Annotated in this window: 83 protein-coding genes and 2 tRNA genes; 26 read left to right on the top strand and 59 right to left on the bottom strand. The window is 43.4% G+C overall.

All coding sequences use genetic code 11. The features are described from left to right. Positions 1-268: 268 nt before the first annotated feature. The 6 genes from MHO82_RS17395 to gmhB all read right to left on the bottom strand — a co-directional run bounded on the left by MHO82_RS17395 (position 269) and on the right by gmhB (position 7,040). Complete coding sequence (locus tag MHO82_RS17395; RefSeq protein ID WP_239185780.1) at positions 269-1,237, bottom strand: dipeptide ABC transporter ATP-binding protein; 969 nt, start codon at positions 1,235-1,237, stop codon at positions 269-271. Beyond that, positions 1,230-2,222: an ABC transporter ATP-binding protein gene (locus MHO82_RS17390; RefSeq protein WP_239185778.1), complete on the bottom strand. Its 993-nt coding sequence runs from the start codon at positions 2,220-2,222 to the stop codon at positions 1,230-1,232. The genes MHO82_RS17395 and MHO82_RS17390 overlap by 8 nt, the downstream gene beginning before the upstream one ends. Positions 2,223-2,242: 20 nt before the next feature. Continuing rightward, on the bottom strand, positions 2,243-4,084 hold the full coding sequence (locus tag MHO82_RS17385; protein WP_239185776.1) for an extracellular solute-binding protein: 1,842 nt from the start codon (positions 4,082-4,084) through the stop codon (positions 2,243-2,245). Between the two features lie 43 nt (positions 4,085-4,127). Next, positions 4,128-5,171, bottom strand: coding sequence for an ABC transporter permease subunit (locus tag MHO82_RS17380; RefSeq protein ID WP_239185774.1), 1,044 nt, complete (start codon positions 5,169-5,171; stop codon positions 4,128-4,130). A 2-nt stretch (positions 5,172-5,173) separates the two neighbouring features. Beyond that, positions 5,174-6,205 carry an ABC transporter permease subunit gene (locus tag MHO82_RS17375; protein ID WP_239185772.1) on the bottom strand — a complete coding sequence of 344 codons (1,032 nt, stop codon included), beginning with the start codon at positions 6,203-6,205 and terminating at the stop codon, positions 5,174-5,176. A gap of 283 nt (positions 6,206-6,488) precedes the next feature. After that, on the bottom strand, positions 6,489-7,040 hold the full coding sequence (gene gmhB / locus MHO82_RS17370; protein ID WP_239185770.1) for a D-glycero-beta-D-manno-heptose 1,7-bisphosphate 7-phosphatase: 552 nt from the start codon (positions 7,038-7,040) through the stop codon (positions 6,489-6,491). A 227-nt stretch (positions 7,041-7,267) separates the two neighbouring features. Here gmhB and metN point away from each other — a divergent pair, with 227 nt between their 5' ends. Genes metN through metQ form a run of 3 tightly spaced genes read left to right on the top strand, consistent with a single transcriptional unit; the run spans position 7,268 to position 9,839 of the window. After that, complete coding sequence (gene metN, locus MHO82_RS17365; protein WP_239185768.1) at positions 7,268-8,302, top strand: methionine ABC transporter ATP-binding protein MetN; 1,035 nt, start codon at positions 7,268-7,270, stop codon at positions 8,300-8,302. Continuing rightward, a complete protein-coding gene (locus MHO82_RS17360) occupies positions 8,292-8,969 on the top strand; it encodes a methionine ABC transporter permease (RefSeq protein WP_239185766.1) in 678 nt (225 codons plus the stop codon). The genes metN and MHO82_RS17360 overlap by 11 nt, the downstream gene beginning before the upstream one ends. A 60-nt stretch (positions 8,970-9,029) precedes the next feature. Further along, positions 9,030-9,839, top strand: coding sequence for a methionine ABC transporter substrate-binding lipoprotein MetQ (gene metQ, locus MHO82_RS17355; protein ID WP_239185764.1), 810 nt, complete (start codon positions 9,030-9,032; stop codon positions 9,837-9,839). Between the two features lie 85 nt (positions 9,840-9,924). On the opposite strand, the gene ykgO is transcribed toward metQ, so the two are convergent. Together ykgO and MHO82_RS17345 are read right to left on the bottom strand one after the other, a co-directional pair. Continuing rightward, positions 9,925-10,065: a type B 50S ribosomal protein L36 gene (ykgO, locus tag MHO82_RS17350; RefSeq protein ID WP_239185762.1), complete on the bottom strand. Its 141-nt coding sequence runs from the start codon at positions 10,063-10,065 to the stop codon at positions 9,925-9,927. Continuing rightward, positions 10,065-10,322: a type B 50S ribosomal protein L31 gene (locus tag MHO82_RS17345; protein WP_239185760.1), complete on the bottom strand. Its 258-nt coding sequence runs from the start codon at positions 10,320-10,322 to the stop codon at positions 10,065-10,067. Before MHO82_RS17345 ends, ykgO begins: the two co-directional genes overlap by 1 nt. A 155-nt stretch (positions 10,323-10,477) precedes the next feature. Between MHO82_RS17345 and tsaA the strand changes: the two genes are divergently transcribed. The 6 genes from tsaA to MHO82_RS17315 all read left to right on the top strand — a co-directional run bounded on the left by tsaA (position 10,478) and on the right by MHO82_RS17315 (position 15,793). Then, on the top strand, positions 10,478-11,182 hold the full coding sequence (gene tsaA / locus MHO82_RS17340) for a tRNA (N6-threonylcarbamoyladenosine(37)-N6)-methyltransferase TrmO (RefSeq protein WP_239185758.1): 705 nt from the start codon (positions 10,478-10,480) through the stop codon (positions 11,180-11,182). Positions 11,183-11,424: 242 nt separating this feature from the next. After that, complete coding sequence (locus MHO82_RS17335) at positions 11,425-13,140, top strand: proline--tRNA ligase (protein ID WP_239185757.1); 1,716 nt, start codon at positions 11,425-11,427, stop codon at positions 13,138-13,140. Positions 13,141-13,232: 92 nt separating this feature from the next. Then, the gene (locus tag MHO82_RS17330; protein ID WP_239185755.1) at positions 13,233-14,378 is read left to right on the top strand and encodes a patatin-like phospholipase family protein; all 1,146 of its coding nucleotides are present in this window, start codon (positions 13,233-13,235) and stop codon (positions 14,376-14,378) included. A gap of 77 nt (positions 14,379-14,455) precedes the next feature. Continuing rightward, positions 14,456-15,310, top strand: a complete 855-nt coding sequence (locus tag MHO82_RS17325; RefSeq protein ID WP_239185753.1) for a GGDEF domain-containing protein — start codon at positions 14,456-14,458, stop codon at positions 15,308-15,310. A gap of 85 nt (positions 15,311-15,395) precedes the next feature. Beyond that, positions 15,396-15,599 (top strand): YaeP family protein, encoded by a 204-nt coding sequence (locus MHO82_RS17320; RefSeq protein ID WP_239185751.1) that lies wholly within the window; start codon positions 15,396-15,398, stop codon positions 15,597-15,599. Between the two features lie 5 nt (positions 15,600-15,604). Next, complete coding sequence (locus tag MHO82_RS17315; RefSeq protein ID WP_239185749.1) at positions 15,605-15,793, top strand: DUF4250 domain-containing protein; 189 nt, start codon at positions 15,605-15,607, stop codon at positions 15,791-15,793. A 99-nt stretch (positions 15,794-15,892) separates the two neighbouring features. On the opposite strand, the gene MHO82_RS17310 is transcribed toward MHO82_RS17315, so the two are convergent. The 4 genes from MHO82_RS17310 to purL all read right to left on the bottom strand — a co-directional run bounded on the left by MHO82_RS17310 (position 15,893) and on the right by purL (position 22,607). After that, on the bottom strand, positions 15,893-17,242 hold the full coding sequence (locus tag MHO82_RS17310) for a sodium-dependent transporter (protein WP_239185747.1): 1,350 nt from the start codon (positions 17,240-17,242) through the stop codon (positions 15,893-15,895). 305 nt (positions 17,243-17,547) lie between these two features. After that, entirely contained in the window at positions 17,548-18,030 is a 483-nt protein-coding gene (locus tag MHO82_RS17305; RefSeq protein WP_239185745.1) for a GreA/GreB family elongation factor, read from the bottom strand. 98 nt (positions 18,031-18,128) lie between these two features. Further along, on the bottom strand, positions 18,129-18,440 hold the full coding sequence (locus MHO82_RS17300; protein WP_239185743.1) for a DUF3622 domain-containing protein: 312 nt from the start codon (positions 18,438-18,440) through the stop codon (positions 18,129-18,131). A gap of 225 nt (positions 18,441-18,665) precedes the next feature. Beyond that, the gene (gene purL / locus MHO82_RS17295; protein WP_239185741.1) at positions 18,666-22,607 is read right to left on the bottom strand and encodes a phosphoribosylformylglycinamidine synthase; all 3,942 of its coding nucleotides are present in this window, start codon (positions 22,605-22,607) and stop codon (positions 18,666-18,668) included. 315 nt (positions 22,608-22,922) lie between these two features. On the opposite strand from purL, the gene mltF reads away from it, so the two are divergent. Then, positions 22,923-24,425, top strand: coding sequence for a membrane-bound lytic murein transglycosylase MltF (gene mltF / locus MHO82_RS17290; protein ID WP_239185792.1), 1,503 nt, complete (start codon positions 22,923-22,925; stop codon positions 24,423-24,425). 285 nt (positions 24,426-24,710) lie between these two features. Continuing rightward, the gene (locus tag MHO82_RS17285) at positions 24,711-24,857 is read left to right on the top strand and encodes a hypothetical protein (RefSeq protein WP_239185794.1); all 147 of its coding nucleotides are present in this window, start codon (positions 24,711-24,713) and stop codon (positions 24,855-24,857) included. Between the two features lie 97 nt (positions 24,858-24,954). On the opposite strand, the gene tadA is transcribed toward MHO82_RS17285, so the two are convergent. Continuing rightward, positions 24,955-25,491 (bottom strand): tRNA adenosine(34) deaminase TadA, encoded by a 537-nt coding sequence (gene tadA, locus MHO82_RS17280; protein ID WP_343299974.1) that lies wholly within the window; start codon positions 25,489-25,491, stop codon positions 24,955-24,957. Positions 25,492-25,661: 170 nt separating this feature from the next. Next, positions 25,662-26,537, bottom strand: a complete 876-nt coding sequence (locus MHO82_RS17275; protein WP_239185739.1) for a LysR substrate-binding domain-containing protein — start codon at positions 26,535-26,537, stop codon at positions 25,662-25,664. A gap of 218 nt (positions 26,538-26,755) precedes the next feature. On the opposite strand from MHO82_RS17275, the gene MHO82_RS17270 reads away from it, so the two are divergent. Together MHO82_RS17270 and fghA are read left to right on the top strand one after the other, a co-directional pair. Further along, a complete protein-coding gene (locus MHO82_RS17270) occupies positions 26,756-27,886 on the top strand; it encodes an S-(hydroxymethyl)glutathione dehydrogenase/class III alcohol dehydrogenase (RefSeq protein WP_239185737.1) in 1,131 nt (376 codons plus the stop codon). A gap of 79 nt (positions 27,887-27,965) precedes the next feature. Continuing rightward, positions 27,966-28,817 carry an S-formylglutathione hydrolase gene (gene fghA, locus MHO82_RS17265; protein ID WP_239185735.1) on the top strand — a complete coding sequence of 284 codons (852 nt, stop codon included), beginning with the start codon at positions 27,966-27,968 and terminating at the stop codon, positions 28,815-28,817. A gap of 89 nt (positions 28,818-28,906) precedes the next feature. Here the strand turns inward: fghA and MHO82_RS17260 are convergent, their stop codons facing one another. The 4 genes from MHO82_RS17260 to guaB form a co-directional block, all read right to left on the bottom strand. After that, positions 28,907-30,463 carry an AbgT family transporter gene (locus MHO82_RS17260; protein WP_239185733.1) on the bottom strand — a complete coding sequence of 519 codons (1,557 nt, stop codon included), beginning with the start codon at positions 30,461-30,463 and terminating at the stop codon, positions 28,907-28,909. Between the two features lie 421 nt (positions 30,464-30,884). Next, complete coding sequence (locus MHO82_RS17255) at positions 30,885-32,444, bottom strand: AbgT family transporter (protein WP_239185731.1); 1,560 nt, start codon at positions 32,442-32,444, stop codon at positions 30,885-30,887. Positions 32,445-32,811: 367 nt separating this feature from the next. Continuing rightward, entirely contained in the window at positions 32,812-34,365 is a 1,554-nt protein-coding gene (gene guaA / locus MHO82_RS17250) for a glutamine-hydrolyzing GMP synthase (RefSeq protein ID WP_239185729.1), read from the bottom strand. A 94-nt stretch (positions 34,366-34,459) separates the two neighbouring features. Further along, on the bottom strand, positions 34,460-35,926 hold the full coding sequence (gene guaB, locus MHO82_RS17245; protein ID WP_239185727.1) for an IMP dehydrogenase: 1,467 nt from the start codon (positions 35,924-35,926) through the stop codon (positions 34,460-34,462). 208 nt (positions 35,927-36,134) lie between these two features. On the opposite strand from guaB, the gene xseA reads away from it, so the two are divergent. Continuing rightward, positions 36,135-37,466 carry an exodeoxyribonuclease VII large subunit gene (gene xseA / locus MHO82_RS17240; protein ID WP_239185724.1) on the top strand — a complete coding sequence of 444 codons (1,332 nt, stop codon included), beginning with the start codon at positions 36,135-36,137 and terminating at the stop codon, positions 37,464-37,466. Here xseA and MHO82_RS17235 read toward each other — a convergent pair. Beyond that, positions 37,463-37,690 (bottom strand): zinc ribbon domain-containing protein, encoded by a 228-nt coding sequence (locus MHO82_RS17235; RefSeq protein WP_239185722.1) that lies wholly within the window; start codon positions 37,688-37,690, stop codon positions 37,463-37,465. The genes xseA and MHO82_RS17235 overlap by 4 nt on opposite strands. A 330-nt stretch (positions 37,691-38,020) precedes the next feature. Here MHO82_RS17235 and MHO82_RS17230 point away from each other — a divergent pair, with 330 nt between their 5' ends. Then, positions 38,021-39,019, top strand: a complete 999-nt coding sequence (locus MHO82_RS17230) for a substrate-binding domain-containing protein (RefSeq protein ID WP_239185720.1) — start codon at positions 38,021-38,023, stop codon at positions 39,017-39,019. Between the two features lie 307 nt (positions 39,020-39,326). On the opposite strand, the gene MHO82_RS17225 is transcribed toward MHO82_RS17230, so the two are convergent. From MHO82_RS17225 to trmJ, 21 genes are all read right to left on the bottom strand, one after another. Further along, positions 39,327-40,205: an alanyl-tRNA editing protein gene (locus MHO82_RS17225; RefSeq protein WP_239185718.1), complete on the bottom strand. Its 879-nt coding sequence runs from the start codon at positions 40,203-40,205 to the stop codon at positions 39,327-39,329. 66 nt (positions 40,206-40,271) lie between these two features. Further along, on the bottom strand, positions 40,272-41,765 hold the full coding sequence (gene der, locus MHO82_RS17220) for a ribosome biogenesis GTPase Der (RefSeq protein ID WP_239185716.1): 1,494 nt from the start codon (positions 41,763-41,765) through the stop codon (positions 40,272-40,274). 160 nt (positions 41,766-41,925) lie between these two features. Next, entirely contained in the window at positions 41,926-43,083 is a 1,158-nt protein-coding gene (gene bamB, locus MHO82_RS17215) for an outer membrane protein assembly factor BamB (protein WP_239185714.1), read from the bottom strand. 12 nt (positions 43,084-43,095) lie between these two features. Further along, positions 43,096-43,707 carry a tetratricopeptide repeat protein gene (locus MHO82_RS17210; RefSeq protein ID WP_239185712.1) on the bottom strand — a complete coding sequence of 204 codons (612 nt, stop codon included), beginning with the start codon at positions 43,705-43,707 and terminating at the stop codon, positions 43,096-43,098. Between the two features lie 13 nt (positions 43,708-43,720). Further along, positions 43,721-44,989, bottom strand: a complete 1,269-nt coding sequence (gene hisS / locus MHO82_RS17205) for a histidine--tRNA ligase (RefSeq protein ID WP_239185710.1) — start codon at positions 44,987-44,989, stop codon at positions 43,721-43,723. Between the two features lie 62 nt (positions 44,990-45,051). Further along, on the bottom strand, positions 45,052-46,170 hold the full coding sequence (gene ispG, locus MHO82_RS17200; protein ID WP_239185708.1) for a flavodoxin-dependent (E)-4-hydroxy-3-methylbut-2-enyl-diphosphate synthase: 1,119 nt from the start codon (positions 46,168-46,170) through the stop codon (positions 45,052-45,054). A gap of 12 nt (positions 46,171-46,182) precedes the next feature. Next, positions 46,183-47,205, bottom strand: coding sequence for a cytoskeleton protein RodZ (gene rodZ / locus MHO82_RS17195; RefSeq protein WP_239185706.1), 1,023 nt, complete (start codon positions 47,203-47,205; stop codon positions 46,183-46,185). Further along, positions 47,135-47,890: a type IV pilus biogenesis/stability protein PilW gene (gene pilW, locus MHO82_RS17190; protein ID WP_239185704.1), complete on the bottom strand. Its 756-nt coding sequence runs from the start codon at positions 47,888-47,890 to the stop codon at positions 47,135-47,137. Before pilW ends, rodZ begins: the two co-directional genes overlap by 71 nt. A gap of 25 nt (positions 47,891-47,915) precedes the next feature. Beyond that, positions 47,916-49,034 carry a bifunctional tRNA (adenosine(37)-C2)-methyltransferase TrmG/ribosomal RNA large subunit methyltransferase RlmN gene (locus tag MHO82_RS17185; RefSeq protein ID WP_239185788.1) on the bottom strand — a complete coding sequence of 373 codons (1,119 nt, stop codon included), beginning with the start codon at positions 49,032-49,034 and terminating at the stop codon, positions 47,916-47,918. A 193-nt stretch (positions 49,035-49,227) separates the two neighbouring features. Then, positions 49,228-49,656, bottom strand: a complete 429-nt coding sequence (gene ndk, locus MHO82_RS17180) for a nucleoside-diphosphate kinase (RefSeq protein WP_239185702.1) — start codon at positions 49,654-49,656, stop codon at positions 49,228-49,230. Between the two features lie 81 nt (positions 49,657-49,737). Further along, positions 49,738-51,033, bottom strand: a complete 1,296-nt coding sequence (gene pepB, locus MHO82_RS17175; RefSeq protein ID WP_239185700.1) for an aminopeptidase PepB — start codon at positions 51,031-51,033, stop codon at positions 49,738-49,740. A gap of 3 nt (positions 51,034-51,036) precedes the next feature. Then, positions 51,037-52,329, bottom strand: a complete 1,293-nt coding sequence (pepB, locus tag MHO82_RS17170) for an aminopeptidase PepB (protein ID WP_239185698.1) — start codon at positions 52,327-52,329, stop codon at positions 51,037-51,039. Between the two features lie 222 nt (positions 52,330-52,551). Next, on the bottom strand, positions 52,552-52,752 hold the full coding sequence (iscX, locus tag MHO82_RS17165) for a Fe-S cluster assembly protein IscX (protein WP_239185696.1): 201 nt from the start codon (positions 52,750-52,752) through the stop codon (positions 52,552-52,554). A 15-nt stretch (positions 52,753-52,767) separates the two neighbouring features. Further along, positions 52,768-53,106, bottom strand: a complete 339-nt coding sequence (gene fdx / locus MHO82_RS17160) for an ISC system 2Fe-2S type ferredoxin (RefSeq protein WP_239185694.1) — start codon at positions 53,104-53,106, stop codon at positions 52,768-52,770. Positions 53,107-53,108: 2 nt separating this feature from the next. Beyond that, positions 53,109-54,962, bottom strand: coding sequence for a Fe-S protein assembly chaperone HscA (gene hscA, locus MHO82_RS17155; protein WP_239185692.1), 1,854 nt, complete (start codon positions 54,960-54,962; stop codon positions 53,109-53,111). 32 nt (positions 54,963-54,994) lie between these two features. Further along, a complete protein-coding gene (gene hscB / locus MHO82_RS17150) occupies positions 54,995-55,510 on the bottom strand; it encodes a co-chaperone HscB (RefSeq protein ID WP_239185690.1) in 516 nt (171 codons plus the stop codon). Positions 55,511-55,543: 33 nt separating this feature from the next. Continuing rightward, complete coding sequence (gene iscA / locus MHO82_RS17145) at positions 55,544-55,867, bottom strand: iron-sulfur cluster assembly protein IscA (protein ID WP_239185688.1); 324 nt, start codon at positions 55,865-55,867, stop codon at positions 55,544-55,546. A 24-nt stretch (positions 55,868-55,891) separates the two neighbouring features. Continuing rightward, a complete protein-coding gene (gene iscU, locus MHO82_RS17140) occupies positions 55,892-56,278 on the bottom strand; it encodes a Fe-S cluster assembly scaffold IscU (RefSeq protein WP_239185686.1) in 387 nt (128 codons plus the stop codon). Between the two features lie 33 nt (positions 56,279-56,311). Continuing rightward, entirely contained in the window at positions 56,312-57,526 is a 1,215-nt protein-coding gene (locus MHO82_RS17135) for an IscS subfamily cysteine desulfurase (RefSeq protein ID WP_239185684.1), read from the bottom strand. A gap of 31 nt (positions 57,527-57,557) precedes the next feature. Beyond that, a complete protein-coding gene (gene iscR, locus MHO82_RS17130) occupies positions 57,558-58,064 on the bottom strand; it encodes a Fe-S cluster assembly transcriptional regulator IscR (protein WP_239185682.1) in 507 nt (168 codons plus the stop codon). A gap of 113 nt (positions 58,065-58,177) precedes the next feature. Beyond that, positions 58,178-58,906: a tRNA (cytosine(32)/uridine(32)-2'-O)-methyltransferase TrmJ gene (gene trmJ, locus MHO82_RS17125; RefSeq protein ID WP_239185680.1), complete on the bottom strand. Its 729-nt coding sequence runs from the start codon at positions 58,904-58,906 to the stop codon at positions 58,178-58,180. A gap of 201 nt (positions 58,907-59,107) precedes the next feature. On the opposite strand from trmJ, the gene suhB reads away from it, so the two are divergent. Continuing rightward, positions 59,108-59,911, top strand: coding sequence for an inositol-1-monophosphatase (gene suhB, locus MHO82_RS17120; RefSeq protein WP_239185678.1), 804 nt, complete (start codon positions 59,108-59,110; stop codon positions 59,909-59,911). 141 nt (positions 59,912-60,052) lie between these two features. On the opposite strand, the gene secF is transcribed toward suhB, so the two are convergent. The 5 genes from secF to queA all read right to left on the bottom strand — a co-directional run bounded on the left by secF (position 60,053) and on the right by queA (position 65,561). Further along, positions 60,053-61,000: a protein translocase subunit SecF gene (gene secF / locus MHO82_RS17115; RefSeq protein ID WP_239185676.1), complete on the bottom strand. Its 948-nt coding sequence runs from the start codon at positions 60,998-61,000 to the stop codon at positions 60,053-60,055. An 11-nt stretch (positions 61,001-61,011) separates the two neighbouring features. Further along, positions 61,012-62,868 carry a protein translocase subunit SecD gene (gene secD / locus MHO82_RS17110; RefSeq protein ID WP_275440658.1) on the bottom strand — a complete coding sequence of 619 codons (1,857 nt, stop codon included), beginning with the start codon at positions 62,866-62,868 and terminating at the stop codon, positions 61,012-61,014. Between the two features lie 22 nt (positions 62,869-62,890). Then, positions 62,891-63,226 (bottom strand): preprotein translocase subunit YajC, encoded by a 336-nt coding sequence (yajC, locus tag MHO82_RS17105; protein WP_239185674.1) that lies wholly within the window; start codon positions 63,224-63,226, stop codon positions 62,891-62,893. A gap of 17 nt (positions 63,227-63,243) precedes the next feature. Then, the gene (gene tgt, locus MHO82_RS17100) at positions 63,244-64,374 is read right to left on the bottom strand and encodes a tRNA guanosine(34) transglycosylase Tgt (RefSeq protein ID WP_239185672.1); all 1,131 of its coding nucleotides are present in this window, start codon (positions 64,372-64,374) and stop codon (positions 63,244-63,246) included. 134 nt (positions 64,375-64,508) lie between these two features. Continuing rightward, positions 64,509-65,561, bottom strand: coding sequence for a tRNA preQ1(34) S-adenosylmethionine ribosyltransferase-isomerase QueA (gene queA, locus MHO82_RS17095; protein ID WP_239185670.1), 1,053 nt, complete (start codon positions 65,559-65,561; stop codon positions 64,509-64,511). Between the two features lie 282 nt (positions 65,562-65,843). Between queA and MHO82_RS17090 the strand changes: the two genes are divergently transcribed. After that, complete coding sequence (locus MHO82_RS17090) at positions 65,844-66,287, top strand: CBS domain-containing protein (RefSeq protein WP_239185668.1); 444 nt, start codon at positions 65,844-65,846, stop codon at positions 66,285-66,287. A 172-nt stretch (positions 66,288-66,459) separates the two neighbouring features. On the opposite strand, the gene aceA is transcribed toward MHO82_RS17090, so the two are convergent. From aceA to MHO82_RS17075, 3 genes are all read right to left on the bottom strand, one after another. Then, positions 66,460-67,764 carry an isocitrate lyase gene (gene aceA / locus MHO82_RS17085; RefSeq protein ID WP_239185666.1) on the bottom strand — a complete coding sequence of 435 codons (1,305 nt, stop codon included), beginning with the start codon at positions 67,762-67,764 and terminating at the stop codon, positions 66,460-66,462. Positions 67,765-67,876: 112 nt separating this feature from the next. Then, the gene (gene aceB, locus MHO82_RS17080; RefSeq protein WP_239185664.1) at positions 67,877-69,487 is read right to left on the bottom strand and encodes a malate synthase A; all 1,611 of its coding nucleotides are present in this window, start codon (positions 69,485-69,487) and stop codon (positions 67,877-67,879) included. A 619-nt stretch (positions 69,488-70,106) separates the two neighbouring features. Continuing rightward, positions 70,107-71,003: a hydrogen peroxide-inducible genes activator gene (locus MHO82_RS17075; protein WP_239185662.1), complete on the bottom strand. Its 897-nt coding sequence runs from the start codon at positions 71,001-71,003 to the stop codon at positions 70,107-70,109. 129 nt (positions 71,004-71,132) lie between these two features. On the opposite strand from MHO82_RS17075, the gene MHO82_RS17070 reads away from it, so the two are divergent. Further along, complete coding sequence (locus MHO82_RS17070) at positions 71,133-71,741, top strand: peroxiredoxin C (protein ID WP_239185660.1); 609 nt, start codon at positions 71,133-71,135, stop codon at positions 71,739-71,741. A gap of 244 nt (positions 71,742-71,985) precedes the next feature. Next, complete coding sequence (locus tag MHO82_RS17065) at positions 71,986-72,726, top strand: copper homeostasis protein CutC (protein WP_239185658.1); 741 nt, start codon at positions 71,986-71,988, stop codon at positions 72,724-72,726. A gap of 79 nt (positions 72,727-72,805) precedes the next feature. Here MHO82_RS17065 and MHO82_RS17060 read toward each other — a convergent pair whose 3' ends face one another. Beyond that, the gene (locus MHO82_RS17060) at positions 72,806-74,314 is read right to left on the bottom strand and encodes an alpha/beta fold hydrolase (RefSeq protein ID WP_239185656.1); all 1,509 of its coding nucleotides are present in this window, start codon (positions 74,312-74,314) and stop codon (positions 72,806-72,808) included. A gap of 155 nt (positions 74,315-74,469) precedes the next feature. On the opposite strand from MHO82_RS17060, the gene ppk2 reads away from it, so the two are divergent. After that, positions 74,470-75,264, top strand: coding sequence for a polyphosphate kinase 2 (gene ppk2, locus MHO82_RS17055; RefSeq protein WP_239185654.1), 795 nt, complete (start codon positions 74,470-74,472; stop codon positions 75,262-75,264). A 71-nt stretch (positions 75,265-75,335) separates the two neighbouring features. On the opposite strand, the gene phoU is transcribed toward ppk2, so the two are convergent. From phoU to MHO82_RS17035, 4 genes are read right to left on the bottom strand one after another with little or no spacing between them, the layout of a single operon-like run. Next, positions 75,336-76,034, bottom strand: coding sequence for a phosphate signaling complex protein PhoU (gene phoU / locus MHO82_RS17050; protein WP_239185652.1), 699 nt, complete (start codon positions 76,032-76,034; stop codon positions 75,336-75,338). A 26-nt stretch (positions 76,035-76,060) separates the two neighbouring features. Continuing rightward, on the bottom strand, positions 76,061-76,879 hold the full coding sequence (gene pstB, locus MHO82_RS17045) for a phosphate ABC transporter ATP-binding protein PstB (protein WP_239185650.1): 819 nt from the start codon (positions 76,877-76,879) through the stop codon (positions 76,061-76,063). Positions 76,880-76,894: 15 nt separating this feature from the next. After that, positions 76,895-78,550, bottom strand: a complete 1,656-nt coding sequence (pstA, locus tag MHO82_RS17040; RefSeq protein ID WP_239185648.1) for a phosphate ABC transporter permease PstA — start codon at positions 78,548-78,550, stop codon at positions 76,895-76,897. Positions 78,551-78,582: 32 nt separating this feature from the next. Then, complete coding sequence (locus tag MHO82_RS17035) at positions 78,583-80,808, bottom strand: ABC transporter permease subunit (RefSeq protein ID WP_239185646.1); 2,226 nt, start codon at positions 80,806-80,808, stop codon at positions 78,583-78,585. Positions 80,809-81,116: 308 nt separating this feature from the next. Here MHO82_RS17035 and MHO82_RS17030 point away from each other — a divergent pair, with 308 nt between their 5' ends. Genes MHO82_RS17030 through ppx form a run of 3 tightly spaced genes read left to right on the top strand, consistent with a single transcriptional unit; the run spans position 81,117 to position 85,257 of the window. Beyond that, positions 81,117-81,614 carry an ACT domain-containing protein gene (locus MHO82_RS17030; RefSeq protein WP_239185644.1) on the top strand — a complete coding sequence of 166 codons (498 nt, stop codon included), beginning with the start codon at positions 81,117-81,119 and terminating at the stop codon, positions 81,612-81,614. Positions 81,615-81,646: 32 nt separating this feature from the next. Continuing rightward, positions 81,647-83,734, top strand: coding sequence for a polyphosphate kinase 1 (gene ppk1 / locus MHO82_RS17025; RefSeq protein ID WP_239185642.1), 2,088 nt, complete (start codon positions 81,647-81,649; stop codon positions 83,732-83,734). Beyond that, the gene (gene ppx / locus MHO82_RS17020; protein ID WP_239185640.1) at positions 83,731-85,257 is read left to right on the top strand and encodes an exopolyphosphatase; all 1,527 of its coding nucleotides are present in this window, start codon (positions 83,731-83,733) and stop codon (positions 85,255-85,257) included. The genes ppk1 and ppx overlap by 4 nt, the downstream gene beginning before the upstream one ends. A gap of 99 nt (positions 85,258-85,356) precedes the next feature. On the opposite strand, the gene MHO82_RS17015 is transcribed toward ppx, so the two are convergent. Genes MHO82_RS17015 through phoB form a run of 3 tightly spaced genes read right to left on the bottom strand, consistent with a single transcriptional unit; the run spans position 85,357 to position 88,395 of the window. Continuing rightward, positions 85,357-86,352 carry a phosphate ABC transporter substrate-binding protein gene (locus MHO82_RS17015; protein ID WP_239185784.1) on the bottom strand — a complete coding sequence of 332 codons (996 nt, stop codon included), beginning with the start codon at positions 86,350-86,352 and terminating at the stop codon, positions 85,357-85,359. 10 nt (positions 86,353-86,362) lie between these two features. Next, a complete protein-coding gene (gene phoR / locus MHO82_RS17010) occupies positions 86,363-87,658 on the bottom strand; it encodes a phosphate regulon sensor histidine kinase PhoR (RefSeq protein WP_239185638.1) in 1,296 nt (431 codons plus the stop codon). Positions 87,659-87,705: 47 nt separating this feature from the next. Next, positions 87,706-88,395 carry a phosphate regulon transcriptional regulator PhoB gene (gene phoB / locus MHO82_RS17005; RefSeq protein WP_239185636.1) on the bottom strand — a complete coding sequence of 230 codons (690 nt, stop codon included), beginning with the start codon at positions 88,393-88,395 and terminating at the stop codon, positions 87,706-87,708. Positions 88,396-88,695: 300 nt separating this feature from the next. On the opposite strand from phoB, the gene rdgC reads away from it, so the two are divergent. The 3 genes from rdgC (at position 88,696) to MHO82_RS16990 (ending at position 91,414) form a co-directional block, all read left to right on the top strand. Further along, on the top strand, positions 88,696-89,613 hold the full coding sequence (gene rdgC / locus MHO82_RS17000) for a recombination-associated protein RdgC (protein WP_239185782.1): 918 nt from the start codon (positions 88,696-88,698) through the stop codon (positions 89,611-89,613). A gap of 163 nt (positions 89,614-89,776) precedes the next feature. Then, the gene (gene yegQ, locus MHO82_RS16995) at positions 89,777-91,156 is read left to right on the top strand and encodes a tRNA 5-hydroxyuridine modification protein YegQ (protein WP_239185634.1); all 1,380 of its coding nucleotides are present in this window, start codon (positions 89,777-89,779) and stop codon (positions 91,154-91,156) included. A gap of 3 nt (positions 91,157-91,159) precedes the next feature. Beyond that, the gene (locus MHO82_RS16990; RefSeq protein ID WP_239185632.1) at positions 91,160-91,414 is read left to right on the top strand and encodes a YfhL family 4Fe-4S dicluster ferredoxin; all 255 of its coding nucleotides are present in this window, start codon (positions 91,160-91,162) and stop codon (positions 91,412-91,414) included. A gap of 43 nt (positions 91,415-91,457) precedes the next feature. Here the strand turns inward: MHO82_RS16990 and mepA are convergent, their stop codons facing one another. The 3 genes from mepA to MHO82_RS16975 all read right to left on the bottom strand — a co-directional run bounded on the left by mepA (position 91,458) and on the right by MHO82_RS16975 (position 92,660). Then, positions 91,458-92,291 carry a penicillin-insensitive murein endopeptidase gene (gene mepA, locus MHO82_RS16985; protein WP_239185630.1) on the bottom strand — a complete coding sequence of 278 codons (834 nt, stop codon included), beginning with the start codon at positions 92,289-92,291 and terminating at the stop codon, positions 91,458-91,460. A gap of 179 nt (positions 92,292-92,470) precedes the next feature. Continuing rightward, positions 92,471-92,547 (bottom strand) — tRNA-Trp (locus MHO82_RS16980). Between the two features lie 36 nt (positions 92,548-92,583). Continuing rightward, positions 92,584-92,660 (bottom strand) — tRNA-Asp (locus tag MHO82_RS16975). Positions 92,661-92,675: the final 15 nt, after the last annotated feature.

The following is a 92,675-nucleotide window of genomic DNA, read 5'->3' as shown; positions in this document are numbered from 1 at the left end:
ATGCCATTTTGCTTTCACTTTTAAAAAGTGAAGACAAATAGTTTTGACTATCTATTCACGAGTGCCCACACAGATTGCATGGTCAAATTGTTAAAGAACTTACTGACTAGATAATGGCTTAGCTGCCATCTTCCGTGTCAGTGGGGTCGCATTATAAAGAGCAATTTAAAGTTGGCAACCCCTATTTTAATAAAAAAACCAAAAAACCGCCCAACCGAACAAAAATCAACCAAAACAAGGTTTAATGGCTATTTATTGAACTACATTGTTAATCATAAAGGTGGCAAGCCACTTCATGCTGATTCTGATCCACGGTTTGACGCAGTGGTTCATGAGATTTGCAATGCAATTCGGCTTTAGAACAACGAGAATAAAAACGGCACCCTTTTGGTGGATTAATTGGAGAAGGCACATCCCCCGTTAAAATAACGCGTTCTTTACCTCTAAACCTTGGGTGAGTGACAGGAATTGCCGAGAGTAAAGCCTTGGTATAAGGGTGCTTCGGTGAATGATAAACAGCTTCGGCTTCACCATACTCAACAATTTTACCTAAATACATCACCGCAACTTTATCTGAGATATGCTTTACCACCGATAAATCATGGGCAATAAAGACAAGCGCAAGATCCATCTCTTTTTGTAGTGACAGCAATAAATTCAAGATCTGAGCTTGTACCGACACATCCAGTGCAGAGACAGATTCATCACACACAATCAATTTTGGTTTAAGTGCAATAGCTCTGGCAATACCAATTCGCTGTTTTTGTCCGCCAGAAAATTCATGTGGGTAACGGCTAGCAGCGGATTCAGGTAAGCCTACTTTTACCAATAGCTCTGCAACCCATTTACGACGCTCTTCCGGTGTACCGACACCATGAATAACGTAGGGCTCCTCCAAAATCATTTCTATGGTATGACGAGGGTTTAGCGACTCCGTCGGATCTTGAAAGATAATTTGCATTTCTTGGCGAAGAGAACGCATCTCTTTTGTGCTTAGGCTGGTAATATCACGGCCATCAAAAAAGATTTGCCCCGACGTTGGCTCAAACAACTTTAGAATAGTACGACCTAATGTACTTTTTCCGCAGCCAGACTCCCCGACTAAACCTAAAGTTTCCCCTTTATTCACACTCAATGACACACCATCAACGGCGTGTACCGTATAGCCAGGTTTAAATAACCCTTTCCCTGAAGAGAAGTGCTGCTTAATTTCTTCAATACGTAATAACTCAGGCATGGCTTAACTCTCCCCAAAAATGACAACTCACATTATGAGAAGCAGCAACAGGCTGAAGTGCCGGTGCAACTGTTTCACACTTGGCTTGTTTATTCTTACAACGAGTCGAAAAACGACAGCCGCTTGGCATTTCACTCAAAGAAGGAACTGCACCAGGGATCGTATCCAGCTCTGTTTTAGGTGTCATATTTAGGCTCGGCATTGAAGCCATTAAACCACGAGTATAGGGGTGCTTAGGGTTGTCGAATAATTCCATGATCCCGGCTTGTTCAGCCACTCGCCCTGCGTACATCACCACCACCTCATCACAAATCTCGGCCACTACACCAAGATCATGGGTAATAAAGATAATGGACATACCTGTTTCTTCTTGCAAAGAAGCCATTAACTCTAAGATCTGCGCTTGAACAGTTACGTCTAATGCAGTCGTTGGTTCATCACAAATCAAGACATCAGGGTTACACGCCAAAGCAATAGCAATCATTACTCGCTGTCGCATTCCCCCAGATAAGTTGTGTGGATACTCATTAATGCGAGTCTCTGGCGATGGGATCCCCACTTTCTCTAGCATTTCTAACGCATAGGCGAATTGTTCTTTCTTACTTAAGTCTGTGCGATGTAGCTTGAGAACCTCTATCAACTGTTTGCCAATCGTATGAACTGGGTTCAACGCCGTCATTGGGTCTTGAAAAATCATAGAAATACGGTTACCACGCATCTCATATAATTTTTCTGCACTTAACTTCGTTAAATCTTGATCGCGGTAAAGGATTTTTCCGTCAACAACTTGCCCATAAGGTCGCGGAAGCAACCCCATGATCGACATTGAAGTAACACTCTTACCACAACCAGATTCACCTACAATGCCCAGCGTTTTACCTCTTGGTACTTGAAAGCTCACGCCATCAAGTACACGAACCACGCCATCATCAGTAGTAAATTCCGTTGCTAAGTTTTCAACAGATAAAACGATATCTCTTTCCATAGCTATACTTCTTTTTCGCGTTACAACTTATACGTCTCATCGACAATAGTGACTGGCTCAAACACAGTTCCTTTATCCATGGCCTTTTTCGTTTCTTTTTTCACTTCTGAGTTCAACCAGAAAGTACCGTAGCTCTGCTTGAAGCCCCAGTCATGGAATAAATAACCCGTTTTCTTTGTTGCTAGTTTTTCTGGTAATTCAATCCAGCGCCAGTAAGCTTCACGCGCGTATGGCACCATGTAACCCGGAACAATAACGGCGGCATCATCAATCACTTTTTGGATATCACGAGAAAGTGCTTTTTTCTTATCGATATCAAACTCGTTTTTGAACTGCATGATCATTTCATCTAACTCTGGTGTCGCGTAGTTAGTGAAATGGTTAGTCTGTGGTTTATTCGCATTATCAGAGTGGAAATATTGCCAGTAACCTGGAATATCTGCGGTTCCCATATTGTGGAATGACAACTCATGCTTCTTCTCTAATACAAACTTAAAAGCACTAGAACCATCCACAAGGTTCATTTGCAAATCTAAACCAGCTTGCTTAGCTTGTTCACGCAGAACAGCGATACGAGGTGTATCTGATTGTTTTGAATAGGTGATCGAAAAGCTTAACTTTTGTCCTTCATCGTTAGTACGAATACCATCAGAGCCTACTGTCGTAAAACCTGCTGCTTCGAAATATTGGGCAGCCTTGTCAGGATCAAACTCCGGCGCTTTAATGTCGGTATTATCGTAATCGCCGTGGCCAAACCCCATACCGTTAGGTTTTCGTACAAAGTCTCCACGAAGTACTTTTTGAATCATGGTTTCAAAATCAATGGCATGACGAATACCTTTACGGACGTTCAAGTCATCCAACATAGGCTTAGCACTATTGATCCATAGGCCACCTGCTCCTACTGGTGCTTGGTTGAACGCCCACGCTTTATGAATGTATCCGTTGTCGTATAATTCGCCTTTGGCTTTGTCATGCCACAAATCTGGACGGCGCACGTTGAACGAATCTAAGTTACCTTTTTCAAAGTGCTTTAATGCGATGTCGGCATCACGAATCACTTTGATGCGAATTTTTTCTACGTTGTAGCGATTTTGGTAGTACTTATTGCTGTATCCCCACCAATCTGTGCCAACGTGTTTGAAGGTGATGCTTTTGCCTTTTTTAATTTTATCGACGTAATAAGGGCCTGTGACGGGCTCCGGTTTAAAGTTGTACTTTCGAACAAACTTGTCTTCAACACCATCACCATTTTTATCTACTTTAGGTTTGCCATAAAAATGAGCCGGACGTGGTGTTAAATTCGTAAACTCTAATAGCTCATCGCGGTTACGCTCTTTGGCTGAAACAATAGCGATAGTGTGCTCATCAAAGCTAATGATGTCGCTGATTTCCGTTGTGAAAAAGTCATTATACCAAGGCGCTATAATATCTTTAGAGCGCATAAGGTTGAGCATAAACTCATAATCTTTACTAGTAACCGGCTTACCATCACTCCACTTGGCTTCTGGGTTTAATTTAAAGTAAACCGTTTTATTGTCATCGCCAAATGCCCAAGAGCTAGCAAGAGATGGGATCCATTCACCTGAAATTGGGTGTTTGTCTAGCGGATATAAAGACGCTTCTAATAACCAAGAACGGAATGCACCGTTTGAATCTGGGCCTACCGTACGAAAGGTCTGCGGGAAACTTTGCGCATAAGTACGGTATGTACCACCAAACTTAGCATTAGGGGAAGCAAATGTTTCTTCATCCCAGTTGGTTTGCCATGCCAAATCACTTGGTAATGTTTCAGCCTGAACGCTCGTTCCCCACAATGCAAATGCCGTACTTAGTGCAAGTAAATTTAATTTTCTCATCATCACATCCTTGTCTGTTTTATTGTTCACTTTACAGTGCTTCATATTAGATGTATCGGGTGTACTTTTTCGGATCAAAGGCTTCACGAATCGCTTCACCTATAAAAGTAACCATAATCAGAACAGCCACAATCGCTGTTACTACAGAGGCTGCAATCCATGGGGAATCTAAATTAGATTTACCTTGTTGCAGTAATTCTCCCCAACTTGGGGTTGGTGGCATTAGACCTAAACCTAAATAATCTAATGCAGTTAATGCGGTAATGTTGGCTACGATGGTAAATGGGGCCAAAGTAACAATCATAACCATAGTATTCGGTAGGATATGGTTGAACAGAATACGCCAATTTGATGCCCCTAGTGCTTTGGCAGCCATGACATATTCGCGCGCTTTTTCCTTATAGGTCATGGTTCGCATGTACCATGTCATCCCCATCCAACCAAACATCACGTTTATCATGGTAAACAGCATAAAGCTTGGCTTCATAATCGAAACAAGGATCATGATCACGTATAGGAATGGCACCATAGACCAAATCTCAATAAAACGCTGGAAGAAGAGATCAAATTTGCCGCCGAAATACCCCATCGCACAACCAACAGAAACACCAATCGCGTACGAAATTGCCAACGTGATCAACGCAAAGCCAATCGCAATTCGAAAGCCATAAATCAATCTCGCGGCAATATCGCGACCAACCGTGTCCGTACCTAAATAATGATTATCTTCAAAGCTTGGGGCTACTGGTGGAAAATCTCCGCTAAAGTCTTGTTCATACGGGTTCCATGGGATTGGTGGCATAATGACAAAGTCACCATTATCTTGCTCTGCAAACTGCTCTTTTAGGTCACGGTAGTTAGTTTCGTGCTGATAAGGTAACCCGAACGTCTCACCAGACTTCACCGCTGTGTAAGTTGGAAAATGCAGTTCACCTTGGTAGCTCACCACAATTGCTCGGCTATTGACAAGTAACTCTGCAAAACACGCAACCAATAGTAAAACAAGCAAAATATTAAAAGACCAATAGCCTCGCTTAATACCTTTAAAACGCTGAATTTTTTTATGAGTTAATGGACTGATATTGATCATAATTACGCTCCAAACTTCACACGTGGATCAACAAGGGCAACACAAATATCAGATAAAATATTACCTAACATCAGCATCATGGCGTTGATTGCAAAAATACCCATCACCACTGGATAATCTCGCTCCACAATCGCTTCATAACCCAGTAAACCAATACCATCGATGTTGAAAATTACTTCAATTAAAAACGACCCCGTCATGAAGAACATTAATGAGTTACCAAAATGACTCGCCACTGGTATTAAGCTGTTACGCAATGCGTGTTTACGAACTGCCTGACGGAACGGTAAACCTTTTGCAATGGCAGTACGAACGTAATCTGCCGCAAGGTTTTCCATTAAGTTATTTTTCATTGTCATGGTGAGTAAGGCAAAGTCACCAATGAGATAACAAGTTAAAGGCAAGACCGCATGCCACAATACATCTTTTATTTGGCCGAAGAGTTCTAGATCTTCAAAGTCATCGCCTATAAAACCGCCCATAGGAAACCATTCAAGCTGGTAACCAAATAAGCTGATCAATAACACCCCGATCACATAGCCCGGTAGTGCAAAACCAACAAAGATGACAATAGAGCTGGATGAATCAAGCACACTGCCGTGTTTGAGTGCTTTAAGATAACCAAGTGGAATTGAAATCAAATAACTGATCAAAAAAGTCGCTAAACCATAGAAAAGAGAGACAGGTAGACGCTCTGCAATCATATCGATAACGGGCTCGTAATAACGGGTTGATTCACCAAAATCAAACACCACTAGCTTACCTAACCACTCGATGTACGCTTCAATAACAGGCTTGTCTAAACCATAAAATGCATTCAATTCAGCAATTTGATCTTCTGATAAGGCATTATTGCCTTCAGTCACACTGCTTGTGCCACCCGTTTCAGAAGACGCACTTTGCATCTGAAGGTTAAGTATCATTCGCTCAACTGGGCCACCTGGCACAAAACGAGTCAAGGTGAAAATCAGCAGCGTAATACCGATAAATGTAGGTACGATTAACAACAATCGTCGTAACAGATAAGAAATCATCGCAATATAGCCCCATATCCTTATGTTCAGAAACCACTAACCAACTGAATTTAAAGCTAAAGTTGACAATTAACAACCTGTTATTTTAATATAAAATAGCTTTACGTTACTGGAATACTAGAGAATAAGATGCAGTTTGCAAAAATGAGACAAGAAAAGAAAGTGGTGTGAAATGAAATAAGCCAGATTGTTACATTAGTGTCAAAAATTAATCCTGTTGGATCCCAAATCTAAAAAGAGCCATAAAAATGGCCCTTGATATCACAGTTCTGTAAAAATGGATTTACTTCGCTAAAAATGCAGGCACATCGGCAATGCTATCTAGCACAGCGGATGCCAATAGCTCCCCTTTTTCAGTAACTGGCTTACCCGTTTTAACCAAAATACGAGTACCAACTCCTGCTGCTTCTGCTGCCATCATGTCTTCGGCTTTATCACCAATCATTACCGAGTTATCCATATCGATTTTTAAAAACGACTTTGCGGTATTAAACATGCCTGGCTTTGGCTTACGGCAATCACAATCTTGCTTGTAATCCCCAACCCCATGCTCTGGATGATGCGGACAGTAATAGATGCCATCAAACTCGACGCCATTATCAACAAAGTTCCAATCCATCCATTCTGTTAGCGACATAAATTCATCTTCACTGAACATACCACGAGCAATGCCTGATTGGTTCGTGACAAGAACCAATAAGTAACCCATTTCTTTCAGTTTACGTGTCGCTTCGAACACCCCATCGACATACTCAAAATCATCGACTTTATGTACATAACCGTGATCTACATTAATCACACCATCACGATCGATAAATACTGCTGGTTTGGCCAAAATATAGCCCTCTGAAATGACCCGTTTCCCAAAATTATCCCATGCTTTGCCGAATGATTCACGTGCTTTTCACCGTTTAGACGTCTAGACGTAAAAATATCTATTGACTTAATTACGTATAGCTCATAGCATCGGATTATCAATGCGAACTGTCTCAACTTTTCGTAAAAATGTATCTAAAAGTGACTGTAAAATAGCGAGCTTTCGCACCCAATCCAGGATGTCTCATGATTGAAATTAATCACGTAAATAAGGTTTTTTACCAAGGAGCAAAGGAGATTCATGCTCTGAAAGAGATTAACCTTCATATTCCACAAGGCGCTATTTTTGGCGTAATTGGATCGTCTGGTGCAGGGAAAAGCACACTGATTCGTTGTGTTAACATGTTAGAAAAGCCAACCAGTGGTGAAGTAATTGTTGATGGCACCGATTTAACCAAGCTATCAAACCGCGAACTAAGTAAAGCTCGCCGTAATATTGGCATGATTTTCCAACACTTTAATTTGTTATCGTCTCGCACCGTTTTCAATAATGTTGCTTTACCTCTTGAGCTAGCAAAAGTAGACGCTGACAAAACCAAAAACAAAGTCACTGAGCTTCTGGCTTTAGTAGGGCTGGCCGACAAGCACGATACCTACCCTGCCAATTTAAGTGGCGGCCAAAAACAGCGTGTTGCCATTGCCCGTGCACTGGCATCGGATCCTAAAGTATTACTTTGTGATGAAGCCACCAGCGCCTTGGATCCAGCAACGACTCAATCTATTCTTGAGTTGCTAAAAGAGATCAATCGTAAACTGAACATCACTATTCTTTTAATCACCCATGAAATGGACGTCGTAAAAAACATCTGTCATGAAGTAGCCATTATTGGTGGTGGTGAACTAGTAGAAAAAGGCCCGGTTAGTGATATTTTTGCTCACCCAAAAACAGAATTAGCTCGTGAATTCATTCGTGCAACATTGGATTTATCCATTCCTGAAGACTTCCAAGCTCGCCTTCAGAAAGAGCGTGTCGAAGGCAGCTACCCACTAGTTCGTTTAGAGTTTACAGGTGCAACCGTCGATGCCCCACTAATTAGCCAAATTGCACGTGAGTTCAGCATTGATATCAGCATTCTAAGCTCAGACATTGATTACGCTGGCGGCGTTAAATTTGGCTTAATGTTGGCTGAGTTTTTCGGTACAGATGAAGCAACAAACCAAGCAGTTCAATTCCTGCGGGAACATAAAGTAAAAGTAGAGGTATTAGGCTATGTCATTTAATGCAATTTCAGAGTGGCTTGGCTTAAACGCAGGCTTATTACTTGAAGCCACCTGGCAAACCATTTATATGGTCTTATTTTCAGGTGTCATTGGTTTTGCGGTTGGAATTCCACTTGGTGTGATCCTACACATTACGAAAAAAGGTGGCCTGCTAGAACATGTGCACGTAAACAAAATATTGGGTGCCATTGTTAATATTGGTCGCTCTGTGCCGTTCCTCGTATTGATGGTAGCCATTATTCCGTTTACCAAACTGCTTGTAGGTAGCTTTATCGGTACTACCGCGGCCATCGTACCTTTGACTATTGGTGCTATTCCTTTTGTTGCTCGTTTAATAGAAGGTGCATTGATTGAAGTATCGACGGGATTAGTGGAAGCGGCTCAGTCTATGGGGGCGACACCAATGCAAATCATCACTAAGGTGTTATTGCCTGAAGCACTACCAACCATTTTAAACTCAGTCACCATAACTCTGGTCACTCTTGTGAGCTACTCAGCAATGGCTGGTACTGTCGGCGGTGGCGGTTTAGGAGACGTAGCCATCCGCTATGGCTTCCATCGTTATGATCTAACCATCATGGCCGTAACCGTAGTCATGCTGATCGTACTGGTACAAATCATTCAATCTGCCGGTGATGCCCTTGTTCGCCGTGTAGATCACAGATAAAACAGCGTAGACAGCTGTACAAATACAACATGAGTTGGAAAATTTAATAAGGAGATATCGATGAAATTTACATTAAAAAACCTAGCTGCCGTTGCGGGTATTGCATCTACATTAGTTCTAGCAGGTTGTGGTGAAAAAGAAGTTGATGTGAACACAATCAAAGTAGGTGTAATGGCAGGTGCTGAGGCACAAGTTGCTGAAGTAGCAGCAAAAGTGGCTAAAGAGCAATACAACCTAAACGTTGAACTGGTTACTTTTACCGATTACGTAACACCCAATGCGGCTCTGGATGATGGCTCTATTGATATCAATGCATTCCAACACAAGCCATACCTAGATCAGCAAGTGATTGACCGTGGTTACAAGCTAGAAATCGCAGGCAACACGTTTGTTTACCCAATTGCGGGTTATTCTAAAAAAGTCACAGACGTTGCTAGCATTGAAGACGGTGCACGCATTGCAGTACCAAACGATCCAACAAACCTTGGCCGCTCACTGCTTCTACTTGAGCAACAAGGTCTGTTAACTCTTAAAGAAGGGGCAGGTCTTGCTGCAACGGTTCGTGATATTGCAACTAACCCGAAAAACATTGAAATTGTTGAACTGGATGCGGCTCAGCTACCACGCTCACTGGATGACGTTACTTTGTCTATCATCAACACCACTTACGCGAGCAGCATTAACCTGACGCCAGAAAAAGACGGTGTGTTTGTTGAAAACAAAGAGTCTCCATACGTAAACTTGATTGTTGCTCGTCAAGACAATGTGAATGCTGAAAATGTGAAAACGTTTGTTAAATCTTACCAAACAGAAGAAGTGTACCAAGCGGCATTTGAAACTTTCAAAGGCGGTATTGTTAAAGGCTGGTAACCCTTCACTTTGCATCACGTAAAACAAAAAAGGTTGACGTTTATCGTCAACCTTTTTTATATCAGCCAACCAACGTTTTCAGGCGTTATTTCTTTTTCACTTTACCTTGCACCGCTTTGAATCGAGGGTTTGATTTGCAAATCACATACACTCGTCCACGACGCTTCACAACTTGACAATCACGGTGACGGTTTTTCGCACTTTTCAGGGAGCTTAATACTTTCATTATTTCTGCCCCTTCAGTGCCCCGAAACGACGATTGAAGTTCGCAATACGACCTTCTTTATTCGCCACGCGCTGCTTACCAGTATAAAACGGGTGAGATTCAGCAGAGACATCAAGAGTCATATACGGGTACTCTTTACCGTCTTCCCATGTAATGGTTCGGTCAGTTTGCAACGTAGAGCCAATGACAAAGTATTTATCAACACTGGTATCGTGAAAAACAACAGGTCGGTATTCTGGGTGGATGCCTTCTTTCATGATCAAATCCTTATCTCATTTAACGGTTATTAACGACCAAGCCATCTTGTTATGTTATAACATTTCAATGATTTCTATTTAATAATAATTCTCAGTTAAAGATCAAGATATTTTTTATGGTAAAGTCGCCGCAATAAGAATTTGAGAACAACACTATGACCTACACACTCGATCCAATCGGCGTCATCCACTCTCCATATAAAGAAAAGTTTGCTGTCCCTCGACAACCTCGATTAGCACCCAGTACTACAGCTTACCTAACCTTAACGGGCGCTGCCAATACCCCTGAGTCGGTGCGTGGCATTGAGCAATTTTCTCATGTGTGGCTGTTATTTTTATTTGATCAAAACCTAGATGCTGGTTGGAGACCGACTGTTAGACCACCACGGTTAGGAGGTAATGAACGTATTGGTGTGTTTGCTTCACGAGCCACCTTTCGGCCCAATGGCATTGGCATGTCAGCCGTTGAACTAAAAGGTGTAATACAAGAAAAAGATCAAACGACCTTGGAGCTCGGCAGCGTAGATTTAGTGGAAGGCACTCCCATCATTGATATCAAACCTTACGTCCCTTATTCAGACGCTATCCCCGATGCCATTGGCGGATTCGCAGAGCGTGCTCCTGAACTTTTAGATGTAAACTTTTCTGAGCAAGCCTTGACTCAACTTCACCAACATAACAACCAGAAACAAGTAAAAGCAGTGATAAAAGAAGTGTTGAGCCAAGATCCCCGCCCTGCTTACAAAAAAAGCAAAGAAGACAACAAAGAATATGCCGTTAATCTGTTCGATTTGAATGTAAAATTCGTGGTGAAATTAGACAATATCATTGTCACTGGTGTCTTCCCTCTCTCCGAATAGAGCAGGCATAAAACCGGGAGGGTTCACCCGAACAGATGAAATATAAAAGCTGAAACTCTCGGTATCACGCTCAAAAGGAATTACCAAAAGCGTATTTCTGAGTATTTTAAAGCCGTTTCGGTATAGAACCCTTTTGAGATCATAAATTGGCTGATAGTATAGTTCGCTTAATCAAATTACTCCGAATGAGACATTAGGTCCAACGAGAGTTTATCTTTCCCTCCAACAAACGGATGCCATCAATGCGTACCAGTAACTATCTTCTTTCTACCCTGAAGGAGACACCAAACGACGCTGAAGTCATCAGCCACCAGCTGATGCTACGTGCAGGTATGATCCGTAAGCTAGCTTCAGGTCTATATACTTGGCTACCTACTGGTCTACGTGTACTGCGTAAAGTCGAAAACATTGTTCGTGAAGAGATCAACAACGGAGGCGCTGTTGAAACGTTAATGCCCGTTGTTCAACCTTTTGAGCTATGGGAAGAGACAGGCCGCTCTGAGAAGATGGGTGCTGAACTGCTTCGCTTAACTGATCGCCATGACCGTCCGTTTGTGCTTAGCCCAACAGCAGAAGAAGTGATCACAAGCCTTGTTCGTAACGAAGTAAACTCTTACAAACAACTTCCACTGAACCTGTACCAAATCCAGACCAAATTCCGTGATGAACGACGCCCTCGCTTTGGTGTCATGCGTGCACGTGAATTCTCGATGATGGATGCATACAGCTTTGACATCGACAAAGAAGGTCTAGAAAAATCTTACGAAGCAATGCACGAAGCTTACTGCCGAGCATTCGACCGTATGGGGCTTGATTACCGTCCAGTACTGGCTGACACTGGCGCTATCGGTGGTAACGGCTCTCATGAGTTCCATGTACTTGCTGAAAGTGGCGAAGACCTAATCGCCTTCTCTTCTGAATCTGACTACGCTGCAAATATCGAAAAAGCGGAAGCTTTGGCGCCAGCAGGTGAACGTGCCTCTCCAACTCAAGAAATGGAGCTGGTTGATACACCAAATGCAAAAACCATTGCAGAGCTAGTAGAACAACACGGCCTTGCTATCGAGAAAACCGTTAAAACTTTATTCGTGAAAGCTTCTGATGAAGTAGACGCTGATATCGTTGCGCTGATCATCCGTGGCGATCATGAGCTAAATGAAATTAAAGCCGAAAACCTACCACAAGTTGCTTCTCCATTAGAAATGGCTGAAGAAGCTGAAATCCGTGCGCTTGTCGGTGCAGGCCCTGGTTCACTAGGCCCTGTAGGTCTAAAGCTGCCATTTATTGTTGACCGCTCTGTCGCAGCAATGAGTGATTTCGGTGCGGGTGCTAACGTTGATGGCAAACACTATTTTGGCATTAACTGGGGCCGCGATGTTGAACTGGGACAAATCGAAGATCTACGTAACGTAGTAGAAGGCGATCCAAGTCCATGTGGCCAAGGTACTATTCTTCTTAAGCGTGGTATCGAAGTGGGTCATATCTTCCAACTGGGTACAAACTACTCTGAGAAGATGAACTGTCACGTGCTTGGTCCTGATGGCAAGAACGTGACTCTAGAAATGGGCTGCTACGGTATCGGTGTATCACGTGTTGTGGCTTCTGCTATTGAGCAAAACCACGATAAATTCGGCATCATTTGGCCTGAAGCGCTGGCTCCATTCCAAGTCGCTATCGTGCCAATGAACATGCACAAATCTGAGCGTGTTAAGCAAGCAGCAGAAGAACTGTATGCAGAGCTAACAGCAGCTGGCATTGAAGTATTATTTGATGATCGTAAAGAGCGCCCTGGCGTTATGTTCAAAGACATCGAGCTTATCGGTATCCCTCATACTGTTGTGATCGGCGATCGCAGCATTGATGAAGGTAACTTTGAATACAAAAACCGCCGTGATGGTGAAAAAGTAAGTGTTGAGATCGACAACATTGTTGCTCACGTAAAAGCACAGCTTAAATAAACATTAGCTAGATCACGAAATAAAGCCTCCTATCACGGAGGCTTTTTTTTGGTATAAGCTTATACATGCGGTCTTCCTTCAAAGGGCATGCTATGGGCGATAATAAAAAGAAAATCAGCTTATTACTTACCGGCGGCGGCGCAAGAGCGGCTTATCAAGTAGGTGTACTAAAAGCCATATCTGAGTGGTATCCACGAGTACATCATAGCCCTTTTTCTATTTATTGTGGCACCTCAGCAGGAGCAATTAATACCGCTTCATTAGCCACTCATGCGACGTGTTTTCGACTTGGAATAAAAAAGCTAGATTGGTTTTGGTCTCGCTTGCATACGGGAAAAGTTTTCTATGCTGATTCTAAAGGGATCTTAAATCACCTAAGCACCCAGTGGTATGCTCGATTTAAAACAAACCATGTTGATACCCTCCCCTTTGGCCTACTGGATAATCACCCATTAAGGGAGCTGCTCGATCAAGTCATTAACTACTCTCACATTGAACATCAAATCACTTCAGGGGCGCTACACGGATTATCAATTACCACATCCAGCTATAAAACGGGGAAGTCCGTCAGCTTTTATCAGGCCAATGACAGCATTAAGCCATGGCGTACCGCTCGTTCGATTGGTAAACCCTCTTACATAACCTCAGAACACTTACTCGCTTCTTCAGCGATTCCGTTGGTATTTCCCGCCTCAAGAATTGGCAGCTCTTATTATGGTGATGGCTCCATTCACCAATTGGCCCCTCTCCGGCCTTCTTTAAAGATGGGGGCAGATAAAATATTCATTATTAACCTTTCTAATTCACACACCGAACCAGCCATCGATAATCACCCTCCAGGGTTAGCCGAAATTGGCGGTCACTTAATGGATACGATTTTTAGCGATACATTAGAAGCGGACATCGAACACCTGCATAACCTCAACCACATGATCGAAAAAGTACCAGATGCTAAGGAGTCTCGAGACCCAGCCCTAAAGCACATTGATGTTTTCCAGCTTTCCCCAAGTAAACCCTTTGAACCGCTAGCAAAAAAATATTACTTACAAATGCCCGTACAAGTCAGGTTATTAATGAAGCTATTAGGTATCAGTCCAAAAGAAGATGCATCGATTACAAGCTATCTATTATTTGAACCCGATTACATTCAAGCACTCATCCAACTAGGCTACCAAGATGCCTTAAACAAAAAGCGTAAAATACAAAAATTTTTAGAAATAGATCCCGATCAATGGTGATTAATTTATAAATAAATGTTGATTATGATCATGCTTCAAGAGTATTGTACCGATCCTTAAAAATCATTGACTTTACTATGGACTCAGTGCTCTTGGAATTGCCCCTTTCAGCCGAAAGAAACACAAAACCCATTTCTATAAGTGCTGAACAAAAGTTACTGTTATTGCAAAAGCTGCAAGGCGTACTCGATCTTCGTCGTTTATTCGAAATCCTGATGGCTGAGACGTGCAAACAAATTGATGTCTCACATTTAGTTTGGGAATTAGATAGTACAAGCTTCGTGATCAAACGAGGTACGGCCACGCCATTTACACATACTTTCTCATTAAAACTGGGCAGTTTATCGCTCGGTTTATTGCAATACCATACCCCCTATAAGCTTGATGATGATGAAATCCATGTACTAAGAACCTATCACCAACTCTTTACTGGCCCACTAAGTACGGCCATTGAGTATCGCCGGGTAAAAAACCTTGCTATGAAAGATCACTTATCAGGACTGGGCAATCGAACCAGTTTTGAAAATGATATCCTTCATGCCATTGCCGTCTCTCAAAGGGAAGATATTGGCTTAGCCCTCCTTATGTTCGATCTGGATAACTTTAAGCAAGTCAATGACGAATACGGTCATCTTGATGGCGATAAAGTCATTTGCCGCTTTGCCCATATCATCAATAAAACCGTTCGCGCCTCTGATCGCTGTTACCGCCTTGGTGGCGATGAGTTTTGCATCATTATGCAACCAGCATCATTAAAGTCCGCTCATCGTGTCTCACATGAGATCTCAAATACGGTACAAGAAGACAGTTTCTTGAGCCAATTAAATATTGATACCTCCTTTGGTTTTGCCATGCATAAAATCGGAGACAGTAAGACTTCCCTATTTGAACGTGCCGATCGCCGTTTGTACAAAAATAAACGCGAAAAATAATACTGAGCCTTCCCTGATCTAAGATATTTTCTTTTTATTCCCGATGTGTATAGTTGATGACAGACACTTTGAATAAGGCAATAAAATGAAAGTTTATGATTGTTGTGAGTTAATTCGTGAAATCTATGCGCAAATCGGCAGTGGCGATCAAGGTTATATTCCTCAAGCTATTAGCTGTGCTTTAAAAACCTTTAATGATATTGCAGCCAATGAAACCCTACCTAAAGAGGTTCGTGAGCAAGCTGCTTTTGCCGCCGCTAACCTACTTATCTCTGATTTTGAGGATTAATTGCCATGAACTTAGCTAACTTCGAATCAATGGATCCAAACATGCTCATGAGCATCGTCAACATGAAACTTCGTGATGACTTTGGGGATCTGGACAATTTAGTCAAATATTTTGATATAGACAAACAAGCCCTGCTGGATAAATTAGCCTCTGCTGGATTTGAATACCTAGAAGAAGCCAAACAATTCCGTTAAAACACCTGCCCTCATCAACGCCATAAAGGCCACGAACATAAAAAACGGAAGCCATGATAGCTTCCGTTTTATTCAAATCATATAAACATTAAACCGTGGTTAGCCAAAAGAAGCCCAAATAACCGTGACCACTAACACCGGACAAACAAACTTCACGTAAACAGGCCATACTTTACCAAATAACCCCTGACGGAACTCTGGGCAACCCTGCTCTAGCTCTTTCATCTTAGCGTTACGGTTCCATACCCAGCCACCAAATAAGCAGAACATCAATGCTGCGATTGGTTGTAAGTACTGAGTGGCAATCATTGCAACTAAACCAAATAACTCACCAAAATTGAACACAATCACGATACTCAAGGCAGCAATCAAACCACCTAATACCCAGCTTGTTGGTGTACGCTTAGTCTCAAAACGCTCACTAACTAACGCCACTGGACATTCCAACATAGAAATAGAGGACGTCAGTGCAGCAATGGTCAGCAATAAGAAAAACACTATCGCAAACAGTTGGCCTAAAAAGCCTAAACTTTCAAACATTAACGGCAATACAGTAAACACTAAGGTGTCTGAGCTTAACAGTGAGCCATCTTTAGCGTAGATTTCGACCCCTTTTTGCATTGCTACAAACATGGCTGGCATAACAACCAATCCAGCAATAAAAGCTACCGCAGTATCAACAAGTGTCACACTCATTGCCATTTTAGGCAGATTTTCTTTTTTACTTAGGTAAGAGCCGTAAATCAGCATAGAACAGCCACCGATGGTCAGTGAGAAGAACCCTTGCCCCATAGCCGCTAAGATCAATTTACGATCAAACATCTTTTCAAAATCAGGGACTAAGTAGTGCTTTAGCCCTTCTACAGCCCCTTGTTGAGTCATGATGTAGATAAACAGCACACCAAACAAAACAAAAAGTGCTGGCATTAAACGGGTCGACCATTTTTCAATACCCTGCTTTACGCCACCTTGCACAATTAAAATGGTTAATACATAAAAGGTAATTGTGCCAAATAGGTTACGTTCAACGCTGAAACCTTTAAACCATTCGCTCGCCGCTGTCATACCAACAACATCAAAAATCGCACCAAGCAAAAAGCAAATTAACCAGCCACCCACAATACTATAAAATGCAAGAACTAAGCTTGGGACACTCAGGCCGATCCACCCGACTAAACCACCTACGGTTTTGCCCAAAGGGTTAGTCGTTAATGACTTCATACTATCCACTGGGTTCGCCTGACCATAACGGCCAATTGCCATCTCGACCACCAGCATAGGGAAAGCCACCACTAGGATCATAAAAAGATAAACCAGTAGAAAAGCGCCACCGCCATTACTGGCAGCTTGAGTTGGGAATCCCCAAATATTACCTAAACCAACAGCAGCACCTGCTGCAGCAAGAACAAAACCTATCCGAGACCCAAAATTTTCACGTTGACCATTCATACTGCTATCCATACTACTGCGACTGCCTATAAAACATTACTGATTACAACAAAGGGAACACCATGGTAAACACAGTGTATCAGCGAGCTAGTACATTAATACTTAATAAATAAAGAAGCAACCTAGACTGGTTAATCCATAATCAATCAATGAAATTAATTAATCAACAAACCGTAAAGATTTATATACAAAAAAGAAAAGAGAAAAAACAGATAGAAAAGGGAGGGCCAAGTAATGATAGGTAGAAGCAAACACTTTCAGCCTATCAAGCTTGGTTATTTACAAAAGCACAAGATCATTTAAATTTATAGCACAGAGATAACATCATACGTATGTTTTGAGTCACCAATACACAGCTCAACTTCATCATCCAATCGACTGCCCATCAGCGCTTTACCTAATGGGGAAGAGGGAGTGATCACCGTAATAGAATGATCATGATGCTCAATCTTTAAACCACCTGCCGCTGGGCCAATAAACAGGCATTGCTCCGAGTCCATCTCATCACCAATCACTACCAGCGTCCCCAATGCTACAGCCATATCTTCTGACGTTTCAGGTAAAGATAAGACTTTAAATGCCACTAAATCTGCATCACACTCAGCCACTCGCTGAGCTTGGCCATGTGCCAAATAGGCAGCTTCTAAGCCCAGTGTGTCGTATTGGTTTTCAGCAACATTTTCTTCATGAGTTGCCGTTTCACTCGCTTGAATCACCGCATTTACGGCAACCAATCGAACGGCTTCTAGTGCCTGAATTATTTGAGTAACAATGAGCTGCTTATCCATATTGTCCTGATTATTCGCATACAAAAAATAACGCCTTAACCATCCTATCAAATCGTTAAGGCGTCTATCTATTTAGAGCAATTTAAAAATCGGAAGATTTAATCTTCGTACTCATCTTCTTCAGCTTGGCGCGCTGCTTCATAGGCTGCTTTTTGCTCTGCTGCTTTTTCTTTTTTCAGTGCAATCACTTCTTCATTTGCACGGCGCTGCTCCGCTTTACGAGCATTACGCTCTGCTTGGTTCTTTGAAAATTCAACCAACTCTTTTTCTGCCCACTCTTTTGCTTCCGCTTCCGAAGCAAAACCAGCCTGCTTTTTAGAGACCATTGTTTTTCTTGATGTTACTTGTCTTACGATTTGTGCCGTCCAAGTGTCGCTTTTCTCTACTAAACGGTAATCAAACTTTGCCATTATCTTTTCCTAGAATTTTTTTAGGGGGTATGGAGGAGTTAAAATTCCATCTCACATCGGTACAAAAAACCGTCATCCCTTAATCATTGCCGCTATTAGAACACATTTAATCATAAATTAGTCATCTAATAGCGCTTACAACAAAAAAAACGGCAACCTCTCGGCTACCGTTCTATGCCAGCTTTTCACTACCGATGAGCATAAAACCCATCGAATGCAAATCACTTAACCAATATTAACGCGCGCGTTACGGAACATGCGCATCCATGGGCTGTCTTCATTCCAGTTTTCTGGATGCCATGAGTTTGCAACCGTGCGGAATACACGCTCTGGGTGCGGCATCATGATAGTCACGCGGCCATCAGTCGTTGTTAGACCGGTGATAGCGTTTGGCGAACCGTTCGGGTTGTTCGGGTATTGCTGAGTCGCATTACCGTGGTTATCTACGTAACGAACGGCAACCGTACCTGATGCTTCAATCGCTGCTAGGTGGTCAGCATCACGTACTTCTACGCGGCCTTCACCGTGAGACACTGCGATTGGCATGCGAGAACCCGCCATGCCGTCGAAGAATACAGAATCAGATTTCTGAACTTCTACTAGGCTAAAACGGGCTTCAAAACGCTCAGATTCGTTACGCACAAAGCGTGGCCACAGGTCTGCACCTGGGATCAGCTCTTTCAGGTTTGATAGCATCTGACAGCCGTTACACACACCTAGAGAGAAAGTATCTTCACGCTGGAAGAAGCCTTGGAACTGATTACGAGCTTGCTCGTTGAACAAGATAGATTTCGCCCAACCTTCACCCGCACCCAATACGTCACCGTAAGAGAAACCACCACAAGCAACTAGGCCTTGGTACTCTTCTAGAACCGCTTGACCTGTTAGGATGTCGCTCATGTGAATGTCCGTTGCTTCAAAGCCAGCACGGTCGAACGCTGCTGCCATTTCAACATGAGAGTTAACACCCTGCTCACGCAGAATTGCCATCTTAGGCTTGGCGCCAGTATTTACCATAGAGCCCGCGATGTAAGGCGCTGCAATGTCTTCGTTCACATCGAAGCTTAGTTTAACGTTCAGACCTGGGTCAGAGTTGTCTTTCTTCGCTTCATGCTCTTGGTCAGCACATGCTGGGTTATCACGTAGACCTTGCATCTTATGCGTAGTCTCAGCCCAGATAGTGCGTAGTTCTGTACGGTTACGCTCTAGAACCACTGTGTCACCAGAAGTGATCACTAGCTCGTCTGATACCTCAACAGAGCCAATTACGTGTGAACATGCTTCAAGACCATTTGCCGCTAGCGTTGAAAGTACAACATCTAGGTCGTCATTTTTAACCTGAAGTACTGCACCTAGCTCTTCATTAAATAGTGCTGCTAGCGCATCTTCGCCCTTCTCTTCAGAGTAAAGGTCTTCGATGTTTGCTTTCACACCACAGTGACCTGCAAATGCCATCTCAGCAAGAGTAACGAATAGACCACCGTCACCCTTATCGTGGTAAGCCACGACTTGGTCGTTCGCTACTAGAGTTTGAACGCCCTCGTAGAAACCTTTTAGCTGCGCTGCGTTGTCTACGTCTGCTGGCTTATCACCAAGCTGCTTGTAAACCTGTGCTAGTGCCGTTGCGCCTAGACGGTTTTGACCGTTGCCTAGGTCGATAAGTACGAGTGATGTGTCGCCTAGTCCCTCCAAGGTTTCAGGAGTGCGAAGCTGTGGAGTGATTGTCTTACGTACATCTTCAACACGTGCAAACGCAGTGATGATTAGAGATAGCGGAGAGGTTACTTCTTTCTGCTCGCCATTCTCTTCCCATTTGGTCTTCATCGACATTGAGTCTTTACCAACTGGGATAGTTAGGCCAAGCGCTGGACATAGCTCTTCACCCACTGCTTTCACTGCTTCGTAAAGACCTGCATCTTCACCTGGGTGGCCTGCTGGAGACATCCAGTTAGCAGACAGTTTAATGTGTTTGATATCACCGATGTTTGTCGCTGCGATGTTTGTGATTGCCTCACCTACCGCTAGACGAGCCGAAGCACCGAAGTCTAGTAGAGCAACTGGCGTACGCTCACCCATCGACATCGCTTCACCGTGGTAAGTGTCGTAGCTTGCTGCTGTTACTGCGCAGTTTGCTACTGGCACCTGCCAAGGGCCAACCATTTGGTCACGCGCCACTAGACCTGTCACCGTGCGGTCACCGATAGTGATAAGGAATGTTTTCTCTGCAACCGTTGGTAGACGTAGAACACGTTCTGCTGCTTCGTTTAACTCAATACCGTCACGGTTAACTGCTGGGTTGTTCGCTTTAAGTGTTTTTGCATCACGGTGCATTTTAGGCGTCTTGCCTAGAAGTACATCCATAGGCATGTCGATTGGCGTGTTGTCGAAGTGTGAATCTTCAAGTTTCAGTTCACGCTCTTCCGTTGCCACACCTACTACAGCGTATGGTGCGCGCTCACGCTTACAGATCGCATCGAATACTTCCATGTTCTCTGGCGCAACTGCCATTACATAACGTTCTTGAGATTCGTTACACCAGATCTCAAGTGGGCTCATGCCTGGTTCGTCGTTTGGTACGTCACGTAGTTGAAAGATACCACCACGTTCGCCATCGTCTACAAGCTCTGGAAGTGCGTTAGAGATACCGCCCGCGCCCACATCGTGGATGAATGCGATTGGGTTTTCTTCGCCAAGCTGCCAACAACGGTCGATCACTTCCTGACAGCGGCGCTCCATCTCTGGGTTCTCACGCTGTACTGAAGCAAAATCTAGATCTTCTGCTGATTGACCAGACGCCATTGAAGATGCCGCGCCCCCACCAAGGCCGATGTTCATTGCAGGACCACCAAGAACGATTAGGCTTGCACCGACAGGAATCTCTTTCTTCTGTACGTGCTCGTCACGGATGTTACCCATACCACCAGCAATCATGATTGGCTTGTGGTAACCACGAACTTCTTCACCTGCGTGAGAGTTTACTTTCTCTTCGTAAGTACGGAAGTAACCCAGTAGGTTTGGACGACCAAATTCGTTGTTGAACGCCGCACCACCTAGTGGGCCTTCGAGCATGATATCTAGAGCGTTAACGATGCGACCTGGCTTACCGAAGTCTGTTTCCCATGGCTGTTCAAAACCAGGAATACGTAGGTTAGATGTCGTGAAACCAACAAGACCTGCTTTTGGCTTACCACCGATACCCGTTGCGCCTTCGTCACGGATTTCACCGCCAGAACCAGTCGAAGCGCCTGGCCAAGGAGAGATAGCCGTTGGGTGGTTGTGCGTTTCCACCTTCATTAGGATGTGCGCTTTTTCTTGGTTGTAACCGTACTGGCGAGTTTCAGGGTTCGGGAAGAAACGACCTACATCAGAACCCACCATTACTGCTGCGTTATCTTTGTAAGCAGACAGCACGTTTTCTGGTGTGGTTTCGAAAGTGTTTTTGATCATCTTAAACAGAGACTTCTCTTGCTTAACGCCGTCGATAGTCCAGTCTGCATTGAAGATCTTGTGACGACAGTGCTCTGAGTTCGCCTGTGCAAACATCATTAGCTCGATGTCCGTTGGGTTACGATCTAGCTTGTTTACAAAGCTGTCGTATAGGTATTCAATTTCGTCATCTGCAAGAGCAAGACCTAGGGTAACGTTTGCGTTTTCAAGCGCAGCACGACCTCCATTGAGTAGGTCAACGTCTGCAACAGGTGCAGGCTCAGCAACTTGGAATAGTGCTGTTGCTGATTCAAAATCAGTGAAGATCACTTCCATCATGCGATCGTGAAGAATCGCTTTAAGCTCGACTAATTGAAGCCCTGTCAGTTCAGCAGAAGTTTCAATGTAATAAGCCGTACCACGCTCTAGACGAACCACTTTATCTAGACCACAGTTATTAGCAATGTCAGTCGATTTTGAAGACCAAGGCGAGATAGTGCCTGGACGAGGAGTAGCAAGCAGAAGAAGACCTTCTGGCTTGTGCTCTTCAATTGTTGGACCGTAAGTAAGAAGTTTTTCTAGTTTCTCAACTTCTTGATCATCTAGGTCTGCAGTTAGATCTGCAAAGTGCGCAAATTCAGCGTAAATGCCAGTTACAGGCAGGCCAAGTTCTCGACAAAGCTCTAAAAGCTTGTTAACACGAAATTCAGATAGAGCTGGGGAGCCACGAAAAATTCTCATGCGCTTAGGTCTCTTATGCAATTGATTAAGGTGATATTGGCCTAACTTCATACAAAATAAAGGTCACTTGCTCGACAACATAAAGCTACGTCAATCTCACCTTGGCTATTGCGGGCGTATTATAGGGCAAAAAAATTTGTGGCGTAATACCCAACGCAACCGTTTGCGTTATTTTTTTTAAATTTCTGCCATTCTCTAAAAAATTGTCGGTTTTTCGAGCTTTCACCCCTCATGGCTTTGCAGCGGGGATCGGCTTTGGTATAAAGGGCGCATAAAATAGATAGATGAGCATAAATGTTGAGTAGTTTTCGTCCGATGTCGTGGTTAAAGTGGTGTGTTGTTTTTGCCTTCTTTGGTTTTACCTTAACGGGTTGCCAGCTGGAATCTGAGCCAAAGTCGTTGTTGGATCAGATAAGAGAGCGAGGTGTATTACGCGTCGGCACGTTAAATAACCAACTTTCCTACTACATTGGTGCCGATGGCCCTACCGGCTTAGACTACGAATTAGCTCAGCGCTTTGCTGACAAACTCAATGTAAAACTGGAAATGAAGCCAGCTTATACTCTTTCAGGTTTGTTCCCTGCCCTTCAACGTAATGAAATCGACATAATTGCGGCAGGGCTTACTATCACACCACAACGGTTAAAGAAATTTCGACCAGGTCCTGCATATTATTATGTAAGCCAGCAAGTGGTTTATAAAGCGGGCCAGTGGCGACCTCGCAATATCAATAATCTACTGGAACAAGAGCAAAACGTAACGGTTGTTGCGGGCTCTAGCCATGAAGCTCATCTCTACGAACTCAAGAAACAATTCCCTGAATTAGAGTGGACAGCCAATACGAAGTTTGATGATGATGAGCTATTAAGGCAGGTAGCCAATGGGGAACTTTCTTACACTATCGCTGACTCTGTGGATATTTCACTGACTCAGCGTATCCACCCTGATCTAGCTGTGGCCTTTGAATTAACAGAAGATCAACCGATCGCGTGGTTCACCGCTCGTACTACTGATGACAGCCTGTACGGTTTGATCATCGAATTTTTTGGCAAGATCAAGCAATCAGGAAAGTTAGCTAAGTTAGAAGAAAAGTACTTTGGTCATGTCGACAGCTTTGATTATGTGGATACCCGAGCATTCATCCGAGCACTGGATAAAAAGCTGCCTCGTTGGGAATCCTTATTTAAAAAGTATGCCGATGAATTTGACTGGCGTTTACTGGCCGCCCTGTCCTATCAAGAATCCCATTGGAACCCGAAAGCCGTCTCTCCAACAGGGGTTCGTGGATTGATGATGTTAACGCTACCAACAGCAAAATCTGTGGGCGTAAAGAATCGACTCGATCCCGAACAAAGTATCCGCGGTGGTGCCGAATACTTACGTCGAACTTTAAAGCGGGTTCCTGATTCTATCAGCAAACATGAAAAAATCTGGTTTGCTCTTGCCTCCTACAATATTGGCTTTGGCCATATGATGGACGCCAGACGCCTCACTTTACGCCAAGGTGGAGACGCAAATTCATGGGCAGATGTAAAAGAACGCCTGCCATTACTGCGCAAACGTAAATATTACAAAGACACCCGTTATGGTTATGCCCGTGGTGACGAAGCCCAAAAATACGTGGAAAATATTCGCCGTTATTATCAAAGCATCATTGGCCACGAAAGTGCTCAGCTGGCGCAAGAGCGAAACGACACTGATCTCAATGTCGACGATATTAAAACGATTGAGGTAACTCTGCCTGAGGCCTCCCTTTCTGGAGCAGAACCAACCACGTCTGCAGACACAAAGAAGCTCAACTCCGTCGCTAAAAATTAGTTTTTTCTCTTCATCGACCTATGTCCTCAATTGTTATTCAGCTTAATAATGTTAAGTCTAATAATTGAGGAACATAGCCTCAGTGTGATGCTTGCCACACTTCACACTAACTGTTATAGATAGATCATCGTATTGTTTATGAAACGCGATCTACATCATTCCAATGACGTCACATTGCGGTAACAATCGAAACGTATAACTAAAACAGAGATCAACGAGATACTCGACCAGAGATCAATGGATGATCAAATTAATCAGCTATAAAATAAGTGGGGGATATGTACTATGTTCTCTAAGAAGAAAAAAGTACTCACACAATTTAAGAAAAAGATGGCAGCTTCAACTCGACGTAAACGTATGTTGTCGAATAACCACAAAAAAGTACTGTGGCGTCAACGAACTTATGTATTAACCGCCTTGGCTGACCAGTAACGTCATAAGCTAAAAACACAACGGCAAACAATGAAAGTGTCTTTGTTTGCCATAATCCTTTCCTAACTACCGATAATCAAGACTTCTTGATTTAAAGTTACTCCGACTCTTTATTTTCCTGCAAAGCTAATAAACGACGTCTTTCTAGTTTCTCTTGCTTTTTCTCGGCACGGCGGCGCTTAAAAAAGGCCTGTAGTTGCGCTCGGCATTCCTCTTCTAACAAGCCAGAGTCACTCATCACATGATGATTCACCGTATTATAACTCAGTAAATTCATGACGCTGCCCGCTGCGCCCGTTTTTAAATCACACGCACCAAAAATTACTTTTCCTACTCGACTGTGTACCATAGCACCAGCACACATTGGACAAGGTTCTAACGTCACGTACAGTGTCGTATCAAGTAACCGGTAATTTTCTAATTTTTTTCCAGCCTGACGTAATGCCATCATCTCGGCATGAGCTGTTGCATCGTGCTGACCAATAAGTCGATTCCAGCCTTCACCAACAATTTCTCCCTGATAAACCACCACAGCACCAACAGGTACTTCCCCTTCCGATTCTGCTATCGCAGCTAGCTCCATCGCTCTTTGCATGAACTGGCGATCTTGCTCCGTAAAAGAGTCAGGTTGAATATTCTCCTCAGATGAGGGATCGGTACATTTATCTATCACGGTGAATCCTGTTACGTTATGGTTGATACATCAGCCAACTGGGTCTATCGCGGCAAACTCAGTGCGCTAAAAACGGGCCAGATTATACCTACATTTTCTTTTGCAGAAAAAGTGCTCTAAAACCTTCGCCATCATTGACTCTCGAATTGCTCCCGCAAAAAATCTACTAACGATCGTACCTTAGTGGAAAGGTGACGGTTATGAGGGTACAGCGCCCAGATCCCTTCTTGCTCCTCACGATAAAGAGGTAGCAGCTCCACCAGCTCTCCAGACTCAATATGCTCTTCCACGTAATAATCTGGCAGCTGTACAATACCCAGCCCTTTTAACGCCGCGTCGGTTAATGCCGAACCACTGTTACAACGAATATTACCTTGAACCCGAACATTACGCTCTTTGCCCACTTCTCTAAAACGCCAGTAATCCATCGAACCTAATAAACAATTGTGCTGACTAAGCTCAGAAAGCGTATGAGGCTCCCCATGATCTTTCAAGTAACTGGGAGCAGCACACACATACAATTGCCGTGACGCTAACCTTTTTGCCATCATACTGGAATCATCCAAACGCCCAAGACGAATAGCTAAATCAACCCCTTGTTCAATCAAATCCAACTTTTGGTTCGTCAGTACTAACTGCAACTCTAACTGAGGGTATAAAGTCATGAACTGATTAAGCAGAGGAGCAATACGCTGCTCTCCATACGTAACAGGTGCCGTCACTTTTAACTTACCTTGAGGCACACTTTGCATGTTTGTGATCACACGTTCTGCTTGCTCTAAACCGTCAATTACTTGCCGACAATGCTGATAATACAACTGCCCTGCTTCGGTGACCGACACACGCCGTGTGGTTCGATTCAACAACTTCGTCGCCAATCGATTTTCTAATGCTGAGACCTTACGGCTAACCTGAGCTACGGATGTATTCAGCTTATTAGCCGCACTGGTAAAGCTTTCCGTTTCGGCCACCGCTACAAATTCTGATACGCCTTCCCAATTTGCCATTCTTACTTCATCTCATGATATTCATGCCACTATTATTACATATACGTAAAAATAATTTACAAAACCTAGGGATTATCATTGTTTAAAGGGTAAATATAATGGGTTCCATCAGACAAACACAGCATCTTCAACTAGAGTGAAATGTATTGTGTTACGTAATAAACCTCAGTGATGAATGAAACCTTTCCTTCATCTCATCGACTAGAATAGGAAAAACCATGACTGACCAATTTATCAAATCTAAAGCTGCTATTGCCTGGGGCCCAAACCAACCGCTTTCTGTTGAAGAAGTAGATGTCATGCTACCGCGAGCTGGTGAAGTTTTGGTTCGCATTGTCGCAACGGGCGTATGTCACACCGATGCATTCACTCTATCTGGTGATGATCCTGAAGGTATCTTCCCTTCTATTTTAGGCCATGAAGGTGGCGGTATTGTTGAACAGGTGGGTGAAGGGGTAACCAGTGTTGAAGTGGGTGATCACGTTATTCCTCTTTACACAGCAGAGTGCGGTGAATGTAAATTCTGTACATCAGGTAAAACAAACCTATGCCAAGCGGTTCGTGAAACCCAAGGTAAAGGATTAATGCCAGACGGTACCACCCGCTTTTACAAAGATGGCCAACCGATCTATCACTACATGGGTTGTTCAACTTTCTCTGAATACACGGTGCTACCCGAGATCTCTCTGGCCAAAGTAAACAAAGAAGCGCCATTAGAAGAAGTTTGTCTATTAGGCTGTGGTGTTACGACGGGTATGGGCGCAGTACTGAACACCGCTAAAGTAGAAAAAGGCGATACGGTAGCGATATTTGGTCTAGGTGGTATTGGCCTCTCGGCAATCATCGGTGCACAAATGGCGGGCGCAAGCCGAATCATTGGTGTTGATATTAATGAAAGTAAATACGAATTAGCGAAAAAGCTAGGTGCAACTGACTGCATCAACCCAAATGATTACGACAAACCAATCCAAGACGTGATTGTCGAAATGACCGATGGCGGTGTGGATTACTCATTTGAGTGTATCGGTAACGTAAACGTCATGCGATCTGCACTTGAGTGCTGTCATAAAGGCTGGGGCGAATCTGTCATCATTGGTGTTGCCGGTGCAGGCCAAGAGATCTCCACTCGCCCATTCCAGCTAGTTACTGGCCGTGTATGGCGTGGTTCTGCTTTCGGTGGTGTTAAAGGTCGCTCTGAGCTTCCAGAAATCGTAGAACGTTACATGGCAGGTGAATTTGCCCTAGATGACTTCATTACTCACACCATGGGCCTTGAAGACATTAATGAGTCGTTCGATCTTATGCACGAAGGCAAAAGCATCCGCTCTGTGATTCACTTTGATAAGTAAATCCAACCTAACTTAATCAACAACGCAGCCTTTACGCTGCGTTGTTTTTTAGCATTTATTTTGAGAAAGAAGACCAGGCATGACATTAGAAAACATCAGCAGTACCCGCAGTTTTGGGGGCTGGCACAAACAATATACCCATCGTTCATCAACCTTAAACTGCGACATGCGTTTTGCGGTGTTCCTACCACCACAAGCTAGTGCTAACCATAAGGTGCCCGTGCTTTACTGGTTATCTGGGCTCACTTGTACTGATGAAAACTTCATGCAAAAAGCAGGAGCTTTCCGTATGGCGGCAGAACTTGGCATGGCTATCGTTGCGCCAGACACTAGCCCACGCGGTGAAGGTGTGCCAAATGATCCAGAAGGCAGTTACGATTTTGGTCTAGGGGCAGGCTTTTATGTCAATGCAACACAGGCCCCATGGAACCGCCATTATCACATGTACGATTACGTGGTAAAAGAGCTGCCAAGCCTTATCGAAGCACACTTCCCTATCTCCGAAGAGCGTGCCATTGCAGGCCACAGCATGGGTGGACATGGCGCACTAACGATCGCTCTAAAAAATGAGGAACGATTTAGTTCTGTGTCGGCATTTAGCCCAATCGCCAACCCGATTCATTGCCCTTGGGGGAAAAAAGCTCTGGGTAATTATTTAGGAAATAACGTGGAAGTATGGAAAGAGTACGATGCTTCAGAGCTGCTAAAAGCCAAAAACACTTCGCTACCGATCTTGGTTGATCAAGGTGATGCGGATAATTTTTTAACAGAGCAGCTCAAACCAGAAGCCCTCATTGAAGCGGCCAAACAAAGCGGTACCGATTTAGAGCTCAGAATGCAGCCTGGCTATGATCACAGCTACTTCTTCATTGCGAGCTTTATTGACGATCACTTGCGATTCCATGCTCAACACTTTACGAGCAATGCTTAATAATACATGTAATCTCTTAATAAAAAGCCCAACATTCATGCTGGGCTTTTTTGTATTACTTAGATTATCAATTCAAAGCGTATTTGTTCTTAAAAGCCCAGTGGGATATTAAATGTAAAGAACGCAATCAGTACGGTTGTCCAAACCGTTAAGAACGCTAGAGAGTACGGTACCATCATCGCAATCACGTCACCAAACGTCAGCTCAGGTTTGTACTTACGCATGAAGGCTAAAATTACACCAGCATAACTCATCATCGGTGTAATGATATTAGTCGAAGAGTCTGCCACACGATACGCCGCTGCCACTAAATCCGGTGTCATGTTCGGGTTCACTTGGTACAACATTGGCACAAAAATAGGGCCAAGCAGCATCCACTTCGACGTTAAGCCACCCACAAAAATATTAATCAGAGCGGTTGTGATCACAAAACCAATGATCAATGCCGCAGGGAATTTTTGTAATCCTAAAGACTCTAACGACGACGCACCAAGGTAAGTAATGTACGTGCCTAATCCAGAGAAGCTCAGTAAAGCAAGGAAGTTATAACAGAAGAACGTCAGTACTAAGATATAGCCCATGGTATTCATTTGGGTCACCATGGCCTTAACAATATCTTGCAGTGATTTGAACTTACCAACCGCCACACCGTAGCAAATACCCACAATGGCAAACACCATCGCAATCAGCAAAATCACGTTATCAAGATACGGTGATACTTCACGGCCAGCCTCGTTAGTATACGTCGCTAATGGGCCTGTGGCTAAGCCATATACCGCCAACAAAGCAACAATCAAACCAACACCTGCTGCACGCAAACCACGTTGCTCTTCAGGTTTCACTTGGAAGTCATCAAGGTTCATGTCTTCTGGTAATTGATAAGACATTTTCTCTAAACGCGGTGCCACAAAGCGTTTGGTTACCCATGCACCTAAACCTGCTAAAAGGAAAGTAGACACAAAAATAAAGAAGTAGTGCATAGTCGCAGGGTTAAGTGGTTCACCTGCTCCATTTACAAATGGCACATTTTGAGATTCAGCAAAAATACGCGCATTTGCTCCAATCACAACATCCACAGGCGTGGCAGGGATCAAGTTAGCACTAAAACCAGCAGAGACACCAGCAAAAGCCGCCGCCATGCCAATCAGCGGGTTTTTACCTAGGCCGGCATACAACAAACCCGCTAATGGTACTAACACCAAGTAACCTGCATCGGTCGCAATCGAGCTCATGATGCCCAAAAACACAACAAGTAAAGGCAACCAACGATCGCTGATTTTTAGGCCTACTTTTTTAATCACAGCCGTCAATAAGCCTGAGTTTTCAGCAATACCTACACCGAGCATCACAATAAGAATAATACCCAATACACCATGGCCAAATGACAACCAGTTTGTCAGTAACGCATTATCAAACATCCAGCGTACATTTTCGGTATCCAGCATGTTCTTAATCGTGAATGTTACAGCATTGCCATCTGCACCCATGGTGTCAAATTGCAAACCACCGATAAGGCCCGTTAGAACCAACGAAAAAGTAAACAGAGAGATAAAAATGATGATTGGATCTGGTATTTTTTTTCCAGCACGTTCAATGAACGCGATAACACCTTTTTGCTTGGGGCTAGAAGCAATAGTTTCGCTCATAATCGCATTTCCTTACTACATCGATTAAGCAGAGTTTTTATAAGGCGCGAAAAACTAACAAATCAGATGTAACGAGTAAAATGTAAAACACCCAATACAAACAGGATATAAGACCATCATTCGATAACTAAACAGAATATAAACAAAACATTAAATTATCAAAATCGAACTAATAACTAACAAATAGTTAAAAATAAGCATATAACACCAAAATATAAAAGATGCAATTAATTGCTTATATTTACAAAGCAAATCAACAAATGAAAAATAATTCTCACGACAAATGGTTATAGGTTTTACTAATAAATACATTCGATGAAGTTATTCGTTACTATAACCAACAGGTTGACCTATTCCACAACAGTATAAAAAAGCCCCGCAGTGCGAGGCTTATTAGACAAACTATGTGCTTATTTAATTACTACATTGTATAAGTGTACGGAGCCTGAATACCCAATGGGATACCTAAAGCCCAGTAAGCCAGTAGGAAAATAGTCCAACCAATCAGCATTGCGATGGAGAATGGCATCATGAGAGAGGCTAGCGTACCAATACCCGTGGTTTTCACATAACGTTGGCAGTACACCACCACTAATGGGAAGAACACCATTAGCGGAGAGATGATGTTTGATACTGAATCCCCCACACGGTAAGCCGCTTGAGACAGCTCAGGAGAAATGCCCACTCCCATTAGCATTGGAACTAAGATCGGACCAATCAATGCCCATTTCGCTGATGCAGAACCGATCAATAAGTTGACCGATGCTGTCAGTAGAATCATTCCAACAATGGTCATTTGACCTGGCAAGTTCATCGCTTTCAGGAAGTCTGCGCCATACAAGGCTAACAAGGTACCAATGTTAGATTGGCTGAATGCCACTAAGAACTGCGCACAGAAGAACGACATCACCATGTAAGCACCCATGGTTCCCATGGTGTCTGACATCGCTTTAATCACATCATTACTAGACTTAAATGTGCCAGAAACACGGCCATATACGATACCAGGAATGATAAACAAGATGAAAATCAACGGCACGATAGACTTCATGAGTGGTGCTGTAAATGCAGTAATTTCACCTTCCGGAGAACGAAGTGGTGAATCTTCAGGGTAAATTGCAAAAACAAGCAGCGCAATACCCGCCATCATTGCCCAACCAGCCCATTTGAACGCACGGCTTTCAATTTCAGTAAAAGAGCCTAAATCTGGTGCCGTTTCAGCATCTTCATCGACAGGCGTACTTTTTAGGCGAGGTTCAATGATACGCTCAGTTACATACCAGCCAATACACACCACCAAAATAGACGATAAGCCCGTGAACATTAAGTTAGAAAGCGGGTTTACAATATATTCAGGATCAAGTACTTGTGCTGCCGTTTGAGTAAAACCGGCCAATAGTGGATCAATACCAGAAGGGATAAAGTTTGCCGAGAAACCACCAGATACACCCGCAAATGCCGCCGCAATACCCGCCAGAGGATGACGGCCAGCCGCATGGAAAATGATACCACCTAATGGAATAACTAAGACGTAGCCCGCATCAGCTGCTGTGTGAGACACAATAGCAACCAAAATCAGCATTGGCGTTAGAAGCTTCGCTGGTGTGAAGTTTAGCATCTTCTTTAAACCAGTTTGAATGAAGCCAGATGAATCGGCAACACCCACACCTAGCATAGCAACTAACACAATCCCTAACGGTGCAAAGCCTGTAAAAGTGGTCACCATATTGGCTAAAAAGCTGGCTAGTGCATCACCCGTTAATAGATTTTTTACAACAACTTCTTGTTGCGTTACTGGATGTACCAAGTCAAAACTTACTTGGGAAAGTAGAGCGGATAAGCCCCATACAATTAATAAACCCCAGAAAAATAACAGTGCAGGATCTGGGATTTTGTTTCCTGCTCTTTCAATAAAATTCAAAAAGCGATCCATACCGCTTTGCGACGGTTTTGGTGCTTTATCTATAGCTTGATTACTCATGGAAGCTCCACAAATGATGTTGTTGAAATGGGCATAGTAGTGATTATGAGGTTGCCCTACTCGCTCTTTATAGAGCGGAATCAATTGTAGATAAATTAATTACAAAAAGCATAAATAACCAACCAATTTTAAATGACTGGAACTATATTTTGTAAGAAATAAATAAATCAAAACAAATAAAAAACAAAATAAGAACAATCTTTATCAGTTTTGATTAACTTTCATCAAATTTATGAACATAAAACAAGGACAGGAATAAGTAAAGTAAGTTACTTATATATCAACAAGAATAACTGGGTTATAAAAAAGTTAATGCATATAAAAAAGGCCCCATTACGGAGCCTTTTGAGAGTCGGTTATGGGGCTATTATTCCCATTCGATAGTTGCAGGTGGCTTACCTGAAATATCGTAAACAACACGAGAAATGCCATCAACTTCGTTAATAATACGGTTAGAAACCTTACCTAGGAAGTCGTATGGTAGGTGCGCCCAGTGAGCAGTCATGAAGTCGATAGTTTCTACAGCACGTAGCGACACAACCCAATCGTACTTACGGCCATCGCCCATTACACCAACAGAGCGTACTGGTAGGAATACCGTGAACGCTTGAGACACTTTGTGGTAAAGATCAGCAGCGTGAAGCTCTTCGATGAAGATAGCATCAGCGCGACGTAGCAAGTCGCAGTATTCTTTCTTGATCTCACCAAGAACACGGACACCTAGACCAGGACCTGGGAATGGGTGGCGGTAAAGCATGTTGTATGGAAGACCTAGCTCTAGGCCGATCTTACGCACTTCATCTTTAAATAGCTCACGTAGTGGTTCAACAAGGCCCATTTCCATATCATCTGGAAGACCACCCACGTTATGGTGAGATTTAATTACGTGCGCTTTACCTGTCTTAGAAGCCGCAGACTCGATTACGTCTGGGTAGATAGTACCCTGCGCTAGCCATTTAGCATTCTTCAGTTTCTTAGACTCTTCATCGAAGATATCTACGAATACGTGACCGATGATCTTACGTTTCGCTTCAGGATCATTTTCACCTTTTAGTGCTTCTAGGAAACGATCTTCAGCGTTAACGTGGATGATGTTTAAGCCGAATTTATTCCCGAACATATCCATAACTTGCTCAGCTTCGTTCAGGCGAAGTAGGCCGTTATCTACGAATACACACGTTAGTTTGTCGCCGATTGCACGGTGAGCAAGCATCGCCACTACTGATGAATCAACACCACCAGATAGACCAAGGATAACCTCGTCGTCACCTACTTGTTCTTTAATACGTGCCACTGCATCTTCAATGATTGAAGCTGAAGTCCAAAGGCCTTCACAACCACATACATTAAGAACGAAGTTTTCTAGCATTTTCATGCCATTCTTAGTGTGCGTTACTTCTGGGTGGAATTGAACGCCGTAGTATTTCTTCTCTTCATTAGCCATCGCTGCGTATGGACAAGTGTCTGTTTCACCTGTTTTAACGAAGTCAGCTGGGATTTCTACCACCTTGTCACCGTGGCTCATCCACACATCTTGAGATGCTTCTAGATCAGCAAACAATGCAGATTCGCCCATTACTTTTACTGCTGCGTAGCCGAACTCACGCTCAGTAGATGTTGCTACTTTACCGCCAAGTTGCTCAGCCATGGTTTGCATGCCGTAGCAGATACCGAATACAGGAACCCCTGAATCAAATACGTACTGTGGAGCACGTGGCGAGTTCGCTTCTGTTACGCTTTCCGGACCACCAGATAAGATAATGCCATCTGGGTTAAATTCACGAATGTCAGACTCTTCAACATCCCAGCTCCATAGCTCACAGTAAACACCGATTTCACGGATACGACGCGCAACAAGCTGCGTGTACTGGGAACCAAAGTCCAAAATTAGAATGCGCTGATCATGAATATTTTTAGTCATTGTCGAATAATCTCAATAGTATTTTAAGAGGGAGTGGCCAGCACTCCCAATTTTTAAAGGCCGTATATAAAAACAAGAATCGTGATAGAAGCGATTAATCACCTAAACGGTAATTTGGTGCTTCTTTCGTGATTTGAACATCGTGTACATGAGACTCTTTCATACCAGCACCTGAGATACGTACAAATTCAGCTTTCGTACGCATAGCTTCAACAGTTGCAGATCCTGTTAGACCCATGCTTGAACGTAAACCACCCATTTGTTGGTGTACGATTTCTTTTAGGCGGCCTTTATAAGCGATACGGCCTTCAATACCTTCTGGTACCAATTTGTCCGCTGCATTATCAGACTGGAAATAACGATCCGATGAACCTTGAGACATGGCGCCTAAAGAACCCATGCCACGGTAAGCTTTATAAGAGCGACCGTTGTACAGAATCACTTCACCTGGTGCTTCTTCAGTACCTGCGAACATTGAGCCAACCATCACACACGATGCGCCAGCAACAATAGCTTTACAGATGTCACCAGAGAAGCGGATACCACCATCAGCAATAACTGGAATGCCATATTCGTTAGCCACTTCTGCAGCATCAGAAATAGCGGTAATTTGTGGAACGCCAACACCTGTAACAATACGAGTTGTACAGATTGAACCTGGGCCAATACCCACTTTAACAGCACTAACACCCGCTTCGATAAGCGCACGTGCACCAGCACCTGTTGCTACGTTTCCGCCAATGATATCTAGATCAGGGTACGCCGCTCGTGTTTCACGAATACGGTTTAAAACACCTTCAGAATGGCCATGTGAGGAGTCGATAAGAAGAACGTCAACGCCCGCTTCAACCAGAGCTTTAACACGCTCTTCGTTGCCAGCACCAGCACCTACTGCAGCACCTACACGCAGACTACCACGCTCATCTTTACAAGCGTTTGGTTTGCGTTCAGCTTTGTGGAAGTCTTTTGCTGTGATCATTCCAGTTAATTGGAATTCATCGTTAACTACTAATACTTTTTCAACGCGCGCTTCGTGCATTTTCTCTTGAACTTCTTCACGAGTTGCACCTTCTTTTACAGAAGCTAAACGCGATTTTGGTGTCATTACTACATCAACTTTCTTAGAAAGATCAGTAACAAATCGAACATCACGACCTGTAATAATACCAACAAGCTCATTGGTGTCAGTCACTACTGGGAAACCAGCAAAACCATGCTTCTCAGTTAACGCAACTACATCTGCAATTGTCGCATCAGGACTTACCGTAACAGGTTTTGAGACCACACCTGCTTCGAAAATCTTAACTTGATGGACCATTTCTGCTTGCTGCTCAATTGACATATTCTTGTGAATAAAGCCAATACCACCTTCTTGCGCCAGAGCGATTGCAAGGCGAGCTTCCGTAACAGTATCCATGGATGCTGAGATCATTGGGATATTTAGAGTAATGTTTTTTGTTAGCTGAGTGCGAAGATCAGCGGTGTTCGGAAGAACAGTTGAGTGTGCTGGGACGAGTAAAACGTCGTCAAAAGTTAAAGCTTCTTTTGCGATTCGTAGCATTTGCAATATCTCACAACAAAGGTGTTAAAAGGAATAAACCCAACTTTATCGTTTCGCATAATAAAGTGATTTGGATTTGATATTGCAGACGGATTATACGCACGGCGCAATCGGTTGACCACACATTTTTTCATTTTTAATTTGCATTTACCCCCTTGCTATGTATTATATTGCCGCTAATTCCTACACTCATGTCTAGGACATTCCTGTGCCTAACATTTCTAACGATCGTATTTTTACTGTCTCTCGCTTAAATGCAGAAGTCCGCTTATTACTTGAAAATGAAATGGGGATTGTGTGGCTAGTTGGTGAACTCTCCAACTTCTCAGCACCTGTTTCTGGACACTGGTACTTCACTCTTAAAGACTCTCGTGCACAAGTTAAATGCGCCATGTTTCGTGGTAATAACCGCCGAGTGACCTTTAAACCTGCCAATGGCAACCAAGTGTTAGTCAAAGCCCGCTTGTCTCTCTATGAACCTAGAGGTGACTATCAACTGATCATTGAAAGCATGCAGCCAGAAGGGGATGGTCGTCTACAGCAGCAGTTTGATCAATTAAAAATGTCATTGGCCGCAGAAGGCTTATTTGCGCAATCAAGTAAAAAACCACTGCCTGAAAACCCAATACGTGTGGGGATCATTACCTCTAAAACAGGTGCCGCACTGTTTGATATCCTAGATGTCCTTAAACGTCGAGATCCCAATTTGCCTGTGGTGATCTACCCAACCATGGTGCAAGGGAGCGATGCAGCGATCCTAATTGCCCAAGCCATAGGTCGTGCCAATAGTCGCCAAGAATGTGATGTGTTAATTGTTGGTCGCGGTGGAGGCTCATTAGAGGATCTGTGGTGCTTTAATGAAGAGATCGTCGCCCGTACGATCGCGGCCAGTGAAATTCCAATTGTCAGTGCGGTTGGCCATGAAGTCGATGTGACAATTGCAGACTTTGTTGCTGATGTCAGAGCTCCCACACCATCAGCCGCCGCAGAGCTGATCAGTCGGGATACCTCAGCACAAAGCCAAAAAATCACACAACGATCGCAACAATTGCAAAGCGGTATACGTCATTACTTGTCTGTGCAAAACGCTCGGCTACAACAACTGCAATTTAGATTGGAAAAACAACACCCTCAGCTGCAACTGAATCAACAAAGCCAACGATTAGATGATCTATCACAGCGTTTGCAAGCTGCTATGCACAGCCTATTAGCCAATCATAAACAACACATAGAAAAGCAACAATATAAGCTCAGCCTATATTCTCCTGAAAAGTCCTTGCAAATAAACCAAGCTAAGTTAACAGAGCAAAAAAGACGTTTATTAGATGCCATGGATAGACAATTACTGCAATCAAGGCATCAGCTAGCAATGGCGGCAGAAAAATTAGAAACAGTAAGCCCACTGGCAACACTAAACCGGGGCTACTCTATTACTCGCGATAAGAACAATCGCCTAGTCACGTCACACCAACAAATCCAAACTGGTGACACTTTAATCACAACCCTTGCTGACGGTGAGATCCGCTCTACTGTTAATTAAGCAGATTCCGATGGCTGAAATTCAACCTTCACTCTCGATTTGGATTTCAGTTCATTACACTCATTACAAAAGTAACTAGCAGAACCGCACGCCTGTAATTTATCCAATACTTTGTCGCAATCTGGGCAAAAGGCGATTTTTTTAAACTCTACTTGGCAAAAATCACAATGATAATGATCTTGTTGCCAACGTAATTCACTTTCACAACTTGGGCATGTGTTCATCGCGCTTTTCCTTATCCAGTAAGTCATCGTTTTTACTCACTAAATAATACCAGTATCTTTATTATCACTGGTGATACTACTACTGACTTTATTATAAAAAGTCATATTTCTATGATCAAAATCACTATCAATTCGCTTTCTATTGACCGTTATAAAACCAGCTTTAGAAGCAAATAACCGCTGTTTTTAATGACAAATAAAGCCACATATAAACCCAAACCAACAGTAAGCAACTGGATGTTATGAAATTACTATCACCATGACCAATAATTACCCTACAATACGCTAAGTTGCTTCAAAGCGTAATTATAGGTAAAGGAATTCATATTTATGATCAATGATGTATGCGGGACTGCTCACGAATCAAACACAACAATATCTCGATCGATCAACAAATCTCCCCCAATCACGTTAAAAACCGTCAGCACTGTTCATCCAACAATATTTGATCTTAGCCAAGCACCAAGTCACTTACCGCAAACCATCACCGCTAACGCAAGCAACTGTATAGGCTTAATCATTTCCCATTTTCATGGAGAGTACTTCAATACTTTAATAGAGGTGGCAACGAGTACCGTTGAAGCTGCTGGGAAAAAGCTATTAATTGTCAATGGGGGAAATAATGCAGAACAAGAAGAAGAAGCCATCAATCAGCTAGTAAGCTGTAATGTTGATGCAATTACCCTCTACACCCGAAGCATAGCAAGCAGACGAATCGCAACACTAATCGACTCTCTACCTGTTCCACTGATCGTAATGAATCAAAAAGTCGCCAGCCATCCTAACCACACCATTGCATTTGATCATTACCAAGCCGCTTACGGAGTCGTTGAAAAGTTAATTCAGTTAAAACACACCAATATTGCGTGTATTGCAGGCCCAGAAAAGTCATCAACTGCAAGTACTCGCTTAAAAGGCTACCATCAAGCCTTAATCGATCATGGGATTAAAAATAGTTTTGTCGTGCATGGGAACTTCTCTATTGGCAGTGGTTATGATGCTACTAGCCAGCTATTAATCGAGAATCCATCTATCTCCGCTATTTTTGCATGTAATGACAGTATGGCACGCGGCGCCATGAGAGCTTTGGCTGAACTACACCGCCCTATTCCTAGCTCGGTATCTCTATATGGATTTAATGATGATCCTGCTAATGAATTTAGCATCCCAAGATTAAGCTCCGTTGCGCTGCCCATTGATACAATGGCAAAGCAAACAATGCAGCAAGCCCTTAATCTTGCCAATCGAGTAAAAACAGCTCCTATGCCACTATTGCAAGGGAAGTTGATGGATCGAGAGTCCATTGATCAATACAAAAAGGCCATTTGATCAGCGATCTTACTCCAGAAGCATATTTATATATTCACACCTCGAAAGCATAAGTTACATATCCTGTTTTTCAATTTAATCCGATATAATAATCCGGATTAAATTGAAATAATCGCCAGATCTAGAATATTACAAAACAAATAATTGCCCATGAGCGGTTAAATATACATCAAAAAAAGCCTTTAAATGCGTGATTTATGCAAAGATCCTTCCTTTCATCGTTCCGGTTTATTTCAGCAATATTATTGGCTATTTTACAACCAATGATCCTCGCTGTACGATCATGCTTCCAACATTGATCTTTTTGTCACTGCTTTATTGATGTTGTGATCATCTTAATATGCTGTTCGTCTTGAAGAACAAGTTCGATGGTAATGACTGAAAATTCTGTCAATGATGCACTATGAGTACCCCCACATGGCATTTCTACAATTCCTTCTTCGCCTAAATCACATACCCAGTAACGAGAATCTGTAAGTAGTGGGCCTTTACAATCTATAGTAATGTCACTGCCTAACGCTAGCCATTGTGTAAGCTGCTCATTAACTAGCCCTGTTATCTGATCTAAGTCTTCCAGCATGTTCGCGCTGTTTAAGCCTCGTTTACGTAACGTTTTACCTAGCCGATAAGTGTCCGTACAGCAATCTTCAGTGACAAAACTGGTTTCTTGAGCATAACTATTAAAATCATAATGCTTTAACTCATCGAGGCGATCTGCCTGTTTACGCCAATAATTAGCATGAAGCACTTTATTAAGCGCAAGAGAAGCCAAATGCCCTGCACTGTGGCCACGGCTTAGCGCTTCTTGGTACTGCCTATCAACATGAAGAGTGACATGCTCATTCACATCTAGTGTTAACTCTGTATCTAACTGATGGACAACCACAAATACCCAGCCGGCTTCTCCACGTTTTACTGGGATCTCTTTGTCCACAAATAACGTATTAGTCGAAAGCTCAACAGCCCCAGTTAAGCAATCCACAACAGGGATTGTATGTGGACCATATTCTACATACCCTTTATCTGCTGGATGGTCAGGCCAAATATGGCTAACAGGATGAAAAGGGGTAGATTCAGTAACTAACCACTGATTACCTTTTGGCGTTGTCTTACACATTTGAACTTGGGCTTGGTGCTGCCAAGTTTGATGACAAAATAAAATTTGGGTTGCACTAACAGGTGTCATAAAACGTCCTACTTACAGATAAAAAAAGAGCGCCCTACTTGAGGCGCTCATTTCATGTATTATTCGTTATTTCTTGCGGCCTTTCACCACATTCATCATGCGCTTACGTTTACGCTCTTGAGATAGAGTCAGCTTATTTGATCTATCTTCAAATGGGTTACCACTGCTTTGGAACTGAATACGAATCGGTGTACCCATCACTTCCAATGCATTACGGTAGTAGTTCATTAGATAACGCTTATACGATGATGGCAGCTCATGTACTTGGTTACCATGGATAACAACGATAGGCGGGTTGTAACCACCAGCATGCGCGTATTTTAATTTCACACGGCGACCACGGATTAGCGGTGGTTGGTGATCATCTTGCGCCATTTGCATGATACGAGTCAGAACAGACGTACCGACACGTTTCGTTGCAGATGTATATGCTTCTTGTACTGACTCGAATAAGTGACCAACACCTGTACCGTGCAGAGCAGAAATAAAGTGCACACGAGCAAAATCCACAAAGCCTAAGCGGCGGTCCAGCTCAGACTTCACACGATCTTTCACTTCTGAATCCAAACCGTCCCACTTATTAATCGCAATCACTAATGAACGGCCTGCATTCAATGTAAAGCCTAATAAGCTCAAGTCCTGATCCGAAATGTTTTCACGCGCATCGATCACCAATAGAACAACGTTAGCATCTTCAATCGCTTTCAGTGTTTTGATCACTGAGAATTTTTCTACCGTTTCATTAATACGCTTACGACGACGAACACCAGCCGTATCAATCAACACATACTCACGACCATCACGCTCCATCGGAATGTAGATAGAATCGCGAGTAGTACCTGGCATATCGTAAACAACCACACGCTCTTCACCAAGAATACGATTTGTCAGAGTCGATTTACCCACATTCGGGCGGCCAATAATCGCCATTTTAATCGGCTGATCTTGCAGACGCTTAAATTCAGCTTCCGCGTCTTCTTCCGTTAGCTCTACGCTTTCTTCTTCTTCGTCTTCAAAGCCTGTAAGATCGGTCATCTCACCTTCTTCGCTCATCTCTTCTTTTAAAGATTCAGCGAATGGCGCAAGCGCCAAATCAATCAAAGCACTTACACCACGGCCATGTGCCGCTGCAATTTGGTACATGTTGTCCATACCCAACTGCCAGAACTCTGCGCTGGCGGCATCTGGGTCGACACCATCCACTTTATTCACAGCTAAAAAGGTTGGCTTTTCACGAGATCGTAGGTGATTAGCAATGGCTTCATCCGATACTGTTAGACCAGCACGGCCATCAACCATGAACAGGACCACATCAGCTTCTTCGATTGCTGCTAGTGATTGTTCTGCCATTTTTGTTTCAACACCAGCTTCGGTACCATCGATACCACCGGTGTCAATAACAATAAAATCATGCTCGCCTAAATGGGCTTTACCGTATTTACGATCCCGCGTTAGGCCAGGAAAATCAGCAACTAGCGCATCCCTTGTGCGAGTTAGACGGTTAAATAACGTCGATTTACCCACATTAGGGCGCCCAACAAGGGCAACAACAGGAATCATATCTACCTCTTTCTATTTAAATACTATCTATATAGTTATAGGTAACAATACTCGCGCAGCAAGCCTCTGTTACCTATAACGACAATTCACTTTTACCTAATAATAACGGCTCCTGACTGAAAAACAGCCAGGAGCCGATATAGGATTATAACATGAGATGTTATTGGATCTTCATTTTCTTTACGAGACCATCACGAGTTACCACCACGAAGCTGCCATCAACTTCAATGGGTGATACTGCGAAGCCACTTTCATCGAACTGCTGTTGGGCAACAAACGCACCTGTACTGCGATCGATCCAATATAAATATCCTTCGCTATCACCCGTCACTAAGTAGTTACCGATGATGGTAGGCGCACTTAATAAACGATGCTCAAGTGAGGTATTTTTCCACACTTCAGTCCCGCTACGCGCATCCACGGCAACAAGATGATCTTTATCAGTCACTAAAAACAAACGGCTGCTATCAGTAGTAAAGTCCGTTGCCGATGAATAGTTACGTTTCCAAGCTGGTTGACCTGTACGCAACTCAACAGCAATTAGCTGACCGTTATAACCTAACGTAAATAAACGGCTACCTAGCACTACTGGGCTCGCATCTACATCCACTAGACGATCAATTTCAGTGGCACCTTTTGGCGTACCAACAGGTTGTTGCCACAATAATTGCCCTTTAGAAATTAATGCCGCTGCCAAACGGCCATTCGCCATTCCCCAGAAAACACCACCAGATGTACTCACTGGGGTACTGTCTCCGCGTAATGTTAGGTTCGGCACTTCACTGCTAATCTGCCAACGCTCTTCTCCAGAGTCAGCATCAAAAGCCATTAACACACCGCGACTGCTGTGCACCATAACCATGCCTTCATCTGCTAATGGACTTGAAAGAATCTCACCATCAACACGGCTACGCCAACTCACCTCACCAGTTTCAGCATCTAAGGCAATTAACTCACCATTTTCTGAACCGATAAAGGCTTTGCCATAAGAGAGTGTGATCCCACCAGAAAGTCGAGCTGAGACATCTGTTTCTAAATCAATAGACCACACACTTTTCCCTGTTTCAGGGTTTAGTGCTTTCACCAAGCCATTACGGCTAGCAAGGTAAACTTTATCATAACCATAAGCAGGCTTAAGCTTAGAGAAATAGTACTCTACGCCATCACCAATTGTGCTAGACCATTCCGCTTTAGGCGTAAACTGGCTTTCTACAACAGGTACTGGAGCCATTACAATGGTATCCTCCTCGCTAGCACAGCCAGCGAGAAGAGAAAAAGTCAGGCCATAAGCTAACGCTTTTTTAACCGCCTTTCTCATATTACATCAACCTTACTTAGCTAAGTCGTCAAGCTTCATTTGAAGAGCTGGACTTTCGCCAAGCTGTTGAGCTTCGGTATAAGCAGTACGTGCTGCTTCAGCATCACCGCTACGAAGTGCAATGTCACCACGAAGTTCTGCAACACGAGCTTTCCAACTTTCTGACGTTACATTTTTTAGCTCAGCTAGCGCCTGATCATATTGACCTTGCTCTGCCAAAATTCGTGCAATACGTGTTGTTGCTAATGGCAAAATAGCATCGTCTTTTGTATTTGCGGCAGCCCAACGAAGCTGAGTTAACGCTTCGTCTAGCTTATTGGCTTCAACTTGAACTTTTGCTAACTGCAACGCAGCAAGAACCGCGTATTGGTTATCTTTATGTGCATCAATAAAAGTTTGAGTTTGTGCAATAGCATCGTCACCACCAGCTTCAAGCACACTAAGTACTTTACCATAAGCATCAGAAGCCGCTTCTTTTGAAGCCACTAATTCTGCTTGATAGTAACGCCAGCCCCAAAGGCCACCTAAACCTAATACTGCACCAAGAACAACTGCTTTTCCGTTTTCTTTCCACCAGCGTTTTATCGCATCAACTTGTTGTTCTTCGGTTTCGTAGACTTCCACTTCCTGTCCTCTCTTAAATCAATTCAGCCAGCTTAGCGGCAACCTCAGCCTGAGGTAATGTTTGTTGTTCGCCACCACGCAAATCTTTAATCGCAACGGTATTATCAGCAACTTCAGTTTCACCAAGAATCAAGGCAATTGCTGCACCGACTTTATCTGCACGTTTAAACTGCTTCTTAAAGTTACCGCCACCGAAGTGACTCATGACTCTCAGGCCTGGAACTTGCTCACGCAATTGTTCAGCTAGCTTCATGCCCGCCATCAATGTGCCTTCGCCAGCAGTAACCATGTAAACGTCTACCGGACGACGAACATCGGTCAACTCTAATGTCTCCATTAGTAGAACCAAACGCTCTAATCCCATAGCAAAGCCAACCGCAGGGGTCGCTTTACCACCTAACTGCTCAACCAAACCGTCATAGCGACCACCGCCACAAACAGTACCTTGAGCACCTAAGCTTTCCGTAATCCATTCAAATACAGTGCGGTTATAGTAATCTAAACCACGAACCAAACGTTCATTTACCTGGTATTCGATGCCTGCAGCGTCTAGTAGTTCACATAAACCTGCAAAATGTTCTTTAGAATCTTCATCCAAGTATTCTGATAACTTAGGAGCGTCACCCAAAATAGCTTGAACATCTGGGTTTTTGGTATCCAAAACGCGCATTGGGTTTGTGTGCATGCGACGCTTACAATCTTCATCTAACACGTCTAAGTGCTGCTCTAAGAAAGCAACCAGTGCAGTACGGTAGTTTGCACGTGCTTCTAAAGAACCAATCGAATTCAGCTCTAAACGCACGTGTTTATCAATACCTAATTCACGCCATAAACGTGCCGTCATCATGATAAGCTCAGCATCAACATCTGGGCCATTTAGGCCAAAGACCTCAACACCCACTTGGTGGAACTGACGGTAACGGCCTTTTTGTGGGCGCTCATGGCGGAACATTGGACCCATGTACCAAAGACGCTGCTCTTGGTTGTACAATAGGCCATTTTCAATACCAGCACGAACACAGCCTGCTGTCCCTTCTGGACGCAGTGTTAAGCTGTCGCCATTGCGGTCGTCAAACGTGTACATCTCTTTCTCAACCACGTCTGTCACTTCACCAATTGCACGCTTAAATAAATGCGTACTTTCAACGATAGGCATACGCACTTCACTGTAACCATAAGCGCTAATTACATTTTTAATGCTGCCTTCTACTTTATGCCAAAGTGGAGAGTCAGTTGGAAGGCAGTCGTTCATGCCTCGGATTGCTTGAATTATTTTAGCCACGTTTTCTTACCAAATAAGGTTTAAATCTAAATATGAGAATTGAGTTGAATAGATCAACTCGATTAATCTAACTGTTCAACATCAATACGGTTATTTTGATCAAGCACAGATGCTTTTGCTCGGATCTTCGCTTCTAATTGTTCAATCAGATCATCGTTATCAAAACGCTCTTTCTGACGTTTACCATCATCGTAAAAAGCGCTTTTCTTATTACTGCCCGCAACACCAAGATGAGAAACTTCCGCTTCACCTGGGCCATTTACCACACAGCCTATAATGGAAACATCCATCGGAGTGATCAAGTCTTCTAGGCGCTGCTCTAATTCGTTTACGGTACCAATAACATCAAACTCTTGACGGGAACACGTTGGGCACGCAATAAAATTCACGCCACGAGAGCGAATACGCAGTGATTTAAGAATATCAAAACCAACTTTGATTTCTTCTACCGGATCCGCCGCTAATGAAATACGTAAAGTATCACCAATACCTTCAGATAGCAGCATTCCCAAACCAACCGCAGACTTCACAGAGCCAGCACGCGCACCACCCGCTTCCGTAATACCAAGATGAAGAGGTTGATCAATTTCTTTTGCTAATAAACGGTATGAATCCACCGCGAGAAACACATCAGACGCTTTTACACTGACTTTAAACTTATCGAAATTTAATCGGTCGAGAATATCTACGTGGCGCATGGCCGATTCTAATAACGCTTCTGCTGTTGGCTCTTTGTATTTCTGTTGAATGTCTTTCTCTAGAGAACCACCATTCACACCAATACGAATTGGAATGTCGTAATCACGGGCACAATCAACCACAGAACGAATACGAGATTCATTACCGATATTACCTGGGTTAATGCGTAAACAATCCACACCGTACTCAGCCACTTTTAGCGCAATACGGTAATCAAAGTGAATATCGGCAACTAAAGGGGTAGAGACTTGCTTCTTAATTTCTTTAAACGCTTCTGCTGCATCCATAGTTGGAACAGAAACTCGCACAATATCAGCACCAACATTTTCCAACGATTTGATCTGAGCAACCGTTGCTGCAATGTCAGTGGTCCGCGTATTCGTCATCGACTGAACAGCGATTGGAGCCCCATCACCGATAGGCACATCGCCAACATAAATTCGAGTCGATTTACGGCGTATAATTGGAGATTCGTTATGCATTGTGGGTACTCGTTATTGTGGTAATGTCAATTTTGCTACTTTACCTGATGAGAACTTAGAAAGATCCACCGGTTTCCCCTGATATGTTAACTCAACTACCGCAGGAGCACCTAACACGAGTTTGTAAGGAGCTTTACCTGTTAACGTTAACGTATCACCTGATTTTTTGACGCCTGTTGCTAAACGCTTGCCTGTCGCATCACGTACATCAATCCAGCAGTCACCTGCAAACGACAAAGAGAGCGTATCTTCAATTACAGGCTCTTTGACTTCAGGCTCAGACACGGGCTCTTTTGCCGTTGAAGCAACGTCAGTCACTTCTGGCGTAGCATCAGTGTTATTTTCAGTTATCGTTGTAGTTTGAGTAACGTCTTTTTCTGAAGATACCGGAGGGAGCCCTTCTTCTGCGACTGTAGTCGTAGCAGTTTCACCATTTAGTGGCTCCGTACTTTCCACAGACGGGGTTACTTCAACTTCCGTTACCACAGGGCTCTCAACCACCGCTGGCGCTTCTGAAACCACAGGAGCAGTTGGCTCCACTTCCGTCAGAAAGGTATCTGGCTGCTGGTTCTGATACCACCATAATGCGGTGATACCAGCGATTGCCGCAAAAATAACCCACGTTAATTTCATGATGCGGTTATCATGTTTATCACGCTTTGTTTTACGTGAGAAACTTTGCATAGCCATTTCACCATGCTGAGCTTCACCTAAATGATCCAATGCGTGTAATACTTCTTCTGCATCTAAACCAACAAGGCGGGCATAAGATCGCAAATAGCCACGGGTAAAGGTGGCTACGGTTTCATTATCAAAGTGATTATTTTCGATTCGTTCAATGACAGTGATGCGTAAACGTAATCGGTTGGCAACATCTTGTTGTGAGTAACCCAACTTAGTTCGAGCTTGTGCCAGCATATCGCCAGGCAGAGCATGAGTTACTTCTGTTTGTTCTGCATTTTTATCAATAGTCATTGGCCAGATATTGTTGATATTGTATTGAGCTTGGGTATTGCTCAGCCAGTACATCACCATAGCGAGAAACCAAATGGCTGTTTTTCGCCTCAGCTTCCAATTTAATCAGTAATCCTAGACTGGCTGGTTTATACCCATACTTCTTATGAAATTTTAACAGCATGATCCTTGCTTCATTCAGCTCCATATCATCAATTTTTAATTTTGCTAATTGAAGGATGGAGCGAGCCCGAGAAGGATCGTGAGCAATCGAACGTTCAAAATATTGCTTCGCTGTTGCGTTATCTCCACTACTGAGCGAGCACATGGCCGCATTTTCATAACTAGCAGAGACTAAGTAATAATAGGGTTGCTCAATCGCTTTGCTAAACGCTTGTTGCGCTTCACCATAGCGAGCGTGCTTACATAAAAAAACACCGTAATTATTTAATACATTACCATTATTTGGCGATGAACGAAGTGCTTTTTTATATGAGCTTTCAGCAAGTTCATTTTCACCAACTTGCTGATAGTAGTATGCAATGGATATTTGTGAGCGATAATAGTCTGGAGCATGCTGAACGGCAAGTTCGAGGTTTTCCCGTGCTTTTTGCCTATCTCCTGCCTCCATATAGCCTAAACCTAATGAAATACGAGCTTCGGCTGCCTCTATGTTATCAAACTCCCTTGCATTTTGCTCAGAAGTTACTGCAGCACATCCAGACAGCAATATTAATAATAAAACAGTCTTACCCCATTGAACCATCGCTCACCCACACATAAGTTAACGTCTAGACTGCTTTAACAGGAATAGGTTCCCCTTGCAGCTTCATTTTTGTGCGTTTCGTACGGTCAATAACATCACCAACAAGCTGGCCACAAGCGGCATCAATGTCATCACCACGCGTTTTACGCACCGTTACCGTGTATTCGTATTCCATCAACGTTTTCATGAAACGATCAATACGAGAATTACTCGGTTTCTTATATGGTGACCCAGGGTATGGGTTAAATGGAATTAAATTAATTTTAGCTGGCGTATCTTTTAATAACTCTGCGAGCTGTCTTGCATGATCCATATCGTCATTCACGTGATCAAGCAAAATGTATTCAACGGTTACACGGCCACGGTTAGCATTTGAAGACGCAATGTAGCGACGAACCGAGGCTAGGAAATCTTGAATATCCCAGCGATCGTTAATCGGCATGATCTGGCTACGCAGCTCATCATTTGGAGCATGCAAAGAAATCGCTAAAGCAACATCAATGTTACCCGTCATTTGATCTAAGCCCGATACAACACCGGATGTCGATACGGTGACACGACGCTTCGATAAACCAAAACCCAAATCATCTAGCATGATCTCTAATGCTGGCAGTAGGTTTTTCATGTTCAGTAGTGGCTCACCCATTCCCATCAATACGATGTTGGTGATTGGACGACGACCTGTTTCTTTTTCAATACCAATTTCACGGGCAGCACGCCACACCTGGCCAATGATCTCAGACACTTTTAAGTTACGGTTAAAGCCTTGCTGAGCCGTTGAACAGAATTTACAGTCGAGCGCACAACCCACTTGAGAAGAGATACATAAAGTCGCACGATCCCCTTCTGGAATGTATACCGTTTCTACGTCCTGATCACCCACACTCATGGCCCACTTAATGGTACCGTCTGCTGAGTGTTGAGCAAAAGAAACTTCAGGTGCTTTGATTTCTGCACGAGCTTTTAACTTTTCACGCAGCTTTTTGTTCAAGTTATTCATTTGATCAAAGTCATCACAACCAAAGTGGTACATCCACTTCATCAATTGATCAGCACGAAATGCTTTTTCACCAAGTTCTTCGGCAAAATATGCGCGTAGACCTTTACGATCAAAATCAAGCAGATTGGTTTTCACTGTTGTCATCATTGCCTCTCTGATAAATGACGTTCTGCGTCGCTATGTGTATAGCAAAATTCAAGGCGCAGAATTGTACAGCCTTTATCCAATACTTTCCACTGATAGAAAATAGGGATTCTCAAACAATATTCTCCGTTAAGTGTAGATACAAAAAAGGGAAGCCTAAGCTCCCCTAAATTAAGCATTGATATTATTGGACTTAGCTGCGTGGGCAGATTTCATCTTCCGCAAAGAAGTACGCCACTTCACGTGCAGCGGATTCTGGGCTATCTGAGCCATGAACCGAGTTATGACGCATGCTTAGTGCGTAATCGGCACGTAATGTGCCACATGCTGCTTCTTCTGGGTTTGTTTTTCCCATTAGCTCACGGTAACGAACAATGGCATTTTCACCTTCAAGCACCTGAACCATAATCGGGCCAGATGTCATAAATTCCACTAACGGGCCAAAAAACTCTTTGCCTTCGTGCTCTGCATAAAAGCCTTTTGCTTGCTCTTCCGTTAGATGCAACATCTTAGCAGCGACGATTTTCATGCCTGCTTTTTCAATACGGCGGTAAATGGCACCTACAAGGTCTCGTTCTACAGCATCTGGCTTCACAATAGAAAATGTACGTTCAATTGCCATGTCGATATTCCTTTTATAATACGTTCGGATTTGATCTTATTATTATTTCCCTCTCAGATGCGCTCCGAGAGGGATTTATAATTAGCGCTGTTCTTCTAACAATAATTGAGCAATATTCGCAACACCAAGCCCTGTCGCACCTGCAGCCCAGAAACTGTTACCGCTGTCACGGAACGCAGACGCTAAGTCAATGTGTAACCAACCTTTTCCTTCGTTTGGAACAAAACGAGACAAGAAAGCCGCTGCATTTGAAGCACCACCAGCACCACCGCCTTTCACTGGGCGACTATTGGCTGTTTGAGCATACGGTGATGGGCATTTATCTTGATGCCACGGAGCAAGAGGTAATGGCCAACCTGGCTCATTCACTTGCTCGCTCACCGCTTGAGCCTTAAATAACAACTCTTTGTCTAAAGAGAATAAGGCATTGTAGTCTTCACCAACTGCCATCATTGCAGCACCTGTTAGAGTTGCCGCATCAATGATCAATGGAGCTCCTGTTTCACCTGCTGCCATCAGACCATCAGCAAGTACTAGGCGACCTTCAGCATCCGTATTAAGGATCTCAACCGTCACGCCATTTTTATACGTTAAAATATCACCTAACTTATACGCATTACCCGCAATCAGGTTTTCCGCACAACATAGGAACATTTTCACGCGCTGGTTTAAACCTTGTTCAATCGCATAACCCAGCGCTGCGGTTACGGTCGCCGCACCGCCCATGTCACACTTCATCGTCGCCATACCAGCGTTAGCTTTAATGCTGTAGCCACCTGAATCAAATGTAATGCCTTTACCCACTAAACAAGCAGAAACTGGCGCATTAGCATCGCCTGTTGGGTTAAAGTCAACTTCAAGTAACACAGGCTCACGCACACTGGCACGGCCAACACTGTGAATACCAATCCAACCTTGCTCCAGCAGCTCGTCACCAGCAACTACTTTGCTTGTCACCTTATCGCCTGCAGTTGCGGTTAGATGAGCAACAGCATCTTCAGCCAGTTTATGTGGGTACATATCTTCTGGTGCCGCGTTTGTTGCGTAACGTACCCAATTTGCGGCTTTACTGCGCGCTTCAAGTTGAGCAACGTCAACACCTTCTGCTGCGCACCAATTTACTTTCGCACGATTTAAAGTGTGCGCAAAACCACAGTAGAACGCCCATTGCGATTCAGCAGTCCAAAACTCACCGCTTAACGTCACTTCTTTAATGCCTTGACTACGTAGACGTGCACCCGCTTGCTGAATCTTACGCAATGGGAAGCTACCCGAAAAATGAACCTTGACAGCAGACTCAGCATAACTGATCAATGCATTTTCGCCCCATACACCGTCTGAAGCGTGTTCTGAAAGTAATACATTTAATACTGTCATGATTTATTTCGCCTCATCGAGAAGAATACGAGCCAGTGAACGAACACCAACACCAGTCGCACCTGGGGCCCACTTGTCGCTTGCCGCTTTACGGTAAGTCGCAGAGCAATCAAAGTGCAACCAGCCTTTTTTGTAGTCATCCACAAAATAAGATAAGAACGCAGCGGCTGTGCTTGCACCAGGAGAATATTGACCTGCGCCGATGTTAGCCATATCCGCAAAGTTAGACGGCAGCATACCACGGTGGAAATCTTCCACAGGCAATGGCCATAGACCTTCGCTTTCATTACGAGCAGCTGTTAATGCACGATGGCTCAGCTCATCATCAAAGCTCAACAGTGCGTGATAATCATTACCTAGCGCATTTTTAGCGGCACCCGTTAGTGTCGCACAATCAATAATAAGCTCTGGTTTTTGCTCATTAGCATACAATAGGCCATCAGCCAGTACTAAACGGCCTTCTGCATCGGTATTTAAAATCTCTACTGTTTTGCCGTTCTTGTAAGTAATGATGTCACCAAGCTTCAAAGCACGGCCTGAAATCATGTTTTCAGCACAACATAGGATTAATTTCACACGCTTATTCAAACCACGTAAAATCGCTAATGCTAAGCCACCTGTGATGGTACCAGAACCACCCATATCCGCTTTCATGGCATCCATGAAGCCAGAAGGCTTGATGCTGTAACCACCAGAATCAAAAGTGATGCCTTTACCCACTAAACACGCAAAGACTGGTGCGTTTTCGTCACCCGTTGGGTTGTAATCAAGCTGTAGCATAGCAGAAGTACGCTCAGAACCACGGCCGACCGCATAAATACCTTGCCAACCTTCGGTTAGTAGGTCTTTATCTTTCACCACTTTGAAGTTCACCGCTTCTGGTGCTAGTGATTTAATGAATTCACCCGCCATGGTTGCTAACTGGCGAGGTGCCACTTCTTCAGCGGTTTTGTTAATAATGTCACGAACCCAATCCGTTGCTGTAATACGGGCTAACAACTCTTTTTGATCGGCTTCATTCAATTCAACCCATTCGATTGTATTGTTATTTTTAGGGCCACGGTAGCCTTGAACGAATGCCCATACGGACTCTAGATCCCAACCTTCACCTTGAAGAGAAACAGCCTTAATACCTTGACCATCTAACTTACGAGCTGCACGTTGAATTGCACCTGATGTATGACCTTCAGTGGTATGAATACTCGCGCCTTCAGCGTCGAAAGATAATAGGGCTTTTTCACCCCATTGTGGTGCAGCTGCAGACGTCGTTAAAAAAACGGCCATTTGTTCAGACATGATGAATCTCCTTGTCAGTTCTGGTACAAAAAATTTGGCGACTCTAGAATACGTAAGACTAGATGATTAGCAACGGCTGACCGTCGTTAAGCCAAATAAATTATCTAATAGATAAAAAAAACGGACTGAATAGTCCGCTTTTTTAATGACAGTGCCGATTTTATGCTGACAACACAAGAGACTTAGCTCAATAGTAAGAGCTGGATCTCTGCGTTCGTCCCATTAATCCATTTCGTCCATCCAGCACAAAATAATGGCTTCAAGAATTTTTTCATTGGAATGATTTGGGTCATCATTAAATTCTTCAAGTTCCATAACCCAGCGATGTAGATCGGTAAAACGAACCGTTTTAGGATCCGTCTCTGGGAACTGCTCAACCAATTCAATCGCAATGTCTCGCGAATCAGTCCATGTCAGGCTCATAACTCAATCGTCCGCTTAGTGGTTTTCTGAAGCTAAGTTTAGTGTGTATTTTGGAATTTCCACAACCAAATCTTCGTCGGCTACTCGTGCTTGGCAACCCAAGCGAGATTCAGGCTCAAGACCCCACGCTTTATCTAGCATGTCGTCTTCAAGCTCTTCACTTTCTTCAAGTGAATCAAACCCCTCACGGATAACCACGTGGCAAGTAGTACAAGCACATGATTTTTCACAAGCGTGCTCAATTCCAATGCCATTTTTTAATGCTACATCTAAAACTGTGTCACCTGTATTCGCTTCTAATACTGCGCCTTCAGGGCATAGCTCTTCATGTGGCAATACAATAATCTTTGGCATTCTTATACCTCATCAATAGACTGACCGGCCAACGCAGCTCGAATAGACACATCCATTCGACGCGAGGCAAATTCTTGACTTACTTTATCTGCTTTTTTGATACCCGCTTCAATGGCATTAGTGTTAGTACCATTACGCAGCTCAATTAACTCTTGGATAGCACTTTCAATGTCCGCAAACTCAGCATCAGACAGCAATGCTTTGCCATCTGCAGCCAGCGCCGCCACTAAACCTTCAATCACGCGATCCGCTTCTACCTGCTGCTCCGCTAGGGCACGCGAGTCCATATCTTCTTTTGCGTACGTCATGGAGTCTTTGATCATGGTGGTGATTTCAGTATCACTCAAACCATAAGAAGGTTTCACTTGAATTTCTGCTTGAACACCCGTGCTCTTTTCCATTGCCGTTACAGATAATAAACCGTCGGCATCCACTTGGTAAGTCACTCGAATATGCGCTGCACCTGCCGCCATTGGTGGAATATCACGTAGGCTGAAACGAGCTAAAGAACGGCAATCGTCTACCATTTCACGCTCACCTTGAACCACATGTACTTTCATTGCCGTCTGGCCATCTTTAAACGTGGTAAACTCTTGAGCACGTGCAACAGGGATCGTCGTGTTACGAGGAATGATCTTTTCAACCAGGCCGCCCATGGTTTCAATACCTAGCGATAGTGGGATCACATCCAGAAGTAACATTTCGGAATCAGGTTTATTACCAGCCAAAATGTCTGCTTGAATCGCAGCACCAATAGCGACTACTTGATCAGGGTCGATACTCGTCAATGGCGTACGACCAAAATAGTCACCAACCATCTCTCGAACAAGAGGAGTGCGAGTTGAACCACCAACCATCACCACTTCAAGCACATCACTTGAATCAATATCGGCATCTTTTAATGCACGACGGCAAGACATTAAGGTTTTCTTAACCAAAGGCTGAATCAGCTCATCAAACTGAGCTTTTGTTACTGTCCCCGTCCAACCCAATACATCAACCTGAACTTCATTTTGCTCAGATAATGCAATTTTAGTTTGAGTCGCTGCATCAAGCAGTGAACGATATTGTTCTGCACTTAGGGCTTCATGAATCCCAGCTTGCTCTTTTAGCCATTCCGCTAATAGATGGTCAAAATCATCTCCGCCTAAAGCTGAATCACCACCCGTCGCTAATACCTCGAATACGCCTTTTGATAAACGTAAAATAGAAATATCAAACGTACCACCACCAAGGTCATAAATCGCAATCACACCTTCTTGGCCTGAATCTAGACCATAAGCAATAGCAGCTGCCGTAGGCTCATTCAGTAAACGTAATACGTTTAAGCCTGCTAACTTAGCCGCATCTTTTGTACCTGCGCGCTGCGCATCATCAAAATATGCCGGTACAGTGATCACAACCCCCTCTAAATCACCGCCAAGTGTTTCCACTGCACGCTGAGAAAGAGATTTTAAGATTTCAGCAGAAACTTGGATTGGGTTAACCTGACCTTGCGCTGTTTCAAAGATAGGTAAGCCATTATCGCTAGCAACAAACTGGTAAGGAAGATTTGGGTAACGCTGCTGAATGTCCGCTAATGAACGCCCCATTAGACGCTTAACGGAAATGATCGTATTTTCAGGTGAGCTTTGAGCTAATTCATGAGCTTCCTGTCCCAAGACGATAGAATCCGCACCATAGTGAACCACAGAAGGTAGGATACTGCGTCCTTGGCCATCTTTTAATGTACTAGGAGTTCCACTTCGAACGGAAGCGACAAGAGAGTTGGTTGTACCAAGATCAATACCTACTGCCAGTTTATGCTGGTGAGGCGCTGCACTCTGACCTGGTTCAGCAATTTGTAAAAGTGCCATTGTAAGTCCTGTTCGTGAACTGCTTTATAAGGCTATCCTAATAAAGAGTCTTCTAATTTCTCAATTTCACTGCGAAGTTTAGTAACAAATTTCAGCTTACGAACACTGTCTGTCGCAACATCCCACTGAGATTGATTTAACTGTTCTGTCAGTTCTGCCAGTTGAGTTTTATACATCGCTGATACAGAACCATCAAAATCAAACAACGCTTGCTCAGGATCACGAGAAGAAGGAATATCTTCTAACGCTTCACGTAATTCCATTTGCTGCATTAAAAACATTGGGTCTTGCAGTGTTTTTTGTTCACCACGAATGTCGAAACCTTGCTCAGATAACAGGTACTCTGCACGAGCAATAGGATCTTTTAAAGTTTGGTAGGCATCGTTGATCTGAGCGGCTTTTTGCACGGCAAGAAGACGATCTCGTTCTGATGCTGTCGCATAATTATCGGGATGGAAACGACGTTGAAGTTCGCGAAACTGTGTAGAAAGAAGGCTACCGTCCAGCTCGAACTGAAAAGGTAGCCCAAATAATTCAAAGTGATTCATATTTGAATACTGTGGTTGGTTTATAAAAGTGGGCTATACATTAAAGCTTTCGCCGCACCCACACTCACCTTTCACATTTGGGTTGTTGAACTGGAAGCCTTCATTAAGACCTTCTTTGACGAAGTCTAACTCAGTGCCATCCATATAAACCAAGCTCTTAGGATCAATGATGATGCTCACACCATGCTCTTCAAAAGTTTGGTCTTCTTCATTCAGTTCATCAACGAACTCAAGAACATAGGCCATACCAGAGCAACCAGAGGTTCTCACCCCTAAACGCAAACCGATACCTTTACCACGGTTCTCAAGAAAAGTACGAACGCGGTCTGCTGCCGCTTCAGTCATGGTGATGGCCATATTTACAACAACCCTTATAAATGTTTAGTTTTGTTCGTGTTTCTGCTTGTAATCAGATACAGCTGCTTTAATTGCATCTTCTGCAAGAATAGAGCAGTGAACTTTTACTGGCGGTAACTCAAGCTCTTCAGCGATTTCTGAGTTCTTCAGTGCTGCCGCTTCGTCTAGAGTTTTACCTTTAACCCATTCTGTTACCAGAGAGCTAGAAGCGATTGCAGAGCCACAACCATAAGTTTTGAACTTAGCGTCTTCAATAACACCTTCTTCAGATACTTTGATCTGAAGTTTCATTACGTCACCACAAGCTGGAGCGCCAACCATGCCGCTACCGATTGATGGGTCTTCTTTATCGAAAGCCCCTACATTACGTGGGTTTTCATAATGATCAATTACTTTTTCGCTGTAAGCCATGATAAATTCCTCGAGTTCCTAACGTCCGTGTGATTAGTGGTGTGCCCACTCAACGGTACTTAAATCAATACCTTCTTTATACATATCCCACAATGGAGACATGTCACGCAGTTTAGTTACTGCTTCACGGATTTTTGAAATTGCATAATCCACTTCTTCTTCTGTCGTAAAACGACCGAATGAGAAACGAACTGAACTGTGTGCTAGCTCATCATTTAAGCCAAGAGCACGCAGTACGTAAGATGGTTCAAGACTTGCTGATGTACATGCAGAACCAGATGATACAGCCAAATCTTTTAGTGCCATCAGTAACGATTCGCCTTCAACAAATTCAAAACTGATGTTTAGGTTACCAGCAACACGTTGCTCAAGATCACCATTAATATGAACGGCTTCCATGTCTTTCAAGCCATCCAGCAAACGAGTTCGCAGTGCTAGGTTATGCGCGTTGTCTTTTTCCATATCTTCTTTCGCGATACGGAACGCTTCGCCCATGCCTACAATCTGATGAGTCGCTAGAGTACCAGAACGGAAACCACGCTCATGACCACCACCGTGCATTTGTGCTTCAAGGCGAATACGAGGCTTACGGCGAACATAAAGTGCACCAATACCTTTAGGGCCATAAATCTTATGCGCAGATAAAGAAATCATATCAACTTTCATTTCTTGAACGTCGATTGGAAGCTTACCTGCAGACTGGGCTGCATCTACGTGGAAAATGATTTTACGTTCACGACACAGTTCACCAATCGCACTGATGTCTTGAATCACGCCAATTTCATTGTTCACATGCATGAATGACACAAGAATGGTGTCCTCACGGATCGCATCACGGAACTTAGCTAAATCGATGATACCGTTTGATTCCGGCTCTAAGTACGTCACCTCATAACCTTCACGCTCTAACTGGCGGCATGGGTCAAGTACGGCTTTATGCTCAGTTTTACAGGTAATAATGTGCTTACCTTTTTTGCCGTAAAAATGCGCAGCACCTTTAATTGCCAAGTTATCTGACTCAGTTGCGCCAGAAGTAAATACGATTTCACGTGGATCCGCATTCAGTAATTCTGCAACTTGCTCACGCGCTGTATCAACGGCTTCTTCAGCCTGCCAACCATAACGGTGTGAACGAGAAGCTGGGTTACCGAAGCAACCATCGATTGTCATGTGTTGAACCATTTTTTCAGCCACACGAGGATCTACTGGGCAAGTAGCTGAATAATCAAAGTAAATTGGCAGTTTCATTTTCATCTCCGAAAATACAGACGTCTTGCCGTCAAGAACTGATATCTGCACCTAACGTGCTATTTTGTTTTGTTTTGTGTCCAAAACTATTGCTCATCGCCAGATCAATGTTCTGACGATCTGAAATTTCTAGTACTTCATTGTCCGCCATTAACTCACCAAGAGTAATGCCGTTCAAAAAGTCACTAATGCGAGAACTTAAGTCACGCCATAAAGTATGTGTCAAACAGCGAACGCCACCTTGGCAGTCCCCTTTTCCTTGACACTTAGTCGCATCCACAGACTCATCAACAGCAGCGATAACCATGCCAACTGCGATATCTTCTGGATTAAGACCTAAACGGTAACCACCGCCTGGTCCGCGCACACTTGCTACCAAACCGGCTTTACGCAAGCGTGAGAACAATTGCTCAAGGTAAGAAAGAGAAATACCTTGACGCTCTGAAATATCTGCTAAAGGCACCGGGCCTTCTTGCGAATGCAGCGCAACATCCAACATTGCGGTAACTGCATACCTTCCTTTCGAAGTAAGTCTCATATCACACCGAACCCACATTAAGATTGTGGAAACGAGTTTGTCATACCTGACTATTTCAGTCAAGTATTTACCTGACTATTTTACTCAGGTATTTAACTTACTAAAAAAGAAGATTAATCTTTGCGCTTCTTCTGCTTTTCAATAGAAGCTAATACACCGCGCAAGATATTTAACTCTTGGGATTCAGGGCGCGCACGATTAAACATACGACGCAATTTGTTCATGACCTGACCGGGATGTGCTTTCACAATAAAGTTGGTGTGATGAAGAACTCTTTCAAGATGTTCATAAAACATTTCTAATTCTTTATTGAGTGGGTACTCTGCTTCTTTTTTCTCGCCCTTGTAGGCTTTGCTGTCTAACCAAGCAACTCGAGCTTCATAACAAATAGTTTGAACCGCCATCGCTAGATTTAACGAACTATATTCTGGATTAGCCGGAATGCAAACATGATAATGACATTTTTGTAGCTCTTCATTGGTAAGACCAATGCGCTCACGGCCAAAAATTAATGCTACCGGGTGTGATTCTGCGGCTTCAACCGACTTCACACCACACTCACGAGGCTCCAGCATTGGCCACTCTAAGGTGCGAGAACGGGCACTTGAGCCCACGACTAGGCCACAATCTTCAATGGCTTCGTCAAGCGTCTCTACAATTCGTGCGTTAACAGCAATATCACTGGCACCTGCGGCCATAGCGATAGTTTTACCATCCACTTCACATTCAGGAGCCACAAGTACCATATTGCTAAGCCCCATCACTTTCATCGCACGAGCCGCAGAACCAATGTTTCCTGAGTGAGTCGTTCCCACTAAAACAACACGAATATTATCGAGCATACTGTCTGTTCAACCAATCCAAAATCTAAAACCGCCGGATATTAACATAACTCTGAGCGCTTGCGTATAAACATCTATGTCAAATACATCTCTGTGTGACAAAGCAAAGCGACTGCACAATTAATAACCACTTCCTTTTTACTTAAACTCTGTTATACTCGCCGCCGCTTTTCGTTCTTTAACATCCGTTGGGAAAAATCTATGCATCCAATGCTTAATATTGCCATTCGCGCTGCGCGTCAGGCTGGTAACCACATTGCTAAATCACTAGAAACTGCTGATAAGATTGAAACAATCCAAAAAGGCAACAATGATCTAGTGACTAACATCGATAAAGAAGCTGAAACTTTAATTATCGATACTATTCGTAAAGCCTACCCTGACCACTGCATCGTGGCAGAGGAATCTGGTACTATCGAAGGTAAAGATAAAGAGTGTCAATGGATCATCGACCCACTGGATGGCACATCTAACTTTGTTAAAGGTTTACCGCACTTCTCTGTGTCTATCGCATTACGTATGCGTGGCCGTACTGAGATCGCGTGTGTTTACGATCCGATGCGTAACGAGCTTTTCACGGCTCAACGTGGTGCTGGTGCACAGCTTAACAGCCAACGCTTACGTGTACCTCAACTGAAAAACCTTGATGGCGCTGTACTTGCTACTGGCTTCCCATTCAAACAAAAACAACACTCTGAAAGCTACATAAAGATTCTTGGTGCTATGTTTGTTGAATGTGCGGATATTCGCCGTACTGGTTCTGCTGCTCTTGATCTATGTTACCTAGCAGCTGGCCGTGTTGACGGTTACTTCGAGCTTGGCCTAAAACCTTGGGATATCGCGGCTGGTGAACTGATTGCTCGTGAAGCAGGTGCGATCTGCACAGACTTCTCTGGCGGTACTAACCACCTGATCTCTGGTAACATTGTTGCTGCGAGCCCTAAAGTAGTACGCTCTATGCTAACAAAAATCCGTGACAACGGTAATGAAGCAATGATGAAATAAGCACTCGCTTCGAGATGCTATCAAATTGAAAGGGTTGACTTCGGTCAGCCCTTTTTCGTTTATAACACACCACCTTTTCACCCAATAAAAAAGGCTGACCGAAGCCAACCTTTTTGTATCAGATAAGAAACTCAGATCGCCTTATGGCATCTCATCAATTTCTTCGCCTTCTTTATCAACTTGTGGTGGCATTAGGTGCTCACGGGTAATACCCAGTTTCAGTGCTAATGCAGAAGCCACGTAGATTGATGAGTACGTACCAACGGTAATACCTAGCAGTAACGCAGTAGCAAAACCGTGAATCATCGCACCGCCTTGTGTAAACAAAGCAATAACTACAAACAGCGTCGTCAATGACGTGATCAACGTACGACTTAACGTTTGTGTTACAGAGCTGTTCATGACTTCATCAGCAAGACCTTTACGCATCTTACGGAAGTTTTCACGAATACGGTCAAAGACTACGATGGTATCATTCAAGGAATAACCGACAACGGTCAGCAAGGCTGCCACAATGGTTAAATCCACTTCAATTTGTAAGAACGAAAAAATACCTAATGTAATGATTACATCATGCGCTAGAGCCAATACGGCACCGGCTGCTAAACGCCATTCAAAACGCATCGATACATAAAGCAGAATACAGATCAACGATACAAGAATCGCCAAGCCACCCGCTTCTGCTAGCTCATCACCCACATTAGGGCCAACAAACTCAATACGACGCATTTCAACAGTTTCACCCGTACCCTCTTTAATGGCTTCAAGGATCTGGTTACCCAGTTTTGCACCTTGTGCATCTTCACGAGGACGCAAGCGCACCATCACATCGCGTGCAGTACCAAAGTTTTGTACAACCGCATCACCAAAGCCAGCAGCTTCCAGTGATTCACGCACTTTTTGTAAGTCCGCTGGTTGCTCAAAACCTACTTCGATCAACGTACCACCAGTAAAATCTAGACCCCAGTTCAACCATTTGGTCGACAGAGTAAAGATAGAGGCACTGATCATTAGAATCGATAAAACAAAGGTCAATTTTGACCAACGCATAAAATCGATCACTTTGTCTGCTTTCATTATTTGAAACATAGCAACAGTCCTTAGATCGACAATTTATTAATGCGCTTGCCGCCATAAAGCAAGTTTACGACTGCACGAGTACCGATAATAGCGGTAAACATTGAGGTTAAAATACCGATAGACAATGTCACGGCGAAACCTTTAATGGCACCAGTACCCACTGCAAACAGAATGATAGCAGTGATTAACGTTGTAACATTCGCATCCGCAATGGTGCTAAATGCATTCGCATAACCTTGGTGAATCGCTTGCTGTGGGTTACGCCCTTCACGAAGCTCTTCACGAATACGCTCAAATATCAGCACGTTCGCATCCACGGCCATACCAACCGTCAGAACAATACCGGCAATGCCAGGTAACGTCATGGTTGCTCCTGGGATCATTGACATCACACCAATAATCAATACCAAGTTAACCACTAACGCTAAGTTGGCAATAAGACCAAACTTACGGTAGTAAAGGATCGTAAACAACATTACCGCAACCATACCCCAAATCATCGCTTGAATACCTAAATCGATATTCTGCTGACCAAGAGATGGGCCAATCGTACGTTCTTCAACAATGGAGATAGGCGCAATCAAAGCACCTGCACGTAATAACAGTGCTAAGTTATGAGCTTCAGATTGAGAGTCGATGCCTGTGATTCGGAAGTTGCGACCAAGAGCAGACTGAATCGTTGCTTGGTTAATCACTTCTTCATGCTTAGACAGAATCACTTTACCTTCCGGAGAGCGACGACCACTGTCTTTGTACTCAGTGAAGACAGTAGCCATTAGCTTACCAATGCTCTTTTTCGAGAACGCCGTCATCTTGCTACCACCTTCGCTGTCTAGCGAGATGTTAACTTGAGGACGACCGTATTCATCGGCACTCGAACTAGCATCTGTAATACTCGAACCACCAAGAATGACACGCTTTTTCAGAACAACTGGGCGACCGTTACGATCTTGCTTCACTTCACTGCCCGCAGGCACACGGCCATTAGCTGCAGCCGCTAGATCAGCTTTATCGTCAACTTCACGGAATTCCAGCGTCGCTGTCGCACCTAAAATCTCTTTAGCACGAGCCGTGTCTTGAACACCTGGTAGCTCAACCACAATACGGCTTGCACCTTGGCGTTGAACCAATGGCTCAGCAACACCGAGTTCATTTACACGGTTACGTAAGATGGTAATGTTTTGCTCAACAGCGTAATTACGGATTTCTTGTAAACGTTGATCGGTAAATTTAGCCAGTAATGAGAAGCGAGTACTTGTGCTTGAGTCAACAAAAGTCATGTCTGGGTGCAGGGCTTTCAGCTCTTTTTCAGCCAGATCTAATTGCTCAGCATTACGTAAAACCACTTCAACCCCATCTTTACCCGATTTACGGATAGCACGGTAGCGGATCTTCTTTTCACGTAGTTCAGAGCGGAAAGCTTCTTCTTGTTGACCAATCAACTTATCCATTGCCGAGTCCATGTCCACTTCCATTAAGAAGTGCACACCACCACGTAAATCAAGGCCAAGTTTCATTGGTGCAGCACCAATAGATTCCAGCCAATCCGGGGTAGATGGCGCTAGGTTTAGCGCAACAATATGGTCTTTACCAAGAGATTCATTGATGATGTCGCGAGCGCTGATCTGAACATCCGTTTCATTAAAACGAACAAGCACAGAACCATTTTCATAAGCGACAGATTTATAGGAAAGATTTTTATCTTCTAGAGTTTTAGTGACAGTATCCAGCATTGCAGTATCAACTGAGGCGCCACGCGCCCCAGTAATTTGAATAGCCGGATCTTCACCGTAGATGTTGGGAAGGGCATAAAGCGCACCGATAAGCAGTGTAAACACCACCATCAGATACTTCCACAAAGGATAACGGTTTAACAAAGCGAGGATCCTTCAAGCTGTCTTATAAAGATTTAAGCGTACCCTTTGGCAGTACTGCAGTAACAAAATCTTTCTTGATTGTTACTTCGTTGCTGTCATTCAGAGCAATCACAAGATAATCATTATCTTCAGAGATTTTAGTGATTTTACCAACCAAACCACCACCCGTTAGTACTTCGTCACCTTTACCCATAGAAGCCATTAGGTTTTTGTGCTCTTTTACACGCTTAGCTTGTGGGCGGTAAATCATGAAATAGAAAATAACAGCAAACATGCCCAGCATGATGAACATTTCCATGCCACCACCTTGTGGTGCACCTTCTGCTGCTGCGTGTGCTTGAGAAATGAAAAGACTCATTTAGTTAACGTCCTCGTTTATTGGTTGTCATTTAAAGGTGGAACTTCACGGTCACGACGCGCATAGAATTCTTCTACAAACGCATCAAAACGATCTTCTTCCAGTGCAGAGCGAATGCTTTCCATTACACGTTGGTAATAACGTAGGTTATGGATCGTATTCAAACGTGCACCTAGGATTTCATTACAACGATCTAGATGATGTAAGTAAGCCTTACTGTAATTCTGACAAGTGTAACAGTCACACTCAGGATCCAGTGGCGTTGTATCTGTTTTATGTTTCGCATTACGGATCTTGATCACACCGCCAGTCACAAACAAGTGACCATTACGAGCATTACGCGTTGGCATCACACAGTCAAACATGTCGATACCACGACGAACACCTTCAACTAGATCTTCTGGTTTTCCCACACCCATTAGGTAACGTGGCTTATCTTCAGGCAGTTTTGGACATGTGTGCTCAAGAATGCGATGCATATCTTCTTTTGGCTCACCTACCGCGAGGCCACCAACCGCATAGCCATCAAAACCAATATTCGTCAGGCCTTCAACAGACACATCACGAAGGTCTTCATAAACACCACCTTGAACAATACCAAACAGCGCATTTGGATTCTCTTGGCGATCAAATTCATTACGGCTACGCTGTGCCCAACGAAGTGACATCTCCATCGATTTTTTCGCTTCATCGTGTGTTGCTGGGTACGGCGTACACTCATCAAAAATCATGACGATGTCTGAACCTAAGTCGTACTGGATTTGCATCGACTTTTCAGCGTCCATGAAAATCTTGTCACCATTTACAGGGTTACGGAAATGTACCCCTTCTTCAGTGATCTTACGCATCGCACCTAAGCTAAATACTTGGAAACCGCCCGAGTCAGTCAGGATCGGACCTTGCCAGTTCATGAAGTCATGCAAATCACCGTGCATTTTCATGATTTCCTGGCCAGGACGTAGCCAAAGGTGGAAAGTATTACCTAGAAGAATTTCAGCACCTGTGCCTTTTACTTCTTCCGGTGTCATGCCTTTTACAGTACCGTACGTACCTACAGGCATGAATGCTGGGGTTTCTACAGTCCCGCGCTCAAATTCTAAACGACCACGGCGCGCACGCCCTTCTTTTTTAATTAGTTCGTATTTCACGAAGCCTCCAAAAGCCAGAGAAACAATCTGACAATTCGCCCGGAATGGCCGAGCCCAGATACAGCAAGCTAAGCTGTATATGGCCACGCAAGTAGACGCGCTTCAAGCGTGGCCGATAAATTCGCCGTTAAGGGTTACGATGTTTTTTTAGTAATAAACATCGCATCGCCATAACTAAAGAAGCGATATTGATTGGATACCGCCTGCTCATAAGCCGCCATGACATTGTCGTAACCAGCAAACGCACTTACTAGCATGATCAGAGTTGATTCAGGTAAGTGGAAATTAGTAATTAACGCATCCACCAGCTGATACTCGTAACCAGGGTAGATAAAGATTTCCGTATCGCCGAAGAAAGGCGCAAACTCAGTGTTTTCCTGTAGCGCATGTTGCGCAGCGCTTTCTAATGAGCGAACCGACGTCGTACCCACAGCGATCACTCGACCACCACGGGCTTTGGTTGCATTAATGGCATCAACCACTTCTTGCGATACTTCTACGTACTCTGAATGCATATGATGATCATTAATATCATCCACACGAACAGGCTGGAATGTGCCGGCGCCTACGTGCAGAGTTACATACGCAAACTCCACTCCTTTGGCCTTAATTTGATCCATAAGTTCATTATCAAAATGCAGCCCCGCAGTTGGAGCGGCTACCGCGCCCGGCTTTTGGTTATATACCGTTTGATAACGTTCTTTATCTGCATCTTCATCAGGGCGATCAATATAAGGAGGAAGTGGCATGTGGCCAATATCGTTTAAGATATCAAGAACTGGCTTATCACCTTTAAAACGGATCTCAAACAAAGCATCGTGGCGTGCTACCATTTCTGCTTCATAATCATCATTTTCGCCAAGTAATAATTCGTTGCCTGGCTTCGGTGATTTAGACGCACGAACATGAGCTAAGATCGAATGTTCATCAAGCACACGCTCAACCAACACTTCCAGCTTACCACCAGATGCTTTACGCCCGAATACACGCGCAGGAATAACACGAGTGTTATTAAATACTAATAAGTCTCCTGGTTCGACAAGATCCAGAACATCTTTAAAGTGGCCGTGATTAACTTGGCCAGTGTTTCCGTCTAACTTTAATAAACGGCTAGCTGTACGTTCAGCTTGAGGATAACGAGCAATAAGCTCATCCGGTAGGTCAAAATGGAAATCAGATACTTGCATGTTCATGCCCTAAATTACAGCAGGCAGCTAGTATATTCTCCCGGGCTGCAATATCAAGGCTTGAACATGCTTAGACACAAATTAGACAAGACTGTAACGATAAATATATCACTCTCCGTTATGAATGCATTTTTTGCCTTTATTGACCTCGAACATAAAAAACGTGAAAAATACCAGTAAGTAAGAAAAACGCTAACCTACTCCCATCATTTCCTCTTATTTCTTTCTATTATTTTTAAATAAAAAGATGTGCTTTCGTGGCCAAATCTACAGGAGATAAATATGATTAAAGTCGCCGAAATGATGAGTCAACACCCCCACTCTCTACAAACATCAGACACACTATCAGATGCTAAAAACTTGATGGATATACACCAAATTCGTCATGTTCCTGTTGTCGATAAAGATAACCACTTACTGGGATTAGTCAGCCAACGGGATATACTCGCCGCTCAGGACTCTTGCTTAGAAAAAATAACGCTGGATAGTCGATCCCCACTCGATATTGAGTTGGGTGATGTAATGCATCGTCAAGTGATGACCATTACTCCGCGCGGTGGTCTAAAGGAGGCAGCATTATTCATGCAAGAGCACAAGGTAGGGTGTCTGCCCGTACTGGAAAATAATAAGCTCGTTGGAATTATTACCGATACCGACTTTGTTGCTATCGCTATCAACTTATTAGAATTACAAGAAGACAGTGAACCAGAAAAAGTAGAAGAATAGAACAGAAAAAGGGGAGCGTATTACACAACCGCTCCCAAAGGCCTCTTACATCATTTACAGCTGTCACGACTGCTTTTGATTAAGACACTAGGTACGACAAGGATAGATCGAAAGACCAGAATGAAAGGCAGGATTGCAGTGTTCCTGCCTATCAACCGGCTGGTAAGGGAAGTTAGAATTGATCTTCTTCGGTTGATCCGGTTAGTGCAGTTACTGACGATTGACCACCTTGAATGGTGTTGGTCATCTTATCAAAATAGCCAGTACCTACTTCTTGCTGATGTGCCACAAACGTATAACCACGCTCCGCCGCTTCAAACTCTGGACGCTGTACTTTCTCAACATAATGACGCATACCTTCACCTTGCGCATACGCATGAGCAAGCTCAAACATGTTGTACCACATGTTGTGAATACCCGCTAACGTAATGAACTGGTACTTGTAGCCCATGTCCGATAGCTCTTGCTGGAATTTAGCAATTGTCTCTGCGTCTAGGTTTTTCTCCCAGTTAAACGACGGAGAGCAGTTGTATGCCAGCAGCTGATCCGGATATTGAGCATGGATGGCTTCAGCAAATTTACGAGCTTCTTCTAAGCATGGCGTTGCCGTTTCACACCAAATCAAATCCGCATAAGGTGCATAAGCAAGACCACGAGAGATGGCTTGATCTATACCTGCTCGTACTCGATAGAAACCCTCTTGTGTACGTTCACCTTCCACAAAGTCACGATCATATGGGTCACAATCCGACGTTAATAGGTCAGCGGCATTGGCATCCGTACGCGCGATAACTAGGGTTGTCGTACCAGCCACATCCGCAGCCAAGCGAGCCGAAATCAGTTTTTGAACCGCTTCTTGAGTCGGTACTAGTACCTTGCCACCCATGTGACCACATTTTTTCACAGACGCCAGCTGATCCTCAAAGTGAACCCCTGCCGCACCAGCTTCAATCATATTACGCATCAGCTCATAGGCATTAAGTACCCCACCAAAGCCCGCTTCAGCATCTGCCACAATCGGTAAGAAGTAATCCACCCCTTCTTCTGGGCTACTGCCATTTGACCATTGGATCTGATCAGCACGGCGGAAAGAGTTATTAATACGCTTCACCACAGATGGAACAGAATCAACAGGGTATAGAGATTGATCTGGGTACATGGTGGACGCGGTATTGTTATCTGCGGCAACTTGCCAGCCTGATAAGTAAATCGCTTCAATTCCCGCTTTAGCTTGCTGTACTGCTTGACCACCCGTTAGAGCACCAAGACAGTTCACATAGCCTTTTTTTGCTGAACCATTAACAAGACTCCACAGCTTATCTGCGCCGTTTTGAGCAATGGTATTAGCAGGTGCAAATGAACCACGAAGATTGATCACATCTTCCGCTGAATAAGTACGCTTTACATTTGTCCAGCGAGGATTTTCAGCCCAATCTTTCTCAAGTGCTTCAATTTGCTGTTGGCGAGTTAAAGTCATAGTTATATCCCTCTATGTTTCGTGCGAATTCATTTCGCATCTGTTCCAATTTTTATATCACTAGCCAAACTGCCGCGTAGTGAGTTTCAGGTAAGAGGCCCTAATCAAACGATTAAGACAAATATTCATAGCCCGGTAGAGTAAGGAAATTCACCAATTCATCATCGGTGGTTAAATGAGCCATCATTTCAGCGGCTTCCACATAACGGCCAGATGTAAATCGTTCTGCCCCGACTTCGTCTTCCAGCACTCGCATTTCTTCAGCAAGTAATTGGAGGAAGAGTTCCTTGGTGACGACTTTACCGTTACTTAATGCTTTACCGTGTTGGATCCATTGCCAAATAGATGCCCGCGAAATTTCTGCCGTCGCCGCATCCTCCATCATTCCGTAAATAGGCACACACCCATTCCCCGATATCCACGCTTCGATGTATTGAACAGCCACTCGGATATTATGGCGCATGCCCTCTTCAGTACGTTCACCTTCACAAGGTGCCAATAACTCTTTTGCGGTTATTACGGCATCTTCTTCTCGACTTACATCTAATTGGTTATGACGGTTACCTAATGCTTGATCAAATACAGCACGCGCAGTATCGGCTAAGCCAGGGTGTGCAACCCAAGTTCCGTCATGTCCATTATTTGCTTCCAGTGATTTATCTGTTTGAATTTTGTTCAGGACCCAAGAATTGTGTTCTGGATCTTTTGATGGGATAAAGGCGGCCATTCCCCCCATCGCAAATGCCCCACGGCGGTGACAAGTTCGAACTAATAGTCGCGAATAAGCATTAAGGAAAGGCTTATCCATAGTCACTACTTGTCTATCCGGTAAGACATAATCTGGGTGATTTTTTAGGGTTTTAATGTAGCTAAAGATATAATCCCAACGCCCACAGTTAAGACCAACAATATGTTCTTTCAAGCTGTAGAGGATTTCATCCATTTCAAAAACAGCTGGCAGGGTTTCAATTAATACGGTGGCTTTAATCGTGCCTTTTGCTAGGCCAAATTCTTTCTCGGCAAAACTAAAGACTTCACTCCACCATGATGCTTCTTGATAAGACTGTAGTTTAGGAAGGTAGAAATAAGGGCCACTGCCTTTTTCTAGTAACTGACGGTAGTTATTGTAGAAATAAAGTGCAAAGTCGAATAGCGCCCCTGGAATTGACTCCCCATCAAACAACACGTGCTTTTCAGGTAGATGCAAACCACGAACACGGCAAATTAGAACAGCAGGATCATCATCTAATGCGTACTCTTTGCCATTATCTGGGTTCGTGTACTTAATGGTGCCATTAATCGCATCACGTAAGTTAATTTGGCCATCCAGTACTTTTTCCCATGCTGGCGCCATAGAATCTTCAAAGTCAGCCATGAATACCTTTACATTGGCATTCAAAGCATTAATCACCATTTTACGATCAACCGGCCCTGTAATTTCTACACGACGGTCTTGCAAGTCTTTTGGAATACCTTGAATTTTCCAATCTGCCTCACGCACTGCTTTGGTTTCAGCTAAAAATCCAGGCATTGCGCCCCTGTCGATTTTAACTTGGCGATCTTCACGGGCTTGTAATAAGGCAGGAATCTCTTGTGCAAATTGTTCAGCCAATGACTGCAAAAAAGCGACCGCCCCTGGGTTCAAAACCTCTTGATGCTGCTCAGAGACGTTTCCAATAATTTGCAATCCTTTTTGCTTAATTGCCGATGCATTAACAGACATAATCCCTACCTCCTGTAGATGAGCCAACTGTTACATTTGTAACTAAAAACCAACTCAATTTGATTCTTTTTCGTCATTCAACCTTACAACTCAATCACGAAGTTCTTATTTAAATTCGCCTAACCAAAACAATTTTGCAACTATTTTTTTCATTAAAATCATGAGACCAAAGTCCCATAACACTTACCTTACAGCCACTTAATCAAGTGTAGAGCAAAAACTCAAAACGCGAAGTTTAAACAAATAACAGTGACTTAAACTAAAGGCAAACTAAATGCATAACACAATCGTATTTTGTAATTTATTACGTAAATAAATTACAAAAACGAGTAAGTGATAAGATAAAAAATATTCATTTTAAACAAGGGGATTTAATAATAAGAGCGTAACGACTGTATAAAAAACAACCACATAAGGTTCGATATGATGATCGTTTAATACGAGAAAAAGAAAAGATATGAAACCAACGACATCTAAAAATGAACTATTAAAAACAAAAAAAGCCGAGACAAGCTCGACTTTTATAAACCACCACGGCTGATAAGTAGTTCTTAATATTTAGGTATATTCAGCACATTATGCTAAACAATAAACCAACTAGGGCGATAAGCATAAAGCATTAAAGAAGTTCTCTAACCACATCCGCTAATTGATTAAAAGTGTCGAGCCGAGACGAACTTGGTCGCCACACAAGGCCAATTTCTCGATAAGCTTCTTGGCCCGGAGGCTCAACAATCACCAAGTTTTGATTATCCAGTAGGCCGTGGTCAATGGCCATTTGCGGAATAAAGGTGGTGCCTAACCCATTTGCGACCATCTGAACAAGAGTATGTAAGCTTGTTGCACTAAATGGATTAATTTTTTCGGTGGTGGTCAACTTACAGGCAGATACCGCATGATCCGTTAAACAATGCTCTTTCTCTAATAAAAAGACAGACTCATCAGGCAGATCATCATAACGCAGTGGTACCGTAATTGAATTGGCTTGGTGTTTACTGATCACCATCTTGAAGGGATCACGCCCCACCACTTTACTTTCCATTCCTGCGATATCAACGGGTAGAGCTAAAATCAACACATCCATTTGACCGTTTCGCAACGCCGCCAGTAAATTGGTTGTGGTGTCTTCTCTTAATAGCAAATTTAGCTGTGGGAAACGCTGATTCACCTCTTGCACTAAATCACATAAAAGAAAAGGCGCAATGGTTGGAATACACCCCACGCGCAATTGCCCTTGCATGCTATCACCTCTAGCAGACGGCATTTCCATTAAATCTTGACCACGGGCCAGAAGCTCACGCCCACGAATAACCACATCCTCACCAATACTGGTGAATACAAGAGATTTGTTATCTCGCTCAATAAGCTGACAATTAAGGAGCTCTTCAAGGTTTTGAATGCCTTTACTTAATGTGGATTGACTAACAAAACACAACTCGGCCGCTTCGCCAAAATGACGTGTTTCAAATAACGTCACTAAATAGTGTAATTGTTTTAATGAGGGCCATTTATTCATCGTTTTTTTCGATTATACCAATCTATTATTTTCGCTTTTTTCAATCTACCAGTTTGACTATACTTTGTCTCGTTGAAACATGGAGCCAAACATCCAGTTTGGTTACTAACCGAATTTTAGGAGCAAATAATGGTACTAGTAGGTCGTCAAGCACCAGACTTCACAGCTGCAGCTGTTCTAGGTAACGGTGAGATCGTTGATAACTTCAACTTCAAAGAATTCACAAAAGGTAAAAAAGCAGTTGTTTTCTTTTACCCTCTAGACTTCACGTTTGTTTGCCCGTCTGAGCTAATCGCTTTTGACAACCGCCTAGCTGATTTCCAAGCTAAAGGCACTGAAGTAATCGGTATCTCTATCGATTCACAGTTCTCTCACAACGCATGGCGTAACACTGCTATCGAAGATGGCGGTATCGGTCAAGTTAAGTACCCTCTAGTTGCTGATGTTAAGCACGAAATCTGCAAAGCATACGACGTTGAGCACCCAGAAGCAGGCGTTGCTTTCCGTGGTTCTTTCCTAATCGACGAAGAAGGTGTTGTACGTCATCAAGTAGTTAACGACCTACCACTAGGCCGTAACATCGACGAAATGCTACGCATGGTTGACGCTCTAAACTTCCACCAGAAAAACGGTGAAGTTTGTCCTGCACAGTGGGAAGAAGGTAAAGCAGGTATGGACGCATCTCCAAAAGGTGTTGCAGCGTTCCTATCTGAGCACGCAGAAGACCTAAGCAAGTAATTACTACTTAACCCAAGCTCAACGGGTTAATGGTTGGAATAATATAAAGCGAAAAATCGCAGCCAATCAGTGAAAAGTAATTAGTTAGCCAAAATTATAAAGCCCGAAGCATTCATTGTTTCGGGCTTTTTCTGCTTCATTTTTATATTGCGCCGGTTTATTCCTAATCTTTGTCATTTCTCTCACGCTTCCCTTACTTATAATTGCTATGATTCCTGCTTCCCTAATGATTAGGAAGGTTTAGATGTCATTTCAAATCGAAGTCTGTATTGATAATTTAGAATCTTTACATAATGCTCTTAAAGGCGGTGCCACTCGCATTGAACTGTGCTCCTCTCTCGCACTTGGTGGCTTAACACCAAGTTTTGGTTTTATGAAAAAAGCGGCTCAACTGTCAACGGTTCCCGTTTATGCCATGATACGCCCACGTCAAGGCGATTTTCTTTATGACAATGATGATGTTGAAGCCATGCTGGAAGACATTTTTGCCGCTAAGCAAGCTGGACTGGCCGGTGTTGTCTTTGGAGTTTTAAAACCAAATGGTGACATCGACATGAGTATTGCTAAACAACTCATGGCGGCTTCCCAAGGGTTAGGGACAACATTCCATCGCGCGATTGACCAATGCAGTAATTATCAACACGCTATTGAAAACATTGCTGAACTAGGATGCGAGCGGATTTTAACATCAGGACTGGCAGCAAATGCCGAAGAAGGAAAAACGATCATTGCTGATATGGTCAAGCTGTCTGATGGGCGTTTTTCGATCATGGCAGGAGCAGGAGTCACCGCTGAGAATGCCAATGAAATCATTACTACTACAGGTGTTCATGAGATTCACCTATCAGGTAAATCCACCCGTTCCAGCCACATGAACTTTGCCAGTAACACCGCCAAGATGGGTGCCAGCAATCTTGATGATTTTATCGTGCCAGTGACAAGTTCAGAGCTAGTTCGTAAAGTGAAAAATTTAATAGCTCCATAGATACAAAAAGAGGCAACCAACATTAAGTTGCCTCTCTGCAATAAAGTCTCTATGAACTCTATTAATTCACTATACTAACTCACCACCCAATCACATTTTTCGCTGGGTGCGTGAAATCAGGATCTTTTGCTAATAAAGTAACCTCAGAGGCACTATCTGTGCATATTTTATCTTCCACTTTCTTTGTCGGATCAAGTAAGTAGCTTGTTGTGGGCGTATCGACACACGACAAGCCGCTATAGCTAAAACCATGATTTACTTTTTTATCCACTGTAATAAATGATGCTAATGAACCAAAACTAGCTACCATTTCATTCGCCCATACATATGGTGTGGCAGGGTCATATTTACCACCAATCACAAGGATATTTTGCCCAGCTAAAACTTGTTCCATGTTCGTAACAGGGGCAATGGCATCTCGTTCAGGAGCCCAATCGGTGCAGGTAGACGCACTAAACCGGTAAGCTTGTTCACCATATAAACGAGATGCAGCCCTAAACTCTGGAAGCTTTGAGTAAGCATCGTTGGCTGTAAGTGGTTGGGATTCATCAGTACAGACCACAGCAGTAAATAGAGCCTGACCTCTTAGAGCATCATCCGATGGCTTATAATTACCATCAATGTCGCTATAGATACGATCCAGCTCTACCCTTAAGTCTTGAGCCAAATCATTATCTAAGAACGTCTCTAGGCTCTTTTGCATCTTACTCCAAGCCATGGAAGAATCTCTCGATACTAAAATGTCCAACACCACCATTCCATCAACAACACTGATTTGCTGGTTATCAGAAGAAGAATAAGAACCATGCGTTCCAATTTTTTCTGCTACAGATTCCAGTTGAGCTTTTCGAGTATTCCCAACACGATAATGAGCAACAACGTCATGACCCGCGGCATTACCAATACGTAATTCAACATAATTACCGGTGTCTGGTGACATAGGAGAGTCTAAAACAATCGCTCGTACATTTTCAGGAAAGGTATTGGCATATAAAGAACCCAAGCGAGTACCATAGGAATACCCTAAGAAGTTCAATTTATCTTCCCCTAGGTGAGCACGTAAGCGATCGATATCTTTTACGACACTATTACTTCCTAAATAAGGCGCTACTGCCGCATACGTAGCTTTACAATCACCAAGTTTATTGTATTCAGCTTTAGCGCACTGAGTTAATTCAGCGGCAAAAGCACTTTTCCCAGCGCCTCTAGGGTCAATACCAACAATGTCAAATCGATTTAAAATCTCTTGAGGCAAAGCATGCTCTACCATCCCTGATGCTCCCCAGACAGCTTCTGCACTAGGGCCACCAAAATTAAATACTAAGATACCGATACGATTACTTGGATCTTGAGCCTTATGAACACCATAGAACACCTCGACCTTTTCGCCATGTTCGTTCGCATAGTCTTTGGGAACTGATAAAAAGCCACATTCCATGTTGGTCGGACAAACCTCTCCACCAGCTGTACCAGGCTCTCCAGTTTGATCTGGGTTCTTAACAAAAGCTCCTGTTTGTCCATTGCTATTATCACTGTTACAACCGATAAGAGTCACTGTTAATAGAGCGGCTAAAGCACTTCTAAACATACACCATTCCATCGTCTGAATTTATAAAAGGCAACCATAACACCAACATATAAGTTAAATAAGCCTAGTTTCATATCTTTATTGAAACTGGATCGCATTTAGATAAGGAAATTCCAGATAAACTTTCCTGCTCAATACCGGATAAGGAAAATCCTATGACAAATACAGCTAAACCTCAGAAGCTCAATAAAAAACTTTATGAGGAAGAACTTGAAAAGTTACAAATAGAGTTGGTGAAATTACAACAATGGGTCAAACAGGAAGGGCTCAAAGTTGTTGTACTCTTTGAAGGGCGTGATGCTGCTGGTAAGGGCGGTGTGATTAAACGTATTACCGAAAAACTCAACCCGCGTATTTGCCGTATTGTTGCTCTTTCGCAGCCAACAGAAAAAGAAAAATCTCAGTGGTATTTCCAACGTTATGCCGCACATCTTCCATCGGCGGGTGAAATCACCCTATTTGATCGCAGCTGGTATAACCGAGCCGGAGTTGAAAAAGTCATGGGGTTCTGCACTGATAATGAATATGAGGAGTTCTTACGCTCATGTCCAGAATTTGAACGCATGCTACAACGTTCTGGCATTATCCTGATCAAATATTGGTTTTCAGTGTCCGATGAAGAGCAAGAAAAACGATTCTTAGAGCGCATCAACACCCCATTAAAGCGCTGGAAGTTCAGCCCAATGGATTTAGAATCTCGTAATCGCTGGGCAGAGTATTCCGCAGCAAAAGATAAGATGTTCGCTTACACCGACACGAAACAGTGCCCTTGGTGGGTCGTCACCGCGGACAACAAGAAAAAGGCGCGTCTAAATTGCATTAGCCACCTGTTAAGCCAAATACCTTATCAAGAACTCGAATACCCGCCATTAAATTTACCTGAAGTAAAAAAGGAAGGTTATGTAAGAGCACCGTTAAACAGCCAAACTTTTGTACCTGAAAAGTTTTGAGCCTTCACCTCTCTGAGAAACGTTGTTGAAATGGCCATAATGAAGGAACAACATTATGGCTAACATCGCTACTAACGGATCAAATCATCAATATTCTGCTCACCTAAATGGCGAATATCTTTACCTTTCACAAAATAGATGATGTATTCACAAATATTTTGACAACGATCTCCTACTCGTTCAATAGAGCGCGCTGACCACATTACTTTTAATACATTCGGAATAGAACGGGGATCTTCCATCATATGCGTCATTAATTGACGAATTACCGCTTCGTATTCAGCATCGAGCTTATCATCTTGTTTATAAGCTAACGCAGCCGCATCCACATCCATACGAGCATAAGCATCGAGCACATCATGCAACATACGCACAGCTTGGCGTCCCAACGCTTCTAAAGAAACCAATAACGGCTGCTGTTGGTTGGAGAAGTTTTCAAGTGCCACATTCGCGGTTTTTGCCGCAACATCACCAATACGCTCTAAGTCAGTGATGGTTTTAATGATGGCCATCACCAACCGTAAATCACGGGCCGTTGGCTGACGTTTAGCAATAATACGAGCGCATGCTTCATCAATGGCGACTTCCATTGCATTCACTTTGTGATCATCTTTAATCACGCGCTTGGCTAACTCAGCATCTTGATTATGTAAGGCCAGTAACGCATCTGATAACTGCTGTTCCACCAACCCTCCCATGGCTAATACATGGGTACGAATGCTTTCTAATTCTGCATTAAACTGGCCTGAAATATGTCGACCTAATTGCATAAAACCTACCTTATCTTGTTATTGTATTATCCGTATCGGCCAGTAATGTAATCTTCTGTTTGTATTTTAGCGGGTGCGGTAAAAATCGTATTGGTATCACTGTATTCCACCAACTGCCCCATATGAATAAACGCGGTATGATCGCTAACCCTAGCGGCTTGTTGCATGTTATGCGTCACGATCACAACGGTGTACTTTGTTTTTAGGTCGTTGATTAACTCTTCAATCGTCAGAGTTGAGATAGGATCTAACGCTGATGTTGGCTCATCCAATAACAAGACTTCAGGCTCAATAGCAATGGCTCTGGCAATCACCAATCGTTGCTGCTGACCACCAGATAACCCAAAGGCATTCTCATGTAAACGATCTTTAACTTCATCCCATAGAGCTGCCCCTCGTAATGAACGTTCAACCGCCTCATCTAAAATTCGACTGTCTTTCATACCTTGTAACCGAAGCCCGTACACGACATTTTCATAAATCGATTTAGGGAACGGATTCGGACGCTGGAATACCATGCCAACTCGGCGACGCAATGCGGAAACATCAACTTTTTCATGATAAATATTTTTACCATGCAGGAGAATTTTGCCTTTCACATGGCAGTGATCCACCAAGTCATTCATGCGATTAATACAGCGTAATAAAGTCGATTTTCCGCAACCAGAAGGGCCAATAAATGCCGTTACCTGCCCTTTGGGGATTTTCATATTAATGTCGGTGAGAGCCTGCTTCTTTCCGTAATATAAATTGAGATCCTCAATGGCTAATGCCGTTTGCTCTTCCGTTAATTTAGCGACATCTAATGGCCGTGGTAAACCCATATCCGGTGTCATTGAAAACATGTTTCTTCCTCGCCATTATTGCTCTAAGGAGCGGTACTTTTCACGCAAATAATTACGGATCCCAATGGCAGTTAAATTCAAACCAATAATTACACTAACTAATAAAAATGAAGTGGCGTATACCAATGGCCGAGCCGCTTCAACATTCGGGCTTTGGAAACCCACATCATAAATATGAAATCCCAGATGCATAAACTTACGCTCTAAATGCACATACGGAAAATTAGCATCAACGGGTAAAGAAGGGGCCAATTTCACCACTCCGACTAACATTAATGGTGCCACTTCACCAGCTGCACGAGCAACCGCCAAAATCAGCCCCGTCATGATGGCAGGGCTTGCCATAGGTAACACAATACGCCATAACGTTTCTGATTTAGTCGCCCCTAACGCCAACGAGCCATGTCGAACAGAGCTGGGAATACGCGATAAACCTTCCTCTGTTGATACAATAACAACAGGCAACGTTAAAATTGCCAATGTCAGTGCAGACCACAACATGCCTGGTGTACCAAATGTAGGTGCTGGCAACGCTTCCGCATAAAACAAGCGGTCTAACGTTCCCCCGACCATGTACACAAAAAAGCCTAAACCAAAAACACCATATACGATGGAAGGTACACCCGCCAAGTTGATCACCGCAATACGGATCATCCTTGTTAAACTATTGTTCCCCGCATACTCATGCAAATACACAGCAGCTACTACCCCTAATGGTGTCACCAAAATAGACATAAGCAACACCATAAAGACCGTACCAAAAATAGCCGGGTATACTCCGCCTTCTGAATTGGCTTCTCTTGGGTCTTCCGTTAAAAATTTCTTAATTTGCGTCAGCCAATGTACTGCCTTTTCCGGCAACGTCATATTATTAGGAAACCACAGATCTAAAATCTCAGCCATCGGAATCGCTACATCATTACCAAGCATATCCCTGACAATCAACTGATCCCGTTCCATTTTTAAGCGTAATGAAAATAACTGCTTTTCTAGCTTGTCGTAGTCCACTTCCAGTTGTTTCTGCTCAGCTTCAATACGGCGTCGTTGTTGATCACTCAACTGACCGTTCATGTCCAACTTACGGCGTTCTAATCGCAACTGTTCTAAACGCCAGTTGATTCGACCAATGTCCACCTTTTGTAAACGTTCGACTTCATCTCGCATCACCTGAGCTTCAACCATACTACTTGTAATATGGCTACGAATAGCATCCAGCTCATGCGTCACTGCCCCAGCTTGAGAAAACGCAACAGGATAGCCATAGAAATTACCATTTTTCGTTCTTTCTATAACAGCAACATCGAGTGGCAATACTTCATCAACTACATCGGTAACTAACAGCGTCATAAAATCCAGAGACAACTGCTCTCGATTACCCACTTTAACCAGAACTCTTTCAACGCTTTCTTCTGAATAATTTTTAGGTAACACCACCCCTGCTTCTTCTAATTGAGTAACAGGGATATTTTTACGCTCATATACTTCACCAATTACAACCGATGTATTATCCACAGCAGCCAGTTGCCACTGATACACAGGTGATGGCCAAAAGTAGCTTAACCCTTTCCACCCGATAAGGAGCAAAAGGCCCAATACAGACACTAAACTGATGCTCACTGCGCCTGCGGTTACCCAAATCCAAGGTGTTCCCGATTTAAACCACTTAAACATAATAAATGTTCATTCCTTCCACCTTAGAATGACTATAACGAGCTGTACTTATCACGAAGCCGTTGGCGTACATATTCAGCTAAGGTGTTAAATAAAAATGTCACGACAAATAGCACAAAAGCCGCTAAAAATAAGACTCGATAATGAGAGCTGCCTACTTCCGATTCCGGCATTTCAACCGCAATATTGGCCGACAGCGATCGAAGGCCTTCAAAAATATTCCAATCAAGAATTGGCGTATTGCCCGTAGCCATTAATACGATCATGGTTTCTCCCACAGCTCGACCAAGCCCCATCATGATGGCGGAAAAAATGCCTGGGCTTGCTGTTAGCAATACCACCTTTGTTAAGGTTTGCCATTGAGTCGCACCCAACGCTAATGAACCATCGGATAAATGACGAGGCACAGAGAAAATAGCATCTTCCGCAATCGAGAAAATGGTTGGCACAACAGCAAACCCCATTGCAATCCCCACCACCAGCGAATTTCGCTGATCAAAGCCAATGCCGTTTTCTGTTAGGAATAAACGGACATCGCCATCAAAGAACCACTCTTCAACACGGCCACTAAAGACAAACGATAAATAACCCACCAGCAAAACAACAGGGATCAGCAGCAGCGGGTGCCAACCATTCGGCAAACGATACAGCAACGCATCTGGCAATCGTTGCCACAATAGCCCCATCAACAAAACGGCAACGGGCATAATCAATACCATAGAGAAAATAGCTGGTAGATATTGCTCTACGATAGGAGCTAGCCAAAGTCCTGCTAAAAAACCAAGAATAACCGTTGGCAGCGCTTCCATGATCTCAATGGTTGGCTTGACATATTGTCGCATAGTAGACGACATAAAATACGCAGTATAAATTGCCCCAGCAACCGCAATCGGCACAGCAAAAAATAACGCGTACGCGGCGGCTTTTAATGTACCAAACACAATGGGAACTAAGCTCAATTTTGGTTCAAAGTCATCACTCGCAGCCGTAGACTGCCAAACATATTGAGGTTCTGGGTAGCCTTCGTACCATACCTGTTGCCACAAAGAGGAAAACGTAATTTCAGGATGTTCATTCTTAACATCAAACCGCTGCCATTCATCACCTGAAATCAATAACAATTGATCCGCTCGTGGCGAAATGGCAGCAATAGAAGGCATCTTTTCAGTTAATGAACGTGAAAATAGCTGATTCTCACTGGTTGTATAAAAACCATCTAACTGACCATTTTCATACAAAGTGAAAAATCCCTTACGGTAATACTCTGGGATCACACTCACCACATTCTGATTAGAAAGCTCCACATCCCTTACTCGCTGCAACACACGCTTGCCATCTTTCATGACATCAAACCATTGTGAAATACGGTTATCTTGGTGAGTAATAAGTAAGGAATGCGCCCCGGCCAACAACTCTAAATCCACAGCTTGGTGATTTGATTTTCCTTCACTCACATCAATAATGTCACGCACGACAAACTGATACTCTTCAATACGAACGACATAAAGATCAGAGTGACTTAGTAAATAAAGAAACTGGCCATCGGGCGTGATCACCCAATCGGTTATTTCCTTTGGTGCTTTTGGCAAACTGAACAAATGGCGCTGCCACTGCGACTCACCATTCATCAGCGTATTCTCCTGACTAAGCTGCATCGCAACCACGCGCTTATCGTCTGTTTGACCAACAAACACCGCTTTTTTATCGCCAAAAGATATTGCCAATTGCTGAATGGCCTGCCCTTCTGGATCAAGGCGTAAACTTTCTGCTGTCATGCCTTTTCGTAAAGACACATTCACCAGTCGTTGATTACCAGGGTAACTCAGAGAAAACTCGGGTTTAAAAATGGCAATATCACCCGTAGTTAGACCGTAGGCATACCAGCCAGAGCTTGAAATCGCACGAGAAAAGCTGCTGACATTCTCCGCCAGCATTTCTTGATGGATCACTTTTCCAGCGTCACCCTCAAAACGAATAACGCTAAATTCACCATCTTCTGAAAACCGGTAGGCTAAATCACCATACTCATCAAGACCAACAGCGGCAGGTTGATTATCAAACGCAAGAGAAAACGTACTTTTAGAAGACACCTCTGCTCGGCTAAAAACCGGGGTAATCACATAAAGCAAATAGAAAAAAATAAGTAACAAGGCAAATAAGACACCGATCCCGCCCACCGTCACTCCGTAGCGTGTCAGAGTATCTTTTACTCTACGACGGTGATCGCGTTCCATCAAAAATATATCGGCGTTTGCCATTTTTACCTCAGCCTCTGGTTACAGGTGGTTATTTTATTTCCTTTAGATGACAGTTATGTGACAAGCCATTCCTAACCAACTGATTTTGCGCTCAATTGAAATAAAAGTGTAACAATTTACGACTAGGCTGTGTCCCTATCGCCAAGCCATACAACTGTTGAAGAATAAATGGATCGTACATTACGTATAAAAGGCATAAGTAGCACATAAAAATGGCGATGGACGCTCAATGTTTCTTCTCCTCTCTGGACTTAATACACAATCAGTTTAATAATCGTCCACTACAATAACAAAGACTAGGAGTCACTATGAAACAATTGATTGTCACACTTATTGGAAAAGATCGTCCGGGCCTTGTTGAACTCGTATCCAATACTGTACTACAACATCAAGGTAGCTGGCAGGCCAGTAACTTTAGTAACCTATCAGGCCAATTTGCTGGTATTTTACACATAGCAGTACCAACTCAACAGGTAAAAGAACTGTGTAAAGCACTTGATGATATTTCAGAGCTTCACATCCATTTTGTCGAAGCCAATTCCACGCTTAGCAGCCATAAAACTTACCAATTAACCATTACAGGTAATGATCGCCCGGGGATCGTCAGTGAAGTAACGACCAAGTTGGCTTCCATGAGCGTCAACATCCATAAGCTAAAAACCACCACGCAAGGGGCACCTAATTCTGGTCATAGCTTATTTGTCGCATCATTTGAGCTGGATTTACCAACATCTGTCGACCTCGACCAAGTACAAGGTGCATTGGAAGCCTTAGCTGACGATCTGACCATTGATATCGAAGACTAATTTACACCAACCTAATTAACATAAGGGAAGTTATGAGCGCGGAGAAGTTATATATCGAGAAGGAGCTAAGTTGGCTTTCTTTTAACGAACGGGTTTTACAAGAGGCAGCAGACAAAACCGTACCTTTGATTGAACGTATCCGTTTCCTTGGTATATTTTCCAATAATTTAGATGAGTTTTATAAAGTACGATTTGCTGATGTCAAACGCCGCATTCTGATTAATCAAGAACGTGGAGGCAATGACAATTCGAAGCATTTATTGTCAAAAATGCAGAATAAAGCCCTCAAGTTAAATCAAGATTTTGATTCTTTATATAACGAGCTGCTATTGGAAATGGCTCGACGCCATATCTTCCTTGTTAATGAACAACAACTCAACGAACATCAAGAAAAGTGGATTAAACGTTACTTCAACAAAGAAGTGCTTCCCCATATCACCCCTATCTTGATGACCGATGATATCGATCTGATCCAATTTCTTAAAGATGAGTACTCTTACCTCGCCGTTGAAATTAAAAATAACGAGCAAAGCCAATACGCCTTAATAGAAATTCCAACGGATCATTTACCACGCTTTGTTATGGTGCCCGAGCAAAAAGGCAAACGCCGTAAAACTCTCATTTTGATTGATAACATCATTCGCTATTGCCTTGACGATATTTTCCTCGGCTTTTTTGAATACGAAAAGCTTGGCTGTTATGCCATGAAAATGACCCGAGATGCAGAATACGATCTGGGTTATGAGGTTGAACATAGCCTACTGGAGCAAATGTCAGCAGGCGTCAATCAACGTTTAACGGCCATGCCCGTTCGTTTTATCTATCAACGTGACATGCCAGAGCACATGCTCCACCACCTTCGAGATGCGTTACAAATTTCGAACTATGACAGTTTAATTCCCGGTGGACGCTACCATAATTTTAAAGACTTTATTGGCTTCCCTAACGTTGGTCGAGATTATCTAGAAAATAAGCCTCTACCGCCTTTCACCTGTGCAGACTTCGATAACTTTGCCAATAATTTCGACGCCATTAAAGCCAAAGATATTTTATTGTACTACCCGTACCACACCTTTGATCACATCACTGAGTTGGTTCGCCAAGCATCTTTTGATCCTAAAGTTCTCAATATCAAAATAAACATCTACCGCGTCGCTAAAAATTCACGCTTAATGAGTTCCCTCATGGATGCGGTACATAACGGTAAAAACGTCACCGTTGTAGTTGAACTACAAGCGCGCTTTGATGAAGAAGCTAACATTGAGTGGTCCAAAATTCTCACTGAAGCGGGCGTTCATGTTGTTTTTGGTGCCCCCGGCTTAAAAATTCACTCTAAGCTTTTACTCATCAGCCGCAAAGAAAATGACAAAATTGAACGCTATGCTCATATCGGTACGGGCAATTTCCATGAAAAAACAGCACGTATTTACACAGATTTCTCTTTACTTACCTGCAAGCCTGAAATTGTTAATGAAGTCCGTAATGTGTTTGGCTACATCGAAAATCCATACCGACCAGTCCAATTTGATCACCTGATCGTTTCCCCCCAAAATTCTCGTGCTCGTTTGTATGGGTTGCTAGATAGAGAAATCGACCATGCAGAACAAGGACTAAAAGCGAGCATTACCTTAAAAGTGAATAACCTGGTCGATAAAGGCTTAATTAACCGACTCTACAAAGCCAATAATGCCGGCGTCAAAATCCGAATGATCATTCGTGGTATGTGCTCCCTAGTTCCTGGTATTCCCGGTGTGAGTGAAAATATTGAAATCATCAGTATCGTTGATCGCTTTTTAGAGCACCCACGAGTGCTGATTTTAGAAAATAATGGTGAGTCAGAAGTCTATATCTCTTCTGCTGACTGGATGACACGCAATATCGATAACCGCATTGAAGTCACTGCCCCCATTCATGACTCGCGTTTAAAACAACGGATCATTGATATTATGGACATCCACTTTACCGACACGGTAAAAGCTCGCCATATTGATAAAGAGATGACAAACAACTATGTCCCAAGAGGAAATCGCAAAAAAATCCGCTCTCAAATTGCTATTTATGACTATTTGAAGCAAATTGAAAAGAGGACCAGAAAGCAGTTAGAGCACAATAGCCAATGACAGATGCCAAAACAGAGCAGCCACGTGATGTTGCCGCCATCGATTTAGGATCCAATAGTTTCCATATGGTGGTCGCCAAAGTGATCGGTCAAGATCTACATATCGTCAGCCGTCATAAGCAAAGAGTCCGAATGGCATCGGGCTTAGATGAATTTAATAATCTTGATAATGTTTCCATCACACGTGGCCTTGACTGTTTAGCCATGTTTGCTGAACGCCTTCAAGGCTTTGATGCTGATAACGTCCGCATTGCCGCAACGCACACATTAAGACAGGCCAGTAACGCCCATGTTTTTATTGAACGAGCACGAGATATTCTGCCCTTTCCCATTGAAATTATTCCTGGAATCGAAGAAGCACGTTTAATTTTCCTTGGGGTCGCTCATACTCAGCCTAAAGCAAATAGGAAATTAGTCATTGATATTGGCGGCGGCAGTACGGAACTGATTGTAGGACAAGGTTTTGAAGCAGAATTAGTTAATAGCACTGAAATGGGCTGTGTCAGCTTTAATAAGTACTTCTTCCATGATGGCAAGCTTTCTGCCAAAAACTTTGCCTTAGCACAATTAGCCGCAGAGCAAAGGCTAGAAGCTCTTGCTAAAAATTATAAGAAGTCCGGTTGGGAGCAAGCCATTGGTTCTTCTGGTACCATCAAAGCAATACGTGAAGTGGTCATGGCTTTAGGGCATGACGATGGCGTGATCACCAATAAACGTTTAGCAGAAATCGCAGAAAAACTGATCTGTTTTAAAACCATCGACAGCATTGCATTGCCCGGGCTCCCCGAAGAGCGTAGAGCCGTTTTTGCTTCTGGTATCGCCATCTTGTGCGGTGTATTCAATGCCCTACATATCGATAAACTTCATTTTTCCGATGGTGCATTACGTGAGGGGCTACTATATGAATCCGAAGAGAGGTTCAGACACAGCGATATTCGCTTGCGTACAACGGAAAACCTAGCAAAAAAACACCGTGTGGATCTTGAGCATGCAGAGCACGTCAAAAAAACCGCCACCTCTTTATACAAACAGGCGGCGGAACATTTTGGCTGGAAAAAGAAAACCAGCCTACGTACTTTATTAGAATGGAGTGCATTACTTCATGAGGTAGGCCTGAGTATCAGCTATCAAGCATTTCATCGCCATTCAGCCTACTTACTGCAACACACCAATATGCCTGGCTTTAATCAAGAGCAACAAACCGTGCTAGCCACTTTGGTTCGATTTCAAAGAAAAGCCTTAAAGCTGCATGAAATGCCGCACTTGACCATGTATAAAAAAAAGCAATTGCTGCCTTTGATCGCGATACTTCGTTTAGCCATTACTCTAAATGGTCAACGCAACGAAGAAGCACTCTCTAATGTAAGATTAACGATTAAAGGTGATGAATGGCACCTTGACTATGATGACGCCGACTCTGATTTGGACAGTAACTGGCTCCAGAATAATAAGTTACTGCATGCCGATCTCACCACGGAAAAAGCCTATTGGGACAATGCGGGCTGGCAACTGTCTTTTTCATAAAAGCGTATAAGCAGTGCCCCACTGTCACTTGATATCATCTCAAATATTATTTTCCCAACCACTCAAGCCCGAATTAGAGGCTTGAGTATGACTTCCGATTTATAGCCCCAGCTTCGCTAATTCTTTTTGAACAACATTAGCAGGCAGTGGGATATAACCATCTTTTTCCACTATGTACTGCCCTTGCTGAGACAAAACGAAGCGGATAAATTCTGCTTCCATTGGGCTTAGGGCTTTATTGGGGTGTTTATTCACATACATGTATAAAAAACGCGCTAATGGGTAATCGCCGCTCACGGCATTTTCTGTTGTAGCTTCAATATAATCATCACCCTTAGCGGCAATAGGTACCGCTCGAATCCCCGACGTTTGATAACCAATACCAGAATAGCCAATAGTATTAATTGAAGACGCCACAGATTGCACAACAGAAGCAGACCCCGGCTGTTCATTCACGTTGTTACGAAAGTCGCCATTGCATAGCGCCGTTTTCTTAAAGTAACCATACGTGCCTGACACTGAGTTGCGACCAAACAGCTGCAAATCTCGCCGAGCCCATTTTCCTTTTAGCCCTAAGGCTCCCCAAGAACTCACCGAGCTAGAACTACCACAACGCAGTGTTGTAGAAAAAATCGCATCAATTTGTGCAAAGTTAAGCCCTGTTATCGGGTTATCCTGATGCACAAAAATAGCTAATGCATCAATAGCAACTCGAATGGGCGTTGGCTTATAACCATGCTGCCGCTCAAACGCTTCGACTTCTTTGGTTTTCATTCTGCGGCTCATCGGCCCAAATTGCGCGGTACCTTCAGTAAGAGAAGGAGGAGCTGTTGAAGAGCCTGCGGCCTGAATCTGAATGTTCACATTTGGGTATTGGCGCTTAAACCCTTCTCCCCAAAATGTCACCATATTCGCCAAAGTATCTGAGCCTACCGAAGATAAATTACCTGAGACACCACTTACCTTGCTATACGATGGTAAGCCTTCATCAAGAGCATAACTGGAAACAGTAACAAACACAGAGCACGCTAATAATGCCGTCTTAAAAAAACGCAGGATTTGTGGCGATGAATTCTTATATCGAGCCTTTAGCATCATCACCATCTCAACACTGTAAACGCTTTGGTAACACAAATGAGAAAGTACTTCCCTCACCCACTTGGCTCACAATATCTAAGTGTGAATCATGGTGACTCAGAGCATGCTTCACAATAGCGAGCCCTAAACCACTGCCTCCCGTTTCACGTGAGCGGGCTTTATCTACCCGATAGAAACGTTCCGTCAAACGATGAATATGTTGCGGAGCAATGCCTTCACCACTGTCTTTCACTTCAAGACACGGGCCTTGTGCTGATTCATACCAACGTACTGAAACAGTCGCACCATCTGTAGTGTGTTTTACGGCGTTATATACTAAGTTTGAAATCGCACTACGCAATTGATCATCATCACCAAACACTTTCATTGAATGGTCAATATCAAATTCAAATTGATGCCCTCTCTCACCACTTAACGCAATCGCTTCTTTTTCGAGCACCTCTAAAATTGCGGGCACATTCACTTCTTCGTCCAAGTCGTGATTGGGTGCTGCTTCAATTTTTGACAAGGTGAGAAGCTGGTTAACTAACCCATTCATCCTATTGAGCTGCTCGGTCATGACACCATGCGCTTTATCCCACATTGGCCCTACCAACATTTCCGGATCTTTCGACATTTCCAGATAGCCTTGCAGCACCGTCATGGGAGTGCGTAATTCATGAGAAACATTTGCGAAGAAATTACGGCGCATGCCTTCTAAATTTTTAACCTGAGAAACGTCACGTACCACCATCAGGTGCTCACCTTCAGTATAAGGTACGATCCTAAGTTCAAGCGTTCGCTCAGGGTTTAGAGGAGAAGGCATCTCCAAAGGTTCTGTAAAATCTTGTTTTGCTAAATACTTAACAAAATCAGGACTTCGGATCAGGTTGCTAATTGGCTGCCCACTGTCATCAGGCCAACGAAAACCCAATAAAGACTGCGCTAACTTATTACACCAAACAATATTACCTTCACTGCGAAAAACAACGACCGCATCAGGTAAAGATTCAGCACCATTACGAAAGCGTCGAATCAAAGTTGCCAATTCTTTTCGGCGACGGCGATTACGTTGTTGAAGACGATAAATACCATTAAACAGCGGCTCCCAGCTCCCCGAACCCGATGGAGGAGTAAGACGGCGCTCATCCCATAACCAATTCGACATTTTCACTTGGTTATGAAGGTGCCAAATCAGCTGAATTAACGTAGCAATCAATAAAAACCATGGCATATAACCAAATACATAACCAAGTACTAGCCAAGGTAAGTAAAAAAAAGCCAGCTCCCAAGCCAGCTTTTTCCATGACAGCCTTTCTACCATTAATGACTCCAATGAGTGATCGAGGGCTCTGTAATCAATAAGAAATATTAAACGCGCGTAGAGAAGCGATAACCCGCCCCACGAACAGTTTGTACTAGTTTATCGTGGCCAGCACTCTCTAACGCTTTTCGCAGGCGTCGGATATGAACATCAACGGTTCTGTCTTCCACGTAAACATTTGTGCCCCATACATTATTCAGAAGCTGCTCACGGCTGTATACACGCTCTTGGTGTGTCATAAAAAAGTGCAGCATTTTAAACTCAGTCGGTCCCATGTCTAATGGAGCATCATTCGCTGTCACGCGGTGAGAGACTGGATCTAACTTCAAGCCATGAACATCAATAATATCTTCCAAAGCAGTCGGAGTAACACGGCGGATTACAGCTTTTAAGCGTGCAATCAATTCTTTAGGAGAAAATGGCTTAGTAATATAATCATCAGCGCCCACTTCTAAACCACGTACTTTGTCTTCTTCTTCACCACGGGCCGTCAACATCACTACCGGAATCTTACGAGTCAGGTCGTCACGTTTAAGGTGCTTAATCAGGTTGATCCCCGAACCACCTGGTAGCATCCAATCAAGTAAAATCAGTTCAGGGTAAGGCTCACAGATTTTTTCTAATGCGCTGTCATAATCTTCTGCCTCAACAGGCTGATAACCTTTCTGCTCAAGCACAAAACATAACATTTCTCGGATTGGTGCTTCGTCTTCAACAACTAGAATCCTTCTCGACATGATCTCTTACCTGGTTGGTTAATATCTACTGTTGGGCATTATGTTCGTTAATTATGACACTTTTGTGACCTGTGCAAACAAATTATCATATTAAATTCATTATCACACCGCGTTTTTATGCCTATGTTTTGGCAACAAACATTTACAAATCATGCAATTAAAAACCCATCACTCAATATGAAACCAATACACCAATGTATAAACTTTCACCGTGATAATCCCTTAATCTAGAGCGACAAAATTCCCCAAATCCCCTATCATTAGCCACCTTGTGAATTTGATTTGGAATATAGCCTCATGATGTGGTTTAAAAATTGCCTTGTTTACCGTTTTAGCCGAGAAGTTACCCTTTCTGCCGATCAGCTAGAACAACAACTGGATGAATTTCGTTTCACACCTTGTGGTAGCCAAGATTTACAAAAATTTGGCTGGGTAACAGCAATGGGGAAACATGGTGATATGCTCACTCATGTTGCAAGTAACAACATTCTTATCTGTGCCAAAAAAGAAGAGAAGGTATTACCCGCTTCTGTCATCAAAGACGCGCTGGCAACCAAAGTAGAAGCTGCAGAGTTAGAGCAAGGCCGCCCTTTAAAGAAAAAAGAAAAAGACGCATTAAAAGACGACATCGTGATCGATCTGCTGCCACGTGCTTTTAGTCGTCATAGTCAAACTTACGCGGTCATTATGCCTGCTGAAGGCCTTGTGGTGGTGGACGCAGCCAGTTCTAAAAAAGCAGAAGACTTACTTGCTCTTTTACGTAAATCGATGGGTAGTCTGCCTGTTGTTCCAGTTACACCGAAAAAGCCAGTTGAAATGACCTTAACTGAGTGGGTTCGTTCTGGCGATACTCCTCGTGGCTTTGAAATGGGTGATGAAGCAGAGCTAAAAGCAATCCTAGAAGATGGCGGTATCATTCGCTGCAAACAACAAGAACTGGTCTGTGATGAAATCCACAACCATATCGAAGCGCATAAAGTCGTCACTAAGTTAGCCCTTACATGGCAAGATCGTCTGCAGTTTATCTTGGCTGATGATCTCTCCATTAAACGTTTAAAATTCAGTGACGAGATAAAAGATCAAAATGAAGATATTGATCGTGAAGAAATCGCCCAACGCTTTGACGCTGACTTTTCTTTAATGTGCGGTGAGCTAGCCGCTTTCTTACCAAACCTATTTGAATCAATCGGCGATATTGAAGGTACTGACAGTAACTAACCTTTAAATATCAGTGTGCTGTAACCAACCGTTATGCAGGGTCAATATTGCCCCTGCATATATAGTGGCTTTTCACGCCTGTTCCAAGTAAAATCCTGCCTCCTCTACATCCTCCGCGGTGTAGCCTGACTTGATATCAGACATAATAGAAAAGAAGTGAGCTATGTTTAAACCAGAATTACTTTCGCCAGCCGGTAGCCTCAAAAACATGCGTTATGCATTCGCCTATGGTGCAGACGCCGTTTATGCTGGCCAACCACGCTACAGCCTTCGAGTTCGTAATAATGAATTCAACCATGAGAACCTAAAAATCGGTATCGATGAAGCACATGCTCAAGGTAAAAAGCTGTATGTGGTATGTAATATCCAGCCACATAACTCAAAGTTAAAAACGTTCATTCGTGATTTAAAACCAATCGTTGAAATGGGTCCTGATGCATTAATCATGTCCGATCCAGGTTTGATCATGATGGTACGTGAAAGCTTCCCTGAAATGCCAATTCACTTATCAGTTCAAGCGAACGCCGTTAACTGGGCAACAGTGAAGTTCTGGTCGACACAAGGCGTTGAGCGCGTGATCCTATCTCGTGAACTGTCGCTTGAAGAGATTGAAGAAATCCGCGAACACTGCCCAGAAACTGAATTAGAGATTTTTGTTCATGGCGCACTATGTATGGCCTACTCTGGTCGCTGCCTACTGTCTGGTTACATGAACAAACGCGATCCAAACCAAGGTACTTGCACTAACGCATGTCGCTGGGAATACAAAACAGAAAAAGCCACAGAAAATGACGCAGGCCAAATTGTTGAAGTACAAGATGCTGCTGTCCAAATTCAAGAAGTGGAAGAACGCCCAGACAACACTCTAGGCTTAGGCAAGCCAACAGATGAAGTTGTACTGCTTTCTGAATCTCACCGCCCTGAAGAGAAAATGGCCGCGTTTGAAGATGAACATGGCACCTACATCATGAACTCTAAAGATCTTCGTGCTATCCAGCACGTAGAGCGCCTAACAAAAATGGGTGTGCACTCTTTAAAAATTGAAGGCCGTACTAAGTCTTTCTACTACTGTGCTCGTACTGCTCAGGTATACCGTAAAGCCATTGACGATGCAGTTGCAGGTAAGCCATTTGATGAAAGCTTAATGGGAACATTAGAAAGCCTAGCTCACCGTGGCTACACTGAAGGCTTCTTACGTCGTCATACTCATGACGCTTACCAAAACTACGATTACGGTTACTCGATCTCAGATTCTCAGCAATTTGTGGGGGAATTTACGGGTGTTCGTCGTGGCGATCTCGCTGAAGTTGAAGTAAAAAATAAGTTCATTGTTGGCGACAGCGTAGAAATCATGACGCCACAAGGCAATCTAACATTAACACTAGAAACCATGGAAAACCGTAAGAGCGAAGTGATTTCTGATGCTAAAGGTAACGGCCACTTTGTCTTCATTCCAGTACCTCAAAATGTTGATCTAGAGTACGGACTTCTAATGCGTAACTTAAATGCTGGGGAAGACACACGTAACCCACACGGTAAATAAGTAATGGCGTTACTGATAACACAGAAATGCATCAACTGCGACATGTGTGATCCTGAGTGCCCTAACGGTGCAATCACAATGGGGGAATCTATCTTTGAGATCGACCCAGATTTATGCACCGAGTGTAAAGGGCACTACGAAAAGCCAACGTGTCAGTCAGTTTGTCCGATCACTAAGTGTATTATTACCGATCCTAACCATATAGAAACTGATGAGGAGCTTCTTGATAAGTTTGTAACCATTCAAGGACTGGCCTAGTTTCTATACCAATAAAAAAGCGCCATGACAGGCGCTTTTTTTATTAACTGTTTAAAACCAATAAACACTGCTCTGGTTTTTGTTTGATCTTCTTCTTTTTCGGTTTAGTCTCAGATTTTACGACCTTTTCTTTTTTCGGGATCACCTTAGGCTTCCAGCTCGCAAGTTCAGCTCCGCAACCATCACCCTTAGGTGGTAATGCTTGGTTTATACAATGCTTTTCTCCCTCTGGGCACTTCAGACGAACATGCATATGATAGTGGTGCCCCCACCATGGCCGGACTTTACGTAACCAACTACGATCTTGAGCGGTTTCTTGCTTACATAGCGTTTCTTTTATCACTGGATGAACAAAAATACGCGCAACTTGCTCTTTTTCTGCTGATAACTTTATTAACTCAAAATGCTGCTCTGTCCAATTTTTAGACTTTAAACGATAATTTTTTAAATCCACCATACTGATGTATGACGGAGCTTTTAAATCACTAGCAGAAAGGGCTTGATCCGCTAAACGAAGCCAAATATCAATATCTAACCCTGTTTGATGACTACTATGTCCCGAGCTGAACCTCCCCCCCCTAGGCATAGCAACATCAGCAATTAATAAACTTGGGATTCCCCTCGCTTGAACATCCTTAGCCACTTGCTGGATAAACTCAATCGTAGCCGGATGACCATAATATCGAGCTCGTTGCGGCCGAATAACCTGATAGCCCTTTCCTTTCAGCGGTAAAGGCTCCGCCCCAGACAAGCAGCCATTAGCATAACTGCCTATAGATTCTGGTTTTAAAGGGGAAGGTTCATTAGCTTGCTCCCAAGGATTAGCAAACACGGGTTGGGAAAGAATAAATATAAATAAACAGGTTGTGAGCCTCATAGTCACTCCATAACATAATGAACTCCGCTATTTTATAGTAGCAAAATAGTATGAGAACTGGATCGACTGACAAAGAGACGCATCTCAAAAAGCAGTGAATAAATGGAAGGAAGTAACCGACGAAGATTTGTTTAACTGAAACGAAAAAGGCCTCAGCATTTCTGCTGAGGCCTTGTATGTGGCAGGGGTGGAGAGATTCGAACTCCCAACACGCGGATTTGGAATCCGCTGCTCTGCCAATTGGAGCTACACCCCTGTAGTTATTTTAAAGACTTAACTTTGTCTTAATAAGTGGCGGAGTGGACGGGACTCGAACCCGCGACCCCCGGCGTGACAGGCCGGTATTCTAACCAACTGAACTACCACTCCGCAGTGGACTACTTG

This window comes from Vibrio sp. Of7-15 (assembly GCF_022347565.1).
Taxonomy (GTDB): Bacteria; Pseudomonadota; Gammaproteobacteria; order Enterobacterales; family Vibrionaceae; genus NORP241.
Note: the sequence above shows the minus strand (reverse complement) of the source record. Positions and strands in the feature narration are given on the sequence as shown.

Bases quoted from the DNA above. Each gene is read 5' to 3' on its own strand.
- MHO82_RS17395 (WP_239185780.1), bottom strand. From the start codon at position 1,237: ATGCCTGAGTTATTACGTATTGAAGAAATTAAGCAGCACTTCTCTTCA.
- MHO82_RS17390 (WP_239185778.1), bottom strand. From the start codon at position 2,222: ATGGAAAGAGATATCGTTTTATCTGTTGAAAACTTAGCAACGGAATTT.
- MHO82_RS17385 (WP_239185776.1), bottom strand. From the start codon at position 4,084: ATGATGAGAAAATTAAATTTACTTGCACTAAGTACGGCATTTGCATTG.
- MHO82_RS17380 (WP_239185774.1), bottom strand. From the start codon at position 5,171: ATGATCAATATCAGTCCATTAACTCATAAAAAAATTCAGCGTTTTAAA.
- MHO82_RS17375 (WP_239185772.1), bottom strand. From the start codon at position 6,205: ATGATTTCTTATCTGTTACGACGATTGTTGTTAATCGTACCTACATTT.
- metN (WP_239185768.1), top strand. From the start codon at position 7,268: ATGATTGAAATTAATCACGTAAATAAGGTTTTTTACCAAGGAGCAAAG.
- MHO82_RS17360 (WP_239185766.1), top strand. From the start codon at position 8,292: ATGTCATTTAATGCAATTTCAGAGTGGCTTGGCTTAAACGCAGGCTTA.
- metQ (WP_239185764.1), top strand. From the start codon at position 9,030: ATGAAATTTACATTAAAAAACCTAGCTGCCGTTGCGGGTATTGCATCT.
- ykgO (WP_239185762.1), bottom strand. From the start codon at position 10,065: ATGAAAGTATTAAGCTCCCTGAAAAGTGCGAAAAACCGTCACCGTGAT.
- MHO82_RS17345 (WP_239185760.1), bottom strand. From the start codon at position 10,322: ATGAAAGAAGGCATCCACCCAGAATACCGACCTGTTGTTTTTCACGAT.
- tsaA (WP_239185758.1), top strand. From the start codon at position 10,478: ATGACCTACACACTCGATCCAATCGGCGTCATCCACTCTCCATATAAA.
- MHO82_RS17335 (WP_239185757.1), top strand. From the start codon at position 11,425: ATGCGTACCAGTAACTATCTTCTTTCTACCCTGAAGGAGACACCAAAC.
- MHO82_RS17330 (WP_239185755.1), top strand. From the start codon at position 13,233: ATGGGCGATAATAAAAAGAAAATCAGCTTATTACTTACCGGCGGCGGC.
- MHO82_RS17325 (WP_239185753.1), top strand. From the start codon at position 14,456: ATGGACTCAGTGCTCTTGGAATTGCCCCTTTCAGCCGAAAGAAACACA.
- MHO82_RS17320 (WP_239185751.1), top strand. From the start codon at position 15,396: ATGAAAGTTTATGATTGTTGTGAGTTAATTCGTGAAATCTATGCGCAA.
- MHO82_RS17315 (WP_239185749.1), top strand. From the start codon at position 15,605: ATGAACTTAGCTAACTTCGAATCAATGGATCCAAACATGCTCATGAGC.
- MHO82_RS17310 (WP_239185747.1), bottom strand. From the start codon at position 17,242: ATGAATGGTCAACGTGAAAATTTTGGGTCTCGGATAGGTTTTGTTCTT.
- MHO82_RS17305 (WP_239185745.1), bottom strand. From the start codon at position 18,030: ATGGATAAGCAGCTCATTGTTACTCAAATAATTCAGGCACTAGAAGCC.
- MHO82_RS17300 (WP_239185743.1), bottom strand. From the start codon at position 18,440: ATGGCAAAGTTTGATTACCGTTTAGTAGAGAAAAGCGACACTTGGACG.
- purL (WP_239185741.1), bottom strand. From the start codon at position 22,607: ATGAGAATTTTTCGTGGCTCCCCAGCTCTATCTGAATTTCGTGTTAAC.
- mltF (WP_239185792.1), top strand. From the start codon at position 22,923: ATGTCGTGGTTAAAGTGGTGTGTTGTTTTTGCCTTCTTTGGTTTTACC.
- MHO82_RS17285 (WP_239185794.1), top strand. From the start codon at position 24,711: ATGTTCTCTAAGAAGAAAAAAGTACTCACACAATTTAAGAAAAAGATG.
- MHO82_RS17275 (WP_239185739.1), bottom strand. From the start codon at position 26,537: ATGGCAAATTGGGAAGGCGTATCAGAATTTGTAGCGGTGGCCGAAACG.
- MHO82_RS17270 (WP_239185737.1), top strand. From the start codon at position 26,756: ATGACTGACCAATTTATCAAATCTAAAGCTGCTATTGCCTGGGGCCCA.
- fghA (WP_239185735.1), top strand. From the start codon at position 27,966: ATGACATTAGAAAACATCAGCAGTACCCGCAGTTTTGGGGGCTGGCAC.
- MHO82_RS17260 (WP_239185733.1), bottom strand. From the start codon at position 30,463: ATGAGCGAAACTATTGCTTCTAGCCCCAAGCAAAAAGGTGTTATCGCG.
- MHO82_RS17255 (WP_239185731.1), bottom strand. From the start codon at position 32,444: ATGAGTAATCAAGCTATAGATAAAGCACCAAAACCGTCGCAAAGCGGT.
- guaA (WP_239185729.1), bottom strand. From the start codon at position 34,365: ATGACTAAAAATATTCATGATCAGCGCATTCTAATTTTGGACTTTGGT.
- guaB (WP_239185727.1), bottom strand. From the start codon at position 35,926: ATGCTACGAATCGCAAAAGAAGCTTTAACTTTTGACGACGTTTTACTC.
- MHO82_RS17235 (WP_239185722.1), bottom strand. From the start codon at position 37,690: ATGAACACATGCCCAAGTTGTGAAAGTGAATTACGTTGGCAACAAGAT.
- MHO82_RS17230 (WP_239185720.1), top strand. From the start codon at position 38,021: ATGATCAATGATGTATGCGGGACTGCTCACGAATCAAACACAACAATA.
- MHO82_RS17225 (WP_239185718.1), bottom strand. From the start codon at position 40,205: ATGACACCTGTTAGTGCAACCCAAATTTTATTTTGTCATCAAACTTGG.
- der (WP_239185716.1), bottom strand. From the start codon at position 41,765: ATGATTCCTGTTGTTGCCCTTGTTGGGCGCCCTAATGTGGGTAAATCG.
- bamB (WP_239185714.1), bottom strand. From the start codon at position 43,083: ATGAGAAAGGCGGTTAAAAAAGCGTTAGCTTATGGCCTGACTTTTTCT.
- ispG (WP_239185708.1), bottom strand. From the start codon at position 46,170: ATGCATAACGAATCTCCAATTATACGCCGTAAATCGACTCGAATTTAT.
- rodZ (WP_239185706.1), bottom strand. From the start codon at position 47,205: ATGGTGATGTACTGGCTGAGCAATACCCAAGCTCAATACAATATCAAC.
- pilW (WP_239185704.1), bottom strand. From the start codon at position 47,890: ATGGTTCAATGGGGTAAGACTGTTTTATTATTAATATTGCTGTCTGGA.
- MHO82_RS17185 (WP_239185788.1), bottom strand. From the start codon at position 49,034: ATGACAACAGTGAAAACCAATCTGCTTGATTTTGATCGTAAAGGTCTA.
- ndk (WP_239185702.1), bottom strand. From the start codon at position 49,656: ATGGCAATTGAACGTACATTTTCTATTGTGAAGCCAGATGCTGTAGAA.
- pepB (WP_239185700.1), bottom strand. From the start codon at position 51,033: ATGACAGTATTAAATGTATTACTTTCAGAACACGCTTCAGACGGTGTA.
- pepB (WP_239185698.1), bottom strand. From the start codon at position 52,329: ATGTCTGAACAAATGGCCGTTTTTTTAACGACGTCTGCAGCTGCACCA.
- iscX (WP_239185696.1), bottom strand. From the start codon at position 52,752: ATGAGCCTGACATGGACTGATTCGCGAGACATTGCGATTGAATTGGTT.
- fdx (WP_239185694.1), bottom strand. From the start codon at position 53,106: ATGCCAAAGATTATTGTATTGCCACATGAAGAGCTATGCCCTGAAGGC.
- hscA (WP_239185692.1), bottom strand. From the start codon at position 54,962: ATGGCACTTTTACAAATTGCTGAACCAGGTCAGAGTGCAGCGCCTCAC.
- hscB (WP_239185690.1), bottom strand. From the start codon at position 55,510: ATGAATCACTTTGAATTATTTGGGCTACCTTTTCAGTTCGAGCTGGAC.
- iscA (WP_239185688.1), bottom strand. From the start codon at position 55,867: ATGGCCATCACCATGACTGAAGCGGCAGCAGACCGCGTTCGTACTTTT.
- iscU (WP_239185686.1), bottom strand. From the start codon at position 56,278: ATGGCTTACAGCGAAAAAGTAATTGATCATTATGAAAACCCACGTAAT.
- MHO82_RS17135 (WP_239185684.1), bottom strand. From the start codon at position 57,526: ATGAAACTGCCAATTTACTTTGATTATTCAGCTACTTGCCCAGTAGAT.
- iscR (WP_239185682.1), bottom strand. From the start codon at position 58,064: ATGAGACTTACTTCGAAAGGAAGGTATGCAGTTACCGCAATGTTGGAT.
- trmJ (WP_239185680.1), bottom strand. From the start codon at position 58,906: ATGCTCGATAATATTCGTGTTGTTTTAGTGGGAACGACTCACTCAGGA.
- suhB (WP_239185678.1), top strand. From the start codon at position 59,108: ATGCATCCAATGCTTAATATTGCCATTCGCGCTGCGCGTCAGGCTGGT.
- secF (WP_239185676.1), bottom strand. From the start codon at position 61,000: ATGTTTCAAATAATGAAAGCAGACAAAGTGATCGATTTTATGCGTTGG.
- yajC (WP_239185674.1), bottom strand. From the start codon at position 63,226: ATGAGTCTTTTCATTTCTCAAGCACACGCAGCAGCAGAAGGTGCACCA.
- queA (WP_239185670.1), bottom strand. From the start codon at position 65,561: ATGCAAGTATCTGATTTCCATTTTGACCTACCGGATGAGCTTATTGCT.
- MHO82_RS17090 (WP_239185668.1), top strand. From the start codon at position 65,844: ATGATTAAAGTCGCCGAAATGATGAGTCAACACCCCCACTCTCTACAA.
- aceA (WP_239185666.1), bottom strand. From the start codon at position 67,764: ATGACTTTAACTCGCCAACAGCAAATTGAAGCACTTGAGAAAGATTGG.
- aceB (WP_239185664.1), bottom strand. From the start codon at position 69,487: ATGTCTGTTAATGCATCGGCAATTAAGCAAAAAGGATTGCAAATTATT.
- MHO82_RS17075 (WP_239185662.1), bottom strand. From the start codon at position 71,003: ATGAATAAATGGCCCTCATTAAAACAATTACACTATTTAGTGACGTTA.
- MHO82_RS17070 (WP_239185660.1), top strand. From the start codon at position 71,133: ATGGTACTAGTAGGTCGTCAAGCACCAGACTTCACAGCTGCAGCTGTT.
- MHO82_RS17065 (WP_239185658.1), top strand. From the start codon at position 71,986: ATGTCATTTCAAATCGAAGTCTGTATTGATAATTTAGAATCTTTACAT.
- MHO82_RS17060 (WP_239185656.1), bottom strand. From the start codon at position 74,314: ATGTTTAGAAGTGCTTTAGCCGCTCTATTAACAGTGACTCTTATCGGT.
- ppk2 (WP_239185654.1), top strand. From the start codon at position 74,470: ATGACAAATACAGCTAAACCTCAGAAGCTCAATAAAAAACTTTATGAG.
- phoU (WP_239185652.1), bottom strand. From the start codon at position 76,034: ATGCAATTAGGTCGACATATTTCAGGCCAGTTTAATGCAGAATTAGAA.
- pstB (WP_239185650.1), bottom strand. From the start codon at position 76,879: ATGTTTTCAATGACACCGGATATGGGTTTACCACGGCCATTAGATGTC.
- pstA (WP_239185648.1), bottom strand. From the start codon at position 78,550: ATGTTTAAGTGGTTTAAATCGGGAACACCTTGGATTTGGGTAACCGCA.
- MHO82_RS17035 (WP_239185646.1), bottom strand. From the start codon at position 80,808: ATGGCAAACGCCGATATATTTTTGATGGAACGCGATCACCGTCGTAGA.
- MHO82_RS17030 (WP_239185644.1), top strand. From the start codon at position 81,117: ATGAAACAATTGATTGTCACACTTATTGGAAAAGATCGTCCGGGCCTT.
- ppk1 (WP_239185642.1), top strand. From the start codon at position 81,647: ATGAGCGCGGAGAAGTTATATATCGAGAAGGAGCTAAGTTGGCTTTCT.
- ppx (WP_239185640.1), top strand. From the start codon at position 83,731: ATGACAGATGCCAAAACAGAGCAGCCACGTGATGTTGCCGCCATCGAT.
- MHO82_RS17015 (WP_239185784.1), bottom strand. From the start codon at position 86,352: ATGCTAAAGGCTCGATATAAGAATTCATCGCCACAAATCCTGCGTTTT.
- phoR (WP_239185638.1), bottom strand. From the start codon at position 87,658: ATGGTAGAAAGGCTGTCATGGAAAAAGCTGGCTTGGGAGCTGGCTTTT.
- phoB (WP_239185636.1), bottom strand. From the start codon at position 88,395: ATGTCGAGAAGGATTCTAGTTGTTGAAGACGAAGCACCAATCCGAGAA.
- rdgC (WP_239185782.1), top strand. From the start codon at position 88,696: ATGTGGTTTAAAAATTGCCTTGTTTACCGTTTTAGCCGAGAAGTTACC.
- yegQ (WP_239185634.1), top strand. From the start codon at position 89,777: ATGTTTAAACCAGAATTACTTTCGCCAGCCGGTAGCCTCAAAAACATG.
- MHO82_RS16990 (WP_239185632.1), top strand. From the start codon at position 91,160: ATGGCGTTACTGATAACACAGAAATGCATCAACTGCGACATGTGTGAT.
- mepA (WP_239185630.1), bottom strand. From the start codon at position 92,291: ATGAGGCTCACAACCTGTTTATTTATATTTATTCTTTCCCAACCCGTG.